The sequence below is a fragment of the Mediterranea sp. An20 genome, from assembly GCF_002160055.1.
In the GTDB taxonomy this organism is placed as follows: Bacteria; Bacteroidota; Bacteroidia; order Bacteroidales; family Bacteroidaceae; genus Bacteroides; species Bacteroides avicola.
This window is the reverse complement of the sequence record NZ_NFJV01000008.1, coordinates 1-115,343: the sequence shown is the minus strand read 5'-3', so window position 1 is coordinate 115,343 and position 115,343 is coordinate 1. Positions and strand designations below refer to the sequence as shown.

Sequence of the window (115,343 nt, the reverse complement as noted above, 5' to 3'; positions counted from 1 at the left end):
ACTAAATCCTATGGATTACTTACAAATTTGAAAAAACAGTTTTTATGAAAGCAACATCTCTACGCACCCTTTTCGCGGTGCTGCTGTCTGTCCTGTCTTTGGGGGCGGCTGCCCAAAACACATTCCTTTGGCCCATTCAGGGCAAGAAGGCGGGCGAAGACATCCTTTACCGTCCGGGTGAGAACATTGGCGATGAGCCGAACTTCAACAACCTGGTCATTGCCGCACCTTTGGGCACGAAGGTGGTGGCTCCTGACGACTGCACGCTCGAGTTCTTCAGCGTGGGTTACTACATCGACCTGCTGCAATGCATAGCCAGTAGGCCGGCAGGGGCGGATGTATTTAACTTCGATACGATGATTGCCGCGCTCCAGGCAGAAGGAAACGTCACCGTTCCCGCGCAATATGTCTGTGGCAGGTTGGTCCTTCGCTTGAAAGACGGACGCAGGCTGTACCTGGACGGACTGAGGGGGGACATTGTTTATGATGAGGCGGGCATGAGTTTCCGCCGTGGCGACGTGCTGGGCACGGTGGGCTATGCCTATCGCAGCATCAAGGAGCCGCACATCTTTGTTATTCCGTCCGGCACCTGGGACCCCAAGGACCTGATGAAGCGTTTCGGGCTGTAGTCCGCCGGCGTGCCGACTTTATTTAGAAGGCGTACAAATTAAGTGTTTTTATTTCAATTCAAGTACAACGTAAGGAGAAAAGCCTTACATTTGCACCATCCAATTAGGACTAACAACAACTTTAAAATTAGAACAAAAATGGCTTACGTAATTAGTGACGACTGCATTGCTTGCGGAACTTGCATCGACGAGTGTCCGGTAGGCGCTATTTCTGAAGGTGATAAGTATTCAATTGACCCTGAAGCTTGCACTGAGTGCGGTACTTGCGCCAGTGTTTGCCCCTCTGAAGCAATTCATCCGGGAGAATAATTCGGCGGTACACCTTCGTTGGAGGAATAAAAAAGAGGCTGTCTCAAATCATACTGAGACGGCCTCTTTTCGTTGTTACGCAAACTGAATTTGCGCCTCTTTTCCGCTTATTGCAGCACCGGCACGTCTATTTCCTCGCTGTTTTCGTTCCAGTCGTCCACGGTAAAGTCACCCGAACCTTCTTCTTCCAGAATATCTCCGATGCTGACGGTCAGTGTCAGCAGGTCGTTGGCCTTCAACGGTTCTTTCAGTGTTTGGCTGAATCGTTTGGTATTTCCGTCTTGCAGGCTGATGATGAACTGCAATTGCGGATTGCCGTAGGAGGGGAATAACATCACCGTTCCGTTGCTCATCTGCAATCCGTCTGTGGAACGGACCAGCGGGAAAGCTACTGTGCACGATTCGCCGTGAGGTTCGGCCGTATAGGCATTCAGCTTTTCGGCTATGTTGGTCACGCGCACTTCTACGTTGGCGATGCCCGGGTCCATGACTTTGCCGTTTTTTTCCTTCATAATGACTTTCAGTCCGGCCACTACCCGTTTCAGGTTGGCATCCAAGTCTTCTTCGCCCACTTTGACGGTGCGTCGGGCATATACCAAATCGTACGTGGGGTAGTAGGTAGTATCTTCCGACATTTTCAGCAGCGTGAAGTCCTGTTCGGCCAGGTCTCCACCGATGGTATAGGCGGGGTCTCTCACTGCGGGGTAAGCATAGACAGGGTCTTCGTATTTGGGGGTGCCCCAGTAAATCATGTCGTATGCTCCGGTGGGCAGATATATCGACCGGTTGGCATCGCTGTCGTACAGATGTCCTTCTTCGACGAAGAAGTATCCATAGAACGGGCTAAGCTTCTGATTTACATAATTGCCGTAGTAGATAGACGTACCTTCTGTGCAAGGTGCCACACTCAGCACACCGGTGAAAGGCAGGTTGCCGTTGCGTGTCGTTACATTCATGTAGAGGGCGGGAGCTACCAGTTCGCCGTTCTCTTCCGGATAGCCCTGATTGATGGGCGCATCATCGTCGCAGCTTGTCGCTACAAAGGCAAGTGCTGCCAGAAACATTAATTTTTTCATTCTTTCTGATTTTTGGGGATTGTTAAATTCGTTCTTGTAATAGTCTCTTCAAACAAACACACAGAGACGTGAAGTCAGAGCGTTTTTTCATTTCATGATGTTTTCCTGAAATATGTTTGACTACTTATAGAACACTGCCGAAAGGGTTTTGTTCGGCAAAAGGTGATTTATTTTTATGTAAGTAATCAATCAAAATTAGTTTATATCAAACACAGAGACACAAAGTCCCGTAATGTCGGAAAAATGACGGGAGGGCACAGAGTCCGCGGCTTCGCCGCAACCGAAAGAGGTGAATGACTCTGTGACTCCGTGCCTCTGTGTTTAGTCTCACTTCATTCGGCACGTTTACTTACAGATTTACAGATTTTATGGGCTCATGCGGATAATAAGCCGCAAATCATGCGGATAATAAGTCGCAAAACCGTATATTTGCAGAAAACGGTGATGCTTAAGAGTCCGCGGCTTCGCCCGCTTACGTGAGAAAGGAAATTGACTCTGTGAGCCGTGGACAAGGAAACAAAAGCTCTGTATCTCCGTGCCTCTGTGTTAGTATCATTTAATTTTGTACATTTACGTATGTATATACATGAACATAAAGAATGGCCTTCCTTTTCGTGGAACAAGGAACTTGTCGGTGAAAAGCTGAACAAGGTAAACAAGGCCGTCGGCTATCTGATGGGACGCCTTAGTGTAATCGGCTTTAACGATAAGATGTCTGCCGTGGTTGAATCCATCTCTCATGACATCATTGCATCATCAGAAATGGAAGGAGTGAAATTGAACAGTGAACAGGTACGCTCATCGGTAGCCCGCAAACTTGGAGTGCAACTGCTGAATCCAACCGAATCCTCACGCTATATAGACGGAGTTGTGGAAATGGCACTTGACGCAACTGTCAATTTCAACAGTCCGCTTACTCATGAAAGGCTTTTCGGCTGGCACAGCTGCCTGTTTCCTACCGGATGGAGCGGTCCAACGAAAATAGATGTGGCCCGATACCGCAGTGGAGAGATGAAAGTCGTTTCAGGAATGTTCGGTCGGGAAAAGGTACATTACGTAGCGCCTGCTCCTGAAAAAATAGACGAAGAAATGAATCGGTATCTGGACTGGTTCAATTCAGATACACATAACGGCTATGTAAAATCGGCGATAGCCCATTTGTGGTTTGTTTGCATCCATCCTTTCGATGACGGAAACGGACGAATCGGACGGGCCATCGCTGATATGGCACTTTCACAAGCTGAGAACTCAAAGATGCGTTTCTTCAGTATCTCCCATCAGATTAGTAAGGATAAGAAACAATATTACGACATATTGGAGAAAACACAAAAGGGAGATTGCGAGATTACAGCATGGATTATCTGGTATCTTGACAGCCTGCTCCGCTCCGTCGAACAATCCGATGAAACCTTGTCGAGGGTTCTTAATAAGGCCATATTCTGGCAAACCCATGCCGAAACAGTTCTGTCCGAACGACAACGCGAAGTTTTGAATCTGTATTTAGACGGTTATCCCGGCAAGCTGACGGCCAAGAACTGGGCAAAACGTGTAAAGGTGTCACCCGATACAGCAGCACGCGATATAAAAGACCTGGTAGAGAAAGGCATTCTGATACCTCAGCAGGGACGGGTTCGTGACGTTTTTTATGGAATACAGTGCAGTGACTCAATCCTTGTCGTTCCCCTGCCTGAAGATTTATAACACAGAGACACAAAGCTCCGTAACTGTCTGTCGGAAAAATGACGGGAGGGCACAGAGTCCGCGGCTTTGCTGCAACCGAGAGAGGGAGAATGACTCTGTGACTCCGTGCCTCTGTGTTTAGTGTCACTTCATTGGGCATCCAGCCTTTGGGCTTTTCTTCTTTTTACTACTCATATACGCTGCCTTATTCTGATGCCACCGGCCAGAAAGACTTTCACTGATTCCTGCTTATAGCTTGGAAGCAGATGCCTTGTCGCTTGGGAGCCGGCTCCTTAGGGCTTGGAAGCACAGCCGTTCTTCGTGAAGGTTGTGAAAGATGCGTGAAGGAAGTATCTTTCACAGCAAGTGGCTGACAGCTATGTAGTTGGAGTAGCGTGAAGGCGTGAAGGCAGTTGGGGAGAAAAGAAACTGTGGAAGGGGTGAAACTCGGTTTATACGGTCGGGAACAGATGAATGCACAGAAAATGTATCTTGGATGTTCCTGGAAAATTGAAAGTCATATCCGTATTGCCCGCTCTGAGGATGAGGCTGCTCAAATGAAGGTTTACGGCGCTCAAATAGAGGTTTACGGTGCTCAAATAAAGGTTTACAGTTAAGTAAATGTGCAAAATTAAATGATATTAAACACAGAGTCACGGAGACACAGAGTTTTTGTTTTCTTGTCCATAGCTCACAGAGTTAATTTCCCTTCTCCCGTATGCGGCGAAGCCGCGGACTCTGTGCCCTCCCGTCATTTTTCCCGACAGACAGTTACAGAACTTTGTGTCTCTGTGTCTCTGTGTTTGATATAAACTGATTCTGATTGATTACTTAAATATGGAGATTTATATCTAAATTTGCAGAGAATTCAAGCATGTCTTTTTTGTATCTCATTTCTGATTGATTATACATTATGGGTAAAGGAGAAACCAATCGGCAGAAAATACTCACAGAGGCATTCCGGCTATTTGCTACCATGCCATACGACCGCGTGTCTTTCAGTGTCATGGAAAAAGAAATCGGCATAAGCCGCGGCTCCATGGTCTATTATTTCGGTAACAAGGAAGGGCTGTTCAGAGAGGTGGTTCATACGTTCGTCTATGGAGCGTCCTCGGTAAAAGCAGTGCCGGATGCCTATAAATTATCTCTTTGTTCGTTTTATAATTATTTTGTCGAAACGCTGAAGCGTGAACAGGAAAGAAAGGCCGGCATGGGTATTGTCAACGTCAATGAGGCGCTGATGCGTATTGAAAACTCAGCCTTGACTTATATTCCCCATTTCAAGGAGCAAACCATGCAATGGTACGAGGAAGAGCTGCAAATCTGGCAATCTGTTATTGAGAATGCGATTTCTACCGGAGAAATCAGAAACCGGATTGATGCCGTTACCGTTAGTTGTCTTTATGAAGATTGCTATCTGGGTAGGGCGTTTAAGGGGGTATTTACCGATAACGGATACGACATAGACGGGCTGAAACAAACTTATGACCATATATATGCGCTTCTTAAATGAGCCATTCTTCCCCGTCACTTTTTAAGGTATATTGAAATCAGGAATTCACGCCCACGGAGTTTGCTTGAACGCTCATACTGCGATACGGTCCCATACGAGGTATAGCTATACTCCTTTCTGTTGAGTAAGTTTGTAGCTGAAGCAGATACCTCCATGCGTTTGCTGATGTTGAACGTCAGTTTGGTGTCCAGCATAAACATCTCCTTATAGCGTCCCGCCTCAATCTGATTGCGGTAATATTCGCCTCCGGTTGTCCAGGTTATCAAAGAGCAGGGCGTGAGCGTCACACTTCCCGAATAGATGTAATTATTGGAATTGCGATCCGGCATATCTGAAATTTTCAGCCGGGATTTATCCCATGTAAACCGGAAGTTCCAGTTCAGGCAGGTGGATATGTTTCCGTTTATGGAAGGCGACAGGGAGAAAGAATCATGGCGGTAATCGGTAGGCAGTCCTTGAGACAACAGACAGTTTTCCATTCTGCTGTAGATTCCTTTCAAACCGATGGCACCTCGCATGAAATCAAGGGTCTTGCTTGCGTTGAAAAAAGCCATCGCATTGCGCGAGTCCGACGGTTGTGACTGATAGGAGTGGAACACATAATCACCGACCACGTTCTGCACCGTTCCGAACTTGGATTTATTCCATCCGTAGCTGCCCATGGCCATCACGAATATCCCGCTTGGAGCATTCCGATAGCTGTAGGTAGCGGAAAGAGACTGTCCGGACGAGGTGTAGTAATCATCCACTCCGGCACTGAACGATCGGTAATCGGTAAGTATGGAAGAATCGTGGATATCATGCAAAGAGGCGGGAGAACGCCGGGCGCTTCCACGCAAAGTGAGCGACATTCGGGGCGTAAGGCGGAACCTTGCCGCCAACGAAGGAGACAGGAAGAACTCCGTGCGGTTGCCCATGGCTCCGGAGAAGAAATAGGAATACAGGTTGACCGGAAGATTCAACGTGAGTTCCAGTTTCTTGTAGCTCCATTCGAATTTGGGAGAGGCGAAAACGCGTAAATAATCGGTAGTTAATGCTTCAGTCTCTGTTACATCCATCCTATCCACCCCAAACAGGTTGGTATCCAGATTCCTAAAATATCCGGACACACCGGCTTCCAAAGACAGGAGCACCTTGTTGAATACAAAGCCCAACGAGGCTCTCTCATCCGTGTAGAAAGCATGTTGCTTTATCTTTTGTCCGTAATCCTGCCCTTCATGGGTGACGGTCAGCTTCTCGGGCAGGGAGTTCCATTCGTTACGGCTGGTGAAGGTGACCAGTTTGTTGTTGCCGAAACGCTTGATGACTTTCAACAGATTACTCACCGCATATTCCGGCATCCAGGCCGACTGGGTGTTGGGCAACGACCCTGTGGTGTTCAGCGTCAAATCATTCCATGAAAAATCAGCCGACAAGGTGTTGTTAAGGAAATAGGTCTTTTCATTGATTTCGTATGAAAACTTCCCAGCCACCGCATTGCGGTGCGAGAGTGAGCTCTTGTCTTCGAGAACGATTTGGTCCCCGGACTCCAGGAAATAGGTCGTCGTACTTGCTCCCTGCGCAGAGACACGGTCATTGAGATAGTCTATCTGGGCTTTAAACTCGCCTCCGTTTTTTGTTTTGAGGAGGTGGCTGGAAGACACCATCCACGAACGGTTGAAGTAACTCCTGTTCCGTTGCAAGTTGGGGGTAGCTGGAGTGGACAAAGCTATATACCCGTCTAATTCCTCATCCGATTTATCAGAAGTGAAGTCCAAAAGCTCATCGGAGAGGTTCAGCCCGGTGTTGTTTCCTTTCAGCGTAGTTATCATCTGGTACTTCCCCGTGACCATCATGGTAAAGATGTCCCCTTGCCAGAGCGCACCTTGCGGCTGTTCAGACCAGCCGCCACCCAATGTCCCGTGAACAAGAAAAGTCGCTTTTGCGCTGTTCTTCATCTTCAGGTTGATAGCTGCCTGGTCTGAGAAACTCAGTCCGCGGAGCACCTGCATGGGCTGATGGTTCTCCATGACCTCCACGGCACCGATGTCATCGTAAGCGATACCGTTTGTTGCGATGCCGTATTTCCCGCCCAAGAGGTCGTTGCCCTCGATGTAGAACTTATTGATGTCTATGCCTTGATATTGAATTTTCCCATTGTTGGCCACGTCAATGCCGGGCATACGTTTCAACACATCACCTATGCTCCGGTCTTGCTTTTGGGCAAAGCTGCCCACATTATAGGTTATCGTGTCCCCGCTCTCCCGGATACGGTCGGCCTTGACGGTTACCTCCTGCAATTGGAAAGCCCCTTCTTCCATCCTTATTACGAGAGGATTGCCATCAAGCACCAAGGGGGTGGAATAGGTACGGTATCCCATTATGGTGACATGAATGGTAAGATTTTCACTTGTCGAGGGCGGCATGATGGAGAACTGCCCGTTGGCATCACTCACTCCGTAGGCCAATAACTTCCCTTCAGCGTTTTTCAAAAGGACATTGGCACCCGCTATCGGAGATTGGTCGGAAGCCTGGACGACAGTACCGGTAACTGGATTACCCGCAAAGCAGTCCAGCCATATTGTCATTGCTAATAGGATTGTTAATAGTAGCCTCATATCAAAATGGTTTGTTTTTTATTTCCGTTTACTTATGCGGATAGTCTCTTTCTTGATAATCATATTGTGAGACATAAGGAGCTTTTTGCGAGCCATTGCCATGCAAGGCACTCATTTTGAATGCGAAATCGCCCTGAATATATTCTTTATACATTTTCTGGAGATATGCTTGTCTGGATTTTAATTTATAAGGTTTACCACTAATATTATATAGTCTTATACCCACAGGAAGCAGATTTTTGGTGTAAAGTCCGACTGCCTTGTAGGCATAATGCTTTTTACTATCCCATGCTTCCAAGACAAGACCGGGCAACCCGAACAGTTTCCAAGGCCCTTCATTGATAGGTATGTCGGTTGAAAACCATGCACACCATGTGCGTCCTCTAAAATCGCACGTGGCAAGCTGACAGCTATACCCCAAGAGTTCTTTCGTTTCCGACTGAATTTGCCATACGGGCATTTCCGTGGGTTCCGTGTACGAATAGGCTTCACCTCCCATCTTTCGGTAAACCATCGTTTCACCATCGTTGATATTGCGAAACAGGTATTCACATTCCATACCTCCCAGCGGCTTGTATTCTATCTGACCGGGTGGATTCATTTCCCTGTGGAGTTTCTCATGAAGCTCAAAGTTCGTTTGCAATAGTGAATCTACCCACATCCTTTTAGGAGGGTAAAACATAGCTGAAGTCTTACCAACCCTCAAAGTTATAGGGTCTGTATAACTCCGGTTTTCCAACGTGTCCGCTACCGAAGTTTTCATATAATGTACTTCCAAAATGGCGGGTTCCTTGTCTTCTATTATCTGTGCCATCACATTTGATGTCACGAAAAGTAATACAAACAAACTGACGTATCTCATGGCTGCTTCCTCCTTTATTGTTTGAAATCAGGTTCTAACCCATCTAAATAACGGGTATCATTCTTATTTTCCGGAACATTTGTCCCCATTTCCGCATTAAAAATCCGCGTGAGGTTTTTCCGATATTGATAATCCTTCCGCAGGAATGAAATCCGGTCAGTCTTTTTCCCCTCGTCCAGCCAATCCTTTTTGGGGTCTGGATTGGAGGTCAGTCCCTCCAGATGGAAGGAAAACAAATTGTCCCTGTCGTATGCTTCGAGAATAAGCCCGGGGAGACCGCAGAACACCCAAGGCCCGTCGCTAAAGGGAATGTCGGGCGAGAACCAAACCGTCCATTCCCTGCCATGATAACAACAAGTGGCTTTGTAGGCTTCAAAGCCATTGATATTCTTTGTGGAATCACACAGCTGCCAATGGAACTCACTCTTGAAGGTGTCATATTCATAAATATCTTGGTCGATGACATCCTTTATACGCAGGGTGTCAGACGCATAACGTTTGGTTACCATAAACGTGCTGCGTTTATAAGGAAAAGAAGTCGCATTGGTGCCATCCTTCGCGATGGCGGCCGAGAAGAGTTGTCCCCAAACGGCCCGTCCATTGGGCGTGTTCCACAGGGAATCTGAGTAATATGTATGATAACTGAAACAGAAAGATCCTTTTTCTGCTATTTCCAGATACAGAATGTCTTTTTCTATGATTGAATTGATACTGTCTTTCGTATATTCAAAATCATAGATGGCCCTATAGTTTGCACCGATGGCATTAAATCCAAAAAAAAGTGCCATCATGATTGTAATCAATCGTTTTTTTGTTTTCATATGATTAGGAATTATAAGAAATCTTTCTTATCTGTTTTTCGGTTATGCACCTTTGTGGTATGGTTCACTGGTATTATCAGCATTGGTCTTGTGAAGTACCTACAATGAATTCCACTGCAAAGATAGAGATATTTTATATTAGTTGTTATATGATGGTTGATGTTTTTGTTACTGCATACAATGTTTTATAGTCAAATCTATTCGGTTGTTTGATTTTTAAATGTTTTATATATAATTGAATACGTATAAGTAGTATTTGACGGATGTAGGGCTTTAATCTAACGATTGTTTATAACGAGTGTTCTATTCGGTGGGGATAACTTAATTTTCCTCAACTCCTTTCGATGAGGAAATGCTTATGATAACCTCCTGTAACTTCGGCTTCCCTTCGGGGGGGAGATTGGTAAGGAATCCGAATTTTCTTGCCAAATCATCTGTCACATATAACAGATATTCGTAACTTTGTCCGCTGGAAACATTGGACCGATTGTTTACATGTTGCAGTGGGTACTGTATGTGCCAGATTCATGTTACATAAGTGCCTGCCTACCTGATGGGCGGTACTGGTTATGTTTGGCTGAAAGATTAAGGTAGAAGTGAATGCCGGAAAAATGAATAATCTGGTGAAGAAAATATGGAATATCAGATGCAAGCAGGAGCTTCCCGCTGGTGATGTCCCTGCTGACGGAGGCTGTCGTCGTCCGAAGTGGGTACGTTGTATCCTTTGGTGCCTGGACCGCCTGGTCGATGTGTGTTTTTGGCTCTGCCTGCTGGTGATAGCATACGTCGTGTTGCAACTGTTTGTTTTGACCTCTTTCCGGATACCTTCCAAATCCATGATACCTACGCTGGTGCCGGGCGACCGCATCCTGGTGGATAAACTGTCGGGGGGCGCGCGTCTGTTCAATGTGTTCGATGCGCTGGAAAAGAAAGATATCAGCATCTGGCGTATGCCGGGCTGGCGGGACTTCCAACGGGGCGATGTGTTGGTGTTCAACTTCCCCTACGGGGTAGCCGGGCGTTGGGACAGCATTGCGTTCGATGTAATGAAGTATTACGTCAAGCGCTGCATTGCCGTGCCGGGCGATACGGTAGAGATTCGCGGAGGTTTCTACCACATTCCCGGCGTGGAGGAACCGTTGGGAAACCAGGTGGCGCAGGCGGAGATTGCCCAATTGCCGGATAGCGGCGTACGAGGCGTGCAGATGGAAACTTATCCGTGGGACAGGAAACTGGGTTGGACGGTGAAGAACTTCGGGCCTCTGGCAGTGCCCCGGAAGGGTCAGACTGTAAGGATGGACAGCACAACGTGTCGCCTTTACCGCACTTTGGTAAGCTGGGAGCAGAAGAAACAGTTACATACAGATAGTACGGGGCAGGTCCGGTTGGGTGACAGCCTGATTACCCATTACACATTTCGGGAGAACTATTACTTTGTGGCAGGCGACAGAGCCATGAACTCGCAGGATTCGCGTTACTGGGGACTGCTGCCCGAGCCTTACATCGTGGGTCGTGCCCGATGGGTGTGGAAGTCGGTAGACCGTAACGGCAAAGTCAGATGGGAGAGGGTAATGAAACGGGTGAAGTAGCGGCAGGTGCCTGCCGGAAAAGGATATACCGGTAAGCACCCGCCTGGTACGACGCTTGTCTTTAATGAATTATCACCTTTTCTACCGGCTGCTGCCTGACCGTGTCCATCGCTACAGCCTGGTAGCGTGTTTGGGAAAAGTCTATCCCGTTGAGGTCGATGCAACGGATGCGGCTGTCGTACATGGTGCGGAAATAGATGCACCCGCCCATCATGTCGGTAGCCGATGTCCATTGTGTGGCACTGGGGATGTCGGCTGGCACCTTGCCTCCGGCAAACTCAATACCCACGGGGATGTCGAAGTTGTTCAGTATCTGGAAACTTTGCAGGACAGTCTTTCCGGCCGTGTCCTGCTGCGGGGCGCTGGTCTGGTAGAACGCGGCACGCACAAAGCGTGAAGGGGGCGTTACGTCGCCCGGTAATCCAAGGAAACCGCTGCCCGCACCGAACTGTTTCAATTCTATGCTGCCTAATTGTTGTGCCGGTGCCGGTCCGGGGAAAAGGTTGACATAGTTGTTCAGGTTTGTCAGGTGCCAAGGCAGGTCGGGTGAATTGGTCAGCACGCCAAGTGTGTTCTCGTAGAAGCGCAGTTCGCCGCCATTCACGATTTCCAGCACAATCTGTCTTCCTGTGCGGTCGGTAAACCGCCAGTGTACGGTGGAAGCGCGCGGGTCAATCTGCACGACGTGTACTTTCTTCACGGCGGCTTTCACCTCGTCCACTGTGGCACATTCGCCGAGCAGCCACGCCACCACTTGCAGGTCGGCCACAGTCGATGCCTTTTCGGCGGGGTCGTAGGTCTCATATTTTCCGTAGGCAGGGAAATAGAACAGTCCGGCAGACAAGCCAGCTTCGTTCAGTCCTTCGGCCACGAATTGTTCCTGTTCCACGGCGAGGCCTACATAGCCATAGCGTGCGTCGAACGTCATTCCGTCCGTCTGTCCGCCGGGCAGGAGTGATTGCTGGCGGTAGCCGCGCGGCACAATGACATACTGGCTGTTGAGGTCGCTTCCGCCCCATTCAATGGTGCGTGCCACTACGGTATGTCCGTCTTTACTTTTCAGCGTGATGCCTGTACAGGCACTGGTAGGAAAGGATAACAGCAGGGCTGCTGTTGCGAATAATAAGTTGAGTACTGTTTTCATCATCGGATAAATATTTGAATAATGAAAAGTTAACGCACAACAGCCCCCGGTTGTTCATCCTCCGGCGGGTTATTCTTGCAGGATGCCTGCCCCTTGCCGCACGATGGTCGGCTCATCGCCCGTGCAATCCACTATGGTTGAGCCATCCAGTCCGCCGATACCTCCGTCGATGACCAAGTCGACCAAGCTGCCGTATTTCTCGTCAATCAGTTCCGGGTCGGTGGTATATTCCGGGTCGTCGTCTTCGTCGTGGGGCAGGGTAGCCGTCATGATAGGAGCATCCAGCAGTCGGGCTATTTCGCGGATAATGGGATTGTCCGGCATGCGGATGCCCACCTCCTTGCGGTTGCGGAATATTTTGGGCAGTCGCGTAGTACCGTTCAGTATGAAAGTGAAAGGTCCGGGCAGGTTGCGTTTCATCAGTTTGAAAGTATTGTTGTCTACTTTGGCATATTCGCTGATGGCAGCCAAGTCGTAGCAGATGATGGACAGGTTGTTCTTCTTCGGGTCGATGCCTTTGAGGCGGCAAATGCGTTCGATGGCGCGTTCTTTCAGTCCGTGGCAACCGATGGCGTATTTCGAGTCGGTGGGATAGATGAGCAGACCGCCGTCGTTCAGCAGGTCGACAATGTGCTGCAGGTCGTCGGGATCGTTGTTCTTGTTGTAAAGTTTTAGTAGCATAGGGCCATGGGATGATTTTCGACAAAGATAGGAAACTTTCCGCAATATCGGCTGGCTGTTTCAGAAATAATCGGGAGATAATGCAAGAAAGTCTTGCGGTTGCCATATCGGTATGATTGCCTTGGCAAAGTCTTTGGGGTTGCGGGTGATGATTCCGTCTACACCGGCCTCCATGGCTGCATAGTATTGACTGGCATCTTCCAGATCTTTCCAATCAGCATAAAGGCTTTTTCGCATGGAGGATTCGGTGAAGTTCGCCGTTTCAGTGAAACTCTCTATTTTCTGGAGGGCTACAATCAAGGCATATTCTGGCTTTTTATATTTTTTGCCGATATAAAACGTATTGATGTAAGACAGCGGTGAAAGCACCAAAGTGATTTTCTTCTCATATCCGAGCGTGAAGATTTTTCGGGCGGCTTCTACAAATTCTTCCCTGTCGCAAACTAAGTCCACTAAAATATTGGTATCAATAAAAACTTTCATTTTGCATATTTGGCTTCAATCAGGGATTGTATATCATTCACGTCTTCAGGAACTGGTTCCCCGCCTTTAACAGAGAGGGAGTCTATCCATTCGGCGGTGGAAGCTTCATGGCTCTGCGGTTCCTCCGTTTTTCCTTCAGCGGACAGCAGGCTGGCAGAGAGCCTGTTGATGATGAACAACTTGACTTCATCGCTTAGTGCAAGTAATTGTCGGAGATAATTGTCCGGTAAAAGTGGGAGAGAGGTGTTCATAATTCGTCCTTTCTTTTGGGTATAGAGGTTAATGACAGCAAAGATAGGAAACTTTCCGCAATATCGGCTGGTCTGAATAAAAAATAATGGGAGAAATCCCGCTTATATATATGAAGCAAATTTCCAAGCCCTTGTGCGTTTGCTCCGGAGCCCTTGGAAATTTGCTTCATATATATAAACTGCGGCTTAAGTGCGTGCCGCTTTATCGGGATGCCTGCTGCAGGACACCGATTTGTCCGTTTCCTGTCAGCGTTTCAATGGTGATGCGCGGCTTGCTGCAACGGCTGTTGTTGAAGAAGCGGAGCCGGGCGCGGCCGTCTTTGTCGGGCACTACTTCAGGGTTCCAGTACAGCGTGCGGCGGTAGTCGTCGGCCTGTGGAGGCAATACGCGGTAGTCGGGCTGATAGAATTCCTTCACCTGGCTGTAGCCTTCCAGGTGCGTTTTGCGCACCCCTTTGGCGGCCCGGGCGGGAATCTCGGCTTCGGGGTAAGTTTCTATCAGGACGGCACAGCCGTAAAGATCAAGAATGTCAAAAGGAGACAGCTTGGGGTCGGCATATTGCAGGATGGTCTGCAAATCTTCGCTGATGTAGATTGATTTAATAGATTCCAGTGTCAGCAGGCGGTATTTGTTGGCACTCATTTCATCAAGGTATGTCCGTTCATAGTTGATGACAAAGAGAATCTGCTTCCACTTATACCGTAAATACTCCCTTCCTCCCGGTGCTATTATCTTGCTGAAGTTGGAGTTCATGTTCGTCAGCAGTTCATGAATGTCATCGCCGATGAACTTGTTGCGGTCCAGTATGTCGTCTATTTCGGAAGCCACATCGTAGTATGCCACCGATTTCCGGCGCGCTTCATATACATCGTGAGTGCGGTCGCGCTTTTTGGTTGTCACCACGACTTCGTCCAGACGGTGTATCTTTTCGGTCTGTCCGGTTTGGCGCAACGAGTCTTCATAAGCATTAATGATACGGTCGAAATCCAACTCTTCCGGTATCGCATTCAATGAATCGGGCGTCAACACCTCTTCTTGAACGGTCTCTATTTGCATTTCGGCCAGCGGATAGGTCTTGGGAGACGGACTGAACACGCGGTCGAGCACGATGCGGTGGTCTTTCTTCTTCCCGTTTTTGGTGACAGAAAGTATCAGGTCCCAACGCCCTTTCACGTCGGTGCATAACCGGAAGCGTCCTAAACTGTCTGAAACCAGACTGCTGAACAACGTTTGGCTACTGTCGTTTCCGAGGGTGTCGCGTTTCATCAGGACGGTGATGTCCATGTCGGCCTTCGGTTTGCTTTGCACCATGGAAACGACTTTGCCGTGTACTTCAATGCCCTGTTCGGGTCGGTTTTTCAGTTCAAACGGAGTGACGCCGGCTTGCTGTTCCCAGTCGTAGCGCCGCCAGCCTTGCACCATCAGCAAGTGGTCCAGAGCACGGCGGTGCAGTTCGTCGTCTGCTTCGAAATACCAGGCAGGATGCCGGACATAGCCTTTGATTTCCGACATCAGCAGGAGGTCGGTCAGCAGCGAATGCCGTTCTTCCACCTCGTCCTTCCCATCGCGTACCGATACGGACATCGGGGCACGGAGCGGGTTGCCCATCGTGTCTTGCAGGCAGATTTCCAAGCCGATGGAATCGTATGGAAGGTAAGAAGCCCTGTCGGTCTGAGCCGTTATGCACACGGTGTCCGGCCGTCCGGTAAAGAACAGACGGTCTGCCAGAATGTGTCCGTCGCTGTTGAAGACCACAGCCTGCGCTACTCCCACGGGCATGCCGTGCCGGCTGAGGTTGAAGTGCAGGGGCTCGCTTCCGTCGTTCAGGTCCAATAGGTAGAAACGGTGCAACTGTCCCCGGCACAGGATGGCCAGTCCTGCCATGTCGTCTGCCATCTGCCGGTGTTTCTGCAAGCGGATGCCGATGCTGTCGGCCGATGCCAGATTGTCCACGCCGAAGCTGATACCCGTGGGTTGCACCTCCGGAAGGTCGAAACGATACGTTTTTCCTTCCCATTGCACCACAGCCCGGACTTCTTTCTCTCCCGGTGTGTAGCTGAACACGCCCCGTCCTTCGTGCAGGCTGGCGAAGGCAAAGAGAGAATCCTTTTCACTGTTTATAATCTTTCCGGTTATATCCACCGGATTACCCCACGCGTCTGTGGCTTCGAAGGCGATGCGGGCGGGCAATCCCTCTACCATATAGCCTCCTTCGGGATAGAACTTCAGGTTCAGCTTTTTGCCTTTCTTGGGCTGTTTCCGTATCCGGGGATATTTATAAACGGTGTAAGGGTGGATTTCCTTTTGAGCATAGTCGCCCGGCGTTTCCGGCTTTTCAAATACGGGAAGGATGCGCGAGAAAATGCAGTCTTCGCCGAAGTTCAGCATATATTTCGTGTAGGCTCTTACTTCGTAGAAGCCGGCGTAGAAAGGCAGTTGCGTCAACGAGAAATTGCCGTGGCAGCGCCCGTTGCGGATGGGGAGAATGCGGGTGGCGACGATTTCTCCGCCCGGATTGAGCAGTTCCACATACAATGTCTTGCTCAGGGATGTGGGGCGGTTGCGTTCGGGGGTGACGATGTAGCACTGAAACCAGATGTCGTCGCCCTGATAGTAGCTGGTATTGTCGAAGTGCAGGCTGACTTTCTCTTGTGGCAGTGACAGCCCGAAGCGCTGGGCTGCCTGAGCATATTGGAACAGGCGCAGTGACAGACTGTCTTCCGCAGACCGGGCTGTCGCAGTGAGGGCACATGCCCCAAATAGTAGTACTAACCAAAGTCTTTTCATTTCACTGATTCTCCTTTTTCATTTCCTTGTCCAGTTTCTTTATCTTAGTCCATGCTTCGCGGAACTTTGGACAGAGTGCCACTGCTTTTTCGTAATTGCGCATGGCGGCTTCTTTCATGCCCAGGGTCAGGCATTCATCGCCCATCTGGATGTATTCGCGGGCATATTTTACCAGCGTCTTTTCCTTTTCTACCGCTTCCCGCCGCAGGCGCATGTTGTCTTCGCGGAGGCGGTTGATGATGTTCAGCTTGCGGCGGATGAGGCGTTGGGCGACAGGCTTTTCGATGTCGTAGCGGGCGTGTATGGCTTTGAAAAACTCGGTCAGGAAGGCATCGAAGTCGCCTTGGTCGAAAGCGCGGGTGGCTGCGGCATAGCGGATGTCGGCTTCAGCCTGCTTCAGGGCGCGGTCGATGGCTTGTGGGTTGTTGAACCGCCGGGCGAACTGGGTGATTTCCGGACGCACGAACACGTCGGCAGGCTGGATGGGCTGTCGCAGTTGCATGCCTTCCAGCGAGGTGCAGCGGCTCAGCGCTACATAGGTCTGCCCGCCGGCAAATACACCGCCCGTCAGGTCTATCACTACCCGGCTGAAGGTCAGCCCCTGGCTCTTGTGGACGGTGATGGCCCAGGCCAGGCGTACGGGAAACTGGGTAAATGTGCCCAGCACTTCTTCTTCTATTTCTTTTTTCTCTTCGTTGTATTTGTAGCGGATGTTCCTCCACGACTCCGGCCGCACGTCGCATTCGTGTCCGTCGTCGGTAATGATGTAGAGGATGCGTTGCTCTTCGTCGAATCCGCTTACTACACCGATGGTACCGTTCACCCAGCGGTGTTCAGGGTCGTTCTTGACGAAGATAATCTGTGCACCGGGCTTCAGTTCGAGGTCGCGAGTGGTGGGCAGACTGCTTTCTGGAAAGTCGCCCGTCACTTTCCCCTTGAAAACGACCGGTTCTCCCGGCAGTTCGTCCAGCTTGCGTTCGTTGATGTAGTCCACGGTGTCGCGGCGTGTGGCAAGGGTGATATACATGTCTGCCTCCGAATCTTCTATCTGTGTGCCGCAGCGGGCATTCAGTACCTGTAGGTCGGTCTGGGTCAGGTTGGCATTGCGGATGTGGTCCAATACACCAACAAACGTCGGGTCGCTTTGCCGGTACACCTTCTGCAGTTCGATAGACACCAAGTCAATTTGTCCGAATACCCGCGCCGAGAAGAAGAAGGGGTTGGGGTAGAAGCGGTTCAGTATTTCGCGTTCGTCGCTCTTCACTACTGGTTCCAGCTGGTAGACATCGCCTACCAGCAGCAATTGCTTGCCGCCGAAAGGTTCACGCAAGTTGTGGGAATAGACGCGGAGAATGCGGTCGACGGCATCGATGATGTCAGCACGCACCATCGAGATTTCGTCGATGATAATCAGTTCCAGTTCCTCCAACAACTTGCGGTGTTCCTTGGTATAACGCAAGAACTGATGGATGCGTCCGCGCTGGAGGCTCAGGTTGGGGTCGTCGGGCAGCAGGGGGTGGAAAGGCAAACGGAAGAAGCTGTGCAGCGTGCTGCCTCCGGCATTGATGGCGGCGATGCCGGTCGGCGCCAGGACGACGTGCTTCTTCTTCACGTTGTCGCAGATGTACCGCAGAAAGGTCGATTTGCCCGTGCCTGCCTTGCCCGTCAGGAAAAGCGACTGGCGGGTGTATTTGATGAGTTCCAATGCCTGACGGAACTCCCGATTGGCGGTGTCGGGTTGGAAGGCGGTCATACGAGTTCGAAGTGTTGCAGGGCCTTGGCGATGCCGTCCCGGTCCACGGTGTCCGTCACATAGTCAGCTTCGGCTTTCACCGGGTCATTGGCATTGCCCATGGCCACGCCGATACCCGCGTGGCGCAGCATGGGGATGTCATTGCCCCCGTCGCCGAAGGCCATGGTGTCTGCCACATCGATACCGAAGTGGCGGCACATCAGGTCGATGCCCAGTTGCTTGTTGCAACCCAGTGCAGAGACATCAACGAAGGCAGGATGCCAGCGTCCAATCTCGCAGTTGGGCAGAAAGGGGCGGACCTCCTGTTCCTGCTTCTCGTCGAAGAAAGGAGACAACTGGCACACATCCGGGATGAGCTGCAGGGCTTCGGTCGGGGTTACGGCTGGCACCTCTTTGGCGTGCAGGTACTCTACGAATACCTGCCGCAAGGTCTCGCTGGGGTAGCAGGCACAGATACGGTGCTCGTCTACTACGGTGCAGGTGATATGGTGTGCCTCGCAATAGTCCAGGATTACCTTCACTTCCGGGGCAGGAATTACTTGCTTGTGGATGACCACACCACCCACGTAGCAGTAGCCACCGTTCATCGTGACGTAGCCGTCTATCAGTTCGCGGTCCTGCAACGCCCCCAGATTGTTGATGAAGCCTGGAGCGCGTCCCGTGGCGATGAATACTTTTACACCGTGGCGACGGGCAGCGGCGATGGCCTCGACGGCAGAGGTTGGGATGCAGTGGGTCTGGAAGCTGACCAGTGTGCCGTCTATGTCCAGAAACAGGGCTTTTATCTGTCTTTTTTCCATAATGTCAGTGATGCATAAGATGTTGTTCACGCGCAGAGGCAGTCAATATGTACTCCGTCAGGTGGAAGTCCGTACGGAGGTTTTGTCTGCAAAAATAAGAAAATATCGGGAGAATTCGTACTTTTGCCTGCATTTTGAAAGATACGACTATGACTTACGATTTTGATGAACTGATACTGCGCCGCGGAACTGACTCAGTAAAGTGGGATGGCGTGAAAGAACTTTGGGGGCGCGATGACCTCCTTCCTATGTGGGTGGCAGACATGGACTTCCGTACACCTCCTTTCGTAATGGATGCCCTGCAACGCCAACTCTCGTCCGGCATCCTGGGTTATACTCGCCCCTGTGACGACTGGGCACCAGCCATAAAGGACTGGCTGCTGCACCGCCACGGCTGGCAGATTGAAACGGACTGGCTTTGTTTTGTGCCCGGCATTGTCCGCGCTCAGGCTTTCGCCCTGCTGTGCTTCACCCGTCCCGGCGACCGTGTGCTGGTGATGCCGCCTGTCTATCATCCTTTCTTCCTTGTGACGCAGAAATTGAAGCGCGAGGTGGTATTCTCGCCCCTCGACCTGCGCGACGGGTATTACCACATCGACTTCGACCGTCTGGAACATGACGTTGAGGGATGCCGCGTGCTCATACTCTGCAACCCTCACAATCCCGGCGGGCGCGTCTGGACAGCGGACGAATTGCGCCGCGTGGCCGACATTTGCCACCGCTACGGTGTGATGGTGCTTTCTGACGAGATTCATGCCGATCTAACACTGCCCGGCTACAGCCACCATCCCTTTGCTACCGTGTCGCCCGAAGCTGCCGACATCAGCCTTACGTTCATGGCGCCCAGCAAGGCGTTCAACATGCCGGGGCTGGCTTCATCTTATGCTGTTGCTGTCAATCCCGACATCCGCCACCGTTTTCATGAATTTATGGAGGCAGGCGAGTTCAGCGAGGGTCACATGCTGGCCTATGTGGGTTGTGCCGCTGCTTATCGTCAGGGTGAAGAGTGGCTCTTACAGTTATTGACTTATATCCAGGGCAACATTGACTTTACCGAAGCATTCCTGCGGGAGCGTATTCCTTCCATCGGCATGATACGTCCGCAGGCCTCTTATCTTATTTTCTTGGATTGCCGCCGTCTCGGTCTTGCGCAGTCAGAGCTTTTGCGCCTCTTTGCCGATGGGGCTCGTCTGGCATTGAACGACGGCACCATGTTCGGACAGGGAGGCGAAGGCTTCATGCGCCTCAACGTGGGTTGTCCGCGGGCGGTGCTGAAGCAGGCGTTGGAACAATTGGAAGCAGCGGTGTCCCATATATAATATATTGTGTATATGTCGATGCGCTTGTTTGTCCTGTTCGCTTGCCTGTTGCTGACGACTGCTTGTCGTCGCGGGGCGGATGACCTTACGTTGTTGCGCCATGCCGATACCCTTTGGCTGACAAACACCGATAGCGTTGCCGTCTTGTTGAGGCAAATGGAGCGTCCCGAACTGCTGCCCCGCGAAGATCGCCTGCGTTACGGCTGGCTGAGGGCATACGTGGATTATGACCGGAATGCTTCCATGACTGAGGACTCCCTCATCTTGCCTGCCTTTGACTACTTCACTACGTCCGGTGATAGCGCCCGTCTCCTGACTTCCTACCTGCTGAAAGCCGCCTACCTGCACGCTAAGGGGCACCATGACCGGGAGTTGGCTGTACTGGACAGCGGCTGTGTCCAAGCCTTGTCGTGGGATGACTGCATCCGGGCAGGTGACTTCTTGGCGGAAAAGGGTGAGTGCTACGTCTATACCTATAAGGATTATACCCGCGCTGCCGATGCCTATCGCCGTGCCTTGACCTTGCGCGAAACGGCCGCCAATCATTTTTCGCTGGGCATCTGCCTGGGCTTGCAGAAAGCTGATTCCGCTGTCTGGCATACTAATCGCAGCGTTGTCCTGGCCTTACAGCAAGGTGACACTACCCAGGCTGTCCGCTACTTGCGCAACCAAGCCCAGATGATGGTCTACGTCTCAATCGACTATTACGAGGCCATCCGTTTGCTGCACCGTTTACTGGACCTCACGGACAGTCCCGATGTGCTGGACATTGCTTGTGTCACGATGAGCGAATGTTTCTTGAAGTTGGGACGTTTCGATTCTGCCCAATATTACTTGGACAAAGGACGGGCCTATTACCACCGAGAGGGGTATAAGTCTGTGACTGCCGAAAACCAGTTGGGCTACCTGCAAGGTGTGCTGGACTACGCCTGCACCGGCACCTTCGACTACCTTAGCCTAATGCGCTACAACGATTCCGTGGGCAACGCCCTCAACGCCCTGCACAGTACCATACGTCAGAAAGACCGCACGCGTGACGACCTGTCCGAAGCTAACCTGCACCTGCTGGTCGACCGCCAGCGTATGCGCCTTTGGCTTCAGGGCGCATTGTTGTTCCTGCTGCTCATAGGCGGGACGACTTTCTATCTGTTCCACCGTCGCCGCGCTCGCCTGATTGAGGCTGAAGAGCGCATCGAAACCCTCGACCGTCTGTTGGCTGAGGTTTCTGTCCCTTCGCCCTCATCCACGGCCTTGTCTGCCAGGGAAGACGACCGCTTGTTCCGCCGCATTCTCCTGCAGCAGTTAGGTCTGATACGACTCGTGGCAGGACAGCCCACGGCACAAAATCAGGAATTGCTACGCCGCTTCTCTACCTTGCCGCATCCGGACGACACAGCCGAAGGGTTGTTGGTGTGGGACGACCTCTATCCCCTCATTGACCGTCTTTACGATAACTTTCATGCTCGGCTTGTCGCCCGTTTTGGTACGCTGCTGACCGACAAGGAACAGCAACTCTGTTGCCTGCTCCGTGCTGACTTCACCACCAAGGAAATCAGTGTCCTCACCGGTCAGAGCGTCCCCACCATCTACCAGCGCAAGACTACCATCCGCAAGAAGCTCGGCATGGATGAGAAAGGAGACATCGTGTCTTTCCTCGCTTCCTGACCGTCCGGCTGCGGGGGATATGGACGGGGCATAGACGAGCCTGAGGCTGATATAGAAGAGTGGTTCGTTAAATGCTTGTTAACCAGTGAGGTCTGTCGGCTTTATATAGACTTTTTAGTCGTTCATATAGACCGTTTGAGAGCTTCTTTCGCCTTAACTTTGTAGGCAAAGAAACTTAAAAACGTAACGCGATATGAAACGAATCTTACTCTTCTTGGCGTGCCTCGCCACGCTGACGGGCGTCTTCGCCCAGACCCTTTTCAAAGGCCGAATAGTCGACGAACAAGGTCAACCCTTTCCGTATGTCAATGTTGTCCTCCTCTCCCTGCCCGATTCGGCCTACGTGGCGGGTGCGGTGAGCGGCGACGACGGATGCTTTTCTCTTCCAGCCTCGACCCGTGGTCGGTTGCTGCGCGCCTCCTTTATCGGTTATACTACATTATATAAAGAGGTCGTGGGGGCAGACATCGGAACCCTGGCGTTGCAACTCGATGCGCAGATGCTGGGCGAAGTGACCGTTCGCGCTAACCTGCCCAAAGTGCGGTTGAAGGGCGATGCCCAGGTGACCACCGTGCAGGGCAGTGTCTTGGAGCAGGCCGGCACGGGTAACGACCTGCTGAACCGCATCCCGGGGTTGTCGGCAGACGAGGGCGCGGTGAGCGTCTTCGGCAGCGGCTCGGCCGAGGTGTATATCAACGGGCGTAAGATGCGCAACGCTTCCGAACTGGACCAGCTCTCATCCGACAATATCCGCAGTGTTGAGGTCATCCGTAATCCCGGCGCGCGCTACGATGCTTCAGTTCAGGCCGTGGTGCGCATCTACACCAAGCGGCCGCAGGGTGAGGGCCTGGGTGTCAACGATCGGTTCAGTACCAATTATAGCTACGGCTGGAGCGTGCTCAACCAGATTAATCTCAATTACCGCCGTGGTGGCTTCGACCTCAACGCCATGCTCTATGCTTCCGACAGACGTGAAGAAGATAACAAGGGACTGGTGCAGGAAACCTTCCTCGACCACACCTGGCGGCAGGAGAGCAATGTCAATACCCGCAATCACTCGCAGAACTTAGAGACCACGCTGACGCTGAACTACCAGTTCAACGACCGCCATTCCATCGGCGCCTACTACGACTTCGACCGCACGCCCAAGAATAAATGGAGCATTCCGCCCTTGCCCACCAGCGTTTACCGCGATGGCGAGTTGTACGAAACCAGTGTCAGCAGCGGCTGGGAAAACCGCACCCGCTACGCCCACTCTGCCAACGCCTACTACAATGGCCGACTGGGCGACTGGACCATCGACTTCAACGCCGACGGCTTGTGGTCCACTGCCAAGACCCCGCAGAACATGCTGGAGCAGGTGACGCCCGCCGGTGCGTCCACACCGCAGGAGCAGACCGTCACCAACCGTTCGCAGCAGGAGAACACGCTATACGCCGCCAAGCTCTTAGTGGAACATCCCCTGTGGGGAGGCAACCTGTCGCTGGGCAGCGAGTACACCTACACCAACCGCCTGAACCGATACACCAATGCCGAAGGCATCCTGCAAGATGATGACAGCCGCATCTGCGAAAATGCCTGGTCCGTCTTTCTGGAGTATGGCCGTTCCTTCGGGAAGTTGCAGGCCAAGGCGGGCGTGCGCTACGAGCACCTCGTCTCCGACTACTATGAGCAGGAGCGGCGCATCGAAGGGCAGAGCCGCACGTACGACAATGTCTTCCCCTCCCTCTCCCTCCTGATGCCTGTGGGCAAGGACGTGCAACTGCAGCTGACCTACTCCGGCAGCATCAACCGTCCCAACTACTGGCAGCTGCGCAACAGCGTCACCTACATCAACCGTTATACCTACGAGAGCGGCAACCCAGCCCTGAACCCTTCGCTGGTACACCGCCTCTCGCTCAGTGCCGCCTGGAAGTGGGTCTATCTGAATCTGGGCTACCGTCACGTGCGCGATGGCTTTCTCTACCACAGCGGCATGTACGACGAGGCGAATCCCGCCATCAGCCTTGTGCAATACATCAACACGACCGATGCCGACTACTTCAACGCTGCGCTCACCCTGGCTCCCACCATCGGCCTCTGGTCTCCCCAGTTTACCGCCATGCTGTCTCAACAAGGGTTTTACGTCGATACGCCCGACGGGCGGGAACTGTTCAACCACCCCATGGCCTCTTTCCGTTGGGGCAACACGTTCGACCTTCCACTCGGCTTCCGGCTCAACCTTGACCTCAGCGCACAGACGCGCGGCCATGAAGAGAGCTATCATGTGTTTCGCCCTTCGTGGAGCATGGACGCTTCGCTCTACAAAGGCTTCCTGGACGACCGCCTCAGCCTCCAGCTTCAGGGCACCGACCTCTTCAACTCCAGCCGGGCCCCGCTGACCCTGTATAGCGGCAACCGCTTGATGACCATCGAACAGGAGACGCGCCGCCGCTTCCGCTTCACCTTGCGTTACAGGTTCAATGCCTCAAGGAGTAAATACAAGGGCACCGGTGCCGGACAGGAGCAGCGCCGCCGCATGTAGGTCCATGATGATGAAAAAAGCACCGGAGGAAAACGCAGATGCGGATTCCCCCGGCGCTTTTTGTTTCTTGCGGCCGATTATGCCCGTGGCCGTTGCCTACAGCCGTTTGACGGTGAATGAATAATTTCCTTTCTTGACCTGCTGTCTCGCCTTGAAACACAGGCGGTAGATTCCCTTGCCCCATACGTTGGACAGCTTCGGATCGGTTAGTTCCTTCGTTTCCGTGGTCAGTTCGAAGCAGTCGGGGTCATAAGACAATTCTGCTTGTGTGCCATTGATTCGGATGCGGACTTTTCCCGCCGTAGAGGTATCCACCTCTCCCCAAGTCAGGAAGTTGACAATGTTGGGCGATACGGCCTCTTCCAGTTCAAACGCATCGTTTATCTTCACCTGTTTCCCTTTCAGGCGGTACGAGCGGAGCCATTGCTTCACTTTGGCTTCCTGGGGATAGGCCGTGGCGATGTTAACCTCAAAGAATCCCGGTTGTGCTTTCACGTCCGTGGCTTTGTACTTTCTGCCATAGCTTTCGGGCACACCGTTAATCAGAGGCAGATTGTGGTAGTTGCTCTGCATGGTCCAGATGCTGTAACGTTCGCTGCTGAAGGTTTGCCGCGTGTAGGTGCCCACGCCGGCATCAATCAGCACAGGCGTCTGGTCTATCCAAAGCGAGAAGGTGCCCACATCGTTATGATTATGGCTTTCGTCATTGTATCCTCCCTTGGTGGCGAGGAACATTCCATGCTGGCTCATGTAGCAGAATTCTGTTTCCGGATACCAGGTGAAAGGAGGAATCTCATGCTTGGGCGTGGCCTCCTGCAATTCCCCGTCTATGGCCAGTGCAGCCAGTGTGCGGAAGAAATCCCGTCCGTTGCGTGGGGCGGCTTTCGGCTTGCGCATCAGTGCGGCAAATCCTTTCAGTTCGTCGCTGTTCACAGCCTTTCCGAAGCGGTAGACCAAGGCGGCATTGGCATCACCCTTTGCCGACGCGTCGGCAAAATTCACCACCCAGCCGTTACCTATGTACGAGCGTGAGATGTATTCGCCCATCTTCCGTATCATCGGTTCGTCGAAAATGCTGACTTCCCCCCCGGTTGCGTCATACAGTAGTTCCAAGTAATCCAGCGTCTTGCCGGCTGCATGTCCCCAGTAAGACGGTCCTTCCTCACAGCCGCCGTCTGCCTTGATGTAGTTGAAGAACTCGTCGACCGATTGCATGGTCAGATACACGGCTTGCGCCAGCCGGTCGCGGTCGTTCTCCATCAGCAGGAAGCACATCAGCACATTGCTGTTGCACCACGGGTTCCAGTTGTTCAGCATGCGTCCCTTGTTTTGTCGTCCCATCCACCAGAAAGAGTCGTTGGTGAGATAAGGTTGCATGACACGCGTTTCGATTTCGTGGCGCAAGCGGCGGGAGATTTCCGGGTTCACCTTGTCGAATGTCTCGTGCATGAAATAATAAGTCCACGAGAGCAGTCCGCCCATGTCACCGGATACCAGGTCGATGACCGGATAGTCGTAGACGGGCAAGGAGCGGTTGGACGGCTGTACGATAAGATGGGCGGCGAGAGCCCATGAGGTCATTTCGCACGCCTGGAACACACCGTTTATCAGCTGGTCTGTAAACCTGCCTTTCCCTTCGGCCAGTTCGGCCAGCAACAAATCGGTGATGGCTCGGTTGTTCGCTTCGAGCGGCCCTTCCATGATGTCCCGGTTTCCGCTCCGTTCAAATTCCAGATAATCGGTGGCATTTACTCTCTTCCAAGAATAATCGAGCAGCTTCTCGCCTTGTCTGATATACGTTTCTTTATACGCCCCCATGAGCGAATCCCATCCGGCGCGGTCGGCATAGGCGGGATATTCTACCCATTGCTGGTTCATGACAAGCACTTCTTTCAGTTTCTCCAAGTCGGCTTCTTTTTGTAAAAGGTTACGTTCGGTGTAGCCGGATGCCCACGTTGCGCAGAGTAATAGCGCGATAGTTAATAGACAGATTCTTTTCATCGTGTTAAATATGTTTTTAATAGTTGTTTTATGAAGCAAAGGTAAGATATTTTGGGGAATATAAAAATAATGGTGAGCTGAAAAAATGCTGCCAGAAAACCAGTAGCTTGGCAATTTCGGCACAGATTCTTTGCCCGGTCTTGGGGCTGAACTTCTAAGCGCTTCGGACGAAACTTCTAAGCCTTGAGAAGCCGGCTTCTTATATAGAGGAAGCAGAGGAGTAAAGTATAGGGGGGTACCAGCGGTCTGCTCTGGCAGGTTCTTGGGGGAGCATCCGCGGGTTGAAGCCGTGGATGGAAGTTCTCTGCCTATGCCATTCGGGGCATCCGGCATTTTTATTGAAAATAAACCAGATATAATTTGTCCGTATCCAAAATAGATGTTATCTTTGTGTTATCAAAATAATATCATTCTAATTTTATTCGCTATGGAAACAAAAGAATTTATGTTCAAGGGATTCAAGATGAATGGTTTTGCCATGCTTTTCCTTCATTTGCTGGTGTTTACAGCCGTTATTGTGATCTGCTTTGCCGTGGGTGGTGTGGCCCTCTACGTGGCGGGCAGCGTACTGACGTTGGCGTGGTTTATCCTGCTGGCAGGCTATATGCAGTTGGAGCCGAACGAGGCACGCGCCATGGTGTTCTTCGGCAACTATAAGGGCACGTTTCGGGAGACGGGTTTCTATTGGGTCAATCCTTTCTTTGACAAGAAGAAACTTTCGCTGCGCGCCCGCAACCTCGACGTTGAGCCTATCAAGGTGAACGACAAAGTAGGCAACCCTATCCTCATCGGCTTGGTACTGGTATGGAAGCTGAAGGACACGTATAAAGCGATGTTCGAGATAGACTCGCAGACCATGGCTTCGGCCTCTGCTCCTGCCTCCAACGGCAAGGAAGTGGCCGTCAGCGTGGGCAACGCGGTTGCCGGGCGTATGAATGCCTTCGAGAATTTCGTGCGGGTACAGAGCGATGCGGCCCTGCGCCAGGTGGCCGGGCAGTATGCCTACGACGACAATGAGGGCGAGGCCGGCGAACTGACTCTCCGTTCGGGTGGCGAGGAAATCAACGAACAGCTGGAGCAAAAACTGAACGAGCGGCTTGTCATGGCTGGGTTGGAGGTGATGGAAGCCCGCATCAACTACTTGGCTTACGCACCCGAGATTGCCGCCGTGATGCTGCGCCGCCAGCAGGCATCGGCCATTATCGGTGCCCGCGAGAAGATTGTGGAAGGGGCCGTATCGATGGTACACATGGCACTGGACAAACTGAAGAAAGATGACGTGGTCGACTTGGACGAGGACAAGAAGGCTGCTATGGTAAGCAACCTGCTCGTGGTGCTCTGTGCCGATGAGTCTGCCCAGCCGGTTTTGAATACGGGAACTCTTAATCATTGATATTATGATGCGACGATTGATGTGCTCCCTTTTTCTCTGTCTCCTCGGACTCGGCCTCTGCGCCCAGACGGCAGATCGCCTGCCGTTGGCCCAGTGTGCCTACCTTTATTTCGTGTCGGGGCAGGGCGATAACCTCCGCTCGATGCTGAGCGACGAGATGCAGGCCTCCTTGTCTGCCGATGTTCTGGGTGGGATGTACCGCCAGTTGGAGGGGCAGTTCGGCTCCCTGCAATCTGCGGGCGAATGGCACCAGGTCGAAGCCGAGGGACTGGCAGTCTGTTATCGCGACCTGACGTTTGAGAAGTACCCCCTCCGCTTCCAAGTTGCATTCAATGGAAACGGGCGCATCGCGGGTCTCTTCGTGAAGCCTGCACCAAAGCCTTCTCCTGTTTCCGTCGCACCGGACAGCTCGCAGGTGATGGAACGTGACACGCTCGTTGTGTGCGATGCTTTTCGTCTGCCTGCCACGCTCACCCTTCCCCGTCGGGCGGTGGAGAAGGGGAGGCTGGTGCCCTGCGTGGTGCTGGTGCATGGTTCAGGTCCGCATGACCGTGATGAAACTATTGGTCCCAACAAACCTTTCCGCGACTTGGCCAGAGGATTGGCAGCGCGGGGCATAGCCACCTTGCGCTACGACAAGCGCACCTTCGTCTATCGCGCCGACTGCGTACCCGAAGGTCGCCAACTTGACCTCGATGTAGAGACCGTGGACGATGCCGTGGCTGCGGTAAGGTTGGCTCGCACCTCGTCCGGAGTGGCAGCAGACAGCGTTTATGTGCTGGGGCATAGCCAGGGAGGCTGGCTGGCGCCTCGTGTGGCAGGACGTGTATCTGGTTTGGCGGGCATCATTCTGTTGGCTGCTCCCGCCCGTCCGTTGGAAGACCTCCTGCTGGAGCAAGTTACTTACCTGGATAGTCTTGCTCCCTCGGCACAGGGCAAAGCGCAAGTGGCCGACCTGCAACGCCGGGTAGAGAACGTGAAGCGCTTGGGCACGTCTGCTTTTTGCGACACCATTCCTTTCCCGTTTGCAGCTCCCCGTTCGTATTGGGCAGATATAGTAGCCTACCGTTCTGTGGAGGCAGCCGCCCACTTGACGCTCCCCCTGCTGGTGTTACAGGCCGAACGTGACTATCAGGTGACGATGCGGGACTACAGCCTATGGCGTGCGGGTCTGTTGAAATGCCCTAACGCCTCGTTCAAGTCTTATCCCCGCCTGAATCACCTCCTGCAGGAAGGCACGGGTAAGGCTACGCCTGATGAATACCAACGGTTCTCGCCCGTTCCCTCCTATGTGATGGACGACGTGGCTCGTTTCGTTCGTACCGGTCGCCTGGAGTGACTGTACCCTGTTCTTTGTTTTATTATTTATCATTCCTAATTTTTTATTACATCAGTGGCTAAAAAAGAATCGACAACCAAGAGTTTTATCCTGCGTGTGGATGCCGCAACGATGGATGCCCTCGAAAAGTGGGCAGCCGATGAGTTTCGCAGCATCAACGGCCAGCTTCAGTGGATTATCACTGAGGCTTTGCGCAAGAACGGCCGGCTGAAGAAGCCGCGTCAGACTCCGTCTGCCCCTGAACAATAATAGTATCGCTTATGAAACTCATCAATCTTGGTTCCCGTACCCCGCAAGATGTGCCTGACGTCCGCTTCCGTCCTTCGCTCATCGACCATGTGTTGGAGGGAATTGCATTCTTGCCCGTGCTGGCCAACTGGATATATATCCTTTATCGCTACCGCATGTCCGGTGGCGACCTTCCGTCTGATCTTTATCTGTCGGGTGGAACTGCGCTGTTTTTATTCATTCTGCTGGGTGTTGGGGGATATTTGCCTTCCCGCTCCATCAACTTCCCCTTCCGTGTAAGGGCGCACAACCTGGTGGTTCAGTACATCCTGGCTTTGCGTCTGATACGGGTGGTGAACATCATCATCTGCCTGCAATTTCTCTTCACCACCCTCTCCACCTATCATGACTGGGCGAATGTCGGTTTCTCCGTCTGTGTGTGTCTGCTGTTGGCAGCCCTTGCAGGCTATATGGTACTGGCTTGGCGCAGACGTTGAGATAAGCAGTATTGCGAATCTGTAAGTCGTAATGTCCGTGTCCGGAGGTTTCTTCAGACACGGACTGTGCTTTTTCAAGTCTGGATATTTCTTCTGATACGAGGGGTTGTATGCCCGTTTGTGGCGTTTGGTTATGCGCCTTCTTATCTCTCCTTTCTCTTTTCTGTTTCTGCTTTTACCTACTTGTTACTACTTCCTTCCGATTATACCTTTTTTTAGGTATTGCCTTACTTTTTAACCGCCCTTACCTTTGCAGCCGATAAAAACAACAATTATTTAGGTAAAAAATGAAAAGAATTACGGGTTTATTTATGTTGTGCTTTCTGCTGACGTTTAATGGCGTACGGGCGGAAGAACCGGAAAAGACACCGGAAGCGGAAGACACAAAGACAAGTCTGGTGCAGAAAGCCAAGCAGAAAATTGCTGCTACGGCTGAAGACGATTACGAGAAGTTTCGCTTCGGAGGCTACGGCGAAATGGTGGCTGCGTTCAAGGATTATGGCATCAACCGCTTCTACGGTGGCAGTACAGGTAGTGGGCGTGACCATCGCAATACCATCTCTATTCCCCGCTTTGTACTGGCTTTCGACTATAAGTTCAATTCCAAGTGGATTCTGGGCGCAGAGATTGAGTTTGAATCCGGCGGCACCGGACAGGCCATGGAACTGGAAACCACCGAGAACGGCGAACGCGAAGTGGAATTGGAGAAGGGGGGCGAAGTGGCTTTAGAGCAGTTTCACATCACGCGCCTTATTCATCCTGCCTTTAATATTCGCGCCGGACACATGATTGTACCCGTAGGGTTGACCAATGCCCATCATGAACCGGTGAACTTCTTCGGTACGGTACGTCCCGAGGGAGAGACTACCATTTTGCCTTCTACATGGCACGACACCGGCTTGGCTGTCTTCGGTACTTTGGGTAAGGGATATGCTACCTTCGACTATCAGGCGATGGTGGTGGCTGGTTTGAATGCCAACGGATTCAACCGCGACGAGTGGGTGGCTGGCGGCAAGCAGGGATTCTTTGAAGAAGACAACTTCACTTCGCCCGGCTATGCCTTCCGCCTGGATTACCGCGGGGTGCCGGGATTGCGCGTAGGTGCTTCGTTTTATTACTGCGCCAACACCATAGCCAATGCCGACAAGCCCACGGAGTATAGCAAGACGGACGGTGGACAATACCGGGCTCCGGTGCGCATCTATACGGCCGACTTGCAATACATCAACAAGTATGTCACGGCGCGGGCCAACGTGGTCTATGGTAACCTGACCAATTCCACAGCTATCAGTAACTACAACCGTCGTCTCTCCAACGACTCTCCTTATAGCCGCATGACTCCTGTGGCCAAACATGCCGCCAGCTATGCCGGTGAGGTCGGGTTCAACCTGCGTTCTATCTGCGGCGGCAACCGCAAGGTGCCCGTTATCTATCCCTTCGTGCGCTACGAATACTACAACCCGCAAGAAGGCGGCGAGGCCGGACAGTCGATGGAGATTCGCAACAAGGTGAGTATGTGGACAGCCGGACTCAACTGGCGCGCCCTGCCCAACTTGGTGGTGAAGGCCGACTATACCACCCGGCAGATTGGCTCTGGCAAGATGTTTGGCAAGACCGACTATAACTACAACAGCGAGAACGAGTTTGCCATCGGTATTGCCTACGTGGGCTGGTTCTTGAAACGATAAAACAACCATACGAATAATCCATTTAAATATCATTACGACAATGAAGAGAAAATTTTTCTTTGGTGCAGCCTTGTTGGCCGCACTGACTTTGGGCACGGTTTCGTGCAGCGACGATAACAACGGAACGGGCAATGGTAACGGCGACTGGACGTACGACGGCGATGCAGCCGACATTGATTACACCTTGGCGAATGCCAGCGACTGGCACAACTACATGGGTGTTGTAGCACAGCTCCTTCGCGAAGATGCCAGCAACCTCTACAGCTATTGGGCAGAGTCTTACCAGGGCGGCAGCTCGTATGCCGAATTTTTCAAGGCACATGCCGAAGGCACTACCTTCCCCAGTGCCCTGTCGGCCATTGGGCAGATTATAGACGGTTGTTGGGACATTGCCAATGAGGTGGGTGAACAGAAGATTGGCGACCCCATCAACAAGTGGAACAGCGGCGACCACACAGCCGCCGTGTATGCCGTGGAGTCGTGGTATAGCTGGCACTCCCGCGAGGACTATTCCAACAACATCATCTCTATCTACAGTGCCTTGTGTGGCAGCCGTAACGTAGTGGTGGATAACGAATTGTCCCTGAATCTGGAGCAGTCGGAAGTGGCAGAGCACAGCATCTATAATATAGTGAAAAACCATGACCCCCAGCGCATAGACGACTTGATGCTGCTGGTGAAAAATGCCCACGATGCCATCTTGAACATTCCGCAGCCCTTCCGCAGCAATATCAACAGCCAAGAGGCATTGGATGCCCAAGATGCCTGCGCTGACCTGGCAGACGGACTGACGGCTTTCAAGAATTACCTGAACAACGAGACGGCCATCAACTCCGACGAAGTGCTCAACCCCGTGGTAGAACAATATGTGGACGAGGTAGTAGTGCCTACGTATGCCGACTTGAAGCAAGAGGTGGAAGACCTTTACAGCGCTATTGCCACCCTGGCTCAGAACCGTACCGATGCCAACTTCCGCGCGGCAGCTGCCCAGTGGATTGTGGCCCGCGAACCGTGGGAAAAGAGCGAAGCCTTCCTCTTCGGACCGGTGGCTGATCAGGGACTGGACCCGAACATGGACTCGTGGCCCTTGGACCAGGACGGCATCGTGAATATCCTGAAGTCGGGCGATTATGGCCAGTTGGAGTGGTCGGGCGACTTTATGACGGACGAAAACGGTGACCCTGTAGAGAACATCGCTGCAGCACAGAGCGTGCGTGGTTTCCATACGCTGGAATTTCTCCTCTTCAAAGACGGACAAGCCCGTACGGTGCCTGCCGAATAAGCCGGTGCCAGTGCCCGGAACAACAGAAAAGTAAGGGAATTCAAACAATTCCTTTACTTTTTCACTGTGTTTGTACATCTTGAAGCTGTATGTGGCAGATCTTTCCCCCTGGTAGAAGGTGAAATCATATTTTTCTGATAACCAGCTGCTTGCTCCTTATATATAACGAGCCGGCTTCTTATCGCTCGGAAGTCTCTTTCTTATCGCTTGGAAATTTGCTTCTTATCGTTCAGGAGTCCGTTCCAGAAAAACGGGTGGATGCCATCGGCTTCCTGACATCGGTGTTACATCGCAGAAAGTTTTGTATCGTATTTAAAGTAAGTACATCATGCAAATAAGAAAATATATTTATCCGTTAGTGCTTTCCGGTCTGATAGTCTGTACGGCCTGCGAGGATGAGGGGCTGGATGTGCTGGACGTCGAGGTACCCGAAGGGTTTGCTCTCTCTGCCGGTACATCTACCAACTTCCTGACCTCCTCCAAGGCCTACGACCAAGAGTCGTCCTGGATTACAGGTAAGTACCTGAACCGTTTCAACGAGGGAGACGCGCTCTACGATGATGTGCGCACCAGCAGCAACGGACAGGGTGGCGGTTTGGGACCGGTGTATGCCGGCTACAGTTGTGGAAGCTGCCACTTGAACGCCGGACGCACCCGTCCCACGCTGTGGACAGAGGGCGGGTCGGGCAGCAGCGGCTTCTCTTCCATGCTCGTCTACATCACCCGGCGCAACGGAGCTTTCTTCCGTAATTACGGACGAGTGCTGCACGACCAGGCCATTTACGGTGTCGAACCCGAAGGTAAGCTGAAGGTGGAGTGGAGGTATGAAACCTTCGAATTTCCCGATGGCGAGACCTATGAACTGGCTGCTCCTACCTATACCATCACTGAATGGTATGCCGACAGCATACGTCCCGAAGACCTGTTCTGCACCGTGCGCATCCCCTTGCGGCATGTGGGCATGGGGCAGATGATGGCTATCGACACCCGCGAAATAGAGGCCCTGGCCGCCAAGAGTAACTATCCGGAATATGGCATCAGCGGCCGTTGCAACTACATTACAGAGAAGGGAGTTACCGGTGTCGGCCTGTCCGGCAACAAGGCACAGCACCTCGACCTGACCGTTGAACTGGGTTTCTCCAGCGATATGGGCGTGACCAACAGTCGTTATCCTGAAGAAATCTGCGAAGGGCAGGCACAGGTAGACCAGGGCAGCATGATGGGGCTCAGTTACGACCAGTTAGACGTGTCGACCGAAGAGATGGAAGATGTCGACCTCTACATGCAATCACTCAGTGTACCGGCGCGCCGCAATGTCAACGATCCACAGGTGCAGCGTGGGGAGCAGATGTTCTACCAGGCCAAGTGCCACCTCTGCCACACCGTCACCCTGCATACCCGTCCCCGCGGTTCTACCTTGCTGAACGGCACGCAGCTCACCTGGTTAGGCAGCCAGACCATCCATCCTTATTCTGATTTCCTGCTGCACGACATGGGCAGCGAAATCATGGATGTGGGACTGAACGACAATTACGTCAGCGGCCTGGCACGCGGCAATGAGTGGCGTACTACCCCGCTGTGGGGGATAGGTCTGCAGGAAGTGGTGAACGGACATACTTACTTCCTCCACGATGGTCGTGCCCGCAATTTTGTCGAGGCAATCATGTGGCATGGCGGCGAGGGCGAGGCTTCGAAGAATCTCTTCAAGAACATGTCCAAAGAAGACCGTGATGCGCTGGTAGCCTTCTTGCGCTCTCTTTAAGGAAAGCATCCTTCTATGCATCATGTATGGAAGAATCTTTTTTCCCAATGATAACCTTTAATGCAGAAATAGATGAAAAAGATATTTGCAATCGCACTCGTGTCGGCACTCCTTCCCTTGCCGGCCCTGGCGCAATACGAAGCTGATACGGAGAACGGAGTTGTTTCGTTGGCCGGTAGGGAAGGCTTCTCCATCGAAACCAAGAAAGGCGACTTTGTGTTCAAGCCTTACCTTTTGGTGCAGGCCAGTGCCAACTACAACTGGTATGACGATGAAGGGTTGGACCCCGCTTACAACCAGGACAACGTGGCTAATTCGGGCTTCTCCATTCCGTACGCCGTGTTGGGCTTTACAGGCAAGGCCTTCGAGAAGGTGACGTTCAATCTATCTATCAATGCAGCTGCTTCGGGCGGAGCTTTGTTGCAGCAGGCTTGGTTTGATGTGGCGTTGAAAGAGCAGTTTGCTGTCCGTGTGGGCAAGTTCAAAACTCCTTTTTCGCATGCCTATCTCACTACGTTGGGCGAAACACTCTTGCCCGTAATGCCGCTTTCGCTTACCACGTCCGTCATCTTGCCTTATTCGCTCAATGCCGTTACGCCCAACATAGGTACCGGTTTCGACTTGGGTGTGGAAATTCATGGCCTTTTGGCGGGCAAGTTCGGTTACGAAGTAGGACTCTTCAACGGTACGGGCGCATCGGTCAACGTGGCTGGCAAGACGTTGAGTGACGACTGGCACATTCCTTCGCTGCTTTATGCCGGCAGGTTGACTTATATGCCCAAAGGAGTGATGCCTTCTACGCAAGGCAATCCCAACCGCTTGAACGAGGATAAGCTGATGGTCGGTCTTTCGGCTTCGCTCAATGTCGAGAGTGAGAGTGAGAGTACCAACGATACGCGTGTAGGTTTGGAGTTTGCCTGGTTGCACCGCAAGCTTTATCTCGCAGCCGAAGCCTATTACATGAATGTAGGGTTTACCAGTCGCCAGAAGATAGACAAGTCCTATAATTACTTGGGAGGATACATTCAGGGCGGTTATTTTGTGGCTCCGCGCCTACAATTGGCGGCACGTTATGATTTCTTCAATCGTAACGGCATGGATACCGATGGCTTTATGAACATGCCTGCTGTGGGAGTCAATTATTTCTTCAAAGGATGTAACCTGAAACTGCAGGCCATGTATCAGTTTGTAGGTCGCTGGGGACATGACACGCAACTGGACCGCGATAACGACGATTTAGGCGTAGCTACGCATTCGGGTACCGTCTTGTTGCAGTATTCGTTCTAAGACAATAAGGAGTATGGGTAGACGTATGAGAAAGTATTTGTATATCTTGACGGTGCTCGGTTCGCTTGCCTTAGGAAGTCTGGCTTCCTGCGACAGCGGCCCGGTGGACGAAACCATCGCCTACGTTCCCCAGGAAGGGCGTACGGTGAAAGTAACCGGTACTTTTGAAGGCATGGATTCCTGGCCGGGCGGCTATACTGTGGCTGTGGCTGGTTTCAGCCATGCTTCCGAATATGCTGTGGTGGCCAAGAACATTGCTGTGGGCAACGGCGAAGTGCAAACGATAATGAGCGGCGTATCTGAAGAGGTGACCGAGGTAGAGGTTTGCGTTATCGACCGTCTGCGGGTACGGGTAGCCACGTTTGCCGTGGTGGAGAACATCAATGAACTGGCCGACGACACCATTCGTCTGGATGTAGGTACGCTGGATGTGGGTATGTTCAATACTGTTCAGCAGAGCGTGTTCAATGCCAATTGCATAGCTTGCCACGGCATGAGTAACGAGGCTGCACGCGGTCTTTACCTGACAGAAGGGAGAAGCTACGATTGCCTGGTAGACAAACAGTCGTCGGCTAATCCGGAGTATTTGCTGGTGAATCCCGGTAACAGTGCAGAGAGCTTCCTGCATCTGGTGTTGCACGACGACGGCTATCTGAGTCACGGTCATACGGACATCTTGTCGGCAAAGACGGAACTGCTGAACCTGATTGATGATTGGATAGACAACGGCGCCAAATAGTAATGAATGAATAACCTTTTATGAACAACAACGAATAACAACAACCTATTATGTCGGAAACAACAAATACTGAGATATTCAGGTTCTGCCCCGAAACAGGAGTGGCAGAATATCATACCATCATTCACGTAACGGACACCAAACTGACCTTTACCGAACAGGCCGAAGCCGTGCGGACAGCTTTCTGTCGTCTGTTGGAGGGCGAACTGAAAGGAGCCGTGCCCGTATTCAAACGCTATTTTCTCAGCGATGCCGCCAATCAGGCCGATTTACTCTTGGGTATGGAAGACGAAAGTCCCGACTGTCCGCTGTCTATTGTAGAGCAGCCTCCTCTGGACAAAACCAAGATTGCCTTATGGGCTTATCTGCAAACCGGCGTGCAGAGTCGGGTGTTGCATAACGGTCTGTTTGAGGTGAAACATGGAACCTGTCGCCACTTGTGGGGAGCCGCTGCCTATAATCATGCTGCCAATTCGGAGTATCAGACCCGTCTGCTACTGAACGACTACGTGATGCAACTGATGGAAGAAGGCTGTAAACTGGCCGATAACTGCATCCGCACGTGGTTCTTTGTACAGAACGTGGATGTGAATTATGCCGGAGTGGTGAAAGCCCGCAACGAGGTGTTTGTCACACAAAACCTGACGGAGAAGACACACTATATAGCCAGTACGGGCATTGGAGGCCGTCACGCCGACCCTAAGGTTCTGGTACAGATGGACACCTATGCCGTAGACGGATTGCTACCGGGGCAGGTGCATTATCTTTATGCCCCTACCCACCTTAATCCCACTTACGAATATGGGGTCAGTTTCGAGCGGGGCACGTATGTGGACTATGGCGACCGTCGGCAGGTGTTCATCTCCGGCACGGCAAGCATCAATAACAAGGGCGAGGTGGTTTATCCACGGGATATACGTCGGCAGACAGAACGTATGTGGGAGAATGTGGATGCTTTGCTGAAAGAAGCCGACTGTACTTTTGACCACATCGGGCAAATGATTGTTTACTTGCGCGATGAGGCGGATTATGATGTGGTGAAGGAACTGTATGACGCCCGCTTCCCCCATACGCCCAAGGTCTTTGTGCATGCGGCTGTCTGTAGGCCGGGATGGCTTATCGAGATGGAGTGCATGGGGGTGAGGCAGTTAGAGAATAAAGACTTTGCCGCATTCTGACGGAAATAAAATGAGGAAACATTGAAACGTTCGATTCTATTTCTGTACGTGGCTTTGGTGGGGTTACTGGCTGTTGCCACCTTTGTCGAACGGGCACAAGGCACGGACTTTGTGGCACGTCATGTATACCACACCGGCTGGTTCTGTTGCCTGTGGGGATTGTTGGCTGTGCTGACCATTGGGATTTTTGCCTGGGCTCGTTTGTGGAGGCGCATGCCTTTGCTGTTGCTTCATGGTTCTTTCTTAGTCATTCTGATAGGAGCTTTGATTACGTTCGTATGGGGGCGGCAGGGATATGTGCATTTGTCGGAAGGGCAGGAAACCTCGCATTTTGTAGAGCATGACAGCCGCCGGATGGTTCCACTGCCTTTTACGTTGCATTTGGACAGTTTCCGCATCGCGTATTACCCAGGTACGGAGGCACCGGCAGACTACATCAGTTATGTCCGTGTGTCGGACGGTGGAATTGCAGAAAAGTCTGCTGCCGTTTCGATGAACCGCATCTTTGTGTGTGACGGCTACCGCTTTTATCAGTCTTCTTACGATTCGGACAAGAAGGGAAGCTGGTTGTCTGTCAATCACGACCCGTGGGGGATTGGTGTGACGTATGCAGGATATGCTTTGTTGGGCTTGTCGATGGTGTGGATGTTGCTGGCACGGTCGGGTGAATTCCGTCGGTTGCTGAAGCATCCGATATTGCGCAAAGGAGGTCTTCTCATGCTTTTTCTGTGGGTGGCAGGCATGCCGGTGCATGGACTGGAGCGTCGGTTGCCGGTGCTCACTCTGCGTCAGGCAGATAGCCTGGCATCGGTGCAGGTGCTTTATCACGACCGTGTGACTCCGCTGAATACTTTGGCACGTGACTTCGTGTTGAAGCTTACGGGAAAGCCTACTTACAAAGGATTGACTCCCGAACAAGTGATAGGTGGCTGGCTGTTGCATCCGGAAGTATGGAAAGACGAGCCGATGATACGCGTCAAGCATGCCGGCTTACGCTCACGGTTGGGCATCGAAGGAGATTATGCCCGTCTGAGCGATTTGTTTGATGGCTCGGAATACCGTTTGCAGAAGTTTTGGGATGCCTTGGGAGGCGCGAAAGAGAAGATGTCTTCTTTAGAAAAAGCCATTGTGGAAACAGACGAGAAGGTAGGTCTGATTCTGATGCTGCAACAGGGGACATTGGTCAAGGCGTTGCCGGAGGATGGAAGCGTAGCACCGCTTTCCGAAACGGCTGTCCGCGCCGAGCTGTTGTATAACCGCATTCCTTTCAGCCAGTTGCTGTTTATGTTCAATCTGACGTTGGGAGTGCTTGCCTTTGCGTGGTTGCTTTATAACGGATTGCGTGCCGTGTCTGTCTCCCGGCGTGGATGCCGGTTGGTAGAGCGTTGTTTCGCGTATGCCTTGTGGGCAGCTTTGCTGTTTCAATCGTTGGGCTATGGTTTGCGTTGGTACATTGGCGGGCGCATTCCTCTGAGCAATGGCTATGAGACGATGCAGTTTCTGGCTTTGTCCACGCTGTTGTTGGCTTGCATTTTCCGGCGCCGTTTCCCGTTCACATTGCCTTTCGGCTTCCTGTTGTCGGGATTTGCTTTGCTGGTGTCTTATCTGGGTCAGATGAATCCGCAGATTACGCCCTTGATGCCAGTGCTGGTGTCGCCTTGGCTTAGTTCGCACGTATCGCTCATCATGATGTCATACGCCTTGTTTGCCTTTATGATGCTCAACGGAGTGCTTGCCTTGTGTGTGCGGCGTGAATCGCGGCGACTGATGTTACTCAGCCGTTTGCTGCTCTATCCTGCCACGTTCTTTCTCGGAGCGGGTATCTTTTTGGGAGCCATTTGGGCCAATGTGTCGTGGGGGCATTACTGGTCGTGGGACCCCAAGGAGGTGTGGGCGCTTATTACGTTCATGGTCTATGCCGTTGCCTTTCATGCCCGAAGCCTGCCGTGGTTCCGCAGTCCCGTGTTTTTCCATGTCTATATGATTCTTTCTTTTCTGTCAGTGCTGATGACTTATTTCGGCGTGAACTTTGTGTTGGGCGGAATGCACAGCTATGCCGGCTGAGCGACCTGTGCCGTTTTCTCCTTCTTTACCTAATAATAATGACTGTTCTGCCAACGAAATACCTATTTTGCGCGATTGCCCGGTTGTGCGGAAAGCCTTACCTTTGCAACATCAGATTTGAATGAATTAGTTAGTCATAATTACGTAACCACTTTTATGAAGATAAAAGGATTCCCGCCTTCCGATGTGATATCGCGAGGCGGGGCTTTTTTTATGCCTGTTCCTGATGGGGGATGATTGGTCTTAGCCGGATTGTTGTTATGTGCTTGTCTTTTTTCCAAGCTATAAGGAGCCGATTTCGAAGCGATTAGCAGCGTGCTCCCAAGCGATAAGGAATTTGCTTCTGAGGTATAAGCAGCAAACAGCGGCAAGGTGTGCTCTCTGTGGCGGCACATTTCGGCCTTGCCCTCTGTTACGGATAATCCGCAGAATATGCAGTCGGGACCTGCCCTGCGAAGAAGTAAGGCACAGGCAGAATCTGAATGCCGCACCGTTACCCCTTACAGCTTGATGTCTTCCAAAGCTACTAACTTGTTGACGATGGCATAGATGGTCAGTCCGGCAGGTGAGTGTATTTGCAGCTTGCGGGCAATGTTCCGCCGGTGTGTGATAATGGTATGTATAGAGAGGAAAAGCTTGTCGGCAATGGCTTTGTTGGTCATGCCTTTTACCACGCAGGTCACGATCTCTTTCTCGCGCTGGCTCAGCACATCCTGTTCGCCGTTTTCCTCTTCCGGCTCTTCGGTATGCAGGATTTGGTTGATTTGGGCACCGATAGTGTCGAGGTCGTCACAGATAGAGAAGTGCCCGTCGTAGGCTTTCAGCATATTAGGGTCGGTGACGGAGCTGATGAGGGCCATGTATCGGATGCCGGATTTCTCGTGGGCAGCCTTGAAGGTTGTCAGGTCAAACCAGCCGCCGAAGTTGGGGTTGGCTATGACGATGTCCGGGGTGTGCATCTGCATGTAGTGCGTCAGCGATTCGGGCGTGGCGATTTCCACGGGCTGTACACTCAGGTTGGGCAGGCGTCTCAGCACAACGGCCAGTCCGCTGCGGATGATGACCGAGCTTTCGGCGATGACTATTTTCAACGGCGTGTTAGTGTTCATTTCTCAATTTCCTTTCCATTTGCGTCACGGCGGGGACAAAGAGGAAGTCTTCCACCTGGCAGTGTGAGGCAAGGTCCTGTTCGCAGTTAAAGATGTCGAACAAGACGGCGTTCAGCAGGTTGTTGTTGCCTGTCTCCGGATAATATTTGATGATAATGTTCTTCAGTTCTTTCAGTTTCGTGTCGATGCTGTTATGCTTGCTCACGAAGGTGGCGATGTTGAAGCGGTCGCTCAGGTGTCCTGCCAGCAGCCCGTCGACGTAAGTGAAGACGGCTTCGTTCTCATACTCCATGTGGCGTCGCACTTCTTTGGCATATTCGTCGAAGTAGCGCAGGATGAGCATGGCCACCCCATTGGCCTCCGAGCAGTCGATAGCCTCAATCAACTTGCGTCGGATGGCAGGCAGATTGAAGTCCAGAAAGTACGCGTGTGCCCGCTTCAGATAATCCATCAGGGCAGGCAGTGAGAAGTCGGTATCTCCTTCATCGTAGGTGCATTGTCCTTCGGTGATGAAGTTGGCCACAGCTAAGAAGGTAGAACAGTCCACACCCTGCGATTCGCAGACATCCTTCACGTTCTTGTCGCCGAAACCCAGTGACAAGCCGAAGCGGCTCATCACCATCAGCAGGGAATAGTTGTCGCAGATGAGATCGCTCATTTTGTCTGTCGGACGGTATTTATGTGGTTCATTCATTGTCGTTTATTTGTTTAAAAAGTACTTTTCAAAGCGCAAAGTAACGGCTTTCCTCCGACATTTGCAATCGCTATTTGTAGGTATTTTGCGGGTGTTTGGCAGCTTGCCCTACCAGATTGACCCGATGCTCCGGCTTTTGTTGCCGCGACATCTTTTTGACGGGGAACATTTTTTATGCATACAAACATATCCCGATATTCTCCGGGCGAAAATGACGGCATAGGCAATTCGCCCTATAGGGACAGCGTGAAGGATATTAACTATAGGCTTTAGTTTAATTTAACTGCAAGAATTAGTTTGTCAACTAAATAATCCCGTTATTTGCGGTAAATAATTGAGAGTTATGAAGAAGTTGACAGCAAAAGAAGAAGAAGTGATGGGCTTTTTCTGGAAGAAAGGTCCGTTGTATGTGAAAGACATCCTGGAACTGTATTCCAATCCTAAGCCGCATTTCAATACCGTGTCTACCGTGGTACGGGGGTTGGAAGAACGCGGATTTGTGGGGCACAAGGCATGCGGCAAGACTTACCAGTATTATGCCGTGGTGTCACGTGACGATTACCGCAAGGGTACGCTGCGCGGTGTCATCAGCAAATATTTCGACAACTCCTACTTGGGCGTTGTCTCGTCGCTGGTGGAAGAAGAGAAGATTACGGTAGACGAACTGAAGGCGTTGATTAGACAAGTGGAGGAGGGACAATGAAACGATGGTTACTCAGGGGGCTGCTGTGCGGCCTGTGTCTGAATGGTTTTGCTCAATCCAAGGAGGCAAAGTATGTGATAGACGGTCTCTTCTTCAGTGAAAAGCCTGCCGGGCTGAAGGAACAGTCGGTTGTTTGGAGCGTAGTGCGAAACAAGGCCGGGCAGTCGATGTGGCTTTTGCTGGATGCAACCTTGAGTGAGGAGGACCGTAAAAAGGCTATTCCTCGCGAAGACGTGCCCGATGCAGACTTTTGGTTGAAGGAAGCTGAACTGGGGGAGAACTCTTACCTGATGGTCAAAGAGAGCATGAAAGCAGATTTTGCCGGACTTACACTGAAGGTGGGCGACCACATCGGCGCTTTCGAGGTAAAGGATATGCAGGGCAAGACATGGACCGACCAGAACACCTTGGGACGTCCGTTGGTCCTGAATTTCTGGTATACGGGTTGTGGTCCCTGTATCAAAGAGATGCCGGAACTGAGTACGTGGGTGGACATCTGTCCAAACGTGAATTTCCTGGCTGTGACGTGGAATACGGCAGACGAGATACGTCCCATCATCAAGCGTTGCGGTTTCCGCTTCGTACAGGTGGCCGGTGACAAGTCGCTCTGGAAGATGTTTGGCGTGCAGCAGACACCAACGACCGTCGTTATCGACCGCGAAGGTGTAGTGTGCAAGATTGTATCAGGTACCAATCAGCAGAAACGGGACGATTTGCTGGAGTGTGTAAGATCATTACTCATTAACCGTTAAACTTTACTCATTAACCTTACTCATCATGGGAGCCTTCTTAGTCTATATCATCAAGTCTGCCCTTTGCCTGGGAGTCTTCTATCTGTTTTACCGCCTGTTGCTGAGCCGCGAGACCCTGCATCATTTTAACCGCGTGGCCTTGTTGGGTGTGTTACTGCTGTCTGCCGTGGTGCCCTTGATAGAGGTCAGTACGGAGCAACCCATAGGCGTGGGGCAGACGATGCTGACTTTGGAGCAATGGCTGGCCCCGGCTGGAGGGGAGCCCGAGGCTTCTCCCGCTCCTATGGAGGAGGCGAGGACTGTGTGGCCGTTGGTCTTGTTAGGGCTTTACTGCGTGGGCGTGTTGTTCTTTCTGGTGCGCAATGTCTGTTCGCTCGTCAGACTGTGGCAGTTGCTGCGGGTGACGCAACGCGATGACATCCACCGTTATGTGCCCGACGCACCGCGGGTATGGCTGTTGGTGCACCGTCGCAAACTTGCTCCCTTTAGCTGGATGCGGTGTATCGTCATCTCCCGTCGCGATTTGGAAGAAGACGGGCGTCCCATTCTGCTGCACGAGCTGGCGCATACCCGTCGGGGACATTCGTGGGATTTGTTGCTGGTCGACCTCTGCTGCTTCATACAGTGGTTCAATCCCGCTGCCTGGCTTTTGAAGCAGGAACTGCAGACGGTACACGAATACGAGGCCGATGAGGCTGTGCTCTCTGCCGGCATTAATGCCAAGGAATACCAGTTATTATTAATAAAGAAAGCTGTTGGCACAAGGCTCTACTCTATGGCCAACAGCTTAAATCACAGTAAACTTAAAAAACGTATCACTATGATGATGAAAGAAAAGTCAAGTAAGTGGGCATGCGCGAAATTCTTTTATGTACTTCCGCTGGCAGCCGTAGCGGTTGCCGCTTTTGCCCGGCCCGAAGTATCAGAAGTCAGCAACGGGCTTTCCAGCGCCAAAGTTACGGATTTGGCAGCAATTGTAAAAGCCGGGAGTGAAGAAAGTGTGTCGCGGGATACCGTTGTCAGCATCGTTGTCAGTTCATCCGACGATAGCGGGCAAGATAAAACTTCCCTTGGAACTTCCCGCGTAGGGCAAGACCTGGACAGCCTGGTGGTGTATGATGCTGTGGAACAGTCACCTGCATTTCCCGGCGGCATGTCTGCTATGTTGCAATATTGCAAGGATAACATGCGCTATCCGCAGACGGCTAAAGAGAAGGGCATTGAGGGACATGTGGTCGTGCAATTCATTGTGGACGAAACGGGTAAGGTGACCAAGCCTGAAGTGTTGCGGGGTATTGATGCCGAGCTGGATGCCGAAGCCATCCGGCTGGTAAAGGCTATGCCACGCTGGACACCTGGGCGGAGAAACGGAAAGGCGGTGCCTATGACGTTTACAATTCCTGTCAAGTTCCGTTTGGACGATAAAGGGGAAGCTGCCAGCAGCACTTCTGTCAGTGTTTCCCATAGCACTTCAAATGGTAATTCTTCCAGTTTCTCTTACAGCACTTCCCGCTCGGGCACTTCCTCCAGTTCCTGGTCAATCAATGCAGTAGTGCCGGACAAGGATAATGGGCTTTATGAGCATATCGGCATCGTGGCATTTTCTTCCCCCAAGGGCATAACGACCGACTCCGATTCGGTGTTTATTGTCATTGATGGTGTACCTGCTACTCAGGAAATGATTCAAACGATTGTGCCCCAACAGATTTCCAGCATCTCGATGCTGAAAGGCGAAGCTGCCCGGAAACTGTATGGCAACAGGGCGAAACATGGTGCCATTCTGGTAGGTACCAAGAATAAAGAAACTGAAAACGGCCAGGTTTCTGGAAAGTAACGGCCGGTGCACAACCACAGCGGGAGGTTGTGCAGAAGGCTGCATAAACAGGGAGTCAAATTCCTGGCATAAGATTGCATTTACTCTTATCCGCACGGCGCCTGCTGAAAGGCATCGTGCGGATATTTTTTTCTGTCGTAAGGAATTGTTTTTCCTGAAACTTCTCTTACCTTTGTCTTCCTATTATGGTGTCAGAAGCAGATCCGCGGACGCACGGCAGGTGGTAGTGATGTACGGGTAGCATTGTGTGTGGGTTAATATCTTACTGATAATCAGCAGGATGATTCTTGTATATAACGAACTTGCTGGTTGTCGCTTGGAAACAGGCTGCTTATCGCTTTGCCATTTCTTTGTAAAGGCTTTGCAGCACAAGGAATCTTTGCGTGCTTGCTTATCAACCGACTGAGGTGAGAATTGTCAAACTCAAAATGAAATAGAACGAAATGAAACTAAGCAGAACATCGGCCGGAGTTGTCCTATTGGCTTTCGGCTTGGCGCTGCCTTTGCAGGCGCAGGAAAAGTCTGTCCGTGACATCTATCATAAAGGATGGACAGATTTCAATAAGAATGGTGTAAAAGATATTTATGAGGACTCCACGCAGCCGGTAGAAAAGCGGGTGGACGACCTTTTGCGGCAAATGACCGTAGACGAAAAGACCTGCCAACTGGCTACACTCTACGGTTATGGCCGTGTCTTGCAGGATTCATTGCCCGTTGCAGGCTGGAAGCAGGCTATATGGAAAGACGGCATGGCCAATATCGACGAGATGCTCAATGGCGTGGGAGGACGGTCAAGGCGGGTGGAGAATCTGCTGTATCCGTTCAGTAACCATGCCCGGGCGCTCAATGAAGTACAGCGCTGGTTTGTGGAAGAGACGCGTCTGGGCATACCTGTGGATTTCTCTAACGAGGGCATTCATGGGCTTAATCACACGAAGGCCACTCCGTTGCCGGCACCCATAGCCGTGGGTAGCACCTGGAATCGTGAACTGGTGCGCCAGGCGGGGGTTATTGTCGGACAGGAAGCACGCGCATTGGGCTATACCAACGTCTACGCGCCCATCTTGGATTTGGCACGCGACCCGCGCTGGGGGCGTACGCTGGAGTGTTATGGTGAAGACCCTTATCTGGTGGCGGCCTTGGGAGCAGAGATGGCAGGAGGAATACAGTCGCAGGGGGTAGCCTCTACGTTGAAGCATTATGCCGTCTATAGTGTGCCTAAAGGAGGACGCGACGGCAATTGTCGTACCGACCCCCATGTGGCGCCGCGAGAGTTGCATCAAATGTATATGTATCCTTTCAGAAAGGTAATCGGCGAAGTGCATCCTTTGGGCGTGATGAGCAGCTACAACGATTGGGATGGGGTGCCGGTGACAGCCAGTTATTATTTCCTGACCGATTTGTTGCGTCATGAATATGGCTTCGACGGCTATGTGGTGAGCGACAGTGAGGCAGTGGAGTATGTGCAGACCAAGCATCACGTGGCCGATACTTATGAAGAGGCTGTGCGTCAGGTGCTGGAGGCAGGGTTGAATGTGCGTACCAATTTTACACAGCCGTCCGACTTCATCCTTCCGGTGAGGAAACTGCTGGCAGAAAAGAAAATATTCATGGCTACCATAGACCAGCGGGTAGGCGAGGTGCTCTCTGTGAAATTCCGTTTAGGGCTCTTTGAACATCCTTACGTAGAAGACCCTGCCGCTTCCGACAAGGTAGGAGGGGTGGAGCGCAACCTGGATTTTGTGAAAAAGATGCAGCAGCAGTCGCTGGTGCTTTTAAAGAACGAAGGGGAATTGCTTCCTCTGGACAGGCAGAGGGTGAAGAAAGTGCTGGTGGTTGGTCCTTTGGCCGATGAAGATAACTTTATGGAGAGCCGCTATGGTCCTAACCGTCTGGAAAAGGTGACTGTATTGGAAGGGCTGCGTACTTTCCTGAAAGGTTCGGCAGAGGTGCGTTATGCCAAGGGGTGTGAGGTGGTGAACGAAGGGTGGCCGGCCACCGAACTGATTCCTACGCCTCTGACTGCCGCCGAACAGGAGGGCATTGCCGAAGCGGTGGCGATGGCAGATGACTGCGATGTGGTTATTGCTGTGTTGGGCGAGGATGATAATTGTACGGGCGAAAGCCGTTCGCGCTCGTCGTTGGATTTGCCGGGAAGGCAGCAGCAATTGCTCGAAGCTTTGCAGGCAACCGGCAAACCTGTGGTGCTGGTGCTGGTCAACGGGCAACCGCTGACCATTAATTGGGCCGACCGATATATCCCTGCTATCCTGGAGACTTGGTTCCCTGCATGCCGCGGTGGAGAGGTGATTGCGGAAACGCTCTTTGGCGAGTACAACCCGGGAGGTAAACTTCCGGTAACTTTCCCGAAGTCGGTAGGACAGATAGAACTGAACTTTCCGTTTAAACCCGGTTCGCATGGTGGACAGCCTCAGGCAGGACCTAATGGTTCCGGCACTACAAGAGCAGATGGAGAGCTTTATCCCTTTGGCTTCGGATTGAGCTATACCACCTTTGCGTATTCCGATTTGGAGGTAGAACCGCTCAGTCAGCCGGTGCAGGGTGACTATACGGTGACATTCAACCTCACCAATACCGGAAAATATCCCGGTGATGAAGTGGTGCAATTGTATGTCAGTGACAAAGTAAGCAGTGTTATTACCTATGAGTCGCAGTTGCGGGGATTTGAGCGTGTATCGTTGCAGCCTGGAGAAACCCGCCGGCTGACGTTTCGCTTGGTGCCGGAAGATTTGCAGCTGTTGGATCGCAATATGAACTGGACGGTAGAGCCGGGCGAGTTTGAAATCCGCATCGGTGCTTCAAGCCGTGATATCCGGTTGAGGAAGACGGTTACAGCACTGCCTTTATAAAAGCGGGGAGGGCTATGTCAGTTGAGCGTGCAGATACGCCATTATCTCCGCCTCTTGGTCGGGGTGGAACCAACGAATGTCTGTATCGCGTTTGAACCATGTCATCTGTTTGCGCGAATAGATGCGCGAGTTCTGCTTGATTTTTTCGACGGCGAAGGGCAAGGTCCATTCGCCGTCCATGTACTTGAACAGTTCTTTGTAGCCCACCGTGTTCAACGAGTTGCACGCCCGTTGCGGATAGACGCGATGTGCCTCTTCCAGCAGACCATCGGCCATCATCTGGTCCACACGGTGGTTGATTCGGTCGTACAATTCCTCGCGGTCGCGCGTCAGGCCCACTTTCACGATGCGGAAGGGGCGTTCTTTCCGGGTCTGTGTGCGGAAGGAGGTGTAGGTGCGCCCCGTCATGTAGCAGATTTCCAAAGCATGGATGACGCGCTTGGGATTCTTGAGGTCGACAATACGATAATACTCCGGATCCATCAGTCGCAGTTCGGCGCAGAGATGCTCCAAACCTTCTGTTTCGTATTTTCGGAGGAGGAGTTGGCGCGTGTCTGCATCTACGGTGGGTATGTCGTCAATGCCTTTGCATACAGCATCGACATACATCATCGAGCCGCCTGTCAGCACCACGGCATTGTGGCGGGTAAAGAGTTCGTCCAACAATTGTAGCGCGTCGGCCTCATATTGTGCGGCACTGTAATAGTCGGTCAGTCGGAGGGTGCCCACGAAGTAATGCTTCACCCGCGCCAGTTGTTCGGGGGTAGGAGCTGCGGTGCCGATGGGCAAGTCGGCATACAATTGCCGCGAATCGGCAGAAAGAATGCAAGTCTGGAAAGTCTCGGCGAGGCGCAGGCTAAGTTCTGTTTTGCCCACGCCGGTAGGGCCGATAAGTACAATGAGGGTGTTCATTTTAATGAAGAATGAAGGATGAAGAATGAAGAATTGTAGCGCAGTTCCGTCCTCACCGGAGATTCTTCATTTGCGCGTAGCGCGATTCTTCATTCTTCATTAAAAAAATTAGTATCTGTCATCGTCATAAGGGTTCCCGCTGCCTTCGTCAAAGCCTCCGAACCCATCCTTGTCGAAGTCTTCCATGTCGAAGTCTTGATCGCCATAGAAGTTCTCGTCCAGGTCCATAGCTGCAGCATTGGTCTTGGCCTCAAACTCGTTGAAGTCCATCAACTGTTTGGGTGCGTCACCTTGTTGCTTGGTACATTTGGCTCCCTTCATGTGTTTGCCGGTGATGATTTCAGACAGTTCGATGAAGAAACAGCGTTCGGTCATCATGTCAAACACGTAGACGAGTTTCTGTTTTTCGTCTTCCACCAGTTCGCTGATGCGTGTGTCGCGCATCACCCAGCTGTCCATCTCCGGGTTGTCATCCATTTCTTCCAAGGTGATTTCCTTTTCCTTCTCCCAGTCATCGTCACAGATGAAGAAGGAGGTAATTTGGTCGTCGGCATAACCCACGGAGCGGATGATGGCTTCATGAAAGTCATAGAAGGTAGCTTCGGGGTCAATCTGTATTTCGCGGAGGAAGTCGTCTGCTTCGTCCGATATAAGGGTGAATCTGTAAATCATAGTTGGGTATGTTTATATTAAAGTGTTGAACCGTTATTTCCCGCCAGGGATAATACCCCGTGCCGATTCGCGGATGAAAGTGACAATATAGTTGATTTCCGGTGTCATCTCCATCTCGTCTTCGATTTTCTTCAGTGCATCGGTCGTATTCAAGCCACTTTGGTAGATAAGTCGGTAGGCATTGTGTATCTGTTCGATAGTTTCGTTGGAGAAACCGCGGCGTCGCAGTCCCACGATGTTGAGTCCTGCATAGCAGATAGGCTCGCGTCCGGCGATGATGTAGGGCGGGATGTCTTTGCTGAAGCGACAGCCTCCTTGTATCATGCCATATCCGCCTACGCGGCAGAATTGGTGCATCAATACGCCTCCGCTAATGATGGAGTTGTCGTCGATGACGATTTCACCCGCCATTTTGGTAGAGTTGCCGATGATGCAGCCGTTGCCCAGTGTGGCGTCGTGTGCCACATGTACACCTTCCATCAGCAGGTTGTTATTGCCCACCAGAGTTCTCCCTTTGGCCGCTGTGCCTCGGTTGATGGTCACGTTCTCGCGGATAAGGTTGTTGTCGCCCACTTCGGCCGTGGTATCTTCACCCCTGAACTTCAGGTCCTGGGGTATGGCGCCGATGACGGCTCCCGGAAAGATGGTGTTGCCATTGCCGATGCGCGAGCCGTAGAGAATGTTGGCATTGGGCATGATTTTATTATTGTCGCCAATTACCACGTTCTTGTCGATGAACACGAAAGGACCGATTTCTACGTTATCGCCTATTTGGGCTTCGGGATGGATATATGCTAAAGGACTGATCATATTTTGAATTATTTGTTTTTTACTATCTGTGCCATAAATTCGGCTTCGCACACCACCGTTTCGCCTACAAAGATGTATCCTTTCATTGTGGAGATACCTCGGCGGATGGGCGCCATCAGTTCGACGCGGAAGATGAGCGTATCACCCGGCACTACTTTGTGGCGGAACTTCACGCCGTCTATTTTCAGGAAATAGGTGGAGTAACGTTCGGGTTCGTCTACCGAGTTCAATACCAGCAAGCCTCCCACCTGTGCCATGGCTTCTATCTGGAGCACGCCCGGCATAACGGGTTCTTGCGGGAAGTGTCCTTGGAAGAACGGTTCGTTAGCTGTGACGTTCTTGATGCCTACGATGTAGTTGGCGCCCATCTCGATGACCTTGTCCACCAACTGGAACGGATAGCGATGAGGCAGCAGTTCGCGGATGCGGTTGACATCCATCAGCGGCGGTCGGTTGCAGTCGTAGTTGGGAGCTTGTATTTCGTGCAGGCGTATTTCTTTACGCATGCGGCGGGCAAACTTGTTGTTGATGGTGTGTCCCGGTCGGGTGGCGATGATGCGTCCTTTGATGGGTTTGCCGATGAGGGCCATGTCGCCGATGACGTCCAGTAGTTTATGGCGGGCACATTCGTTGGGCCATACGAGAGGTTTGTGGTTGATGTATCCCAGGTGTTTAGCGTCCATGTGGGGCACACCCATTACATCGGCCAGCTTGTCGAAATTCTCCTGCGACATTTCGCGCTCGTAAATAACGATGGCATTGTCCAAGTCTCCTCCCCGGATGAGTCCAGCCTGGAGCAGAGGTTCTATTTCACGTACGAAGACGAAGGTTCGGCTGGCGGCGATTTCGTCTTTGAACTTGGCCATATCTTCCAGCGTAGCATATTGGTTGGGGATAATGTTGGAGTCGTAAGACACCAATACGTTAAGGCTGAAATTCTCGTCGGGCAGGACGATGATAGACGAGCCGCTCTGTTCGTCGCGGAATTCTATTTTCGACTTGATGATGTAGTAGTCTTTCACTGCATTCTGCTCTACGGTGCCCACGCGTTCTATTTCGTTGACGTAGTATTGCGCGCTGCCGTCGAGTATGGGTACTTCGGGACCGTCCACCCGGATGAGGCAGTTGTCGATGCCCAAGGCGTAGAGTGCGGCCAGTGCGTGTTCTACGGTGCTTACTTTCACGCCATTTTGGGCGAGTACCGTTCCGCGGGTTGTCTCCACCACGTTGTCAGCGATAGCATCGATGAGGGGTTGTCCTTCGAGGTCTGTTCGCTGGATTTTGTAGCCGTGGTTCTCCGGTGCGGGGTTGAAAGTGACAGTAAGGCTGAGGCCCGTGTGCAGACCTTTGCCGCTGAGTGAAAAACTATCTTTCAGAGTCTTTTGTTTCAACATCGGTTACTTATTTAATTGTTTCTTTAGTTCGTTCAGTTCTTTGCGCAGGGCATTTAGTTCGAAGTACATGTCGGGCAGTTTGCGGAAGATTGCCTGCGACTTGAAGTAAGGCTTTTCTTCCATAGGCGGGGTGCCGATGAGGCGCTGGTCGCTTTTCACGCTGCTGGGCACTCCCGATTGTGCGCCGAACACCACCCGGTCGCCGATGTGGATATGTCCTGCAATGCCCGTTTGTCCGCCGAACATACACCATTCGCCCACCTTTGTAGAGCCTGCAATGCCCACTTGTGCGGCCATGACGGTGTGTGCTCCTATTTCGTCGTTGTGTGCCACCTGCACCAGATTGTCGATTTTGGCTCCGTGGTGCACGATGGTGGCTCCCATAGTGGCGCGGTCGATACAGGTATTGGCACCGATTTCCACATCATCTTCGAGCACGGCGATACCTATCTGTGGTATTTTCTCGTAGCCTTGGGGGGTGGGGGCGAAGCCGAAGCCGTCGGCGCCGACAACGCTGCCTGCATGCAAGATACAGCGGTTGCCCACGCGGCAGTCGTGGTAGACAGTGGCTCCGGCATAGAGTACGCAGTCATTGCCCACGTGTGCGCCATCGCCGATGGTGGCGTGTGGGTGTATGACGGTACGGTCGCCTATCACAGCGTTTTCGCCTACGTAGGCAAAGGGAGCAATCCACACATCTTTGCCCACCTGTGCGGTAGGAGCTATGAAAGCCAGCCGGTCAATGCCCGTTTTCTTCGGCTTGCTCTGTTCGTAGAGGGTGAGCAGGCGGGCGAGACAGTCGTAGGCGTTGTCCACCCGGATGAGGGTGGCCTTTACTTCGTGTTCGGGCACGAAATCTCTGTTTACCAGCACGATGCTAGCCTGGGTATCATATATATAAGGTGTATATTTGGGATTGGCAAGGAAGGTAAGCGCGCCGGGCACGCCTTCTTCTATCTTGGCAAAGGTATGCACCTTGGCCTGCTCATCTCCCACGATTTCCCCGTGGATATATTCGGCTATTTGTTTGGCAGAGAACTCCATATTGTTTTTTGTTAGATGGTTTCAAAACACAAATATCGTACTTTTTTTTATATTTCTCCCTATAAGGCTGAATATTTTATCATTTTGTCTTCATTATTCGCCATAAGTAAGGCCGGTGAGAGGCGTTGAGACCTTTGAACACACAGACTTGGTTTGGAACGCAATGCTTCTGTGCCTCTGTGTCCAAGGGCATTCCAAATGTGCCTCCGCGTTTCAAAGAGGCAGGCGCCAGTAACAGAGAAAGTGTTTTTTTACTGTGCGCGAGAGCAGGGCGATGTCGAACATGTCCGATGCCTCGGCGATGCCTCGTGTGGTACCATCGCTGAAGAGTATATCAATGCTATCGTCGGTGGGGTTGTACATGTTACTTTCGATGTCGGGGGTGGAGAGAAAGTAGCAAGCGTCGGCCGGCGGGATGTCGAGTGCTTGTGCGATGCGTGCGCGGAGTTGGGCCTGCCGTTCTTCGGGGAAGGGAGTGGGCGATACCTCGACCTTATAGAGCCTGCGGTTTACCATGCCATCGGCCAGGAGTGCCAATACGCGGTCGGGGTGATGCATCCAAGCTTTCAAGGCCGTCCAGATATCGTTGTCGTCCAGTAGCAGGAAATGTTCCGGTGCGTCGGGATCGTTGCGGAAGCGTGCGGCATCCACATCGTTGCAGAGGAAAAATCGCAGGGCAGGGGACGCGAAAAGGTGCGTGTCGCCTGCGGCAGCTAATTGCCGGGCACGTTTTAGGGTGTTGACCAGCAATTGTTCACACGCCACCGATGTCTTGTGCAGATACACCTGCCAGTACATCAGTCGGCGGGCGGTGAGGAAATTCTCGATGGAGTAGATGCCTTTGGCTTCCACCACAAGTCGGTCGTCTTTCACATCGAGCATCTTGATGATTCGAGCCGGTCCTATGTTGCCTTCGCTGACCCCGGTGTAGAAACTGTCGCGCCGCAGGTAATCCAAGCGGTCCATGTCCAGTTGGCCGCTGACGAGCTGGTGGAGGAAGCGTTTGGGGTACTGGTCGCGGAAGATGCGTATGGCAAGTGTGAGTTGTCCGTTCATTTCTCGGTTGATGCGTTCCATGAGCAGGAGCGAGATTTCCTCGTGGGTGATGCCGTGGACGAGGGTACGTTCGAGCACATGCGAGAAAGGTCCGTGTCCTACGTCGTGCAGCAAGATAGCGGCTTCTACGGCTTCGGCTTCGCTGTCGAAGATGAAATGTCCCTTGGCTGTGAGTTCGCGGATGGCTTCGCTCATCAGGTGGAAAGCACCGAGCGAGTGTTGGAAGCGTGTGTGTTGTGCGCCGGGGTACACCACGGACGAGAGGCCCAGTTGGCGGATGCGCGTCAGGCGTTGCACGATGGGGTGGCACACCAGGTCGTAGATTAGTCCGCGAGGTACTTTGATGAACCCCAAGACAGGGTCGTTGATGATTTTGCTTTCAGTAGGCATAGGCTTTCTATTCGGGCATGAAACGATAAAAAATCCCCCGTTGAAGGACGAGGGAACCCCATGTTTTCATAACGGAACAACCCTTGTCTGGGTTGGCTTCAAATTGCTCGGCAAAGGTAAGAAATATAAATGAATATGGGAAGCTGTTGCGGTGAAAATTTGCAGCTTGGGACATGCCGCCTTCATTTCCCATGCTTAAATGCGCTGTTCGCGATACTCCTTGGGTGACAGTCCGGTTTGCTTCTTGAAAAAGCGTGAGAGGCACGATTGGTCAGCGAAGTTCAGTTGGGCGGCAATTCCGGTGATAGAGAGGGTGGGGTTATTGAGCAACACTTTGATTTCAGCCACCAATTGCTCATCTATCAACTGTTTGGGCGATTTACCGTCGAGATATTGCGTGGTGGCTTCGTAGAGGTAACGTGGAGTGATGCAGAGCCTGGTGGCATAGAAAGGCACAAGATGCTCTTGGGAGCTGTGTTCGCGCACCAGTTGCATGAAGCGGTGGCACAGTTGCTGTTTGCGGTTGTATAGGATGCCGGTTGCAGCCTGTTTGTCGGGAATGGTGTTGAAGAGCCACATCAGCAAACTTTGCAGGAAGTTGTGTTCGTGTTGCGGCTGAAAAGTCGATTGGTTTTCGGCGAAAAGCATACGGGCCATATCCATCCACAGAAGCATCTCGCGCCAGGTCTTTTGGCTGCGCTCGTCGGGTGTGTGCCGGTAGCAGGGGTGTTCGTGCGTATAATTAAAATAAGGTGTATCAATGGGCAGGATAGCTTTTAGGAAGACTTCTTGCGGGAAGAAGAGGGCGCGTGCATGGAAATCGGGCGTGGTGTCGAGCACCTCCAGCAGACTTCCGGTCAGAAAAATAAGTTCGGTCTGTTCGTCGAATACATACTGCTGAACGCCGGTAGATACCAAGGCGCGTCCTTGGGTGCAGACCAGGTAAAAGCCGCAACGGAAGTGATAGGGGTGTTCCCGCAGGGGCATCAGGTCTGTGTCGAGGTAGCAGATGGAGTGGACATCGGAAGGAAAAGATGAAGATGGCATGGCGTTGTATGTTTGGATAGAAGCCGATATATTCTTTATTTGTACGGCAAAAATAGTCATTTCTTTTGAATTATCTCCAGATTGTTCTGAAAATGCCACGTTTTGCCTTGCTTTAGTCATGGTCTGTATGCTGTAGAACGTGTAATTTTGCCGCTTGAAAATGAAGAAGCAACGAAGGCTTCCTGTAATGCAGCCATGAAACCAGATAAGCTGCTGGTCGGTAGCAAGCTTTCCGGATGAAATTCCGGACAGATAAGAAGCAGGTGGTTAAGGTATAAGAAGCAGACTTCTAAGGTGTAAGAAGCAAGCGTCTGTCATTCAGGAAGTTTTGATTGCATTAAAACAGAATTTTGCATGAATCGGGAAAACGAAAAGAAAGGTTTTATACTGATGTTTCTGGGCATACTGAGTGCTTTTGGCCCTTTTGTCATGGATATGTATTTGCCCACCTTGCCGGCCATGGCCGATTATTTTGGCACCACCTCGTCGGGCGTGCAGTTAGGGCTGACAACAGGCATGGTAGGGCTGGCTGTAGGTCAGCTGCTCTTTGGCCCGTTGAGCGACCGCTATGGCCGCCGGTGTCCGTTGCTGGTGGCTATGGGCTTGTTTCTGCTTTCTACCTGGGGATGCCTGTTCTCGGCTGATATTTGTCAGTTTGTGGCATTCCGCTTTGTGCAGGGAATAGCCGGTGCGGGTGGCGTGGTGATATCCCGCTCTATTGCAGCCGATAAATATTCGGGGCGTGCATTGGCCGCCATGCTGGCAGTGATAGGTGCCGTCAATGGGGTAGCCAGTGTGGCAGCTCCCGTGGCCGGAGGAGTCTTGGCTGGCTTGGGCGGCTGGCGTGGAGTGTTCTGGTTCCTTTGGGGCTTGGGGGCCGTTTTGCTGGCGGCGTGCCTTTACTTCCGCGAATCTTTGCCTGCGTCTCGTCGGAGCCATGTGCCCTGGCGCGAGACCCTCGGCACATTTGCAGAAGTGCTGCGAAACCGCGCTTGTTTGTCTTACATCCTCCAATACGGTTTTGCCATGGCCGTTCTTTTTGTCAATATCGCTTCGGCTCCTTTCATCATGCAACAGCATTACGGTCTGACACCTGTACAGTTCAGCCTCTGTTTTGGTATCAATGCAGTGGGCATGGTAGCTTCGTCTGCGCTGGTGGTACGTATGCCTTCCATGCAGCAGGCACTTCATTGGGGCAACAACGGAATGCTGTTCTTTGCCGTCCTGCTGATGCTGGCATTGTCTGCCCCCTGCAATTTCTGGCTGTATGAGCTGTTGCTCTTTGCCTTGTTGACCATGGTCGGGCTTTCGTTTACGGCGGCTTCCGCATTGGCAATGGATAGCGAGCGGCATCATGCCGGCATAGCTTCGGCCTTGCTGGGAGTCATCGCCTTTGCCTGGGGAGGCATTGTTTCGCCGCTGGTCGGCTTGGGTGACATCCGGGTGACGGCCGGTATCCTATTCTTTATCGGTTCGCTTTGCGCGTGGGTCTGCGGACTGCCGGTGCCGGTCATGCAAATGCTGCGCAGGCGAATCTGAACGCAACAGCACTTGTTTTTGCTGTTCATTCTTGCGGTTTTCATAAAAAAGACCTACCTTTGTCGCGTCTTGTTCCGTACGGTCCGTTCGGATCGTCGGATGAAAAGGGAATCGGGTGAAAATCCCGGACAGTCCCGCTGCTGTGAGTTTCCATGACGGATGTATCAATCTGCTCTGCAAGCCACTGTTCTTGACAGAAGAATGGGAAGGCGATATATCCGGGAACGAGTCAGAAGACCTGCAAGGCAAAGTCGAAAAGCCATCCGTTCGAGGAAAGCGGCTGGTATACGTATTGGGTTATTATCAGATGACAATCGTGGGTTGTTTATGAGGAAAAATCTATGGATGCGGGTGTGCTGTGTCATGGCTCTCTGCATCGTTGCTCCGGGTATTGCTGCCCAAGAGGCAGAAACGGACTCGCTGGTGCAGCAGGAAGGATATAGTTTGGACGAAGTGGTAGTGAGCACACCTTTTATGGTTCGCAAGACGACGGCTACTTCGCCTTTCCAGGCCTTGTCCCGCTCACAGCTTGAACAGCAGGGAGTGACGGATATGGCAGATGCGCTGCGTCGTTTTTCGGGAGTGAACGTCAAAGATTATGGCGGGGCAGGGGGTATGAAAACCGTGTCCGTGCGGAGTCTTGGTGCCCAACATACGGCTGTGGCTTATGACGGCATCACCTTGACCGACTGCCAGAGCGGACAGATTGATTTCTCGCGTTTCTCATTAGACAATGTGTCCGAACTGTCACTTGCGGTAGGTGACAACGACGAAATCTTTCTTCCTGCCCGTACAGTGGCATCGGCGGCTTCTGTACGTTTGCAGACGCTGCAACCCGACTTCTCCACCCGCTCCTGGCATGTCGGCGCAGGGTTGAAGACGGGCTCTTTCGGATTGGCCAATCCTTTTGTGCGCTATGACCAGCAGCTCAGTTCCAACGTATCCATGTCGGTTTTCGGCGATTTCATGCGTGCCGACAACCTGTATCCTTTTACTTTGGTCAACGGTAAATATACGACCGAAGAGCGGCGTCAGAATAATTACATCGAAACCTGGCGCGGGGAGTGGAACCTCTATGCCCGTCCTGCGAAGCATGCTGTACTGAACGGTAAGGTGTATTATTATGATTCTTTCCGTGAACTGCCGGGTCCCGTGATTCTATATAACAGCAAGAGCAACGAAGAACTGACCGAGCGTAATTTCTTTTCGCAATTGCATTTCCAGACATATTGGGGTAATCAGTGGTCTCTGCAATGGAACGGAAAGTTCAACTGGGCTTATTCGCATTATCACGATAGGGGAGATGCATACCCCGGTGGAGCCATGGACAACCGCTATTATCAGCGGGAGTATTATACCTCGGCTGCTGTTCTTTATACCCCGTGGGAACATTGGGCTTTCTCCTATGCTGCCGACTACTCGTTCAATAATCTTACCTCAGATGCTACGTCGGGAGTTAAGCCTTACCGGCATACCATACTACAGACCCTTTCGGCCCGTTACCGTACTCCGCGCCTTACTTTGACGGCTTTGCTCTTGGGGTCCATTTACCAGAATAATGCCCGTGGAGGAGAGGCGGCCCGCGACGCCAGACGTCTGTCGCCTTCGGTGTCTGTGTCATGGAAACCTTGGGAGGTAGCCGATTTCCGTCTTCGTGCTTCTTATAAAGACATTTTTCGCGTAGCCACATTTACAGAAAACTATTTTGACCGTTGGGGAAGCCGTGATGTGCGGCCTGAAGTGGCACGCCAATTCAATGTCGGGGCTACGTATGGGATGTCTTCCCGTTCTTCGTGGGTGGAGTCGCTTGCAGGGTCGGCAGATGTCTATTATAATTATGTAGAAGATAAAATCGTCGCTATTCCTTATAATATGTTCTTTTGGACCACAGTCAACTTAGGGCACGTAGACATTTGGGGAGCAGACCTGCATGGCGAGGCAGTCTTTCGCTTGTCGGAGAGACATCGTTTACCGGTTACAGTGAATTATACCTGGCAGCACGCTGTAGATATGACAGATCCTTCGTCGGTGTATTATAAAGATCAGATACCCTATACGCCCGAACATTCCGGTGCATTCTCCGTAGCCTGGGAGAATCCCTGGCTGAATGTCTCGTTTCATGTCACAGGAGCCGGCGAGCGATATGCCTCGGTGCAGAATATAGCCTCCAATCGTTTAGATGGATATGCCGAGTGCGGTCTTGCTCTTTATCGGACGTTTCAGTGGAAAGGCGTGGGATTCTCTGTGCGCGGCGATGTACAGAATCTGGGCAACAAACAATATAGCATTGTGAAGAGTTACCCCATGCCGGGCCGCTCCTATAAACTGACAGTCAGTATTAACCTTTAAATAATAGTAGAAGATTATGAATTGGAAGAAACATTTGAAGTTCTTAGTTTGGGCATTGGCTATGCCCATGATGTTTATGGCGTGTAATGATGATGGAAACACCGGAAATGATGATGGCGAACAGCCGTTTCGCGCCGAAAGGGGTATTTATGTGTTTAATTCAGGCAATCAGGGTTCCAGCATAGAAGGCTCTTTGTCGTTCATTGACCTGGTCTCTCCTCGCGGATATAAGAACGAGGTATTCAAGGAGGTCAACGGTCGTAGCTTGGGTTCTACGGTGCAAGACGGCGTGGTGTTGGGCAATAATATGTATATTGCAGTTTCCGAATCGAACACCATCGAAGTGGTGAATAAAAACACAGTGGAGAGCATTGCACAGATCTTGCCTGCTACCGGGCAAGGTGCAGAACCGCGTGACATTGTGACGGATGGTGAATATATTTATGTATCTATGTTTGACGGGTATGTGTCGCGTATTGACCCCGCTACGAATGCGATAGACAAGACTGTGCAGGTGGGACCTAATCCTGAAGAAATGGCCGTTGTCGGTGATTATCTCTATGTGGTTAATTCAGATGGTATGAATTATGGAGGAGGTTACGTAGACGGTAAGAGCGTTTCTAAAATTAAGCTGGATGATTTTACGGAAGAAAAGAAAATCGGAGTGGGCATGAATCCTACCAAGCTGGTAGGTCATGCCGCAACCGGCAAACTGTTTGTGGCTTGTATGGGCGACTATGCAGCCAATCCGTCTTCTCTCTGGACCATTGATACGGCTACAGATACGGCTACGGATTTGCAGGTGCCCGTCACTTTAATGTGTCTGTCGGGCAACACCCTTTATACCATCTACAACAGCTGGACCGGATCCGAAAATATCCAGTATATTTCTTATAATGTTGCGGACAACAGTGTGCTGGATGAGGACTTTATCCCGGCAGAAGTAAGCAACTCGGGATTTGAGTACAACCTGGTAGACAATCCGGCTGGCATTATTGTCAATCCTGCTGACGGGCATTTCTTCATTACTTCTTATGTGAGTGATCCCGTCAATGCTTATTCGCTGCCCAGCTATGTCTGTGAGTATGATGAACAAGGGCAGCTATTGGCCAGGTATGACGTGGGGGTAGGTGCTGTGAATATGATGTTACTGGAGTGAACACAAAATGCGACATAGTTATTTATTTGTAATGTTAGGTTGGGCTTTGCTCTTCTCTGCCTGTGGCGGGAGGGGCAAAGCCTCTTTGCCGTTGTCTGGAGGAGATACGCTGGCCTTGCGTTATGCCGAGAATCTGACTCTGGTGGATTACGAAGATTACTCCATGGCAATCCTTCGCAATCCTTGGGACACATTGAAGACATTACACACCTATATACTTGTTTCTCGCGACAAGGCATTGCCGACTGATTTGCCCGAAGGGACAGTGGTGCGTGTGCCTCTTTCCAAATCACTGGTCTATTCGTCCGTACACTGCGGCTTGCTGGCCGATTTGGGGGTGGACGATGCCATCGGAGGGGTATGTGACTTGCGCTATATCAATCTTCCTTTTGTGCAAGAGGCCTGTGAACAGGGAACGGTGACCGATTGCGGTAGCGGCATGAATCCCGATATCGAACGGATTATTGAACTGCATCCCGATGCAATCCTGCTTTCTCCTTTCCAGAACAGCAATGGCTACGGCCGTATCGGGAAGTTGGATATTCCCATCGTAGAATGTGCGGATTATCTTGAAACCTCTGCGTTGGGGCGTGCCGAATGGATGAGGTTCTATGGGCGGCTGTTTGGTGTGGCAACCCGGGCGGACAGTTTATTTGCAGAGGTAGAGGAGCATTATCGGCAGTTAAAATTCAAGGCGTCTCTGTCATCTGTATCACTTTCCGTATTTGGCGATTTGAAGTATGGCTCTGTGTGGTATGTGCCCGGTGGGCGTAGTCCTATGGGACAGTTGTATGCTGATGCTTGTGGACGTTATGTCTTTGCAGGGCAGCAGACCAGTGGCTCCGTTCCCATGTCTTTTGAATCTGTACTCGACCAGGCCCGTGATGCAGATGTCTGGCTTATCAAATACAATAACGACCGGGATCTGACCTACTCTTCTCTTCAGGCCGATTATGCCGGTTATGCTGAATTTGAAGCATTCAGGCAGCGTAATATTTACGGCTGTAACACGATGCGGGTGAATTTCTACGAAGAGACTCCTTTCCATCCCGATTATTTGCTTTCCGATTTGATTCAGATTCTGCATCCTGAGTTGGGAGGTTTGGGTGGATTGCGCTATTTTTGCAAGCTGAAAGAAGAATAAAAAAGTGTATGGGCAAAGGAGGGAAATATGCTATTCTGCTGGGTGTGGGCATTGTGCTGCTGATGATGGCTAATCTTGCCATGGGCTCAGTTTCCATACCGGTGAGTGCTGTGTGGCAAATCTTGTCTGGTCATGCCGATGCTCATCCCAGTTGGAGTTTTATACTTTGGGAAGCTCGTTTGCCCCAGGCGTTGACAGCTTTGCTTTCTGGCAGTGCTTTGGCTGTTTGCGGATTGTTGCTTCAGACGGCTTTTCGGAATCCTTTGGCCGGTACTTCCATATTGGGTATCAACTCCGGTGCAGGGCTTGGAGTGGCTGTGGTTATGTTGTGCTTAGGTGGAAGTTTCACGGCGGGCAGTTTCAGTCTTTCCGGTTTCCTGGCTGTCCTGTTGGGCGCTTTTGCTGGAGCCATGTCTGTGATGGCTCTTATTTTATTCTTTTCTACCTTGATAAGAAGCAGCGTGATGTTACTCATTACCGGCATGATGGTAGGCTATTTGGCCTCTTCCGTGGTTTCGCTGCTCAATTTCAGTGCTACAGCCGAAGGAGTGCAGTCTTACATGGTATGGGGCATGGGACATTTCGGAGGCGTTTCCTTGCAGCAGATGCCCGCTTATGCCTCGGTAATATTATTGGGATTAGCCGGCACATTCCTGCTGATAAAGCCATTGAATGCTTTGCTGCTGGGCGAACGTTATGCCGAAAATCTGGGTGTGCGTGTCCGTAGGGTACGTCATGCCCTGTTAGTGGTTACGGGTCTTCTTACTGCTGTTACTACCGCCTTTTGCGGTCCAGTGCTTTTCCTTGATTTGGCTGTTCCCCATTTGGCACGTATGCTGCTGGGCACCGCCAATCATCGCACTCTTCTTCCTTTGACTGCCTTGACCGGTGGCGGGGTGGCACTCTTCTGCAATCTGTTGTGTGTGCCTCCCGTCCAGTTTGGTTTGATTCCTTTGAATGCGGTAACCCCCCTTATTGGTGCTCCGGTTGTCATTTATGTCATTATTGCCCAATATCGTTCCGGTGGTTTCCGTTGAGTTTTGGAGAGGTATAGTGTAAAATTGACAAATGTCAATCCGGTGTATATAGGAAAATCTCTACTTTTGCAGCGGTATTAGTTTTAACACAAATAAAAAGATTAGGAACTATGAATTTGCCTGAAGAGCCGATGATGCTTTATAGCTTCATCAATATGAAATTGCGTGATTCCTATCCTTCACTGGATGCACTTTGCGATGATTTGAATGTTCCAAAGGATGACATCGTTCGGAAACTCAAAGCTGTCGGTTTTGAATATAATCCGGACAAAAACAGATTCTGGTAAACGTTTGTTCAAAATTCTTTCACTGTCATTGTGGAGGTAATTGGATTGAGGTGCTGAGCAGTGTGTGGCATTTCGCTACATTCACTTCACTTGACTGAGAAAGTGTTTTTGTACAGACATTGAGCATTAGTAGAAGTCGACAACTCCTTTCAAACTTGTCGGAAGTAAAATTTTTAAAAACACGGATTTTGCTCATCTTATATGATAAGAGCGGAATCTGTGTTTTTATGTGTCTAAGAATGTTTGCTTCCTTAATATGAGGGCAGTCTACCACTTCGCTTTCTATACTTTTTCTACACTTGATTTTTGAAATCTGCCTCATTTTTTTAGTGTTAATATATCACAAATATTTTTTATAGTATATTTGCTTTCTTTGGAAAAGTGTACTTTGTAATATAACACAATGGGTTCTGTAGTATAAAATATAACTTGAACTTAAGTACTGTCCTTGAAGAAACGCAGATATTTCCGTACTTAATTCGTAAATATCTGATATATAAATATATGTATTGTATTTGAGGAGCCAGAAGTATATGTCTGATAATTCTTCTTATGTCAGAATTACTTAGCAATAGGTGGCCGGATAATTCGGATAATGACCTTTGTTGGTTTGCTATGAATGCTCCTTTCCGGAGAGAGTTGGATGCTCAAAAGCTGTTGGACGAAATGTCAATAGAAAGTTTTATTCCGATGGCTTATAAGGTTATCATGCGGAAAGGAAAGAAAAAACGCGAATGGTGTCCAGTTGTCAGTAACCTTATTTTTGTACATGCCACTCGGAAGTGCATTCAGGAGGTTAAAACTTACCGCATACCTTTTTTGCAATATCTCACCAAGTCAGATGAAGGTCGGAGTCTGCCTTTGGTTGTTCCAAACAACCAGATGGAGCAGTTCATGCGTGCCAGCCAGATAAAGAATGAAAAAATTGTTTACTTGACAGCTCATGAATTGGATCGTTTGGGAACAGGCGTTAGAGTCCGCATTTTGGGAGGTCCCTTCGATGGCATTGAAGGCGTTTTCCAGCGGGTTCAGGGGTGTCGAAGTAAGCGGGTAGTGGTGGTGCTTCAGGGAATATTGGCTATTGTTTTGTCTGAAATTTGTTTAGATTTGCTTGAAGTGCTCGAATAGAGTGCTGCGGGCAGAGAGAAAAATCTGCAGTCTTTATTTTTTGTTCTTTTCTACGTATGCTGGCGATTCTTGGATTACAGGCCATTATCATCATTATTTTGTTGGTGTACATAGGGCATGCATATAGTCAGATAAAACAATTGAGAAAAGCATTGGAAAGTGCTTCCGTTAGCTATTCTCTTGCCTCTTCCGTTTCCGGAACAATTCCGGGTAATGCTCCCTCGGAGGGGCCGGACTGTTTCCCAGAATCTTCGGCAAGTTCTTCTGGCATGTTCTCGGAAGATGAAGAATTGTTTGAGCATATCCATCAGACTATTTTGTCAGAGAAATTATTTTTGAATCCAGAGTTTTCCAGAGAGCATTTCTTACGTTTGGGATTGATTAACAAGAATAAGGCTGCTCAGTTGCTGCGGCAATATGCCCATACTAATTTTAACGGATACATCAATCATTTGCGGTTGGAGCATGCGTTGAATCTATTAGAACAGTGCCCGGACACTCCTATCAAGGCTGTGGCATACGAATCTGGGTTCAATAATGTCCGGACATTTTATCGGATTTTTGAGCAGGAGTATGGAAAAACTCCGACTCTATATAGAAATGAAATACTTAATCTTCGTTAGTCGGTTTGAGTTTATTAATAGTAAATATGGTTAAGATGAAGGCTGTAAATAATGGTCGCAATATGGGTGGAGAATTTCCGTTGGTCAGTGTCTTGATGCCTGCTTACAATGCGGAAGTCACTGTAGTAGAAGCTATGCAAAGTATACTATGGCAGACCTACCCGCATTTTGAGTTCATCATCATCAACGACGGTTCCACTGATGCTACTCGTGAGCGGATTCTATCCGTTTCTGATGCACGGATACGCTATTATGAAAACGAAGTCAACCAAGGATTAGTATATACGCTGAACCGCGGTATAGACCTGTGCCGTGGCAAGTATATCGCCCGCATGGATGCCGACGACATTTCATTGCCTACACGGTTTGAAAAGCAAGTGGAGGTGATGGAAAAATCGCCGAACATTATTGTTTGTGGGACGGAAGTTAGTCTCTTTGGTGATCTAGAGATTGTGAAAAAGGTTCCTGATAGGGCATATCGTTTTATTTCTGCTGAGGAGTTTCAAAAAAATCTTGTTTTAGAATCGGGCATTGCGCATCCGTCTGTTATGATGCGGAAAGCATATTGGATGAATATCACCTGCGTTATGATGCTGATTATCCTTGTGCGGAGGATTATAAATTTTGGATAGACTTGGTTTCCTATGGAGATTTTTACATTATTTCAGAAAGGTTGTTGCGGTATCGATTGTCGGCTACACAGATTAGTACATTTCATAGCCTACAGCAACAGGAAAGTTCTAAGAAATGTCGTTGGTTGTTTTTACAGAGGAATCTCAGTCCCGAAACCTTTTTATTGTTAAAGGAAAATATTGATTTAAAGGTGCTTAGAAGAGTACGGAAGGAGACGGACAATATTAAGATATGGGAAACTTTATACACATCGTTCTCAACATTCAGTTGGATGGATTGGCCCTATTCCATTTTGTCCGGTGATATATTCCGGCTGAAAAGATTTTGTTTCAGTAGTCTGGTGTTGAAACGATTTCACCCGTATCAGGGTACTCTGTTGTAACGAGAGCTTGTTATTCATCTATGCCTGCCAATTCACGTACAGCCAAAAGCCTGCAGAATGCCTGGGATGCACTCTTGTTCTATTGCCTTAACCCCCACTTCTAACTTGATGGTGGGGTTCTGTTTGAGTGGATGGACCGGATGCTGAGCGGGACGCTGTGGGAAAAAATGCAGAATCTTCCCAAAGCCCAGATTCTGTTTACCTTGATGTTGTGTTATCTGGTGTGTGCTATGAGGCAGACCGTTCTGGTGTATCGACGCTTGGTTTATGCTTTTCAGATAGTGACGAGTGTTTGTCGGAATGTCCTCTCTTATGCTATATTGGCGGGAGGCGTACTTGGTCTGGGAGGCTGTATCGATGTATGGTCTTATTTCTTTGTGGGGTATCTGCTGGTTTTATGGGTATGCCTGCTGACATTCCGTCTGGGATTCCGCTTTGCCATCAAACATCTCCGTTTACAAGGGAAAAACCGCAAGCTTGTTGTGTTGGTGGGACATTCGGACATTTGTCTCCGGCTTTATTACGAACTGACTTCTGAGGCATGGGCCGGTTATGATGTGGCGGGGTATTTCGGGCAGGAACCTAATCCGGATTTTCCTGATGAATGCCGTTTCTTGGGGAAGCCGTCGGATATCATCGCCTATTTGCAGACTCATCCTGGAGTGGAAGGATTATTCTGCAACCTGTCGTCTTCCGAGCGGGAGAGGGTGGTGGAACTTGTGAGTTATTGCGAGAACCATCTGGTACATTTTTACAGTGTGCCGGAGGTGCTTAGCTATATTCCCAATACCATGTATCTGGATCGGGTGGGGGGAGTGCCTTATCTGAGCCTGTATCGCGAGCCTTTAAGCCGGTTAGGCAACCAGGTGCTGAAGCGAGGGTTCGATATCGTGTTTTCGCTGGTTTTCCTATGTACTCTGTTTCCTGTGATCTGGCTGGTGGTAGCGATGGGGACCAAGTGTACGATGCCCGGTCCTGTGTTTTTCCGCCAGAAACGGACTGGGATAAACGATAAGGAATTTGTCTGCTATAAGTTTCGTAGCATGGTCGTAAACGACCGGAGTGATTTGGTACAGGCCAGACGGGATGACCCTCGCATTACTCCATGGGGGCGCTTTCTGAGGCAGACCAGTCTGGATGAAACACCTCAGTTCTTCAATGTGTTGCGGGGTGACATGAGTGTGGTGGGACCGCGTCCGCATATGCTGAAACATACGGAGCAATATTCTAGACTGATAAACCGGTATATGGTGCGTCACTATGTGAAGCCTGGCATTACGGGATGGAGTCAGGTGTCTGGTTACCGAGGGGAAACCCGGAAACTGGAGGACATGGAGAACCGAGTGCGGAATGATATATGGTATATTGAGCATTGGAGTTTTATGTTGGACTTGTATATCATTTATAAGACCGTTGCCAATCTTATACGGGGAGAGGCGAATGCTTATTGACAAGTGTTTATGTAACAAATATTTAAAACAAAAACAGAAAATGAGAAGATTAAGATTTTGTTTGACTGGTATGCTTCTGTTGCTGGTATGGAGCGGCAGGCTGCAGGCACAGACCGTGGAGCCCCAGACTGTCGAGGCAGATACTTTGCTTGACGAGATACCAGCATTGGCGCAGCCGACAGATGACCATTATCGGGTAGTTACTAACCGTTTCTGGGATAACTGGTTTGTGTTGGGAAGTGTAGGTTATCATGCTTTCCTGGGTGATTACGGCACGATAGGCGACTTCAAGGGAAAGTTGTCGCCCGATTTCAATGTGGGGCTTGGTAAATGGTTCACGCCGGGAATAGGTGTGAAGTTTCAGTTTGGTATAGGAAATTCCAGAGCTTACAGTGGTGAGGAAACCTATTTTACGCAGGGGGATCCGATGATAGATGAAAATGGTAATCCTTATTGGAAAACGAAATATAAATGGTGGGACCTGAACGCCAACGTGATGTTTAACCTTTCCCGTTTGTTCAAGGGGTATGAAGGCATCAATTCTGAGGGATTGATGAACCAGTTTATTCTGTCCATGGGTATCGGTACGCTGCATCATTATGGGATAGAGCAACAGCGTAATGAATGGTCCGGTCACCTGGAATTTCAATACAGCCGTTTTTTCACCAAAGCTAAGGCTGTTTCATTGGACTTAAAGGCTTATGTCACCTTGTACCAGACCAATTTTGATGCAGTGGTGCTGAAGGATAAATTGAAGAATAGCTATTGGTTTGATTTGGATGCCGGTTTCCGTGTCGGTTTGACCTACTATTTCAAGAGACGCGGATGGGAACGTTGCATCTCTTGTCCTGCTCCTGTCTACATCGTGAAAGAAGCTCCGGTGAATAACGCTATTATGACTTCCACTTGTCCGGAATATGGCGAATTTGTTTTTTATGTTTTCTTTCCCAATAACTATTCCGGTCGGGATGACGCTCCCATCATAGCCGATGATTCAGTAAATGCCATCGACTATTTAGCATCGGGTATTTTTACACAGAAAAAGTTTGCCGACGAGAAGGCTGTGGATGCCCGATTGGCCAGAGGTGGTCGGCTTTCAAACCTGGCTACGGAGGATGTGCCTACCAGCAAGGCGTATGAAGCAGCTGTAGGCGGTGATGTGACATTGGGTTATGAGATGTCCGATTCTCCTATATCTCTGCCTATGGATGCTGCTCATCTGAAGGAGTTTAATGATAAGATGGGCTATTACTATGCTCCTGTCTATGAGGGAAACAAAACATGGTATTACCGCGTGGATGAGGAGACGAGGACACAGAGTCTGTTGAGCGGGGACAATTATCGGGAAACCGCTTCATTCGGGCTGAATGCACACCGCGGGTTGGAAGTTGTCAAGAATCACATGCCTGCCGATCCCGAAGCCGACATATACAGCTTTGCCGATATTTATGCGGCAGTTGAGGGCAACGAGGGCTATGTAGCTACTTGTGCCGATTCGGCTACGGTGGAGAACATCCACCATATCCTGAAAGATGGACGTATATTGTATGTGCAGGCCGAGGGACTGGCTACCAGCCAGGACAACTATACCGGCCAGGATGCAGAGAACGTAGGGTTGGAACGCAATAAGACATTGGCTTATAACCGTGCCTACACGGTTATAAAGTGGCTGAAAGGCAATAAGAACTTCAGCAAGGTTGTAGGCAATAACTTTTCACTCAATGCGCTGACGGATCCGATTGCTACCGTGACAGACAAGAGCACGCGCGGATTGGATGCCAAGCTGAATCGTTGCGTAAAGGTAAAGGTCCACTACGTAATTGAATAAATATGGACTTCTTTCGTCGTGAGACGATTCGTCTTTCCCTTCCAGGTATGGGTGGGAAGGACCGTTTGTTTGTTTTGTTTGCGAGGGCACTCTTCCGGGTGCCCTCTTTCTCTGATAAGCTCTCCGCTACATTGGCTAAGGGAAGGGGAAAAGACTTTGTTGTGCATGAAAAAGTATTTGGATAATTCTGTGCCTGTCCCGGAATTGGGCAGATTGGTAGGCGAGGGGCGTGTTGTGACCGTGATGGTGCGCGGCAACAGCATGTTGCCATGGACGCGATGCTGTGACGTTAAGGCGTTACTGGCCGGCAGACTGTCGGTGTATAATAGAGAGCCTTTGGCAGGAAAAGTACCTGGCTATTCAGCCTTTTTTTATTGTTTATAAGGCAGATTCCGTTTTTCTTCCTATTTTTGTAACCACATAACCCATATATATAACCCTTGTAGCATTGGAGGAATCCTTATGAGATACTTGAATCCTAAAGCCGACCTTACCTTTAAGAAAGTATTCGGTGAACATCCCGACCTTGTCAGAAGTCTGCTCAACGCCTTGTTGCCGTTTGAGAAACCGGAAGACGAGATAGAGGAGATTGAATACTTGGTGCCTGAGCTGGTTCCAGAAACCCCGCTCAAGAAAAACAGCATCGTTGATGTGCGTTGCAGAGACAAGGTCGGCCGCCAGTTCATCGTCGAGATGCAGATGCTGTGGTCATCGGCTTTTATGCAGCGTGTTCTTTTCAATGCTTCCAAGGCCTACGTCCGTCAGTTGGGCAGCAATATCAAATATGAATTGCTGCAGCCCGTTTATTCCTTAAGTTTGGTGAATGATATTTTTGCCCCCGACTTGAAGGAGTATTATCATGACTATCGCATTGTTCAGGTGGAGCATACGGATAAGGTGATAGAGGGACTCCGCTTCATTTTTGTAGAATTGCCTAAGTTTACTCCTCATACTTATAACGATCGGCGTATGCAGGTTTTGTGGTTGCGTTATCTTACGGAAATCGACGAACAGACCCGTCAGGTGCCTCAAGAATTATTGGATAATCCGGATATTAAGAAAGCCGTGACTCAGATAGAAGAGTCTGCTTTCAACGATGCGCAGTTGTTGTGGTATGATGATTTCTGGGATGCAGTGAGGGTTGAAAAGACCTTAGTGAGCGATGCGTTGACTGAAGGACATGCTAAAGGTTTGGCAGAAGGCCGTGCCAAAGGTTTGGCAGAAGGTCGTGCAGAAGGTCGTGCGGAAGGTCGTGCGGAAGGTCGTGCGGAAGGTCGTGCGGAGGGTTTACAGGAAACCGCACGTAAGATGAAGGAGATGGGTATAAGTATAGACGTTATTTCGCAAGTGACAGGGCTTACTCTGCGTGAGATAGAGGAACTTTAGTCAGCTTCTTTTCTCCAGATAGTCCTGAAACGTCTGTTTGTAGCTGTCGCTGATGGGAATGTAGGTCTTGCCAAAGACAATGCGCCCGCGGTCGATGATGCGTATTTTGTCCTTGCGCACAATGTATGAACGGTGTATGCGCATGAATTGCGAGGAAGGCAGCAGGTCTTCCATCGCTTTCATACTCATTAGTGACAGCACGGGCTTGGGGTTGTCTTCTTCGTAGATTTTGATGTAATCTTTCAGGCCTTCCACATAAAGTATGTTCTTTAGTTTTATCTGAACCAGCTTGTATTCGCTTTTGACGAAGATGCTGTCTATTTCGTCCTGAGGGGGGGAGCGGTGCATCAGCTCATGTTGGTGCAGGGCTTTGTTGGCGGCTTGTAGGAAGTCGGGGTAAGAGATGGGCTTTAGCAGATAGTCAAGAGCATTTACCTTGTAGCCGTCGATGGCATATTGGTCGAAGGCGGTAGTAAAGATAATGCGGGTTTCAGGAGAAAGCATACGCGAGAATTCCAAGCCGTTCAGTTCGGGCATCTGAATGTCCAGGAATATCACGTCAGTCTGTTGGTCGGCCAGTTCTTTCATGGCTTGTACAGCACTGGAGTATTTGCCAGCCAATTCCAGGAACGGGGTCTTTTTGACATAACTCTCCAGAAGGTCCAAAGCCAGAGGTTCATCATCTACAATAACGCACTTCATAATGTCTTGATGGTTAGTTGTGAATAGTATTCTTTCTTATCTTCACTGATACCTTGTTTCCAAGAATATCGGCCGGGGTAGGAGAGGTCCAGACGTTTCTGTACCTGTTCCAGCCCGATGCCACTTCCGCTTTTGTCGGTCTGTGTCTTGGGGTGATAGCTGTTGGTGATATGGCAGCTTATCTCTCCGGGACTTTCGCTGAAGCAGATGCGGATGAAGCTTGGCTCAGTGGGGGATATGCCGTGCTTGAAAGCATTCTCTATCAGCGAAATGAAGATGAGCGGTGCTATTTCGGTGCGGCTGTCCGGACGGATGTCGAAGTGGGTTTCCACATTGACATTGGCTGCCAGGCGGATACGCATCAGTTCGATGTAATTGCCGATGAAATCTATTTCCTTGTCCAGGGTGACAGTCTTCTGTTGATTCTCGTAAAGTACGTAGCGCAACAGGCGGCTCAGTTCCTGCACGGCTGTCTGTGCCTTGTCGGTGTCGAAAGCGATGAGGGCATAGATGTTGTTCAGCGTGTTGAGCAGAAAGTGCGGGTTCAGTTGGTTGCGCAGATTCTTCAGTTCGGCTTCCGTACGGCTTTTCTCGGCTTCACGGCGGGCATCTTCAATCTTTATCCATCGCTTACTCAACCGGATGGCTGTGCTCAAGCCTACGGTAAGCACCATGGAGAAGGCATCACGCAGGAGGAAAAGCCACTTGGGCGGTCCGATGTGGAACGGCTGGTCGGGTCTCTCCGGCAGTTGGTGGCGGAACGTGTATTCCTGCCAGAGGTGCGAACCGAATGCCAGGCAGGCAATCAGCAGTATGTTTATCAGAATATACTCTTTCGTCCGTCCACCGAAGAGATAGCGGGGGATAAGAAAGAGGTAGTTGGTATAGAACACGATGAGGAACGACAACGGTACGATGCTGCCATGACGCAGGTAGTCTTCCCAGGTGAGATTGACTCCGCTGCGACTCATCATCAGGTAGGGGAAGCCGAAGACGATGCCCCATCCGATGACATGAATGACGGCCTCGATGTAGCGAGGATGTGTGTTGGTCTGTTTCATACGGCAAAGATAGTGATTTATTAGCTACGAGCTACGAGTTACGAGCTACAAGTTATTAGCTACGAGCTACGAGTTACGAGCCACAGTTACGAGCTACGAGTTACGAGCTACGAGTTACGAGTTACGAGCTACGAGTTACAAGTTACGAGCTACAAGCTACAAGTTACGAGCTACAAGTTACGAGCTACGAGTTACGAGCTACGAGTTACGAGCTACGAGTTACGAGCTACGAGTTACGAGCTACGAGCTACGAGCTACGAGCTACGAGTTACGAGCTACGAGTTACGAGCTACGAGTTACGAGCTACAAGTTACGAGTTATGAGTTATGAGCTACGAGTTACGAGCTACAAGTTATTAGCTACAAGCTACAAGCTACGAGCTACGGGTTACAAGTTTTATGAATTACGCGCTGCCAATGGCTGTGCACTGCGAGCTAAAACACTATACTCGTAGCTCGTAGCTTGTAGCTCGTAACTTTATTCATATCGTATGGCTTCAATCGGGTCGAGGTCGGCAGCCTTCTTGGCAGGATACCAGCCGAAGAACACGCCGGTGACGGTGCAGACGGCGAACGACAGGAATACGCTCCATGCCTGGATGTAGATGGGCCAATGGGCCACGTTCTTTACGATGAACGAAGCTCCACAACCGATGAGCACACCTATCAGACCGCCCGTGATGCTGATGAGGATAGCCTCGATAAGAAACTGTGCCAGGATGTCCACACCGCGGGCGCCGACCGACATGCGCAGGCCGATTTCGCGGGTACGTTCGGTGACGGAGACGTACATGATGTTCATAATACCGATACCGCCCACCACGAGCGAGATGCCGGCGATACAAGCCAGCAGCGTGGTCATCAGGTCGGTGGTGCTGTTCAGCATCGAACTGAGTTCCTGCTGCGAGCGGATGGTAAAGTCGTCTTCGTCCGAAGCCTGGAGCTTGTGGTTGCGGCGCAGGATGGTGGTGATTTCCTCCGTGGCATAGTCTGTCATATCTTCGCTGAGGGCAGAGGCGAAGACGCCCTCCAGATAAGTTTGGGCCAGCAGACGCTTCATCACCGTGGTATAGGGGGCGAGGACAATGTCGTCCTGGTCCTGACCCATGGAGTTGTAGCCTTTGGACTTGAGGATGCCCACTACGCGGAAAGGTACCTGGTTGAAGCGGATGACCTTACCGATGGGGTCCTGCCCGTCGGGGAAGAGGTTGTCGACGATGGTCTGTCCGATGACGCAAACCTTGGCCGATACCTGTATGTCGGCTTCGGTGAACATCTCGCCTTGCTCGACGGACAGCTGTCGTATCTCCAGGTATTCCGTGCCCACACCGCTGATGCTGGAAGGATAGTTGTTGTTGCCGGCGATGAGCTGTCCGCTACTGCTGACGTTGGGGCTGACGGCAGCCAGGAAGTTGGTTTCATCGCGCAGCGATTCGTAGTCGGTCAGTTTCAGCGTCTGCATTTCGCTGGGGTCCATACGGACACCGCCGCGTCGTTCGCCGCCGGGATGTATCATGATGATGTTCGAGCCCATCTCCGATATCTGTGCCTGGATGCTCTTCTTCGAGCCTTGGCCGATGGCCAGCATGGTGATGACCGAGGCCACGCCGATGATGATACCCAGCATGGTGAGGAAGGCGCGCAGCTTGTTGTTGGACAAAGCGCGCAGGGCTATCTTGAATAAGTTGGTTCCGTTCATAGTCTGTTATAAATTGAAAATTGAGGATTGAGAATTAATAATTAATAAATTGAGAAATATGAATGGGCGTGCAGGTACATTCTTCATTTCTTTCGCTCTTATTTTTTAATTCTTCATTCTCAATTCTTAATTGATTTAGTCGTCAATGTTCTTCGGCAGCGCGGCCAATGCCTCCCGGGCCGAGAGGATTTGGGAGTTCTGCTTGTCTTCGATGACGTGCCCGTCGCGCAGTCGGATGTTGCGGCTGCTGTATTGGGCGATTTCGGGGTTGTGTGTCACGAAGATGATAGTGCGTCCCTCCTGGTGCAGCTTCTGGAAGAGGACAAGTATCTCGAAAGACGTGCGCGTGTCGAGGTTACCCGTAGCTTCGTCGGCCAAGATGACTGCCGGGTTGTTCACTAAGGCGCGGGCGATGGCCACACGCTGCATCTGTCCGCCGGACATCTGGTTGGACTTGTGCTCCAGACGGTCGCCCAGCCCCACGGCCACCAGAGCATCGATGGCGCGTCGGCGGCGTTCGGCAGCGCTGACGGCGGGATTGTACATCAGGGGAAGCTCGACGTTCTCTACGGCCGTGGTTTTGGGCAGAAGGTTGTAATTCTGGAAGACGAAGCCTATCTTGCGGTTGCGTAGGATGGCGCGCTGGGGTTTCGACATGGTGCGCACGCTGGTGCCGTCCAGCAGGTATTCGCCGCTGGTGGGGGTGTCCAGACAGCCCAGGATGTTGAGCAAGGTAGACTTGCCCGAACCGGAGGTACCCATGATGGTGACGAACTCACCTTCGCAGATGGAGAACGAGACACCGCGTAGGGCGTGTACCGTTTCGTCGCCGACCTGGAAGTTGCGGCGGATATCGTGAAGTTCGATGACTGTTTTGTTCATACTTTCTTTCTGTCTATATATATAAAAAGGTGTGCCAGTAGATAACCGCTGTCTCAAGGGCAGGCTTTACTGAGAGGTTTGGAGGATATTTTGTTGGTAAACAGCCTTTTGCTTCTTGTTGCTTAGAGACTTACTGCCAAGGGACTGGAAGCTTGCTCCTTAGCACTTGGAAGTTTGTCTCTAAGCACTTGGAAGTTTCGGGCTGCAAGTCGTCCGCTGCAGCCGGCCTGCCCGGCATCGCCGGTTACTACTCTTTTTCTTTCTTCTCCTTGTCGCTTCCCGGAGGACCCGGCATGAAGGGGCTGCGTTCGCCACTTGATGCAGTCTCGGCCTTGGAGGGGGTGCCTCCAAATTCGGCATCGGCTACAACGGTTGTCCCTTCGCTGATTCCACCGAGTATTTCGGTGTAAGTACCGTTGGAGATACCCGTCTGTACGGCGTGGGCAGTGAAAGTGTTGCCCTCTTTTGTCCAGAGCTTATGCTCGCCTTCGCAGTCTGTCACCACTGCTTCCTTTCCCACGATGGGCGTGGCAGGGGTAAAGCGCAGAGCTTTGGTGGGCACTGCCAGCACGCCGGGCTTGTCTAAGGTGTAGATGTTGATGTTAGCCGTCAGCCGCGGTTTCAGTTTCAGGTCGGGGTTGGGGGCAGAGATGACTACCTCGTAGGTGACCACCGTACTGCTGCTGGACGAGGACGATGCGTCTTCGCTCGATTCGCCCAAGCGCACCTGTGTCACTTGTCCTGCGAAGGTCTGGCCGGGATAAGCATCAACAGTGAACTCCACGCGCTGGCCTTCCTGCACGCCGCCTATGTCAGCCTCGTCCACATCGGCCACTACCTGCATCTGCGTCAGGTCGGCAGCGATGGTGAAGAGTGTAGGTGTTTCGAATCCCGAAGCCACCGTCTGTCCTTCTTCCACGTCCTTGCTGATGACAATGCCGTCGATGGGCGCGGTAATGGTGGCATACGACAGGTCGCGCTCGGCACGCTGTAAGGCGGCTTTGCTGCTGTCGAAATTACTCTTGGCGTTGAGGTAGTTGTAGCGGCTCTCCTCGAAGTCTGTGTCGCTGATGAGATTCTTCTCGTGCAACGTTTGGTTGCGCTTGTACAGACTTTCCTGGTATTCGTAAGCCGCCTTGGCTCCATCATACGTGGCCTGTGCTGATGCCAGGTCACTTTCCAGCGTTACCTTGTCCATCTCGGCGATGAGCTGTCCCTGCTTCACCACCGTGTTGTAGTCTACGTAGATTTTGTCGATGATGCCGCTCACCTGCGTACCCACTTCGACTTCGGTGACGGGCTCGATGCTTCCGGTGGCGGTGACAAAATCGGCTATGTCTTGCCGTCCCACCACGGCTGTTTCGTACTTGACCTCCTGCTTTTTGGCTCCACCGGACAGTGCCCAGACGGCTGCGCCTGCCACCACGATGACGACGGTGGCACTGAGGATGATTTTCTTTTTGTTCATATCGGTTGTTGATTTGTTAATGTTCTGTTTTTAGTTACGAGTTACGGGCTATAAGCTACAAGCGGCTTCGCACGGCAACGGACTCGTGGCTCGTAGCTCTTACAATTCCATGACCTCTCCCTGGTAGAAACGCAGCAGTCCGGCGTTGAGCAGAGCCATATACTTGGCCTGTAGCAGCGATTGCTGTGCGTTGAGCAGGTTGTTCTTCTCCGTCAGCAGTTCCACGGTGTTCTTCATGCCCAGGTTGAACTGTTCGCTGACGAGTTCGTAGCTGGTTTGCGAACTTTTTACCTGCTGCAGGGCAGCTTCGTATTGTTGCTGTGCGCTGTGTGCATCGAGCCAGTAGCTCTCGATGGTGCGGTACAACTCTTTCTGGCTGTCCACCAGGTCCAGTTGGCTGGTCTGCTTCTGTAGCTTGGCCTTGTTGACAGCACTTTTCGTTTGCCTCCGGTCGAAGATAGGAATGCTCAATGTTACGCCCAGCGAATTGTTCCAGTTCTGTTTGATTTGCTCGCTGAAGGTGAAGTCGCTGCCGTTGGCGTTGTTGCTTCCGATACCCGCCGTCAGGCTGATGCTTGGGATGTATCCGGCACGTGCCACTTTGATGTCCAGTTCGGCCGCTTCGATGTTCAGGCGTCCCGACTCGATTTCAGGCCGGATTGACAGGGCGGTGCGGTAGACGTCATTTTTCTGCGGCAGAGGGCTGAGCACGTCGGTGTTATCCAGTTCCGGCATGTCCAGTTGCATCTCATATTCTCCGTCCAGTTCCAGCAACTGCTTCAGTTGCAGACGGTAGTCCTGTAGCGTGGCTTGTGCAGTCACCACCTGGTAGTTGTCGTTGCTTACCTGCGCTTCTAATTGGGCGAGGTCGGCGGCAGAAAGGCTTCCCGCCTCGTGCAGTTGTTTTCCCCGTTCATAAGTGGCTTGGCTCACCTCCAGTGTTCCCTGATTCACCTTTACCGCTTCGGCAGCATAGAGTATCTGCATATAGAGTTGCATGATATTCTCCTGTATGCTGTTTGCACTCTCAACCACGTTCAGTTCGGCGATGCGTTTGTTCAGCTTCTGTTGCTTGATGCCGTTTATCCGGCTTCCTCCGTTGTACAGAGTCCAACTGGCATCGATGCCATACGCGCCGTTGTACGATGTCTTGCTTTCGCTCGTCGTGATGTTGTCGCCGCTGATGATGGTTCCGTTGTTGGTGTTCGGCCGGTTCACGATACGTTGGCTAACGCTTCCACTCAGGCTGGGAAACCACTCTGCCTTGGCCGTTTTGAGGTCTTCTTCGGTGCTTTGTGCGCTGATGCGGTTGCGCTGGATGGTGATGTTGTGTTGCAGGGCATAGTCGATGCATGTCTGCAAATTCCACCGTTCGGGCAGGCTGTCGGCCGCCGTTTCCGCGATGTCCTGGGCCCATAGTGCGGTGCATCCCAAGGCGCAACAGGCGCTTGCAATCAATCTTTTTACCTTTTTCATACTCTTCGTCTGGTTACTTGTTATTCTGTGTGCAAAATAAACCAATGTCTGTTTGGCATGCAAAAGCGTTGGACGTTGGGCCGTTTTTTCTCGTCTATTTCCTCTTTTCTGTCGATAAACGCGGTTGGTGCATACCGTTTTCTCCGCAGTTGGTAGCCTGTAAGTGGTGTATATGGAGGCATTGGTACAGGTCCAAATGCGTTTTTCAGGGGTGTCTCCTGCGATTTGCTGCCATTTTGTTTGGCAGATAATCAAAGGAACGATATATTTGTAATCGTTATAAAAATGACCTTGACCAATTATGATGCAGACCGTGACAAACATCTGGCGTTTTTATCGCGACGGTTTCCGGGCCATGACCTGGGGGCGCGTGCTGTGGCTTATTATCCTGCTGAAGCTGTTCATTATTTTCGTTGTCCTGAAACTCTTCTTCTTTCCCGATTTTATCGGAGAACGGGCCGGGCAGTTGGAGGAAGACGAGTTTGTGAGCCGCGAACTGATAGAACGCGGGATTCCTGCCCCATGACAGCTGTGACTTTCCTCTCTATTCCTTAGTAGATAAAATCTATAATTAAAAACAGATATTCGTATGGTAGAACACATTGACACTTCTCTGATTGACTGGTCGCGGGCGCAGTTTGCCCTGACGGCCATTTATCACTGGATTTTTGTGCCGCTGACCTTAGGTTTGGCGGTGATTATGGGCCTGATGGAAACGATTTACTATCGCACGGGCAATGTTTTCTGGAAACGCACGGTCCGGTTCTGGATGAAGCTTTTCGGCATTAACTTTGCTATCGGCGTGGCTACGGGTCTTATCTTGGAGTTTGAATTCGGAACCAACTGGAGCAATTACTCGTGGTTTGTGGGCGATATTTTCGGCGCGCCGTTGGCCATTGAGGGTATTCTTGCTTTCTTCATGGAAGCGACGTTCATTGCCGTGATGTTTTTCGGCTGGAACAAGGTAAGCCGTGGTTTTCACCTGGCCTCTACGTGGCTGACAGGGCTGGGAGCTACTATTTCTGCCTGGTGGATTCTGGTGGCCAATGCTTGGATGCAGTATCCCGTAGGCATGGAGTTCAACCCCGACACCGCCCGCAATGAAATGGTTGATTTCCTGGCTGTGGCCACTTCGCCTATGGCAGTCAACAAGTTCTTCCATACCGTGCTTTCCGGTTGGGTGCTGGGTGCCATCTTCGTAGTAGGTGTCAGTTGCTGGTATCTGTGGAAGAGGCGCGATAAGCAATTCTCTCTGGCCAGTGTCAAAGTCGCTGCGTGGGTAGGATTGGTAGCTGCCGTGCTTTCTGCCTGGACGGGTGACGGTTCTGCCTACCAGGTGGCACAGAAGCAACCCATGAAGCTGGCTGCCATGGAAGGTTACTACGATGGACAGGAAGGAGCAGGTCTGGTGGCTTTCGGCATCTTGAATCCGTCGAAGCAGACGCCCGATGATGGAGTAGACCCCTTCTTGATGCGCATCGAGATACCCAAGATGCTTTCTCTGCTGGGTGAGCGTGACGCCAATGCTTTCGTGCCCGGCATCAACGACCTGCTGGACGGAGGCTACAGACTGAAAGACGGTTCTACGGCTCTCTCTGCCGAAGAAAAGATTGCCCGCGGCCAGGCTGCCATCACTGCCTTTGCCGACTATCGTACCGCCAAAGCCGAAGGCGATGAAGTCAAAGCGCAGGAGGCTGCCCGGGTGCTGAAAGAGAATATGCCTTACTTCGGTTATGGCTATGTCAAGCATGTCAACGATTTGGTGCCTGACGTGCCGCTGACATTCTACATGTTCCGCGTTATGGTGATGCTGGGCGGATATTTTATCCTTTTCTTCCTTGTCCTGTTGTTCCTGGTTTATAAGCGCGACCTCTCGAAGGTGCGCTGGATGCATCTGGTAGCCATGTGGACCATCCCCTTGGGATATATTGCCGGACAGGCAGGCTGGGCCGTGGCCGAATGTGGCCGTCAGCCGTGGGCCATTCAGGATATGCTGCCTGTGTCTGCCGCCATCTCCAAGCTGGAGGTCGGTTCTGTGCAGACCACCTTCTTCCTGTTCCTGTTACTCTTCACCGTCCTGCTCATTGCCGAGATTGGCATTATGCTGAAGGCTATCCGAAAAGGAGTGGAGTACAATTAATCATTGATTATTAATCATTGAACATTAACCATTGAACATTATCATTTATGAGCTATAGTTTCCTTCAACATTATTGGTGGTTTATCGTTTCCTTGTTGGGAGCGATTCTGGTATTCCTGCTTTTTGTGCAGGGAGGCAATTCCCTCTTGTATTGCTTAGGTAAGACTGAGCAGCAACGCAGGCTGATTATGAACTCTACGGGGCGTAAATGGGAGTTTACGTTTACCACGCTTGTCACCTTCGGCGGTGGTTTCTTCGCTTCGTTTCCTTTGTTTTACAGCACCAGCTTCGGCGGGGCGTACTGGTTGTGGATGATTATCCTCTTCACTTTCGTGCTGCAGGCCGTCAGCTATGAGTTCCAGTCGAAAGCGGGCAACTTGTTGGGGCAGAAGACGTATCGTGCCTTCTTGATTCTGAATGGTGTGGTGGGTCCTGTGCTGCTGGGTGGCGCCGTGGCTACGTTCTTCACCGGCTCGGCTTTCTACGTGGATAAGGGCAATCTGACAGAGGCCATGCCTGTCATCAGCCATTGGGCCAACAACTGGCACGGGCTGGATGCGCTGGGCAATGTGTGGAACGTCATCCTCGGTCTGGCGGTGTTCTTCCTTTCCCGCATTCTCGGTGCCCTCTACTTTATTAATAATATAGACGATTCCGACCTCGTGGCGCGCAGTCGCCGGGCGTTGTGGGGCAATACGGTGTTGTTCCTCGTGTTCTTCCTGGCTTTCTTGGTGCGCACGCTGGTGGCCGACGGCTTTGCGGTGAATCCGGAAACGGGCGAGATTTATATGGAGCCATACAAATATCTGAACAACTTCCTGGCCATGCCGCTTGTGCTCATTGTCTTTCTCTTGGGCGTGGCAGGTGTGCTGTGGGGCATCGTCCGTACGCTATGGAAGCCCGCGTTCGACAAGGGTATCTGGTTTGCCGGTATTGGCACGGTGCTGACGGTGTTGGCCTTGCTGCTCGTGGCCGGATACAATAACACGGCTTATTATCCTTCCAACGTGGATTTGCAAAGTTCGCTGACGTTGACCAACAGCTGTTCCAGTGAGTTTACGTTGAAGACAATGGCCTACGTTTCCATCCTCGTTCCGTTCGTGTTGGCGTACATCATCTACGCCTGGCGCAGCATCAACAACCGGAAGATGGACACGCAGGAGTTGGAAGAGAAGGGCGAACATGCTTATTAAACTCCTGTTGGCAGTAAAAGAAAAAGGCGCGGAATCCGCGCCTTTTATTATTGTCCTTTGGGTGATGAGGTTCAGCTCTGCGCCTCTGCCTGCTGAATCATCTCTTCGCTGGCATACATATAGACCTCTACGCGGCGGTTTTCGGCGGCTGTTTTGGTCTCGTCGTATTCATCATAGGCCACGCCCTTCACTTCCTTGAACTGTTTGGGCGATACGCCGCAGTCCTGCAGGTAGTTCTCTACGTTGTAGGCACGTTCTTTCGAGAACTTCATGTTCACTTCATACGTGCCGGCCTTGTCCGTATGGCCGATGATGGCGATGTCTGTCGTGGGGTCTTCACGCAAGATTTCGGCCAGTTCGCGCAGGGCAGCTTTCGCTTCGTTGCTCAGGGCGGTAGAGTTGAAATCGAACAGCACGTTGTCGCCGAAAGTCACCTTCACGGCTGCCAGTCCGTTGTTGTCCGTCACCTGTTCTACCTGTGCCTCTTCGATTTGGGCGGCAGCTTCCGCCTTCTTGTCCATTTTCTTGCCGATGATGACACCCGCACCTGCACCTACTGCCGCCCCGATGGCCGCGCCGATGCCGGCACCCTTGCCTTTGCCAATCAGTCCACCGATAACGGCTCCTGCCGTAGCTCCCGTACCCGTACCGATGATACCGCCTTTGGCAGTGTTGTTCAACGTGCCGCAGCCCGACAGAAGCAGACCGCCGCAAAGCATGAGTGCTGTAAGTTTCATTTTATCCATAGTCGTTCGCATTTAGAGTTTCTTGATGCAAATGTAACATCCATTGCCTGAATATGGTTTTCTTTTCTCGTATTTTTAGGGAATTTTGCCTATTTTGCCCGACATTTTCCCTTATATATAAGCAGTCCGCTGCTTATCGCTTTGCAGTCTGCTGCTTATCGCTCTGACATTTGCTTCGAAGAGGTTATGGGGATGACCGGTGTGAGGATAGGCGTCGGTGTTGCCTGATAAAAAATTTAAATCACCTCTTCTGTAAGGTTATAACAGGGCGTGTATTTGTTTTTCTTGTTCATCTTGTTTATTTTTGCAAAATCAATAAAGAGCCTGTTAGCTTTACTTTGGGGGCAGTCTTTGGGCGGGAGTCTTTTCCTGGTTTTCCTGATAGGGTCGGCTGGTAGTGTGTCTTGCACTTGGGGTGGCAATGAAGGATTGTCCTTTGAGAAACTCTCAAAACGGGCCTGATACAGTGTGAACAGTTTGTGGATAGCAAACCGATGCCTAATTTATAATAACAACTTTATGAGTGAAACCAGATTTAAAAAAGACGAGATATACCTGTTGCCGGTAAAAGAAATCAGGACGGAAAACACCCGTTCGTTTTATATCGTCGAAGCCGATGGGATGGAATATGCCATTCCGTTGTTTGCCTTTCAGAAAAATGACCCCACTCCCGAACAGCTTTCGTGTCTGGTCAAGGATGTGCACGACGACATGCCGGTCTTTACTCAAGACTTTGCCCCCATCATTTCCCGGTTTTACGAAGAGGCTAAGGTTTATCCTTTCTGGGTACGGAATGATTTCACCCAGATACCCAACGGTTACTATGAGGTGGCCGATTGGAACGGCTTGTTTTTCCGCCTGCAATATTATGGCAGGGCCAAGTTGAGCATCCGGCAGCGGATAGAATGCCGGGTGCGTTCTATCAGGGGCAATAAGCTGTGTCTGGAACTGGTGACGAAAGACGCTGCCAGCGGGCGAAGCCTTCCTTTGCTCCTGTTGGAAGACATACTGGAAGCCGTCGGCGCCAGTCGTAGCATCATTGTGTGGCTCAAAAAACTGTTTGTCAGAGCCAAGGTGTTTAAGGAAGCGAATGAAGCCTTTATGAACGACAACGAAGAGTGGATTATCATTGCCATAGAATCTTTGTCGAAAAGCATGGATGTCTGGGTAGGTCCCGGTCACCGGCGAAACCGCCTGTATCTGGAATTGTTCAAGAGTATTTGCATCTATCTGCTCGAAGACTCGGACACGCTGGCCCAATGCGCTGCTCCGGAGCGGAGTGCTTACCAGGCCATGCTGTCTGCTGCGTTGGAAAATGCAGATATTTATCTCGATTCGGTCCGTCTGATTGATAACCATGAGCATATTCCCTGCATCGACTCTTATTTGCGTAAGATGCAGCAGTCCGGCTACCTGTATCATCCTGAGCGGAAGCTGAGAAAACTGATGTGTATATTCAATCTCCAGCCGGATATTGTGGAGGAAAAGATGCAGGTCATCTTCGATACTATCCTGAAAGGCAATAAAGAAAACTGGAAGACAGAACCGTTTCGGAGCGCCTTTATTCAGATGCTTTCACTGTTTATCGAGAAGAAGCGGGAGAGCATTGACAAACTGGCCAGCATTGAGAATGACGAGATGCGCGAAAACCTCTCTAAGCTGATCAAGGCGCTGGCCATCCAGCTTTTGTTGGCCAACGAGAAAGATAATTTTGAAAGGCCCTTGAGCCGTGCGATGCTCTACAGGTATCTGACTTATATCAAAGGAAGCAACAGCTCGATTCTTACGGAAAAAGCCTTTGACAGCCTGACCGATGCCGAACAGTACAAACTGGAGTTTGGCTGGAATGAGGTGAACGACATGACATTGCTGGCTATCCGGTTGTCTTCCGGCTTCGGCAACGACAGGCAGAAGAAAACTACCGTGATGCAGACATACAACGGTGCCAACTGTAAACTGCAAATCATGAACGGCAACATATTCATTCAGTCGTCCGAGAAGACGAAGCAGGTGCCTTGTCTGCCCGAAGATCTTCTGCCGTGGCATCATATTCAGATTTTTCTGCCCGATACCGATAACTTGTCGTGGCCGGCAAATACGCACGAACTGGCCAAGTGCCAGAAATGCTGGAAGGACATAGAATATGGACTGATAAACAGCCCGGCACTGAAACCGGTCAGGAAGAACAAGAAACTGAAAGCAGAGACGGGTGATGAGGTCTACATACGCATCGTCCATCAGGATCCTGCCGATCCCGACTATTTTATTTGCAGAATAGAAGATGATGCTTACTATGGCGAAGGACGCCTGAACGTGAGAAACATTGTACGCTATAACATTTATGCCAATGAGAGTGCCTTCTTCGACGAAAACGGTCGGCCTTATCTGCTGAAGGCCAAAGTGCTGAGCGTGAACTCCGGTGGTATGTTGAACTTCACAATGACAGACTATATCAACGATTTTGTGAGGGAATGCGTGCAGACGGGAGATGTCGTGAAGTGCATCGTCTTGGATCTCTTTAATAATTCTTATTTATGCGTCAGTGAAGTGGGCTATTCATTGCAGGTGCCTGTAGAGGAGACGGAGCCGTTAAAACCAGGTGAATGTATTGAAGTGTCGGTATCTAATTACCGGCAGACTAATGTCATTGATGCAGAGTTTGAAAGGAAGGTTGTGGGTACTTTCACTTTGAACGAAGCTTTTGCCGACTTGATTTGCAGTTACGCTGATGACAAGGTGTACGAGGATGCTGTGCGCGAATATGATTTGGAGCAGCCTGAAGTGACCATGGAAAAATCATACGTGGAAGAACTTATTCATATCATCGACCGGATGGCCATCCAGGAGAAGGATTATTTCCTGACCTACAACTACCTGGCATTTACGAGAATTCTGGCACTTATGATCCGCAATCGGGACTGGGCTGCTTATTTTAATGAGCGGATGCGGCTTATCCGGATGTTGCAGCTTTTTGTCATCAACGGGAAAATTGATGAAGAGAGACTCAAGGAACTGGGTAAGTCTAATAGGGATATGATTAACAACTATCCCGTTTTGGAGACCAAGCTGCTCGAATTGCAGATTGTAGGGTGCATGGACTGTCCGGAGCACGACGGTTTTGTCTGGAACGTCATTTCATCGGAAGGAGATAAACATCTCAGGCAGTTGGCACAGTTGGTTATCAGCTACAACAGCCTTAAGAATTTCAATATGATGAATGAGCGTGAGGCTATCCGGAACAAAATCAACGAAGTGCTCAATGTCGGGGTGAAGCAGCCTGCTTTGAGTTATTGGGGCGAGGAAAACCTGCACCAGGAATTCAAGACAAGTATCGTCTATCCGCCTGACAACCACATGAAGGCTGATGTAAAGAGGCAGACTCAGGAAATCATGCAGGTAATCTGCGGATTCCTGAATGCGGACGGCGGGACTCTATATCTGGGAGTGAACGACCAGGGATATGCTTCCGGGCTGGAACAGGACCTGGAATATCTGAAGATGAGCAAGGATCAGTTTGACTTGTATGTGCGGAATAACATTGTTTCTTCTATGGGCAATGAGGCCAATGCCTGCATTGACGCCTATTATCCGGAGGCTGGCAGAAAACTGGTATATGCCCTCAAGATAACCCCCTGCTCTCGTCCGGTAAGAATGAAAGGCACTGTCTATCAGCGTCAGGGAAGTTCTACCTGGCCGCTTTTAGGGAATGCTTTGGAGGCTTTCCTCGCTGCACGCGAGACCGGTGCGGAAAGCAGGGGTACGGAAAACTTGCAGACTGCCGCTGCCGGTGCGGAAGAGGGGTTGGCAGAAAGCAATCCCGAAGAAGAGAACGCGAAGAATGACTCGTCTCTTTGCAAGACAACAGCCGGGCGGGTGGTGGAGACAAGCCGCATCCGCGAGAATCCGGTACACAGTTGGAATGACAATTTCGGTGCAGATACGGTGTGCTATCTGCATTTCTTGCCCGGTCATGAATATATGATAACCGATGGCGAGTATTGGGAAGAGACGGAACTGACGCTGGCCGTGAAGACCGATGAGAAATATATCATTCTGGTTTATGAAACGGGAGAAGTCTTGAAAGTACCGGTGGCTGAGTTGATGGATAAAAGAAAGCGAACGCCTTATAAGCGTTGCCAGCGTTCACGGCTGTTTTTTGCCTGTCCTTCTGCTTCCGACGACGCTTTGCTGTATGGGGTGACCAACAATACGGGGCAGGTTTACTTGCGGCTCGATGAGGTGTCGGGCCTCAAGGAAGGAAAGATGATGGATTTGGGCGAACAGCTGACAACCGTCGAACATTTAGGAGTGGTGCAGTGTGAAATCATGAAACCTGTCCATATCCCTTCCTTGAAAAAGATATATAACTTGCGGAAAACGCAAATCGGAAATGTCCTGAGCAGCCAGTGGGGATACGAGGAACTGGAGTATTTGAAAAAGATAGGGATAGAGGTCAGGGAATAAAGTGTCGGCAGACAAGCATTTCATTTTTTTCTTGTATCTTTGTCGGGCAGAGTGTGCTTAACAGCTCCTGGCAGAGGCGGGGATTTCCTTTCTTGGGCGCTTGCAGGCAAATTTCCGCGGGCTTGGAAGCAGCCTGCTTAGCCTTTGGAAGCAGCCTGCTTAGCCTTTGGAAGCAACCTGCTTAGCCTTTGGAAGCAACCTGCTTAGCCTTTGGAAGCAACCTGCTTAGCCTTTGGAAGCAACGTGTTGTCAGACAAGAAGATACATGTATACCACTTGCCTTGTCCGTTATCTGCCGGAACAGCTGGTATCTCTTTCTTCCTGAATGGGGTTGGTGGCGCATGATAGGCAGAATTGTGTTGGTTTAATTTAGAAGTTTTGGTAAAAAACACCCAGTTATTGTAACCTATGGTACATTTCATTTTTTGGTTGGCCATGTTGTTGGCATGGCCGGTGATGGCTCAGTCGCAGACACGCGAAGTGAAACTGAAAATAGTAGAAACTTCTGACGTGCATGGTAATTTTTATCCTTATGATTTCATCCGGCGGCAACCGGCAGAGGGTAGCTTGGCACGGGTGCAGACTTTTGTCAAGCAGCAGCGGGAAACGTATGGCGATAATCTGCTCTTGCTGGACAACGGAGACATACTGCAAGGGCAGCCCGCGGCCTATTATTACAATTATATGGATACGTTGGCACCGCACCTGACGGCAGAAATGCTCAACTTCATGGGCTATGATGCGGGTAATATGGGGAATCATGATGTGGAGACAGGACGTGCTGTGTTCGACCGCTGGATAGGCGATTGCCACTTCCCGGTGCTGGGAGCCAATATCATAGAGACGGCTACCGGAAAGACGCACTGCAAGCCATACGTGGTACTGGAGCGCGATGGGGTAAAGCTGGTGGTACTGGGGATGATTACGCCTGCCATTCCCATGTGGCTTTCCGAGAGCCTGTGGCCGGGATTGCGCTTTGAAGACATGGAAGAAACAGCGCGCAAGTGGTTGCCCCTTATTCGTGAGCGGGAGCAGCCGGATGTGGTCGTCGGACTGTTTCATGCCGGAAAGGAAGGGGTGACGATGGGAGGAAAATATCGTGACAATGCTTCGGTGGAGGTGGCGCAAAGGGTGCCTGGATTTGATGTGGTGCTGATAGGGCACGACCATGCCAGAGCCTGCTTCAAGGTGGCCAATGTGGCGGGCGATTCGGTATGGGTGGTGAACCCGGCCAACAACGCACTGGCGGTGGGCGACGTGGAGGTGACGTTGACATTAGAAGACGGAAAGGTGACTGGCAAGCGGGTGGAAGGCCGTCTGACGGATGTCGGCAGGTTGGAACCGGATGCGGAGTTCCTGGCACATTTTGCCCCGCAGTATGACAGCATACAGGCTTTTGTGTCGAAGCGAATCGGACGGTTCACACAGACCATCTCTACGCGGCAGGCTTATTTCGGACCCTCTGCCTTTGTCGACCTGATTCATCGTCTGCAACTGGAGATTGGCAAGGCAGACATTTCGCTGGCGGCTCCTTTGTCGTTCGATGCTCAGATTAAGGAGGGCGATGTGTACGTGAGTGATATGTTCAACTTGTATAAGTATGAGAACATGCTCTACACCATGCAGTTGTCCGGTAAGGAAATTCACGATGCCCTGGAGATGTCGTATGCGTTGTGGACGAATCAGATGAAATCGGCCGACGACCACCTGCTGCTGTTGCGCGAAAACAGTGGCAAGGGAGGAGAAGGTTCCGGAGAACGGGCTTTCTTCCAGAATCCCAGTTACAACTTCGATTCGGCTGCCGGTATCATCTATACAGTGGACGTGACGCAGCCCGCAGGGCAGAAGGTGAAGATTCTGAGTATGGCCGACGGTACCACTCCTTTTGAAGAAGAAAAGATGTATCGGGTGGCTGTCAATTCGTATCGCGGCAACGGTGGTGGAGAATTGCTGACCAAAGGGGCAGGCATTTCGCAAGAAGACCTGAAGGAGCGCATCCTGTTTGCTACGGACAAGGACTTGCGCTACTACCTGATGCAATACATCGAGCGTTGGGGGGTGATAAAACCGGAAAGTCTGGATCAGTGGAAGTTCATCCCCTCCAGCTGGGCGAAACCGGCTGCTGAAAGGGATTATGAGATTCTTTTCGGACTTTAATCACAGGTCCTTGAGCAGGATTTTCTCCGTACTTTTGTAATACTCTTCTTTGGCCTTCATCAGAACGTCCCATTCGTCGTTGAAGGCCTTTTCCTTGTCTATTTTGAAATCTTCCGACCCGTGTATGTCCAGGCGGTCCAGCAAGAGAGCCACGTTGAGCTGGTTGATGTCCATCGAGGGCAGGTAGGCTATGTCATCGTTTTTCTCGTCTGTGCTGACCTCGTGGATGAGATGGATTTCCTGCAATTCATAGAGGGTGAGGTGTGTCAGTTGGATAGGAATGCGGCAAGCCTCGGAGATGGCTTCGGCTGTGTAGGGTGGCTCGTTGTGTGCGAAGCGTTTGGCAATGAGCGACATGATGAGGATGGAGACAAACTCACGGTATCGGTGGCTGATGTTGCGGGTGTCTTTGTCGAAGCTGAAATTGCTGATGTTTTGGCTGGCGTATGTCAGTTGGGCGCCGAAAAGGCAGATAGTCCATGAGATTTGCAGCCATAGCAGGAACATGGGTAGGGCGGCAAAACTTCCGTAGATGGCATTGTAGCGCGATACCCACAACTGTCCGCTGATGTAAAGGAACTGAAATGCCTGGTGGGCCGAACCTGCCAGGATGCCGGAGATGAGCGCATGCTTGAATTTCACCTTGGTATTGGGCATGAAGATGTAAAGCCCTGTAAACATGAACCATGTCAGTGCAAACGGAATGAGGCGTATCATGAATTTGCCCAAGGGAGCCAGCAGCGCATAGTCTTCCACGTGTTTCAGGGCGGTGCTCATGTAGATGGACAGACCGCCGGACACGACCAGCAGCAAGGGGATGAGCAGTAGCATGGAGGTGTAGTCGGTGATTTTGCGGTACATGCTGCGTGCTTTTTTCACCTGCCAGATGCGGTTGAAGGTGATTTCCATGTTGTTGATAAGGTTCAGCACCGTCCAGAGCAACAGGATGAGGCCTACGCCGATGAACACTCCGCTTTTGGTTTGCGCCAGGTAGGAGTTGACAAACTCAAGGATAACTTCCATTGCCTCGGCAGAACCTCCGAAGCCGGACATGATTTGCTGGCGGATGAGGTTGTCGAAGCCAAAGCCGCGGGCAATGGCAAAGACGATGGCAAGGATGGGGACAATAGCCAGCAGGGTGCTGTAGGTCAGCGCTGAGGCTTTGTTGACCACACGGTCTTGGGTGAAGCGGTTGATGCAGAGGAAAACGCTTTTGATGATATTGTACACGGAGAAGGTGGTACGGGTCACTTCATTCTCAGTGATGCGCCAGATGTCATCCGTCAGGAATTTCCAGAGGGCGGCAATGCGTTTGTTCATACTACTTATTTATATATAATGGTATCTCTTGCTGTTTCAAAGGAAAGCAGTCGGCCTGTAAGCCGGGTTCTGTGCCCCACCGGAGTGGGGTGTCTGTCATTTATCTCGTCCGTATGTCGCCATACGGCTTTAGCGGTCTACCCTCCGACATGGAGCGAGCAACTCTCTTTACGCCGGTTTACATGACCTTACAACTCCCAAGACGCACGGCCCTTGTGTCGCCACAAGGCCGGTGGGCTCTTACCCCACCTTCTCACCCTTACCGCTGGAACCCAAAGGCGCAGCGGCGGTTCTTTTCTTCTGCGTTACTCTACCCTCGCGGACAGCTTTCTGTTAGGAAGTGGGATGCTCTGTGTTGCCCGGACTTTCCTCCCGCATCGGAATGCGAGCGACAGACCGGCCGACTGCTTAGTGGCAGCAAAGATACGAAAACTTAATGTTGCGGCAAAAACTTTGTATGGATAGATTGAGCCATACGCCTGGATTTCGTTTCTCGAAAGGAGGACGGTTTTGCAGGCATTGGGTGAAGATTTTTCTTCGTGTGATTGTAATTTCTTGCTTATCAGTGAAATACTCCTTATATATATCGCGCTTGCTGCTTAGCGCCCGGCAATCTGCTTCTTATAGCTTGGCAGTTTGTTGCTTAGCGTCAGGCAGTGTTTTGCCATGTGTTCATCCGGATAGCCGTCAATGCGGGCAGCTTCCTGCACGGAGAGTTTTCCGATGCGCTTAAGAGGGCTGATTGAGCCGATTGAAGGATTTCTGCGCCTTTTCGCAGGAAATGAGCAGGCCGATAACTTGCGAATAGCTTTTTTGTCCTTCGGCAATGCGGTTTCCTTTCAGATACAGTTCATAAAGTCTGCTTTGTGCCTCGCCGATGTATCGGTTGTACTTGCTTAGCCAGAATTCCTGGTTCTGGCGGGCCAGTCGGAGAATTTCAGGACGGATGTCCTGGCAGAGAACAGCATATTCTTCTGGGGTCATCAGTCGGTAGGCATTGTTCAGCACGTGGGGCAGGAGCGAGAGGTAGCCGCTGAAGCGGATGGCCTTATGGGAGGAACGGGTACAAACCACGTAGGCGTAGAAGTTGGCCTCACCCTCGTTGGAGATACCCAGCAGGTGGGCCAGTTCGTGGGTATAGGTGGCAGGATATTCCGACAGAGGCACATCGCCGTTGACGGTGAATTCGCAGAAGAACGGCCCCATGCTGCCCTTGACTCCCACCATCGAAGCGAGGCGAGAGAAGAGCATGGTCTTTACCTTGGGATGGCTGTTGAAGGGGGCATGTACTCCCCATCGGGGGGCTATCTGTTTGTAGCCTTTCACCGCTTCTTGGCAAAGAGTGTCAGGGCTGACAAGCATGGACGGGGTATAGGAGGCATTCAGCCGATTGATGTAGTGGCGTGCGAAAGCATGGAAATCTTCTTCCGTGTACTGGGCAGGAGAGATACCCGCCCGATGGTAAAAGTCGGATTGCGAATACTTCAGTCCCCAGGCCAGATAGAACCATACGTAGACCCATACCAGGTATTCGGCAGAGCCCGCCAGCCCGGCGCACCACCTCCTCTTCTGATGAAACCGGACGTAGAACGGCCACGCCACCACGCCCACGAGGCTGAGGGCGATGAACAGGTCGCCCACGGCGAAGGGCACCAGGCCGGACAGACCGGACAACTGCTTGCCGATAATCGGGTAGATGCATTGTGCGTAGACATCGCCCCAGCCCGGGACGGCTTGCAGCAGGATGACGGCCACCAGCAGGATGGCCAATAGGAAGAGTCGCACGAGGCGTACTGTAGTGTGGCTTTTCTTTTTCTGAAACATAAGTCCTTGTATATTTTGTTGCCCAAAAGTACTGTAAAAAGATGAGATGCGGAATGGTTTACCGGATTTTTTCAAGCCCGCACCACATTTGCCGTTACATTGGGAGACATATTGGGCAGTACACTTCCCAATAATTGTTAAAGCCTAATTTATTTTCTGATGGAAACTTTTCTTGTTCGCTTTAATACTGTATTTTTGCAAAAGTTTCTAATGGAAAATAATTATGCAAGAGAAAGGAGATACTCGTATGAAAATCATTATTGTAGGAGGAGTAGCAGGAGGAGCTACTGCTGCGGCTCGTATCCGTCGCAATACCGAGAAAGCAGAAATTATTCTGTTCGAGAAAGGAGCGTACATCTCGTATGCCAACTGTGGTTTACCTTATTATATCGGGGGCGTCATTGAGGAGCGCGACCGGCTTTTCGTGCAGACACCCGAGGCTTTCGGGCAGCGTTTTAATATTGACGTGCGTACCCATTCGGAAGTTGCTGCCATTGATGTGAAGCGCAAGGAAGTGACCGTGCGTACTGCCGACGGAAAGACATACCGGGAGAGTTACGACAAACTGCTGCTTTCGCCGGGTGCCTCGCCCGTGCGTCCTCCGCTGAAGGGCATCGACTCGGAAGGCATCTTCACCCTGCGCAACGTCAGCGACACCGACCGCATCAAGCAATACCTGGGCGAGAAGCAGGTGAAGCGTGCCGTCATTGTAGGCGGAGGCTTCATTGGCTTGGAGATGGCAGAGAACCTGGCACATGCCGGAGTGGAAGTGTCGGTGGTGGAGATGGCCGACCAGGTGATGGGGCCCATCGACTACTCCATGGCTTCGCTGGTGCACGAACATCTGCAGCAGAAGGGCGTGAAGCTTTACTTGGGTCAGGCGGTGGAAGGATTCGAGCAGACGGACGGAGGGTTGGACGTGGCTTTCAAGTCGGGCATCCGCTTGCATGTGGACCTGGTGATTCTCTCTATCGGCGTGCGGGCCGAGACGCGGCTGGCCTCGGAAGCCGGGTTGAAGCTGGGCGAGATGAAGGGCATCTATGTTAACGAATACCTCCAGACTTCGGACGAGGATGTCTATGCCGTAGGCGATGCTATCGAGTTTCCGCATCCCCTCACGGGCAAGCCGTGGCTCAACTTCCTGGCAGGTCCTGCCAACCGCCAGGCACGCATCGTGGCAGACAATCTGGTCTTCGGCAACCGGGTGGCGTATGAAGGTTCCATCGGCACGTCTATCGCCAAGGTGTTCGACCTGACGGTTGCCTCCACCGGACTTCCCGCCAAGCGGTTGAAGCAGATGGGCATTGATTACCTTTCGTCCACTACGCACTCGGCCTCTCATGCCGGCTATTATCCGGGCGCCTTGCAGATGGCCGTCAAGGTCACGTTCTCTCCCAAGGACGGACGGCTTTACGGTGCACAGATAGTGGGTTGTGACGGGGTGGACAAGCGGATTGACGAATTGGCACTGGTCATCAAGCAGGGAGGCACGGTCTACGACCTCACCAGGCTGGAGCACGCCTATGCGCCGCCTTTCTCGTCGGCCAAGGACCCGGTGGCCATTGCAGGTTATGTGGCTGGCAATATCCTGAGCGGGAAGATGACACCCCTCTATTGGCGCGAACTGAAGGACGCCGACCTGAGTGGGGTGACTTTGGTGGATGTGCGCACCCGGGATGAATTCGAGCTGGGTGCTATTCCTGGTGCCCTCAACCTGCCGCTTGACGGACTGCGGGAACATCTGGACGAGATACCTCGCAATAAGCCCGTATGGGTGTATTGCGGCGTGGGATTGCGTGGCTACCTTGCCAGCAACATATTGAAGGATAATGGTTTTAAAGAAGTACGCAACCTGATAGGCGGTCTCAAGACTTACAAGGCGGCCATCACGCCGGTGCGTCTGCCGGATGAGGGGTCGTCTGCACCGAAACGCCCGGTGGAGTGTGCTTGTGCCCCGGTGGACGAGTCGGCGGCAAAGCTGGTCAAGGTAAATGCTTGCGGTGTGCAGTGCCCCGGTCCCATCCTGAAGTTGAAGAAGGGTATGGAAGCCTTGCAACCCGGCGAGTGCCTGGAGGTGAGTGCCACCGATGCCGGATTTCCCCGCGATGCTGAGGCTTGGTGCCGTACGACCGGCCACCGCATCCTCTCCAAAACAGAAGAGAACGGTGTGTATCGGGTGCGTATCGCCAAGGAAGATGCACCGGCCCTGCCGGCCACGCCGCAAGCAGGTGGGGGTGGGAAAGGCAAGACTTTCATTCTCTTCAGCGACGACCTCGACAAGGCATTGGCCACGTTTGTCCTGGCAAACGGCGCAGCGGCCACGGGCGAGAAGGTGACCATATTCTTCACCTTCTGGGGACTGAATGCCATCAAGAAAGAGCGGAAGCCCGCCGTGCAGAAAGACTTCTTCGGCAAGATGTTCGGGTTGATGCTTCCGTCCGATTCGCGGAAGCTGAAACTTTCGAAGCTGAACATGTTGGGTATCGGTGCGAGGATGATGCGTTACCTGATGAAGCAGAAGGGAGTGGATTCGCTTGAGTCGCTCCGTCGGCAAGCCCTCGACAACGGGGTGGAGTTCATTGCCTGCCAGATGTCTATGGACGTGATGGGCGTGAAGCGCGAAGAACTGTTGGATGAAGTGAGCATTGGCGGTGTGGCCACATACATGAACCGTGCCGATGAGGCGAATGTTAATTTGTTTATCTGATGGAGAAGATTCAATGTATCTGTGGGATGAGGGACCTGGTGAGGGCCCTTTCCCAACTGGAAACCCAACTGGAGGAAAACTACGGTGTGACGCTTAACGAGGCGATGGTGCTGTGCAGCGTGGGAGGGGACACCGTGTCGGCAGGTGACATCACAGCCTGCACAGGCATGACCCCTTCGCACGCCTCAAAGACCATCCGCTCGGTGGAAGACAAGGGCCTTCTGGCACGCAAGCTGGGCGAGCACGACAAGCGCCAGATGTATTTCGCCCTGACCCGCAAGGGCAAGAATTGCCTGGGGCGCATCAAGGAGCAGGGGGTGGATGCGCCCGAATGGCTTGCACCTTTGTTGAATCCTGTGCCTTAGTTGTGTCGGGATTCAAATATAATTCGTAATTTTGCGCCCATTATCAAACTAATCTACAAAGACATGGAATTAGCAAGCAAATACAACCCCGCCGATGTGGAGGGTAAATGGTACCAGTATTGGCTGGATCACCACCTTTTCAGTTCCAAACCCGATGGCCGCGAGCCGTACACCATCGTCATCCCGCCCCCCAACGTGACGGGCGTGCTCCACATGGGCCACATGCTGAACAATACCATCCAAGATATCCTGGTGCGTCGCGCCCGCATGGAGGGCAAGAATGCCTGCTGGGTGCCCGGCACCGACCACGCTTCCATCGCCACCGAGGCTAAGGTGGTGGCCAAACTGGCTGCACAGGGCATCAAGAAGACCGACCTGACGCGCGACGAGTTCCTGCGTCATGCCTGGGACTGGACAAACGAGCACGGCGGCATCATCCTGAAGCAGCTTCGCCGTCTCGGTGCCTCCTGTGACTGGGACCGTACCGCCTTCACTATGGACGAGACGCGCAGCAAGAGCGTCATCAAAGTGTTCGTGGATTTGTACAATAAAGGTCTCATCTACCGCGGCGTGCGCATGGTCAACTGGGACCCCAAGGCGCTGACCGCCCTCAGCGACGAGGAAGTTATCTATAAGGAGGAGCACGGCAAGTTCTACTACCTCAGGTACTATATAGCCCCCTCAACTCCCCCCGAGGGGGGAGTTGAGGGGACCCCGGCCTACGCCGTTGTGGCCACCACCCGCCCCGAAACCATCATGGGCGATACGGCCATGTGCATCAACCCCAACGACCCCAAGACGCAGTGGCTGAAGGGCAAGAAGGTCATCGTGCCCCTGGTGAACCGTGTCATCCCCGTCATCGAGGACGAGTACGTTGATATGGAGTTCGGTACGGGTTGCCTGAAGGTGACACCCGCCCACGACGTCAACGACTACATGCTGGGCGAGAAGCACAACCTGCCCAGCATCGACATCTTCAACGATGACGGCACGCTGAGCGAAGCCGCCGGCCTCTACGTGGGCATGGACCGCTTTGACGTGCGCCGCCAGATCGAGAAAGACCTGGATGATGCCGGCTTGCTGGAGAAAGTGGAAGCCTATACTAATAAGGTAGGTTTCTCCGAACGTACCAACGTGCCCATCGAACCGAAGCTCTCCATGCAGTGGTTCCTCAAGATGCAGCACTTTGCCGACATGGCCCTGCCGCCAGTGATGAACGATGAACTGAAGTTCTATCCCGCCAAGTACAAGAACACGTACCGCAACTGGCTGGAGAACATCAAGGACTGGTGCATCAGCCGCCAGTTGTGGTGGGGACACCGCATCCCGGCCTGGTATGTGGAAGCAAAGCAGCCCCTCCAAACCTCCCCCGAAGGGGAGGCTTATAAGTTGCCCAAAGTTATCGTGGCCGAAAATGAGGAAGAAGCTTGGAAACAACTATATGCCCAATGCCCTTCGTTGGCTCAAAGCTCCCCCTCGGGGGGAGTTGAGGGGGCCGTCACTCTGCACCAGGACGAGGATTGCCTCGACACGTGGTTCTCTTCGTGGCTGTGGCCCATCTCCCTCTTCGACGGTATCAACAACCCCGGCAACGAGGAAATCAAATACTATTATCCCACGAGCGACTTGGTGACTGGCCCGGACATCATCTTCTTCTGGGTAGCCCGCATGATTATGGCAGGATACGAGTACATGGGCGACATGCCTTTCCGCAATGTCTACTTCACAGGCATCGTGCGCGACAAGCTGGGCCGCAAGATGTCCAAGTCATTGGGCAATTCGCCCGACCCGCTGGAGCTGATAGACAAGTTCGGAGCCGACGGCGTGCGCATGGGTATGATGCTCTCTGCCCCGGCTGGCAATGACATCCTGTTCGACGAGGCATTGTGCGAGCAAGGACGTAACTTCTGCAACAAGATATGGAACGCCTTCCGCCTGCTCAAAGGCTGGGAGGTAAGTGACGGTGTGGCTGTGCCCGAATCATCCGTTCTGGCCATGCAATGGTTCGAAGCCAAGCAGAATGCAGTGGCTGCCGAGGTGGCGGACCTTTTCTCGAAGTACCGCCTGAGCGAGGCCCTGATGGCTGTCTACAAGCTCTTCTGGGACGAGTTCTCGTCCTGGTACCTGGAGATGATCAAGCCTGCCTACGGCCAGCCCATCAGCCGGGAGGTGTACGACCGCACCATCGGTTTCTTCGACAATCTGTTGCATCTGCTGCACCCCTTCATGCCGTTCATCACCGAAGAGCTTTGGCAGCACCTTTGCGAACGCAAGGAAGGCGAAAGCCTGATGGTCAGCCCGATGCTGGCACCTGCTGCTTACGATGAAAGCTTGCTCCGGCAGTTTGAGGTGGTGAAGGAGGTGGTCAGCAACGTCCGTGCCATCCGTTTGCAGAAGAACATCGCGCAGAAGGAAACTCTGGAGCTTCAGGTTGTTGGCGGGAATCCCATTGCCGGCTATAATGCCGTGCTGACCAAGATGTGCAACCTCTCTGCTATCCATGTTGTAGAAAACAAGGCCGAAGGGGCTGCCGCCTTCATGGTGGGTACCACGGAATACGCCGTTCCTCTGGGCAACCTGATTGACGTGGAAGCCGAGATTGCCCGTATGGAAGCCGAACTGAAACACAAGGAAGGCTTCTTGCAGGGTGTGCTGAAGAAGCTTTCGAACGAGAAGTTTGTGGCCCATGCACCAGCTGCCGTCATCGAGTTGGAGCGCAAGAAGCAGGCTGATGCCGAAAGCATCATTAAGTCTCTGAAGGAAAGCATTGCTGCATTGAAGAAAGCATAAGCTACCTCTTAATTCTATAAAAAAAGCGGAAATGTGCCAGTCGAAGATTGGGTGCATTTCCGCTTTCTTCGTATGTAGATATCCTTTATTAAACGCAGAGACGTAGAAGCGCAGAGCTTAGTTTTATTTCTTGAGCGGGCAAAGAGCGCACGGATTGTTGTTTGGCTCCGTGTCCTTTGCCTTCTCTGAATGAATCTTCTGCGTTTTTGCGTCTCTGCGTTCGCTTTATTTCGCAAATCATTCTCGTCCTGCTATACTTTGCATCCATCTTCCTTCTTATAGCGTAGAAGCCGGCTTGATAAGGCTTGGCAGCGCGCTTCTGAGCGCTTGGCAGTAGACAGCCTGTTACGGCGTGTAGGCTGTGAAAGATGCGTGAAAGATGTATCTTTCACAGTAAATGACTGGTCAATAGGTTGTTAGGTTGCGTGAAAGATGTGAAGGCTGTTGGGTAAAACACTTATATAAAGAAGGTGAAACATCGGCTGGAGAAAGTAGAAACAGGAGAATCTCCTTATGACATGCATCGGGGTCATCCGGAAAAATGAATCCCCAAATATAGACATTAAGCTTTCTCAAATGCAGGTTTAGCCTTCTCAAATGCAGGTTTAGCCTTCTCAAATGCAGGTTTAGCTTCCTCAAATGCAGGTTTAGCTTCCTAATATGGCTGTTTAGGTGAGACATCGTGCAGGCTTGTCTGGCATTTCCACTTTCTTCTATCTTATTATTTGACACCTGCCACTCATTTTGCTTCCTTCTTCTTCCAAGTTGTTCATTTTTCTTTTTAGAGAAAAAGAGCGGAACGTTAGTTTTTTTTATCCGTTCAGGTTGCTTTTTATTCCATTTTTGTAGCGGAATTAAAAAAAAGTCCTAAATCTTAAAATAAAATAGGTCAAATTAAAGATTTTCTTCTTTTTTATCTATATGATTAAAATTTCATCCCTATATTTGCTGCGCATAAGGAAAGATAGTTGATTCATCTGAATGAATGCAAAAACAGACATAGGGCCGATGTTGCCTGGGCAGTTCGGTCCGCAAACTAAAAGAACCATGAGCATGAAAGTCGGTACGAAACCTATTACGAGAGACGAAGGAGAGGCAAGTAACCTGCGGATAGAGGAATCGGATGTGAAGCAACCGACTCCGAAGATGAAGATGCTGTATGAGAATGTGCTGTTTGTGTTCGAAAAGAGGCAGGTGTATCTGGATAAAAACATCAATCTGGCAAAGCTGAGCCAGATGCTGTTCACCAATACGACCTATCTGTCTAAGGTGGTCAACCGTTTTTTCGGCTGCAATTTGAAGACTTTGTTGAACCGTTATCGGGTAGAATATGCCAAGCAGTTGCTGAGAAAGGAGGAATGCAATATGGAGGATTTACCGGCACGGTGCGGGTTCATCTCGCGGAGTACGTTCTATGCTGCTTTCACGCGTTTTGAACATGCAACGCCCACAGAATACAGGGATCATGCCTTGACAGACATCTTGAGGACGGGGACAGAGGAAATTTAGTGGAGAGGAGGAACAGACGGGAAAGAGAGAAGTTGAAATAGAATTGATTATGAGAGATTGATAAATCATTAAATTAACTAATTTACTAACTTTTATTCACTAACAAGTTTTATTATGAAAAAAAAGTGGACTTATCTGGCCGTGGCCGGCATGTTGCTGGGTACGGCGCCGGTTTTCACCGGATGTGTTGACAATGACGAGCCGGCAGGCATCGAACAGCTGCGCGGCGCAAAAGCACAGCTGCTGCAGGCAAAGGCTGCGGTAGAAGAAGCTAAAGCCTTGGTTAAGCAGGCACAAGCCGAATATAAGCAGGCTGAGGCACAAAGAATGCGTGCTTGGGCGGCACAGGCTGAATATGAAGCTGAACTGAAGAGATTGGAAGTTGAACGGGCTGAGGCTGCGACTGAATATGAAAAAGTAATGTATCAGGAGAAGATTCAGTACTTGCAGGAACAAATGGAAATTTCTGCAATTCAGCATCAGCAGGAAATGCTTCAGAATCAGTATAATCTGGAGTATACAAAACGTCAAATTGAACTGCTGATGGAACGCCTTGAGATTGCCGATGCAATTGGCAGCGAAGAAGTAAGCGTTTCTATATCTTATTTGGAACAGCAAGTTAAGAAAGCATACTGCACTTTGTATGGTGGTAAATGGGGAACAGGGGAGAATGATGAAGTTTCTGAGGACGAAGCTTTGTACAATATCATGATTCAGGCCCAGGAAGCTGTTTACAATGCTATGCTGAATCACTCGCATGGTATTATTACAGATTTATCTGGTAATAAATCATACATTGCTCAGTTGGAATATGAAGTTGCCAAAGAGCAGGCTAGACTTGATGCAGAAAAGAAAGCATTGGAGAAAGTACAGAATTTCTTGGAAGAAGATGTCTTGACTGCTGACTGGCGTGCACAAATCGCATCTTTGGAGGATGAAATTGCTGAGGTAAAGAAGAATTGGGATGCTGCATGGGTAGCTCAGGAAACAACTCAAAATTCAGGTAGTTATCTGGAAGCCAAGCAAAAGCTGTATGGTATTTATAGCAAAGATAAGCCCATGGGGTCTCTTTCTACTCCTACAAACATTCAGGTAGAAGGCATTGTATGTGACTATCCTACTGCTTCCAACGCTCTTGAGGCTGTTCAGGATGGTGCATACCAGACCTATATAAAGGCTAAGAGAGAAGTTAAGAAGCAAAAGAAAGACGAAGCCAATATCTTTACATTGGCAGAAGGCGAACTGACGAAAGGCATTTCTGCAGGTCTAAATACTGTCTTGAATCAAGCTGAAACTGCTGTGTATGGTATCAGCACTTTGACTTGGACGAATGGTATTGCTTATGATGAGATGTCTTATCGCTATTACGATAAAACGACCGATAAAGTTCTTGGTAAGGTGAATGTGGAAGAAGGAGAATATCCTGTAACTGTTGATGAGAATGGTGATGAGGTAACAAGCGGCTGGACGGTTGCTATGCTGTTCCAGACTATCCAGAAGATGGAACTTATCATTGCTGAAGCTGAAGAAAATAAGCTGATTACCACGGCACTTGAAACTGAGTTTGGCGCATTGAAAACAAATTTAGCGACAGCCAAGACTACTCTGAATGCTGCTTTCGAAAAGGCATATACAGATGCATTTGGCACTGCTGAAAAGGCTTTGACTGATGCTGAAACTGCATTGCTCACAGCTGATGCTGCTATGGCTGCCGAGGAAGCTAAGATCACTGATCTTAAGGTGGAAGTTGCTAAATGGAAAGATACCTATGATGCATATACTGCAATCAAGGATGCGTTAGTACAAGCTGTTAATAATAACCTGACGCTCGGTGGAAATGTGAAGTTTGATGACACAGAAGGCTTTGAATTGGCTTTGTCTAAGGAAGAGTTACGTTGTCAAAAAGCTGTTTCGAAAACTGAACAGCTTCTGGCTGATGCACAGGTCGAATTGGAAAAGGCACAAGATGGTCAATATGACGACTTGACTCGTGCTCAGCACAAATTGGAAGTTGCCAACTACAACTACAACCAAGGCTTGACTGACTATCAGGATGCTCTTGATGACTTGAACACCGCTTTAGCAGCTATCGCTGACGAAGAAGAAGGCGGCAACGCAGAGCAGCCCGGTGACGGCAACGAAGATCCCGCAGGTGAAGAAGAACAGCCTGCTGAATAATTTGAGTTATCACATTAACTTGACACAATGATTAAGAAACTTTGCACAATCTTATTGGCGGCCGCGCTCGCCGTACCCGCATTGGCACAGACGGGCAGCGGCGACTCCAAGAAGGATGGTGTAGTGTTTGGACCTCAGAAAGGGCAATGGCAAATCTCGATGGTGTTGGGAGGAGGCAATTCGTTCTATGACGATAATATTCAATTCTTGCTTCCTAAATACAACAACTTCGGAGGAGCCATTGGCCTTCCGAATGGTGGAATAGGTGGTGAAATCTCAGTACCAGGACAAGGCATCTATGATGACTCCGGGTATTTGGATAGCTTCCTGAATATCAGTGGGTTCAACGGTAATAGTCTGGTCAATATCATCGGTCTCCAGGCGAAATACTTCTTCACGGATTGTTGGGACATCAACTTCTCGTTGGGTTACAACATCAGCATCACGCCGAAGAAGGATTTCATTGAAGGAGATACCGAGATCGATGACATGGTCATCCCCAGCCAGAAATACATCAACGCGCAGGCCACGAACAATTGGTATGCAAACGTAGGTGTAGACCGTTACTTCAAGACCCGCAACGCACGCATCAATCCTTATGTTGGAGCCACAGTGGGCTTCCAAATGGCCCGCATTGAGACTACGGAACCTTATACCGGCAAAATCATCAACGACCCGGATGCTTCCGAGGATGGAGATGAAGATACTTATATCGACCAGGCTGTCTATCTTGCCGCAGGCAAGGTTGGCCAGATGTTTGCCTTGAAAGGCGCCTTGGTGGCCGGTATTGAATACAGCCTGACACCGGGTTTGATTCTCGGCTTTGAGATGCAGCCGGTGGCCTATCGTTACGACATTATCCAGATAGCCCCGCAAGGCTTCGATAAGTACAACGTGAGCCACCACAACATCAAGCTCTTTGACATGCCGGTGTTGAAGCTGGGCTTCCGGTTCTAAGGAACAAATGTGACGTACGAAGACGCTCCGTAAATAGTGGTGCGTCCGGGACAATAAGAAGGCGATTCAGCTAACAGAAGTAGCCGGATCGCCTTTATCTTTCTAACTCTTTAATTTATTTGTGATGGGAAAACATCTGTTGTCCGTAGCCGCGGCAGTTGCCGTCTTGCTGCTGGGGGGATGTGGCGGAAACAGGCAGGGGGCAGGCAAAGGCTGTGTCTTGTCCGGCCATACCTCCTTGTCGGGGTTCGAAATGGCTTACTTGGTGGATGTGGACCGTAACCGTCTGGACAGTATGCCGCTGACAGAGGACGGTCGTTTTACATTCAGCGTGTCCGACAGCGTGGCGAGCGCTTATCCGCTCCTTCTGCAATTGGAAAACCCCGGCAAACCGTCTGATGAACTGAACATGCCGTTTATGGTCGAAGCGGGTGAAGTCCGTATGGAACTCGGTGAGTATGTCCGTGTCTGGGGTACGCCTCTCAACAGTCGCGTCCAGCAGTTTCTGGACGACTTGCAGGCTTGCGCAGATGCAGTCATGGCACGTGAGGGCATCTCTGAACGCGAAGTCAAGGAGGTCTTTTCTGAGTTCTACAAGCTTCAGATTCTGTCCAACAAAGACAACGCTTTGAGCAGCTGGATTTTGCACGACTACGGCATTCACCTGCTTCCTGCCGACCGCAGGCAGGTGGAGGCAGAGTTGCCCAACGCGCAGGAAATCTAATCTGATGTTTGCCATGAACAGAAAGACATTTTTTGCTTGCATCGCCTTGGGGGCCATGAGCCTGGCGGCAAGCGCTCAGGAGAAAGAGCCTGAAGAAAATCCCTGGTTCATTCAGGGACAGATAGGCATGACATACAGCACCGGCGATGTGCCCTTCGGCAAGTTGCTGAGTCCGGGCGGTTCTGTGGCTGTAGGTAAATATTTCACTCACGTGTGGGGTGCCCGCCTTGCATTCAGCGGCTGGGCCGGACGTGCCGGAACAGGTTACAAGGATTTGGCTTCGGGATTCTATTTCGGTTCCGTTACTGTAGACGGCATGATGAACCTGAGCCAGCTTATCCGCCGCTATCACGAACGTCCGTTTGATGTCAGCGTGCTGGCGGGTATCGGTTTCAACCGCTCGTTCAGCCATGCCAGCAGTTTCATGGGACGTTTGGGCCTGCAGGGTAGCCTGCGCCTGAATGAAGCCATGGATTTCAACGTGGAGTTAATGGCCAATGGAGTATCGGACCGTTGGAACGGGCGCGATGACCATGGCATCGACACGTATTTCGACCTGAGTGTGGGTTTGACCTACAAATTCGGCACCGGTTTCAGGTGTGCTAATTGCACCAGTGTGGAATATCCTGAGGTGGTTTACACGGAAGAAGAAATGAACGAGATGATTAATATGGAACGTGAGCAGGCTGTGCGCGAGACAGCTGCTAAGGTAGATACGGTACTGATAGAACCGGACTGCCCGCCTGCACAAGTAGTGCAGGGCATACGTTCCCATGTTACTTTTGCCATCGGACGGACTGTCATTACAGACAGCCAGGAGATGAATGTGCAGGCCATTGCCAATTATCTGAAAGAACATCCCGACTCGAAAGCATCCGTTACGGGTTATGCCGACAAGGGAACGGGTACACCAGAGATTAACCACCGTCTGGCGCGTCAGCGTGCAGAAGCCGTCCGCGACTGTCTGGTCAACAAGTACGGCATTCAGCCGGAACGGTTGACTGTCAGCAGTATGGAGGGTGACGAACAGCCGTTTGCAGAAAACGACTGGAATCGTGTGGTAATCATGATTGCCGATTAAGTCCGCTTTTTGTTACAAAAAGCATCATCTCAATGAATCTCTCCGGACAAGGGGATTGACCTGGAAGAAGGACTTTTTTCATACCTCACCGACTTCCAAGGGAGTCCCCTTGTTTTATTTTCCCCTTCCCCTCTTCAGACCATAAGACTCCGTGCCCTTGTATTTTGTAGAACACAGAGTCACAGAGACACGGAGCAATACGTAGAGGAAAGGCAAAGTACACAGAGCCGGCTTGTTCTCCGTGCGCTCCCTCTCCCCTCAGCAATAAAACTCTGTGACTCTGTGTCTCTGTGTTCCATTATTCCTTCCTCCGTGAACTCCCCGTCCAAAAATGTTTCTAAAAAAGTTTTTTCTCTTCACGCAAAACATTTACTTTTGTGCAACCAATATGAATGTTGCGATGAAGAGATTCCTGATTCTACTATATATTATAATGTGGGGGACGGTTGGTTCAGCCGTTGCCCAAGCCCGTTTTACGTCGAATACGGAGATGCACGACTTCGGACAAATAGAATGGAAGCATCCGGTGACGGCAGAATATACCATTACCAATACGGGCGACAAACCGTTGGTGCTGAGTAACGTGGAGCCTGATTGTGCTTGTTCCGTGGCCAACTGGACTCAGACGCCTATTGCACCGGGCAAGAAGGGGACGGTGAGCGTGACGTTTGACGCCGAGGCATTGGGGCATTTCCAGAAATCGGTGGCTGTCTTTACCAATGCCGAACCTAACCTGGTGTATCTTTATTTCGGAGGAGAGGTCGTGCGCGAAATCAAGGACTTTACGCAGACGCATCCTTACCGCATCGGAGACATCCGGCTGGATTGCGATGCCATTGAATTTCCGGAGGTACATCGGGGAGAGCATCCGGTGTTGCACGTGGGGGTAGCCAACCAGTCTTCGCAGGCTTATGAACCGGTGTTGATGCACCTGCCTCCTTACTTGCAGGCCGAGGTAGAGCCTGCCGTGCTGCAGCCCGGTGAGAAAGGCATTATTACCCTGACGCTTGATACCGAGAAGCTGATAGACTTGGGATTGACGCAGACTTCGGTCTACTTGTCCCGTTTCACGGGCGATAAGGTGGACGAAGAAAACGAACTGCCTGTGTCCGCTGTGTTGTTGCCCGATTTTTCCGGGCTGACGCAGGAAGAGATAGACCATGCACCGTCTATCCGGCTTTCGGCCGACAAACTGGATTTGAGCGAGATATTGGCTCACAAGCGTAAGGCCAAGGCTGATATTATGGTGACTAATACCGGGAAATCGGCTTTGCACATCAGTCAGTTGCAGGTGTTCCACCCCGCCGTGGGCGTCCGCTTGAAGAAGACCTTGTTGCAGCCGGGCGAAAGCACCCGTCTGCGTGTCACCGTCATCAAGCGGGGCATCGGAAGGCACCGCCGTCACCTGCGTGTGCTGATGATTACCAACGATCCTTCGCAGCCTAAGGTGGAGATAAATATCACCGCTGTACGGCGTCCCGACAAGCAGCCATAGTGCATCTATCTTTCATTCTTATTTTTTTAATTCTCAATTCTCAATTCTTAATTTCCATGGAGCATCCCGAAAACAACGACGCTTACAAAGGCCTGGTGGTCAATGCAGGCATAGAGCAACCTTCGTCCGTCAATCCTTACCTGAAGCGGCGGCACCGGAAACGCCAGCTTTCTGTGGCAGAGTATGTGGAAGGTATCGTGAAAGGTGATGTCACGGTGCTCAGTCAGGCGGTAACCTTGGTGGAAAGTGTCTTGGTGGAGCATCAGGCCATTGCCCAGGAAGTGATAGAGAAGTGCTTGCCCTATTCGGGCGCTTCCATCCGCGTGGGTATCAGTGGGGTGCCGGGAGCGGGCAAGAGCACCAGCATTGATGTGTTTGGGCTGCACGTGTTGGAGCAGTACGGAGGCAAGCTGGCCGTGTTGGCTATCGACCCCAGCAGCGAACGGAGCAAGGGCAGTATACTGGGTGACAAGACACGTATGGAGAAGTTAGCCGTGCATCCCAAGTCATTCATCCGCCCCAGTCCTTCGGCAGGTTCCCTTGGCGGAGTGGCCCGCAAAACAAGGGAAACCATCGTGCTTTGTGAGGCGGCAGGGTTCGACAAGATATTTGTGGAGACCGTCGGTGTGGGACAGAGCGAGACGGCTGTGCACAGCATGGTCGATTTCTTCCTGCTCATCCAGTTGGCTGGCACAGGCGATGAGCTGCAAGGCATCAAACGTGGTATCATGGAGATGGCCGACGGTATTGTCATCAACAAGGCCGACGGTGATAATCTGGAACGCGCCAAACTGGCAGCCAACCAGTTCCGCAACGCGCTGCATCTCTTTCCTACGCCCGAAAGCGGATGGACTCCACAGGTGATGACCTATTCGGGCTTCTACAACATAGGCGTGAAGGAAATTTGGGATATGATATACCAGTACATCGACTTTGTGAAAGCCAACGGCTATTTTAATTACCGCCGCAATGAGCAGAGCAAATATTGGATGTACGAGACAATCAACGAGCACTTGCGCGATAGCTTCTACCACAATCCGCGCATCGAAGCCCTGCTGGGAGAGAAAGAAAACCGTGTGCTGCAAGGCGACCTGACTTCGTTCACCGCCGCCAAACAATTGCTGGACACTTACTATGAAGAATTGAAAAAATAATGACTATGGAAATACCGGCCAACTACATCAAGCGCATCGAGATATACAATTTGTGGCACCGCTATGACATCGCCTGGGATCTCCGCCCTGACGTCAACATCCTGGCAGGCATCAATGGCGTGGGAAAGACCACCATCTTGAACCGTTCTGTCAATTACCTGGAGCAGACCACGGGCGAGGTGAAGAGCGAGGAGAAGAACGGCGTACGTGTCTTCTTCGACCGTCCCGATGCTACCTTCATCCCCTACGACGTTATTCGCAGTTACGATCGCCCCCTGGTGATGGGTGATTTCACCGCCCGTATGGCTGACCCAGAGGTGAAGTCGGAACTGGACTGGCAGCTTTACCTGCTGCAACGCCGTTATTTAGACTACCAGGTGAACGTGGGCAACAAGATGATTGAACTCCTGAGTGGTACGGACGAACAACGTGCCCAAGCTCCCGCACTTTCCGAGCCGAAACGCAAGTTCCAGAACCTGATAGACGGTCTCTTTGCCTATACGGGCAAGAAGATAGACCGCAAAAGCAATGACATCGTTTTCCTGCAAGGCGACGAACGCCTTTCTCCCTACAAACTTTCGTCGGGTGAGAAACAGATGCTGGTCATTCTGCTGACGGTGCTGGTGCGTGATGGCAGCCACTGTGTCCTCTTCATGGACGAACCCGAAGCTTCGCTCCATGTGGACTGGCAGCAGAAGCTTATCGGCATGATCCGCGAATTGAATCCCAACTTGCAACTCATTCTCACCACCCACTCACCCGCTGTCATCATGGAGGGCTGGATGGATGCTGTCACTGAGGTGAGCGACATAGCCACGGATGTGACGGCTTGAGACCTGTGTCAGCGAGAAGGACTATCTTTGAAGCGGGTAACCATCAGCACCGGATTGTCCTCTTCCGTCATCTGTGCCGCTATATCTTTCAGCGGACCGCTGAGTTTTCCTTCTTCCCGGGCATCCAACAGTCTTTCGGTGGGAATGAGGTTGAACATGGCATTCCGCCACGGGCTGTCAATGTGTCCGGCACTGTTGAAACCGATGCTTTGTCCGGGGAAGTCGCGGTTGGTGAGTTGGTTGAGTCCATAGACTTCCCCTTTGGAATAGTTGTACACTAGTTCGTTGGTCTTGAATCCTTGTACGGGCTTGGAGAAGTCAAATTTCAACTGGAAGTATTCGAGGATGAGAAAACCGGATGTCATTAGAGAAGGAAAGGCAATGATGGGTGTTTCTTTGTTGTAGACGGAGGGCGTGCGGCACAATAAAGGCGACAGTTTGCCTTGTGGCGAGTAGGTGCAGATGGTGTCCATGGAAATATCTCCTATAATCCAGCCGTCGTAATAGCGGATAACAGGATTGTAAGCCAGTTGCATGACCTGGGCACTTAGCCTGTCGGCGCTGGGCAGGATGGCGCGGGATGCCACCCGTTTATGGAATGAAATGGGCAGTTCTTCCACAACCTTGCCTGTTTCTTTGGACAGCAGGAAGTAAGGTCGTTTGCGTTTGGAAATGCCCGTTTCGTAGGATATGTTGTCATCGCCCACCAGCAGGCAATCGCTGGAGAAGTTCTGAAAGCAAGACACCCCTGTCTGTCTGGGCAAGGGAAGGGTGCGTTTGTATTTGCCTTCGAAGTCGTACACCTGGATGCGGTTCAGCAGGCCGTAATCAGAAATATAAATCTCTTGCCGTTCTACGTCCGCGACCAGTTTGTTGACAGCTTGGTATTCCTCTCCACCTCCGCCTTTGTGCAGAAAGGTGTTTTTCACTTTTCCTTTTCCATCCAGGAGAACGATTCTGTCTTCCAGGGTCCGGGCCACGATGAGGCTGTCGGACACATAATACATCATCATCTCCGAAGGATGCAGTAGGGACTGGTCGGTCGTTTCCAAGACGATGTAGCTCACGTCGGCAATGTCTTGCAGGCAGATGTCTTTCTTGGGATAGTCTTTCAAGAGATCTACGGTTACAAGAGAGGTCGGCACTTGCGGGGTGGCAGGTTGGATAGCAACAAGATCTTCGCTGTTTTCCTGCGGAACATTTTTCTTGGAAGGGCTACAGCTTGCCAGTGCGCAAGCGGCCAGTAGGGTGAAAAACAAGGCGTTCATGGATAAATGGTTTAAAGGGTGAATTTGTTGCAAAGCTATTTCTTTTGGGGGAGGAAAACAACCCTTGGCGTCGGATTTTCTTTTCCACCCGTTGCACGTCTGCCGCAAATGCGCTATTTTTGCGGAAAGACTGACAAACCTCACGTTTATATGCCTACTACTTTACGCCATAACCTGACATCGGCTTACTTGGACGCTGCCCGCAAACTGGCACCGCGCCAACGTCGCCGCCGCATCGTGGCCTACGTGGAGAGCTACGATGATGTGGCGTTCTGGCGCACACTGCTCAGTGAGTTCGAGGACGACACGCGCTACTTCCAGGTGATGCTGCCCTCATCCACGACCTTGGCCAAAGGAAAGAAGATGGTGTTGATGAACACGCTGAATACCGACGAACTGGGGCACAGCCTCATTGCCTGCGTGGACAGCGACTACGACTTCCTGCTGCAGGGCGCTACGCGTACTTCGCGCAAAATCAACCGCAATCCCTACATCTTCCAGACTTACGGCTATGCCATCGAAAACTTCCAGTGCTATGCCGAGAGCCTTCACGAAGTCTGTGTGATGGCCACACTGAATGACCGTCCGGTGCTGGACTTACCCGACTTTATGCGCCGTTATTCCCGGATTGCCTATCCGCTTTTCTTGTGGAATGTGTGGTTTTACCGGTGCCGTGACACGGAAACCTTTCCTATGTACGAACTGAATGCCTGTACCCGCCTGGAAGAGGTGAGTCTGAAACAGCCTTACCGCTGCCTGGATGAGATGCGTGACACGGTGAATGCCAAGTTGGCTGAATTACGCGAACTGTATCCGCAACTGGTTCCTCAGGTGAAGGCACTGGGCAGGGAACTGGAGGATTTGGGTCTGACCCCCGACACTACCTATTTATATATGCAGGGGCATCACATCATGGATGGGGTAGTGCTGCGTCTGCTCACTCCCATCTGCACCCAATTGCGCCGGGAGCGTGAGCAGGAAATCAAGCGGCTGGCCGAGCACAGCGAGCAATTCCGCAACGAACTGACGGGCTACGAAAACAGCCAGACCAACGTGCAGCTGATGCTTCGCAAGAACAGCAACTACCGCGACCTCTACCTTTACCAGTGGGTGCGTGAAGACATCCGCCGTTTCCTGACGGAAGAAGGAGAAGGCAAGACACCCCCATTGAATGATACATCAAATAACAACCGGACTTATGGAAATACTGAATAGCATTAAAAATCTGCTCGTCTCCTGGGGCATGGCTCCCGGCACAGCTGACGCGTTGGACCATTTTATAGCCTTCACCGTGCTGGTGCTCATTGCCTTGGCAGCCGACCAGGTGTGTCGCCGCGTGGTGCTGAAAGCCGTGGCACAATTAGTGAAGAAAACCAAGGCTACGTGGGACGACGTGGTGTTCGACCACAAAGTGATGGTGCGCCTCAGTCACATCGTGGTGCCGCTCATCATCTATCTGTTCATCCCCGTGGCATTTGCCGATACCAATGCTGCCACGGTGGACATCATCCAACGCATCTGCATGGTGCTCATTATCCTTTCGCTGCTGTTTTTTGCCCATGCTTTCATGGGAGCGGTCTACTCCGTCTACAGCGCCACGGGCCGTTACCGCAATCGTCCGCTCAAAGGCATGGTGCAGACGGTGCAGGTGGCGCTCTGGCTGGTGGGCATCATTGTCATCATCGGCCAGTTGACGGGACAGGAGGTGCTGAGCCTGCTGGGTGGACTGGGTGCCATGTCGGCGGTGCTGATGCTGGTGTTCAAAGATACCATCATGGGCTTTGTCAGCGGTGTGCAACTGTCGGCCAACAATATGCTGAAGGTGGGCGACTGGATTAAGATGCCCAAATATGGGGTGGACGGAACGGTGACCGAAGTATCGCTTACCACTGTCAAGGTGCGTAACTGGGATAACACCGTAGCTACCTTGCCGCCCTACATGCTGGTGAGCGAAATGTTCGAGAACTGGAATGCCATGCGCGAGAGCGGTGGCCGCCGTGTGAAGCGCAGTATCAATATTGATATGAACAGCGTTTGTTTCTGCACGCCGGAGATGTTGGAGGAATACCGGAAAATAGACCTGCTGAAAGAGTATATGTCGCAGGAACACGAAGACCCGCTGACCAATTTGGGCGTGTTCCGTGCCTATTTGGTAGCCTGGCTGCGCAACCGTCCTGTGGTGAATACCGACCTGCATTGCATGGTGCGCCAGCTCCAGCCTACGGAATACGGCATTCCCTTGGAGTTGTATTTCTTCTCGCGCATCAAAGATTGGGTGCCCTACGAAGGGGTGCAGTCTGATGTCTTCGACTATGTGCTGGCCGTGGTGCCCCGTTTCGGGCTGCGCGTGTTTCAATTGCCATCGGGCGAAGACTTGCAGATGCTTATCGGAAAGAAAAGTCAATAATCACCATTTCACTGCGGGTGCCGATGCGGAAAGGCGGCCCCCACAATCCCAGGCCCGACGAAACGTAGGCTTGCATCTGTCCCCATCGCCCGTAGCCGTAAGGTTGGCGGTAGATGGCATTGGTGACGAGGCTCAGCGGCCACACTTGTCCGTTGTGCGTGTGTCCGCATAGTTCGAAATCGGCACCGGCGGCAGCAGTCTGCTCCAGTTCTTCGTCGTAGGGCTGGTGGTCCAGCACCAGGATGGGGCTGTCGGGATTGGCCTGTGCGAGCAGTTGGGCGGACGACATCCGTCGGCGGTTGCTGCGGTCGTCACGTCCCACAATCTGTATGCCGCCCGGCAGCGTCGCTATGCTGTCGCGCAGGAGGCAGATGGGCGTGCGGGCTATGAAAGCCTCACTTTCGCGGATGCCGCTGACAAACTCGTGGTTGCCCGGCACCATGTAAATGCCTTGCGGAGCATTGATTTGCCGCAGCACGTCCTGCATCCGCTCTCTCCACAGCGGAGTTACCGACATGTCTATCAGGTCGCCTGCAATGAGCACCACGTCCGGGCGGGCCTCGTTAATCATCTTTACGTATTTTTCCAGTATGCGGCGGTTGTTGCCGTAGCCCAAATGCACATCGCTTATGGCTACGGCGCGCAGCGACTTCCTGCCTTCTGCCACTTTGCCAATGTCTACGTGCAATGTCCGTATGTCGGGATGTCGGTAGTGCCAATGCCCGTAGATGAGCAGCAGTGCCGTCAGCACCGTGCAGGCGGCAAACAGATGGGGGATATGTACGCCCATCAGGCGGGGGAGGTGGCCTATGGCAAGCAGCAGGGTCAGATAGAGCAGCGCCACGAGCCAGCCCGTGCTGAGTTGGTAAAACCAGTGCCCTGCCAGCGGTGTGAGATGCCGTCCGCGCAGGTACATCAATAAAATGAACGAAAGGGCCACGGCCCAGAACACGATGCCGAAACCGATACGCACAGACAGCGGAAAGCCTTGCAAGGCGATGTGTCCGTGGTAATATACCCAGCCGTTGGCGGCAAAGTAGAGGATGAGTGCAATGAGAATGAATAGCATAATGGTTGCAATATTACCAATAAACCGGCAGACTGCAAAATAATGCAGGTTCTGTTATATTCTTTTCAATCTTTTCTTTATTTTTGCGGACAATGTGAAGCGGTCAGTGTAAAGGCTCTGTCTGTGTGGAGAGGGGTGCTTGTATAGTCCGGACTTGCTTCTTGTATATAAGGTGTCTGCTTCTTATATATACCGTGTCTGCTTCTTATATATACCGTGTCTGCTTCATGTATATATCAGGCAAATGAAAAAAGACTTGCACATAAATGTTTGATTGATAATAGGATATAAAAGGATAAATAAAATGAGAATTCGGAAGAAATATTCGATAACCGTGGGCGCTTTGCTGGCGCTTTCGGCTTTGATGTTGATTTTTTTGCCCAAACGGACAGCCAATGACGTGCTGGACGAGGTGCAGGTGACCGATTCGGTGGAGGTAAAGGAGATAGTCTATAAATACGGCATTCCTACCGATGATTATGAGGTGGATTACGGCATTGTGAAGCAAGGACAGAACCTTTCTTATATTCTTTCCGACCACGGTCTGTCGCACAACACGGTGCATCAAGTCAACGAGAAGGCAGAGGGCGTGTTTGATGTGCGCAAGATTCGGGCTGGACAGGCATACGCCGTTTTTACCACCCGCGACAGTGTGCCGCAAACCGTTTTCTTTGTCTATGAGGAAACGCCGAAGTCGTATGTTGTGTTCGACTTGCGGGGCGACTGCGCCGTGCGCCGTGGCGAGAATCCTTCGGAATGGCGGGAAAAGGAGGTGAAAGGCCGTGTGGAGTCGTCTCTCTGGGTAGCTATGCAGAACCGTGACACTTCTCCTCTGCTGGCCATGGTGCTTTCCAATATCTACGGTTGGTCTATCGACTTCTTCGATTTGAAGAAAGACGATGAATTCCGCGTCATCTACGAACAGGAGTATGTGAACGGTCAGAGCCTTGATAACTTCCGGGTGCGTGCCGCCGCTTTCCACCACATGGACAGCACGTATTATGCCATTCCCTTTGTGCAGGATGGCGAAGAGTTGTATTACAACGAGAAGGGCAACAGCCTGGAAGGGGCGTTCCTAAAAGCACCGCTCGACTTCTACCGCATTTCGTCGCGATTCTCCAATGCCCGCTTCCATCCGGTGCTGAAGCGTTATCGCGCTCATCACGGCGTGGATTATGCCGCACCGGCAGGGACGCCCGTCTATGCCGTGGGCAACGGGAAGGTCATAGCCAAAGCCTACCAGCGCAATGGGGGCGGCAATTACATCAAAATCCGTCACAATAGTGTCTATGTCACCACCTACATGCACCTTTCGCGCTTCGCCAAAGGCATCAGCGTGGGGTCGGAGGTGAAACAGAAACAAATCATTGGCTACGTGGGCTCTACGGGGCTTTCCACCGGTCCGCATCTTGACTTCCGTGTGCACGAACATGGTAAACCTATCAATCCCCTTACCATCAAGTCGCAACCCAAGAAACCCATCAGTGCGCAGAACCGGGCGCAGTTTACCGTTCTTTGCGACTCGCTGGTGCGGAGGCTGGGCAGCCTGTAAGACATAAAAAAACATCCCCCTTTCTACCGAAAAGCAGAAAGGGGGATGTTGCTTTTAGCTGAGGTCAGCCGTTATCAATGAATCTCAATGACACGGTTTACTTTCGCCTTTTCTTCCGGTGTGCGTTTCGGAAGTTCAATGGTCAGCACACCGTCTGTGACGTTGGCGCTGATGTTTTCCTTCTCCACATCGTCCGGCAGAATCAGGCTCTGTTGGAACTTCGTGTAAGAGAACTCGCGGCGCAAGTACTTCTTGTTTTCCTTGTCCTCTTCTTTGGTTTCGTTCTTCTTCTCCATGGTGATGACCAATTCGTTGTCTTCACTCAAATGGATGTTGAAGTCTTCCTTTGTCATGCCCGGAGCGGCTACTTCTACTTTGTAGTCCTTGTCGCTCTCAATGACGTTGATGGCGGGTGCCGTTGCGTTGGCTTTTACCATCCAGTCGTTATCAAAGAAATCATTAAAGATACTCGGTAACCAGTTCTGATTGTAATTTCTTCTTGAAGGCATCATAGTTGTAATCTCCTATATTTAATTGTTTGTTACTAATTTATCTCTGAAGCCCTTCGCCTTTCGGCTTCGCGCTTCGCCCTCTTACTTGCAAAAGCTGTGCCAAGTGCCAAAGTGTTACCGGATTGCCCGATTTTTAAATGTATGAAAACAATTTTAAGCGTATGTCTCCTTGTTTTAAACTTTCTTCCTGACAATCTGCTGACAAAATGTAGCGGGAGGATTGCCTGATGGTCAATTTGTCTGCTTTTGTGCTAAAATGGCATTCCCGGAGGAATAGGCTCTTAGTCCGTAATATGGGTAATATAATCAGTAATATGTATCAGGCCCGTTTCCATAAAATGTGCTACTTTTACATCCGATTCAGAAGCTGTTTTGAATTTATCGTGCGATGATTTGGGATGAGTTTTTGAGGCATTTTCGTTTCTGTGATGAGGAAGATAGCGGGCTATCTGACGAAGAACAGAAGCGGAAAGGGCCAAAAAATCGCCCAAAGCACACACGAAAACGGATACATCAAGCCAAGAAAAACTTTTTGGAGAAATTCAAAACAGCTTCTCAATAATACTTTATTTATGTTTTGTAAAATGAAGAAAATAGGAATTTACTTTCGTATGTGCTGCTGTTCGCTCTTGGCGCTGGCAGCAGTAAGCGGTGTTGCTTGTGCACAAAATACTTCGCAGCCGGAAGTAGGCGGGGGAAAGACACTGCCTAAAGTTTACATGTTCAAGGAGATTAATGCCGGCAATCTGGTGAAGATTTACAAGGCATTGGGGCGCGAAGCCACGGGCAAAGTAGCCGTAAAACTCTCTACCGGCGAGCCGGGCGGGCATAATTTCCTGCAACCGGCCCTTATCAAAGACCTGGTGCAGGAGGTAAGCGGTACGATTGTGGAGTGTAATACGGCTTATGCCGGTAAACGTGCCAAAACAGAAGATAGCCGGAAGGCCGCCGAAGACCATGGATTTACCGCCATTGCTCCGGTAGATATCATGGACGCCGAAGGAGAATCGGCCTTGCCGGTGAAAGGTGGTAAGCATCTTACCGAGGATTATGTAGGCTCTCATTTCTTGAATTATGATTTCACCGTAGTGCTTTCCCACTTCAAGGGTCATGCCATGGGTGGATTCGGCGGAGCAATTAAGAACATTTCCATCGGCATAGCTTCGGCCAATGGCAAGGCATGGATTCATTCGGCAGGAAAGACCAAAGACCCCAATACCATGTGGGACAATCTGCCGGAGCAGGACGACTTCCTGGAATCTATGGCGGAGGCCGCCAAGGCAGTGGTTGACCATTGCGGGGAACGCATATTATATATAAACCCGTTGGTGGAATTAAAGGCATAAAACTTTTATGAAGAAAAAGTTGCGCATATTATTGGTATTTAGTAAATTAGAGGTGTCTAAACATCTGATTTACATACACCGTATGCACAA

The 115,343-nt window shown here is 51.2% G+C and carries 88 protein-coding genes, 1 other RNA gene, 1 pseudogene and 1 riboswitch; of the genes and pseudogenes, 56 read left to right on the top strand and 34 right to left on the bottom strand.

From position 1 onward, the window contains the following. Positions 1-44 precede the first annotated feature (44 nt). Positions 45-629, top strand: coding sequence for a hypothetical protein (locus tag B5F34_RS06520; RefSeq protein WP_087336308.1), 585 nt, complete (start codon positions 45-47; stop codon positions 627-629). A 138-nt stretch (positions 630-767) separates the two neighbouring features. Then, positions 768-938 (top strand): 4Fe-4S binding protein, encoded by a 171-nt coding sequence (locus B5F34_RS06515; protein ID WP_087336306.1) that lies wholly within the window; start codon positions 768-770, stop codon positions 936-938. A 107-nt stretch (positions 939-1,045) separates the two neighbouring features. Here B5F34_RS06515 and B5F34_RS06510 read toward each other — a convergent pair whose 3' ends face one another. Next, on the bottom strand, positions 1,046-2,014 hold the full coding sequence (locus B5F34_RS06510) for a FimB/Mfa2 family fimbrial subunit (protein WP_087336304.1): 969 nt from the start codon (positions 2,012-2,014) through the stop codon (positions 1,046-1,048). A 576-nt stretch (positions 2,015-2,590) separates the two neighbouring features. On the opposite strand from B5F34_RS06510, the gene B5F34_RS06505 reads away from it, so the two are divergent. From B5F34_RS06505 to B5F34_RS06495, 3 genes are all read left to right on the top strand, one after another. Then, entirely contained in the window at positions 2,591-3,715 is a 1,125-nt protein-coding gene (locus B5F34_RS06505) for a Fic family protein (RefSeq protein ID WP_087336356.1), read from the top strand. Positions 3,716-4,164: 449 nt separating this feature from the next. Then, the gene (locus tag B5F34_RS06500) at positions 4,165-4,311 is read left to right on the top strand and encodes a hypothetical protein (protein ID WP_162609296.1); all 147 of its coding nucleotides are present in this window, start codon (positions 4,165-4,167) and stop codon (positions 4,309-4,311) included. Positions 4,312-4,607: 296 nt separating this feature from the next. Next, on the top strand, positions 4,608-5,207 hold the full coding sequence (locus B5F34_RS06495; protein WP_087336300.1) for a TetR/AcrR family transcriptional regulator: 600 nt from the start codon (positions 4,608-4,610) through the stop codon (positions 5,205-5,207). A 14-nt stretch (positions 5,208-5,221) separates the two neighbouring features. On the opposite strand, the gene B5F34_RS06490 is transcribed toward B5F34_RS06495, so the two are convergent. Genes B5F34_RS06490 through B5F34_RS06480 form a run of 3 tightly spaced genes read right to left on the bottom strand, consistent with a single transcriptional unit; the run spans position 5,222 to position 9,487 of the window. Then, entirely contained in the window at positions 5,222-7,774 is a 2,553-nt protein-coding gene (locus B5F34_RS06490; protein ID WP_162609295.1) for a carboxypeptidase-like regulatory domain-containing protein, read from the bottom strand. Between the two features lie 58 nt (positions 7,775-7,832). Then, positions 7,833-8,666 (bottom strand): GLPGLI family protein, encoded by an 834-nt coding sequence (locus B5F34_RS06485; protein ID WP_087336295.1) that lies wholly within the window; start codon positions 8,664-8,666, stop codon positions 7,833-7,835. Between the two features lie 14 nt (positions 8,667-8,680). After that, positions 8,681-9,487 carry a GLPGLI family protein gene (locus tag B5F34_RS06480; RefSeq protein WP_087336293.1) on the bottom strand — a complete coding sequence of 269 codons (807 nt, stop codon included), beginning with the start codon at positions 9,485-9,487 and terminating at the stop codon, positions 8,681-8,683. 611 nt (positions 9,488-10,098) lie between these two features. Here B5F34_RS06480 and lepB point away from each other — a divergent pair. After that, the gene (gene lepB / locus B5F34_RS06475) at positions 10,099-11,076 is read left to right on the top strand and encodes a signal peptidase I (protein WP_087336354.1); all 978 of its coding nucleotides are present in this window, start codon (positions 10,099-10,101) and stop codon (positions 11,074-11,076) included. A gap of 61 nt (positions 11,077-11,137) precedes the next feature. Here the strand turns inward: lepB and B5F34_RS06470 are convergent, their stop codons facing one another. The 7 genes from B5F34_RS06470 to B5F34_RS06440 form a co-directional block, all read right to left on the bottom strand. Beyond that, positions 11,138-12,220 (bottom strand): choloylglycine hydrolase family protein, encoded by a 1,083-nt coding sequence (locus B5F34_RS06470; RefSeq protein ID WP_087336352.1) that lies wholly within the window; start codon positions 12,218-12,220, stop codon positions 11,138-11,140. A 69-nt stretch (positions 12,221-12,289) separates the two neighbouring features. Then, on the bottom strand, positions 12,290-12,901 hold the full coding sequence (locus B5F34_RS06465) for an L-threonylcarbamoyladenylate synthase (protein WP_087336291.1): 612 nt from the start codon (positions 12,899-12,901) through the stop codon (positions 12,290-12,292). Positions 12,902-12,961: 60 nt separating this feature from the next. Further along, positions 12,962-13,384 carry a PIN domain-containing protein gene (locus tag B5F34_RS06460; protein ID WP_087336289.1) on the bottom strand — a complete coding sequence of 141 codons (423 nt, stop codon included), beginning with the start codon at positions 13,382-13,384 and terminating at the stop codon, positions 12,962-12,964. Then, complete coding sequence (locus tag B5F34_RS06455; RefSeq protein WP_087336287.1) at positions 13,381-13,635, bottom strand: hypothetical protein; 255 nt, start codon at positions 13,633-13,635, stop codon at positions 13,381-13,383. The genes B5F34_RS06460 and B5F34_RS06455 overlap by 4 nt, the downstream gene beginning before the upstream one ends. A gap of 202 nt (positions 13,636-13,837) precedes the next feature. Continuing rightward, entirely contained in the window at positions 13,838-16,423 is a 2,586-nt protein-coding gene (locus B5F34_RS06450) for a hypothetical protein (RefSeq protein ID WP_087336285.1), read from the bottom strand. 1 nt (position 16,424) lies between these two features. Further along, positions 16,425-18,176: an AAA family ATPase gene (locus tag B5F34_RS06445; RefSeq protein ID WP_087336283.1), complete on the bottom strand. Its 1,752-nt coding sequence runs from the start codon at positions 18,174-18,176 to the stop codon at positions 16,425-16,427. Further along, positions 18,173-18,976, bottom strand: a complete 804-nt coding sequence (locus B5F34_RS06440; protein ID WP_087336281.1) for a Cof-type HAD-IIB family hydrolase — start codon at positions 18,974-18,976, stop codon at positions 18,173-18,175. Before B5F34_RS06440 ends, B5F34_RS06445 begins: the two co-directional genes overlap by 4 nt. Before the next feature lie 149 nt (positions 18,977-19,125). Between B5F34_RS06440 and B5F34_RS06435 the strand changes: the two genes are divergently transcribed. The 3 genes from B5F34_RS06435 to B5F34_RS06425 all read left to right on the top strand — a co-directional run bounded on the left by B5F34_RS06435 (position 19,126) and on the right by B5F34_RS06425 (position 24,484). Further along, entirely contained in the window at positions 19,126-20,295 is a 1,170-nt protein-coding gene (locus B5F34_RS06435) for a PatB family C-S lyase (protein WP_087336279.1), read from the top strand. Positions 20,296-20,307: 12 nt separating this feature from the next. Continuing rightward, positions 20,308-21,960, top strand: a complete 1,653-nt coding sequence (locus B5F34_RS06430) for a hypothetical protein (RefSeq protein ID WP_087336277.1) — start codon at positions 20,308-20,310, stop codon at positions 21,958-21,960. A 193-nt stretch (positions 21,961-22,153) separates the two neighbouring features. Beyond that, on the top strand, positions 22,154-24,484 hold the full coding sequence (locus B5F34_RS06425; RefSeq protein WP_087336275.1) for a TonB-dependent receptor: 2,331 nt from the start codon (positions 22,154-22,156) through the stop codon (positions 24,482-24,484). A gap of 96 nt (positions 24,485-24,580) precedes the next feature. Here the strand turns inward: B5F34_RS06425 and B5F34_RS06420 are convergent, their stop codons facing one another. Then, positions 24,581-26,485, bottom strand: coding sequence for a heparinase II/III family protein (locus B5F34_RS06420; protein ID WP_087336273.1), 1,905 nt, complete (start codon positions 26,483-26,485; stop codon positions 24,581-24,583). A gap of 427 nt (positions 26,486-26,912) precedes the next feature. Here B5F34_RS06420 and B5F34_RS06415 point away from each other — a divergent pair, with 427 nt between their 5' ends. From B5F34_RS06415 to ccsA, 11 genes are all read left to right on the top strand, one after another. Further along, entirely contained in the window at positions 26,913-27,878 is a 966-nt protein-coding gene (locus tag B5F34_RS06415) for an SPFH domain-containing protein (RefSeq protein WP_087336271.1), read from the top strand. A 4-nt stretch (positions 27,879-27,882) separates the two neighbouring features. Continuing rightward, positions 27,883-29,217, top strand: a complete 1,335-nt coding sequence (locus tag B5F34_RS06410; protein ID WP_087336269.1) for an alpha/beta fold hydrolase — start codon at positions 27,883-27,885, stop codon at positions 29,215-29,217. Between the two features lie 54 nt (positions 29,218-29,271). Then, positions 29,272-29,466, top strand: a complete 195-nt coding sequence (locus B5F34_RS06405) for an Arc family DNA-binding protein (RefSeq protein ID WP_087336267.1) — start codon at positions 29,272-29,274, stop codon at positions 29,464-29,466. 11 nt (positions 29,467-29,477) lie between these two features. Then, positions 29,478-29,942, top strand: coding sequence for a hypothetical protein (locus B5F34_RS06400; protein WP_087336265.1), 465 nt, complete (start codon positions 29,478-29,480; stop codon positions 29,940-29,942). Positions 29,943-30,229: 287 nt separating this feature from the next. Then, positions 30,230-31,630, top strand: a complete 1,401-nt coding sequence (locus tag B5F34_RS06395; RefSeq protein WP_087336263.1) for a hypothetical protein — start codon at positions 30,230-30,232, stop codon at positions 31,628-31,630. A gap of 40 nt (positions 31,631-31,670) precedes the next feature. Further along, positions 31,671-32,912 carry an imelysin family protein gene (locus B5F34_RS06390; protein WP_087336261.1) on the top strand — a complete coding sequence of 414 codons (1,242 nt, stop codon included), beginning with the start codon at positions 31,671-31,673 and terminating at the stop codon, positions 32,910-32,912. A 328-nt stretch (positions 32,913-33,240) separates the two neighbouring features. Further along, positions 33,241-34,674, top strand: coding sequence for a di-heme oxidoredictase family protein (locus B5F34_RS06385; RefSeq protein ID WP_162609293.1), 1,434 nt, complete (start codon positions 33,241-33,243; stop codon positions 34,672-34,674). Positions 34,675-34,746: 72 nt separating this feature from the next. Beyond that, positions 34,747-35,961 (top strand): porin, encoded by a 1,215-nt coding sequence (locus B5F34_RS06380; RefSeq protein WP_087336257.1) that lies wholly within the window; start codon positions 34,747-34,749, stop codon positions 35,959-35,961. 25 nt (positions 35,962-35,986) lie between these two features. After that, positions 35,987-36,700 carry a hypothetical protein gene (locus B5F34_RS06375; RefSeq protein ID WP_087336255.1) on the top strand — a complete coding sequence of 238 codons (714 nt, stop codon included), beginning with the start codon at positions 35,987-35,989 and terminating at the stop codon, positions 36,698-36,700. Between the two features lie 50 nt (positions 36,701-36,750). After that, complete coding sequence (locus B5F34_RS06370; RefSeq protein WP_087336253.1) at positions 36,751-37,878, top strand: Rid family hydrolase; 1,128 nt, start codon at positions 36,751-36,753, stop codon at positions 37,876-37,878. A gap of 21 nt (positions 37,879-37,899) precedes the next feature. Further along, positions 37,900-39,942, top strand: a complete 2,043-nt coding sequence (gene ccsA / locus B5F34_RS06365; protein WP_087336251.1) for a cytochrome c biogenesis protein CcsA — start codon at positions 37,900-37,902, stop codon at positions 39,940-39,942. Positions 39,943-40,442: 500 nt separating this feature from the next. On the opposite strand, the gene B5F34_RS06360 is transcribed toward ccsA, so the two are convergent. Next, positions 40,443-41,051, bottom strand: coding sequence for a response regulator transcription factor (locus B5F34_RS06360; protein WP_087336249.1), 609 nt, complete (start codon positions 41,049-41,051; stop codon positions 40,443-40,445). Beyond that, the gene (locus tag B5F34_RS06355; RefSeq protein WP_087336247.1) at positions 41,041-41,745 is read right to left on the bottom strand and encodes a hemerythrin domain-containing protein; all 705 of its coding nucleotides are present in this window, start codon (positions 41,743-41,745) and stop codon (positions 41,041-41,043) included. The genes B5F34_RS06360 and B5F34_RS06355 overlap by 11 nt, the downstream gene beginning before the upstream one ends. Before the next feature lie 343 nt (positions 41,746-42,088). Here B5F34_RS06355 and B5F34_RS06350 point away from each other — a divergent pair, with 343 nt between their 5' ends. The 4 genes from B5F34_RS06350 (at position 42,089) to B5F34_RS06335 (ending at position 47,904) form a co-directional block, all read left to right on the top strand. After that, entirely contained in the window at positions 42,089-42,448 is a 360-nt protein-coding gene (locus tag B5F34_RS06350; RefSeq protein ID WP_087336245.1) for a BlaI/MecI/CopY family transcriptional regulator, read from the top strand. Then, on the top strand, positions 42,445-43,200 hold the full coding sequence (locus B5F34_RS06345) for a TlpA disulfide reductase family protein (RefSeq protein WP_087336243.1): 756 nt from the start codon (positions 42,445-42,447) through the stop codon (positions 43,198-43,200). Before B5F34_RS06350 ends, B5F34_RS06345 begins: the two co-directional genes overlap by 4 nt. 25 nt (positions 43,201-43,225) lie before the next feature. Continuing rightward, positions 43,226-45,034 carry a M56 family metallopeptidase gene (locus tag B5F34_RS06340; RefSeq protein ID WP_087336241.1) on the top strand — a complete coding sequence of 603 codons (1,809 nt, stop codon included), beginning with the start codon at positions 43,226-43,228 and terminating at the stop codon, positions 45,032-45,034. Positions 45,035-45,477: 443 nt separating this feature from the next. After that, positions 45,478-47,904, top strand: coding sequence for a glycoside hydrolase family 3 N-terminal domain-containing protein (locus B5F34_RS06335; RefSeq protein ID WP_087336239.1), 2,427 nt, complete (start codon positions 45,478-45,480; stop codon positions 47,902-47,904). A 12-nt stretch (positions 47,905-47,916) separates the two neighbouring features. On the opposite strand, the gene miaA is transcribed toward B5F34_RS06335, so the two are convergent. The 7 genes from miaA to B5F34_RS06295 all read right to left on the bottom strand — a co-directional run bounded on the left by miaA (position 47,917) and on the right by B5F34_RS06295 (position 55,229). Continuing rightward, the gene (gene miaA / locus B5F34_RS06330) at positions 47,917-48,816 is read right to left on the bottom strand and encodes a tRNA (adenosine(37)-N6)-dimethylallyltransferase MiaA (protein WP_087336238.1); all 900 of its coding nucleotides are present in this window, start codon (positions 48,814-48,816) and stop codon (positions 47,917-47,919) included. Positions 48,817-48,924: 108 nt separating this feature from the next. Next, positions 48,925-49,488 (bottom strand): hypothetical protein, encoded by a 564-nt coding sequence (locus B5F34_RS06325; RefSeq protein ID WP_087336236.1) that lies wholly within the window; start codon positions 49,486-49,488, stop codon positions 48,925-48,927. Between the two features lie 33 nt (positions 49,489-49,521). Next, positions 49,522-50,298 carry an acyl-ACP--UDP-N-acetylglucosamine O-acyltransferase gene (gene lpxA, locus B5F34_RS06320; protein WP_087336234.1) on the bottom strand — a complete coding sequence of 259 codons (777 nt, stop codon included), beginning with the start codon at positions 50,296-50,298 and terminating at the stop codon, positions 49,522-49,524. An 8-nt stretch (positions 50,299-50,306) separates the two neighbouring features. Further along, positions 50,307-51,692: a bifunctional UDP-3-O-[3-hydroxymyristoyl] N-acetylglucosamine deacetylase/3-hydroxyacyl-ACP dehydratase gene (locus B5F34_RS06315; protein ID WP_087336232.1), complete on the bottom strand. Its 1,386-nt coding sequence runs from the start codon at positions 51,690-51,692 to the stop codon at positions 50,307-50,309. Between the two features lie 3 nt (positions 51,693-51,695). After that, a complete protein-coding gene (gene lpxD / locus B5F34_RS06310; RefSeq protein WP_087336230.1) occupies positions 51,696-52,736 on the bottom strand; it encodes a UDP-3-O-(3-hydroxymyristoyl)glucosamine N-acyltransferase in 1,041 nt (346 codons plus the stop codon). Between the two features lie 213 nt (positions 52,737-52,949). Further along, on the bottom strand, positions 52,950-54,182 hold the full coding sequence (locus B5F34_RS06305) for an HD domain-containing protein (protein ID WP_087336228.1): 1,233 nt from the start codon (positions 54,180-54,182) through the stop codon (positions 52,950-52,952). A 195-nt stretch (positions 54,183-54,377) separates the two neighbouring features. Further along, complete coding sequence (locus B5F34_RS06295; RefSeq protein ID WP_087336350.1) at positions 54,378-55,229, bottom strand: helix-turn-helix domain-containing protein; 852 nt, start codon at positions 55,227-55,229, stop codon at positions 54,378-54,380. 354 nt (positions 55,230-55,583) lie between these two features. Here B5F34_RS06295 and B5F34_RS06290 point away from each other — a divergent pair, with 354 nt between their 5' ends. From B5F34_RS06290 to B5F34_RS06230, 12 genes are all read left to right on the top strand, one after another. Continuing rightward, the gene (locus tag B5F34_RS06290) at positions 55,584-56,768 is read left to right on the top strand and encodes a multidrug effflux MFS transporter (RefSeq protein ID WP_087336225.1); all 1,185 of its coding nucleotides are present in this window, start codon (positions 55,584-55,586) and stop codon (positions 56,766-56,768) included. A gap of 52 nt (positions 56,769-56,820) precedes the next feature. After that, a riboswitch (cobalamin riboswitch) is annotated at positions 56,821-57,029 on the top strand. 66 nt (positions 57,030-57,095) lie between these two features. Then, positions 57,096-59,117, top strand: coding sequence for a TonB-dependent receptor plug domain-containing protein (locus B5F34_RS06285; RefSeq protein WP_087336223.1), 2,022 nt, complete (start codon positions 57,096-57,098; stop codon positions 59,115-59,117). Positions 59,118-59,133: 16 nt separating this feature from the next. Further along, positions 59,134-60,276, top strand: a complete 1,143-nt coding sequence (locus tag B5F34_RS06280; protein WP_087336221.1) for a YncE family protein — start codon at positions 59,134-59,136, stop codon at positions 60,274-60,276. Between the two features lie 7 nt (positions 60,277-60,283). Further along, the gene (locus B5F34_RS06275; RefSeq protein ID WP_087336220.1) at positions 60,284-61,420 is read left to right on the top strand and encodes an ABC transporter substrate-binding protein; all 1,137 of its coding nucleotides are present in this window, start codon (positions 60,284-60,286) and stop codon (positions 61,418-61,420) included. Between the two features lie 8 nt (positions 61,421-61,428). Next, positions 61,429-62,457, top strand: a complete 1,029-nt coding sequence (locus B5F34_RS06270; RefSeq protein WP_087336218.1) for an iron ABC transporter permease — start codon at positions 61,429-61,431, stop codon at positions 62,455-62,457. A 110-nt stretch (positions 62,458-62,567) separates the two neighbouring features. Next, positions 62,568-62,744 (top strand): DUF4250 domain-containing protein, encoded by a 177-nt coding sequence (locus tag B5F34_RS06265; RefSeq protein WP_087336216.1) that lies wholly within the window; start codon positions 62,568-62,570, stop codon positions 62,742-62,744. Positions 62,745-63,296: 552 nt separating this feature from the next. Further along, positions 63,297-63,872, top strand: coding sequence for a UpxY family transcription antiterminator (locus B5F34_RS06260; protein ID WP_087336214.1), 576 nt, complete (start codon positions 63,297-63,299; stop codon positions 63,870-63,872). Between the two features lie 56 nt (positions 63,873-63,928). Next, the gene (locus tag B5F34_RS06255) at positions 63,929-64,495 is read left to right on the top strand and encodes a helix-turn-helix domain-containing protein (RefSeq protein ID WP_087336212.1); all 567 of its coding nucleotides are present in this window, start codon (positions 63,929-63,931) and stop codon (positions 64,493-64,495) included. Positions 64,496-64,521: 26 nt separating this feature from the next. Next, complete coding sequence (locus B5F34_RS17850) at positions 64,522-65,127, top strand: glycosyltransferase family A protein (protein ID WP_239448838.1); 606 nt, start codon at positions 64,522-64,524, stop codon at positions 65,125-65,127. Positions 65,128-65,641: 514 nt separating this feature from the next. Then, entirely contained in the window at positions 65,642-66,961 is a 1,320-nt protein-coding gene (locus B5F34_RS06245) for an undecaprenyl-phosphate glucose phosphotransferase (RefSeq protein ID WP_087336210.1), read from the top strand. A gap of 40 nt (positions 66,962-67,001) precedes the next feature. Further along, entirely contained in the window at positions 67,002-68,789 is a 1,788-nt protein-coding gene (locus tag B5F34_RS06240) for a hypothetical protein (RefSeq protein ID WP_140392968.1), read from the top strand. 462 nt (positions 68,790-69,251) lie between these two features. Then, positions 69,252-70,175: an Rpn family recombination-promoting nuclease/putative transposase gene (locus B5F34_RS06230; RefSeq protein WP_087336199.1), complete on the top strand. Its 924-nt coding sequence runs from the start codon at positions 69,252-69,254 to the stop codon at positions 70,173-70,175. On the opposite strand, the gene B5F34_RS06225 is transcribed toward B5F34_RS06230, so the two are convergent. The 6 genes from B5F34_RS06225 to B5F34_RS06195 all read right to left on the bottom strand — a co-directional run bounded on the left by B5F34_RS06225 (position 70,176) and on the right by B5F34_RS06195 (position 77,462). Continuing rightward, a complete protein-coding gene (locus B5F34_RS06225) occupies positions 70,176-70,877 on the bottom strand; it encodes a LytTR family DNA-binding domain-containing protein (RefSeq protein WP_087336196.1) in 702 nt (233 codons plus the stop codon). Continuing rightward, the gene (locus B5F34_RS06220; RefSeq protein ID WP_087336194.1) at positions 70,874-71,938 is read right to left on the bottom strand and encodes a sensor histidine kinase; all 1,065 of its coding nucleotides are present in this window, start codon (positions 71,936-71,938) and stop codon (positions 70,874-70,876) included. The genes B5F34_RS06225 and B5F34_RS06220 overlap by 4 nt, the downstream gene beginning before the upstream one ends. 477 nt (positions 71,939-72,415) lie before the next feature. Beyond that, on the bottom strand, positions 72,416-73,636 hold the full coding sequence (locus tag B5F34_RS06210; RefSeq protein WP_087336193.1) for an ABC transporter permease: 1,221 nt from the start codon (positions 73,634-73,636) through the stop codon (positions 72,416-72,418). Positions 73,637-73,771: 135 nt separating this feature from the next. Beyond that, entirely contained in the window at positions 73,772-74,518 is a 747-nt protein-coding gene (locus B5F34_RS06205) for an ABC transporter ATP-binding protein (RefSeq protein WP_087336191.1), read from the bottom strand. 247 nt (positions 74,519-74,765) lie between these two features. Then, positions 74,766-75,986 (bottom strand): efflux RND transporter periplasmic adaptor subunit, encoded by a 1,221-nt coding sequence (locus tag B5F34_RS06200; RefSeq protein WP_087336189.1) that lies wholly within the window; start codon positions 75,984-75,986, stop codon positions 74,766-74,768. 99 nt (positions 75,987-76,085) lie between these two features. Beyond that, positions 76,086-77,462 (bottom strand): TolC family protein, encoded by a 1,377-nt coding sequence (locus B5F34_RS06195; RefSeq protein ID WP_087336346.1) that lies wholly within the window; start codon positions 77,460-77,462, stop codon positions 76,086-76,088. Positions 77,463-77,763: 301 nt separating this feature from the next. Between B5F34_RS06195 and B5F34_RS06190 the strand changes: the two genes are divergently transcribed. The 3 genes from B5F34_RS06190 to B5F34_RS06180 all read left to right on the top strand — a co-directional run bounded on the left by B5F34_RS06190 (position 77,764) and on the right by B5F34_RS06180 (position 80,795). Beyond that, complete coding sequence (locus B5F34_RS06190) at positions 77,764-77,988, top strand: DUF4492 domain-containing protein (protein ID WP_087336188.1); 225 nt, start codon at positions 77,764-77,766, stop codon at positions 77,986-77,988. 63 nt (positions 77,989-78,051) lie between these two features. Then, positions 78,052-79,602, top strand: a complete 1,551-nt coding sequence (locus tag B5F34_RS06185) for a cytochrome ubiquinol oxidase subunit I (protein WP_087336185.1) — start codon at positions 78,052-78,054, stop codon at positions 79,600-79,602. A gap of 47 nt (positions 79,603-79,649) precedes the next feature. Continuing rightward, positions 79,650-80,795 (top strand): cytochrome d ubiquinol oxidase subunit II, encoded by a 1,146-nt coding sequence (locus B5F34_RS06180; protein WP_087336183.1) that lies wholly within the window; start codon positions 79,650-79,652, stop codon positions 80,793-80,795. A gap of 71 nt (positions 80,796-80,866) precedes the next feature. Here the strand turns inward: B5F34_RS06180 and B5F34_RS06175 are convergent, their stop codons facing one another. After that, the gene (locus tag B5F34_RS06175) at positions 80,867-81,541 is read right to left on the bottom strand and encodes an OmpA family protein (RefSeq protein WP_087336181.1); all 675 of its coding nucleotides are present in this window, start codon (positions 81,539-81,541) and stop codon (positions 80,867-80,869) included. 519 nt (positions 81,542-82,060) lie between these two features. Between B5F34_RS06175 and B5F34_RS06170 the strand changes: the two genes are divergently transcribed. Together B5F34_RS06170 and B5F34_RS06165 are read left to right on the top strand one after the other, a co-directional pair. Further along, positions 82,061-86,005 carry an ATP-binding protein gene (locus B5F34_RS06170; protein WP_087336178.1) on the top strand — a complete coding sequence of 1,315 codons (3,945 nt, stop codon included), beginning with the start codon at positions 82,061-82,063 and terminating at the stop codon, positions 86,003-86,005. 408 nt (positions 86,006-86,413) lie between these two features. Then, the gene (locus B5F34_RS06165; RefSeq protein WP_087336177.1) at positions 86,414-88,162 is read left to right on the top strand and encodes a 5'-nucleotidase C-terminal domain-containing protein; all 1,749 of its coding nucleotides are present in this window, start codon (positions 86,414-86,416) and stop codon (positions 88,160-88,162) included. Here B5F34_RS06165 and B5F34_RS06160 read toward each other — a convergent pair whose 3' ends face one another. The 3 genes from B5F34_RS06160 to B5F34_RS06150 form a co-directional block, all read right to left on the bottom strand. Next, complete coding sequence (locus tag B5F34_RS06160; RefSeq protein WP_087336175.1) at positions 88,163-89,482, bottom strand: YihY/virulence factor BrkB family protein; 1,320 nt, start codon at positions 89,480-89,482, stop codon at positions 88,163-88,165. Positions 89,483-89,524: 42 nt separating this feature from the next. Then, positions 89,525-89,890, bottom strand: an RNA gene (gene rnpB, locus B5F34_RS06155) — RNase P RNA component class A. Positions 89,891-90,211: 321 nt separating this feature from the next. Beyond that, the gene (locus B5F34_RS06150) at positions 90,212-91,306 is read right to left on the bottom strand and encodes a DUF3810 domain-containing protein (protein ID WP_087336173.1); all 1,095 of its coding nucleotides are present in this window, start codon (positions 91,304-91,306) and stop codon (positions 90,212-90,214) included. 247 nt (positions 91,307-91,553) lie between these two features. On the opposite strand from B5F34_RS06150, the gene B5F34_RS06145 reads away from it, so the two are divergent. From B5F34_RS06145 to B5F34_RS06095, 11 genes are all read left to right on the top strand, one after another. Then, positions 91,554-94,013 carry an FAD-dependent oxidoreductase gene (locus B5F34_RS06145; protein WP_087336344.1) on the top strand — a complete coding sequence of 820 codons (2,460 nt, stop codon included), beginning with the start codon at positions 91,554-91,556 and terminating at the stop codon, positions 94,011-94,013. Continuing rightward, a complete protein-coding gene (locus B5F34_RS06140) occupies positions 94,013-94,378 on the top strand; it encodes a MarR family transcriptional regulator (RefSeq protein ID WP_087336171.1) in 366 nt (121 codons plus the stop codon). Before B5F34_RS06145 ends, B5F34_RS06140 begins: the two co-directional genes overlap by 1 nt. 63 nt (positions 94,379-94,441) lie before the next feature. Next, on the top strand, positions 94,442-97,168 hold the full coding sequence (locus tag B5F34_RS06135) for a valine--tRNA ligase (protein WP_087336169.1): 2,727 nt from the start codon (positions 94,442-94,444) through the stop codon (positions 97,166-97,168). A gap of 1,047 nt (positions 97,169-98,215) precedes the next feature. Continuing rightward, positions 98,216-98,677 carry an AraC family transcriptional regulator gene (locus B5F34_RS06130; RefSeq protein WP_087336342.1) on the top strand — a complete coding sequence of 154 codons (462 nt, stop codon included), beginning with the start codon at positions 98,216-98,218 and terminating at the stop codon, positions 98,675-98,677. A gap of 114 nt (positions 98,678-98,791) precedes the next feature. After that, positions 98,792-100,855: a hypothetical protein gene (locus B5F34_RS06125; protein ID WP_087336167.1), complete on the top strand. Its 2,064-nt coding sequence runs from the start codon at positions 98,792-98,794 to the stop codon at positions 100,853-100,855. Between the two features lie 27 nt (positions 100,856-100,882). Further along, positions 100,883-101,812 (top strand): BT1926 family outer membrane beta-barrel protein, encoded by a 930-nt coding sequence (locus B5F34_RS06120; RefSeq protein ID WP_087336165.1) that lies wholly within the window; start codon positions 100,883-100,885, stop codon positions 101,810-101,812. A gap of 124 nt (positions 101,813-101,936) precedes the next feature. Further along, positions 101,937-102,536 (top strand): DUF4369 domain-containing protein, encoded by a 600-nt coding sequence (locus B5F34_RS06115; protein WP_140392967.1) that lies wholly within the window; start codon positions 101,937-101,939, stop codon positions 102,534-102,536. A gap of 13 nt (positions 102,537-102,549) precedes the next feature. Next, positions 102,550-103,617 carry an OmpA family protein gene (locus B5F34_RS06110; protein WP_087336340.1) on the top strand — a complete coding sequence of 356 codons (1,068 nt, stop codon included), beginning with the start codon at positions 102,550-102,552 and terminating at the stop codon, positions 103,615-103,617. Between the two features lie 400 nt (positions 103,618-104,017). Then, entirely contained in the window at positions 104,018-105,112 is a 1,095-nt protein-coding gene (locus B5F34_RS06105) for a DUF1573 domain-containing protein (RefSeq protein WP_087336162.1), read from the top strand. Between the two features lie 56 nt (positions 105,113-105,168). Next, positions 105,169-106,266 carry a methylmalonyl Co-A mutase-associated GTPase MeaB gene (gene meaB, locus B5F34_RS06100; RefSeq protein ID WP_087336160.1) on the top strand — a complete coding sequence of 366 codons (1,098 nt, stop codon included), beginning with the start codon at positions 105,169-105,171 and terminating at the stop codon, positions 106,264-106,266. A gap of 5 nt (positions 106,267-106,271) precedes the next feature. Continuing rightward, positions 106,272-107,099: an AAA family ATPase gene (locus B5F34_RS06095; protein ID WP_087336338.1), complete on the top strand. Its 828-nt coding sequence runs from the start codon at positions 106,272-106,274 to the stop codon at positions 107,097-107,099. Positions 107,100-107,107: 8 nt separating this feature from the next. Here B5F34_RS06095 and B5F34_RS06090 read toward each other — a convergent pair whose 3' ends face one another. Continuing rightward, on the bottom strand, positions 107,108-108,367 hold the full coding sequence (locus tag B5F34_RS06090) for a 6-bladed beta-propeller (RefSeq protein ID WP_087336159.1): 1,260 nt from the start codon (positions 108,365-108,367) through the stop codon (positions 107,108-107,110). Positions 108,368-108,517: 150 nt separating this feature from the next. Between B5F34_RS06090 and B5F34_RS06085 the strand changes: the two genes are divergently transcribed. After that, positions 108,518-109,582, top strand: a complete 1,065-nt coding sequence (locus tag B5F34_RS06085) for a DUF4435 domain-containing protein (RefSeq protein WP_087336157.1) — start codon at positions 108,518-108,520, stop codon at positions 109,580-109,582. Then, positions 109,566-110,774: a mechanosensitive ion channel domain-containing protein gene (locus tag B5F34_RS06080; protein WP_087336155.1), complete on the top strand. Its 1,209-nt coding sequence runs from the start codon at positions 109,566-109,568 to the stop codon at positions 110,772-110,774. Before B5F34_RS06085 ends, B5F34_RS06080 begins: the two co-directional genes overlap by 17 nt. Here B5F34_RS06080 and B5F34_RS06075 read toward each other — a convergent pair. Continuing rightward, the gene (locus tag B5F34_RS06075; RefSeq protein ID WP_087336153.1) at positions 110,752-111,843 is read right to left on the bottom strand and encodes a metallophosphoesterase; all 1,092 of its coding nucleotides are present in this window, start codon (positions 111,841-111,843) and stop codon (positions 110,752-110,754) included. The genes B5F34_RS06080 and B5F34_RS06075 overlap by 23 nt on opposite strands. A gap of 304 nt (positions 111,844-112,147) precedes the next feature. Between B5F34_RS06075 and B5F34_RS06070 the strand changes: the two genes are divergently transcribed. Further along, entirely contained in the window at positions 112,148-113,395 is a 1,248-nt protein-coding gene (locus B5F34_RS06070; protein ID WP_087336151.1) for a peptidoglycan DD-metalloendopeptidase family protein, read from the top strand. Between the two features lie 74 nt (positions 113,396-113,469). Here the strand turns inward: B5F34_RS06070 and B5F34_RS06065 are convergent, their stop codons facing one another. Next, a complete protein-coding gene (locus B5F34_RS06065; RefSeq protein ID WP_087336149.1) occupies positions 113,470-113,907 on the bottom strand; it encodes an Hsp20/alpha crystallin family protein in 438 nt (145 codons plus the stop codon). A 584-nt stretch (positions 113,908-114,491) separates the two neighbouring features. Between B5F34_RS06065 and B5F34_RS06060 the strand changes: the two are divergent. Beyond that, positions 114,492-115,226, top strand: a pseudogene (locus B5F34_RS06060) (DUF362 domain-containing protein); the annotation flags it as partial. Positions 115,227-115,343: the final 117 nt, after the last annotated feature.

Bases quoted from the DNA above. Each gene is read 5' to 3' on its own strand.
- B5F34_RS06520 (WP_087336308.1), top strand. From the start codon at position 45: ATGAAAGCAACATCTCTACGCACCCTTTTCGCGGTGCTGCTGTCTGTC.
- B5F34_RS06515 (WP_087336306.1), top strand. From the start codon at position 768: ATGGCTTACGTAATTAGTGACGACTGCATTGCTTGCGGAACTTGCATC.
- B5F34_RS06510 (WP_087336304.1), bottom strand. From the start codon at position 2,014: ATGAAAAAATTAATGTTTCTGGCAGCACTTGCCTTTGTAGCGACAAGC.
- B5F34_RS06505 (WP_087336356.1), top strand. From the start codon at position 2,591: ATGTATATACATGAACATAAAGAATGGCCTTCCTTTTCGTGGAACAAG.
- B5F34_RS06500 (WP_162609296.1), top strand. From the start codon at position 4,165: ATGAATGCACAGAAAATGTATCTTGGATGTTCCTGGAAAATTGAAAGT.
- B5F34_RS06495 (WP_087336300.1), top strand. From the start codon at position 4,608: ATGGGTAAAGGAGAAACCAATCGGCAGAAAATACTCACAGAGGCATTC.
- B5F34_RS06490 (WP_162609295.1), bottom strand. From the start codon at position 7,774: ATGACAATATGGCTGGACTGCTTTGCGGGTAATCCAGTTACCGGTACT.
- B5F34_RS06485 (WP_087336295.1), bottom strand. From the start codon at position 8,666: ATGAGATACGTCAGTTTGTTTGTATTACTTTTCGTGACATCAAATGTG.
- B5F34_RS06480 (WP_087336293.1), bottom strand. From the start codon at position 9,487: ATGAAAACAAAAAAACGATTGATTACAATCATGATGGCACTTTTTTTT.
- lepB (WP_087336354.1), top strand. From the start codon at position 10,099: ATGAATAATCTGGTGAAGAAAATATGGAATATCAGATGCAAGCAGGAG.
- B5F34_RS06470 (WP_087336352.1), bottom strand. From the start codon at position 12,220: ATGAAAACAGTACTCAACTTATTATTCGCAACAGCAGCCCTGCTGTTA.
- B5F34_RS06465 (WP_087336291.1), bottom strand. From the start codon at position 12,901: ATGCTACTAAAACTTTACAACAAGAACAACGATCCCGACGACCTGCAG.
- B5F34_RS06460 (WP_087336289.1), bottom strand. From the start codon at position 13,384: ATGAAAGTTTTTATTGATACCAATATTTTAGTGGACTTAGTTTGCGAC.
- B5F34_RS06455 (WP_087336287.1), bottom strand. From the start codon at position 13,635: ATGAACACCTCTCTCCCACTTTTACCGGACAATTATCTCCGACAATTA.
- B5F34_RS06450 (WP_087336285.1), bottom strand. From the start codon at position 16,423: ATGAAAAGACTTTGGTTAGTACTACTATTTGGGGCATGTGCCCTCACT.
- B5F34_RS06445 (WP_087336283.1), bottom strand. From the start codon at position 18,176: ATGACCGCCTTCCAACCCGACACCGCCAATCGGGAGTTCCGTCAGGCA.
- B5F34_RS06440 (WP_087336281.1), bottom strand. From the start codon at position 18,976: ATGGAAAAAAGACAGATAAAAGCCCTGTTTCTGGACATAGACGGCACA.
- B5F34_RS06435 (WP_087336279.1), top strand. From the start codon at position 19,126: ATGACTTACGATTTTGATGAACTGATACTGCGCCGCGGAACTGACTCA.
- B5F34_RS06430 (WP_087336277.1), top strand. From the start codon at position 20,308: ATGTCGATGCGCTTGTTTGTCCTGTTCGCTTGCCTGTTGCTGACGACT.
- B5F34_RS06425 (WP_087336275.1), top strand. From the start codon at position 22,154: ATGAAACGAATCTTACTCTTCTTGGCGTGCCTCGCCACGCTGACGGGC.
- B5F34_RS06420 (WP_087336273.1), bottom strand. From the start codon at position 26,485: ATGAAAAGAATCTGTCTATTAACTATCGCGCTATTACTCTGCGCAACG.
- B5F34_RS06415 (WP_087336271.1), top strand. From the start codon at position 26,913: ATGGAAACAAAAGAATTTATGTTCAAGGGATTCAAGATGAATGGTTTT.
- B5F34_RS06410 (WP_087336269.1), top strand. From the start codon at position 27,883: ATGATGCGACGATTGATGTGCTCCCTTTTTCTCTGTCTCCTCGGACTC.
- B5F34_RS06400 (WP_087336265.1), top strand. From the start codon at position 29,478: ATGAAACTCATCAATCTTGGTTCCCGTACCCCGCAAGATGTGCCTGAC.
- B5F34_RS06395 (WP_087336263.1), top strand. From the start codon at position 30,230: ATGAAAAGAATTACGGGTTTATTTATGTTGTGCTTTCTGCTGACGTTT.
- B5F34_RS06390 (WP_087336261.1), top strand. From the start codon at position 31,671: ATGAAGAGAAAATTTTTCTTTGGTGCAGCCTTGTTGGCCGCACTGACT.
- B5F34_RS06385 (WP_162609293.1), top strand. From the start codon at position 33,241: ATGCAAATAAGAAAATATATTTATCCGTTAGTGCTTTCCGGTCTGATA.
- B5F34_RS06380 (WP_087336257.1), top strand. From the start codon at position 34,747: ATGAAAAAGATATTTGCAATCGCACTCGTGTCGGCACTCCTTCCCTTG.
- B5F34_RS06375 (WP_087336255.1), top strand. From the start codon at position 35,987: ATGAGAAAGTATTTGTATATCTTGACGGTGCTCGGTTCGCTTGCCTTA.
- B5F34_RS06370 (WP_087336253.1), top strand. From the start codon at position 36,751: ATGTCGGAAACAACAAATACTGAGATATTCAGGTTCTGCCCCGAAACA.
- B5F34_RS06360 (WP_087336249.1), bottom strand. From the start codon at position 41,051: ATGAACACTAACACGCCGTTGAAAATAGTCATCGCCGAAAGCTCGGTC.
- B5F34_RS06355 (WP_087336247.1), bottom strand. From the start codon at position 41,745: ATGAATGAACCACATAAATACCGTCCGACAGACAAAATGAGCGATCTC.
- B5F34_RS06350 (WP_087336245.1), top strand. From the start codon at position 42,089: ATGAAGAAGTTGACAGCAAAAGAAGAAGAAGTGATGGGCTTTTTCTGG.
- B5F34_RS06345 (WP_087336243.1), top strand. From the start codon at position 42,445: ATGAAACGATGGTTACTCAGGGGGCTGCTGTGCGGCCTGTGTCTGAAT.
- B5F34_RS06340 (WP_087336241.1), top strand. From the start codon at position 43,226: ATGGGAGCCTTCTTAGTCTATATCATCAAGTCTGCCCTTTGCCTGGGA.
- B5F34_RS06335 (WP_087336239.1), top strand. From the start codon at position 45,478: ATGAAACTAAGCAGAACATCGGCCGGAGTTGTCCTATTGGCTTTCGGC.
- miaA (WP_087336238.1), bottom strand. From the start codon at position 48,816: ATGAACACCCTCATTGTACTTATCGGCCCTACCGGCGTGGGCAAAACA.
- B5F34_RS06325 (WP_087336236.1), bottom strand. From the start codon at position 49,488: ATGATTTACAGATTCACCCTTATATCGGACGAAGCAGACGACTTCCTC.
- lpxA (WP_087336234.1), bottom strand. From the start codon at position 50,298: ATGATCAGTCCTTTAGCATATATCCATCCCGAAGCCCAAATAGGCGAT.
- B5F34_RS06315 (WP_087336232.1), bottom strand. From the start codon at position 51,692: ATGTTGAAACAAAAGACTCTGAAAGATAGTTTTTCACTCAGCGGCAAA.
- lpxD (WP_087336230.1), bottom strand. From the start codon at position 52,736: ATGGAGTTCTCTGCCAAACAAATAGCCGAATATATCCACGGGGAAATC.
- B5F34_RS06305 (WP_087336228.1), bottom strand. From the start codon at position 54,182: ATGCCTACTGAAAGCAAAATCATCAACGACCCTGTCTTGGGGTTCATC.
- B5F34_RS06295 (WP_087336350.1), bottom strand. From the start codon at position 55,229: ATGCCATCTTCATCTTTTCCTTCCGATGTCCACTCCATCTGCTACCTC.
- B5F34_RS06290 (WP_087336225.1), top strand. From the start codon at position 55,584: ATGAATCGGGAAAACGAAAAGAAAGGTTTTATACTGATGTTTCTGGGC.
- B5F34_RS06285 (WP_087336223.1), top strand. From the start codon at position 57,096: ATGAGGAAAAATCTATGGATGCGGGTGTGCTGTGTCATGGCTCTCTGC.
- B5F34_RS06280 (WP_087336221.1), top strand. From the start codon at position 59,134: ATGAATTGGAAGAAACATTTGAAGTTCTTAGTTTGGGCATTGGCTATG.
- B5F34_RS06275 (WP_087336220.1), top strand. From the start codon at position 60,284: ATGCGACATAGTTATTTATTTGTAATGTTAGGTTGGGCTTTGCTCTTC.
- B5F34_RS06270 (WP_087336218.1), top strand. From the start codon at position 61,429: ATGGGCAAAGGAGGGAAATATGCTATTCTGCTGGGTGTGGGCATTGTG.
- B5F34_RS06265 (WP_087336216.1), top strand. From the start codon at position 62,568: ATGAATTTGCCTGAAGAGCCGATGATGCTTTATAGCTTCATCAATATG.
- B5F34_RS06260 (WP_087336214.1), top strand. From the start codon at position 63,297: ATGTCAGAATTACTTAGCAATAGGTGGCCGGATAATTCGGATAATGAC.
- B5F34_RS06255 (WP_087336212.1), top strand. From the start codon at position 63,929: ATGCTGGCGATTCTTGGATTACAGGCCATTATCATCATTATTTTGTTG.
- B5F34_RS17850 (WP_239448838.1), top strand. From the start codon at position 64,522: ATGGTTAAGATGAAGGCTGTAAATAATGGTCGCAATATGGGTGGAGAA.
- B5F34_RS06245 (WP_087336210.1), top strand. From the start codon at position 65,642: ATGGACCGGATGCTGAGCGGGACGCTGTGGGAAAAAATGCAGAATCTT.
- B5F34_RS06240 (WP_140392968.1), top strand. From the start codon at position 67,002: ATGAGAAGATTAAGATTTTGTTTGACTGGTATGCTTCTGTTGCTGGTA.
- B5F34_RS06230 (WP_087336199.1), top strand. From the start codon at position 69,252: ATGAGATACTTGAATCCTAAAGCCGACCTTACCTTTAAGAAAGTATTC.
- B5F34_RS06225 (WP_087336196.1), bottom strand. From the start codon at position 70,877: ATGAAGTGCGTTATTGTAGATGATGAACCTCTGGCTTTGGACCTTCTG.
- B5F34_RS06220 (WP_087336194.1), bottom strand. From the start codon at position 71,938: ATGAAACAGACCAACACACATCCTCGCTACATCGAGGCCGTCATTCAT.
- B5F34_RS06210 (WP_087336193.1), bottom strand. From the start codon at position 73,636: ATGAACGGAACCAACTTATTCAAGATAGCCCTGCGCGCTTTGTCCAAC.
- B5F34_RS06205 (WP_087336191.1), bottom strand. From the start codon at position 74,518: ATGAACAAAACAGTCATCGAACTTCACGATATCCGCCGCAACTTCCAG.
- B5F34_RS06200 (WP_087336189.1), bottom strand. From the start codon at position 75,986: ATGAACAAAAAGAAAATCATCCTCAGTGCCACCGTCGTCATCGTGGTG.
- B5F34_RS06195 (WP_087336346.1), bottom strand. From the start codon at position 77,462: ATGAAAAAGGTAAAAAGATTGATTGCAAGCGCCTGTTGCGCCTTGGGA.
- B5F34_RS06190 (WP_087336188.1), top strand. From the start codon at position 77,764: ATGATGCAGACCGTGACAAACATCTGGCGTTTTTATCGCGACGGTTTC.
- B5F34_RS06185 (WP_087336185.1), top strand. From the start codon at position 78,052: ATGGTAGAACACATTGACACTTCTCTGATTGACTGGTCGCGGGCGCAG.
- B5F34_RS06180 (WP_087336183.1), top strand. From the start codon at position 79,650: ATGAGCTATAGTTTCCTTCAACATTATTGGTGGTTTATCGTTTCCTTG.
- B5F34_RS06175 (WP_087336181.1), bottom strand. From the start codon at position 81,541: ATGGATAAAATGAAACTTACAGCACTCATGCTTTGCGGCGGTCTGCTT.
- B5F34_RS06170 (WP_087336178.1), top strand. From the start codon at position 82,061: ATGAGTGAAACCAGATTTAAAAAAGACGAGATATACCTGTTGCCGGTA.
- B5F34_RS06165 (WP_087336177.1), top strand. From the start codon at position 86,414: ATGGTACATTTCATTTTTTGGTTGGCCATGTTGTTGGCATGGCCGGTG.
- B5F34_RS06160 (WP_087336175.1), bottom strand. From the start codon at position 89,482: ATGAACAAACGCATTGCCGCCCTCTGGAAATTCCTGACGGATGACATC.
- B5F34_RS06150 (WP_087336173.1), bottom strand. From the start codon at position 91,306: ATGTTTCAGAAAAAGAAAAGCCACACTACAGTACGCCTCGTGCGACTC.
- B5F34_RS06145 (WP_087336344.1), top strand. From the start codon at position 91,554: ATGAAAATCATTATTGTAGGAGGAGTAGCAGGAGGAGCTACTGCTGCG.
- B5F34_RS06140 (WP_087336171.1), top strand. From the start codon at position 94,013: ATGGAGAAGATTCAATGTATCTGTGGGATGAGGGACCTGGTGAGGGCC.
- B5F34_RS06135 (WP_087336169.1), top strand. From the start codon at position 94,442: ATGGAATTAGCAAGCAAATACAACCCCGCCGATGTGGAGGGTAAATGG.
- B5F34_RS06130 (WP_087336342.1), top strand. From the start codon at position 98,216: ATGAGCATGAAAGTCGGTACGAAACCTATTACGAGAGACGAAGGAGAG.
- B5F34_RS06125 (WP_087336167.1), top strand. From the start codon at position 98,792: ATGAAAAAAAAGTGGACTTATCTGGCCGTGGCCGGCATGTTGCTGGGT.
- B5F34_RS06120 (WP_087336165.1), top strand. From the start codon at position 100,883: ATGATTAAGAAACTTTGCACAATCTTATTGGCGGCCGCGCTCGCCGTA.
- B5F34_RS06115 (WP_140392967.1), top strand. From the start codon at position 101,937: ATGGGAAAACATCTGTTGTCCGTAGCCGCGGCAGTTGCCGTCTTGCTG.
- B5F34_RS06110 (WP_087336340.1), top strand. From the start codon at position 102,550: ATGAACAGAAAGACATTTTTTGCTTGCATCGCCTTGGGGGCCATGAGC.
- B5F34_RS06105 (WP_087336162.1), top strand. From the start codon at position 104,018: ATGAAGAGATTCCTGATTCTACTATATATTATAATGTGGGGGACGGTT.
- meaB (WP_087336160.1), top strand. From the start codon at position 105,169: ATGGAGCATCCCGAAAACAACGACGCTTACAAAGGCCTGGTGGTCAAT.
- B5F34_RS06095 (WP_087336338.1), top strand. From the start codon at position 106,272: ATGGAAATACCGGCCAACTACATCAAGCGCATCGAGATATACAATTTG.
- B5F34_RS06090 (WP_087336159.1), bottom strand. From the start codon at position 108,367: ATGAACGCCTTGTTTTTCACCCTACTGGCCGCTTGCGCACTGGCAAGC.
- B5F34_RS06085 (WP_087336157.1), top strand. From the start codon at position 108,518: ATGCCTACTACTTTACGCCATAACCTGACATCGGCTTACTTGGACGCT.
- B5F34_RS06080 (WP_087336155.1), top strand. From the start codon at position 109,566: ATGGAAATACTGAATAGCATTAAAAATCTGCTCGTCTCCTGGGGCATG.
- B5F34_RS06075 (WP_087336153.1), bottom strand. From the start codon at position 111,843: ATGCTATTCATTCTCATTGCACTCATCCTCTACTTTGCCGCCAACGGC.
- B5F34_RS06070 (WP_087336151.1), top strand. From the start codon at position 112,148: ATGAGAATTCGGAAGAAATATTCGATAACCGTGGGCGCTTTGCTGGCG.
- B5F34_RS06065 (WP_087336149.1), bottom strand. From the start codon at position 113,907: ATGATGCCTTCAAGAAGAAATTACAATCAGAACTGGTTACCGAGTATC.